This window comes from Rhizobium sp. Root482 (assembly GCF_001426565.1).
Lineage (GTDB): Bacteria > Pseudomonadota > Alphaproteobacteria > Rhizobiales > Rhizobiaceae > Pararhizobium.
Window position 1 is genome coordinate 402,567 of the sequence record NZ_LMFA01000022.1, and the last position, 113,684, is coordinate 516,250.

The following is a 113,684-nucleotide window of genomic DNA, read 5'->3' on the forward strand; positions in this document are numbered from 1 at the left end:
CGCCCAGGTCAAGCCCACCAGCCTCGGGCTGGCCGGGATGCGCGAGAGGATCGAGAGCCTCGGCGGACACTTCGACCTCGAGAGTTCGGCTGGGGGGACGGTGATCCGCATGTCATTGAATATGGATGAGTTGGAGCCAGCGTGATGGAACAGATCAGGATTGCGGTGATCGACGATCACCCGCTTTTTCGCGAAGGGGTCATGCGTATCCTCTCGGAAATCCCCGGTTTTGCGATCGTCGGGGAAGGAAGTTCGATGGATGAGGCCATCGGGATCTGCGACCAGCACCGCCCGGATATTCTGCTGATGGATATTTCCATGCCTGGTGGGGGACTGAACGCCATCCAGCCGATCCTCGAAAAGGTACCGGAGCAGAGGATCATCATGCTGACTGTCTCAGAGGGCGGCGATGACGTGATGAATGCCCTCAAAAGGGGCGCCAAGGCCTATGTGCTGAAGGGCGTCGGCTCCCGCGCCCTGGCCGAGATCGTCCGCATGGTGGCCGCCGGCGAGACCTATGTGGCGCCCGGCCTGTCCGCCCGATTGCTATCGGACCTCTCGGCGGTATCCGGCCAGGCAAAGCGGCCCGATCCCTTTGCGGAACTGACAAATCGCGAACAGGAGGTCCTGCATCTGGTGGCCGAGGGCTTGAGCAACAAGCGGATCGCTCTCCAGCTCGATCTTCACGAGAAGACCGTCAAGCATCACATGACGCATATTCTGGCAAAGCTCGGTGCGAGCAACAGGACCGAAGCCGCCATGCTCTTGAGAAATGCGTCGGACGGCAGGTAATAGGCCCTGCGCGATGCTCAGCGGAGAAAGGCGTTCAACCGGTTTCGGTCGGCGCGGGATGCTTTCCGGTTGATGATGGTGCGGCCCTTGGCATCCTTCATCACGTAGCGGCCGTTTCGCAGGAATTCGGTGATGCCTTCCACATGGCGGACTTCGACTGACGCGTCATCGATGGAGGCATTTTTGCCCTTTGCGCCGGTCGTGTTTCCCCTGGCTCCGTCGCTTCGGGAGCTGGAACCCTTGCCACTCCCGTTGCCGCTACCGTTGCCGTTCCCCTGTCCGCCGCCCTTCCCGCCTCCATTGCCATTGCCACCTCGGCCGCCGTTATCCTTGGCAAACGCGGCTTGAAGCTCCAGTGTCCATGTGCCGTCAATCCGGACATGCAGCGGCGACGCCATGAGGGCGATCATCGCCGGCGCACACCAGAAGAGCGTCGTGATCTTTCTACGCGAGAGCATGTTGCCTCCTGGCAATGCCGATCCCGATCACGGGACAATCATGGAAAGCAAAGCGCCGGCTGGCGGCCTTGCCGACCTCGACGAAATCTCCTGTGACGATAAACGCCATTCGGTTGCCATCGGCAAGCTGGTCGCAATTGCCGGGCATACGCGTCGCGTTTGCGCAGTCAGTCTCCATTCCCATCATTTGCCGAAGGGAAGTCAAGCTCGCGTGTCCTCCAGTCTCTTCAAAACCTGCAGGGAGAGACCTTTGCGTTCGCACATATAGGACCTTGGTCCCACACAACCAGGGCATAGGTCCGGGCCTGAATGGACTGAGGCCCTATGGCGGAACGGTGCGCCTGCTCTGGCGTTGTGCTCCCGGGAATGACCCATGTGTAAGAAAAGGAGCATGTCATGAACAGGACATTGATTATCCTAAGCGCCGCGATGCTGGGAGCATTGGGCACCGCTGCCTCCGCCCAGGAGGGAACGGTCAACGGCGCCGCCGGCGGCGCCGTCACGGGAGCGATTGTCGGTGGTCCGGTCGGTGCCGCGGTTGGCGGTGTTGTCGGCGCGATCGCCGGTACAGCCCTTGATCCGCCGCCGACCCAGGTCGTCACCTATGTGCAGCAGCAGCCAGTGACCCATTCCGTCGTCGTGGAGCAACCGATCGTGGTCGGCAAACCCGTTCCGCAGGAGGTGGTCCTGACGCCGGTCGCCGAGGACCCCCGCTATGCCTACACCATCGTCAACGAGCAGCGCGTGATCGTGGACCCGCAGACGCGAACCGTCGTTCAGGTCGTGCAGTAAAGCCGTCGGATTGTTCGGGTTGCGCATTCGCGCTTCCCGGACAAGCCGGCAAACCCTGACAAGGAGAAGCGAAATGAACAGTATAGTCTGGCTCGTCGGAGCGATCGTCATCATCGGTGCAATCTTGTCTTTCATCGGGCTTGCCTGAGCCGGGCCGGCTTCAGGAAGCGCAACTGCCGGAAAAGAGGCGTCAAATGTCCTTCGATCACTCCTCATCCAAACCCAGCCTCCCCATCGCCGGGCCACTGCTATTCCTGGTCCTGGCGATGGCGGCAATTTCCCTGTTCCTGGCGACATCCGGAACGATAGCGCCGACAGATCATCGGCCAAACGTCTTCGTGCCTCTCACGCCACAGCTCACGTCCCGGCAATGATGGTCGAACGGATTTGAAATAGGAGTGTGGCCTTGAAGACGATGATCGCGCTTTTGCTGAAGCTCACCTTATCCCTGACGGTGCTTATGGGAAGTGCGGGCATCGCATCCTGGCTTCTGGCGGAGCCGGTTGCCCATCCTTTTTCCAATATCGACATGTCGTCTCATTGGACGACGCGGCCGGTGCGCATCGATCCCGCTGCCCAGACCTACGAGCGCCTTCCGCCGCGCACCGCCCCCATCCAGGCCGCCGAGCATGACTGGAAAATGCCGGCGATCGTCGAACAGGCTTCTACCGCCCAGGCGGAAGAGCCGACTATCGACCGGACGCTAGTCACGAGTGCGATCGAGAAAATCCCGGTTTTCGGCGAGGCTCATGTGCAATGGTGCCAGAACCGCTACAGATCCTACCGCGCCGACGACAATAGCTACCAGCCCTATAGTGGGCCTCGCCGCCAATGCGCCTCTCCGCTCATGTCCGCCGACACTGGCGAGGTGGAGGTTGCCGGCGGAGAGAGCGCAAGCTTCGTCGACGATCCCCATGCCGCCTGGTGCGCCAACCACTATCGGTCCTATCGGCCAGAAGACAATTCCTACCAGTCCTATAGCGGCGGCCGTCGCCAATGCCATTCGCCCCACGGCTGAATTCTCGCCGGCTCCACGCCGACCGCCATGAAGGAACACCATTTCAATCGACGGAATGGAACTTTCAGCAGGTGTCCGCCCTTCTCTTCCCGGATGAGATGGGACAGGACGATGACGGAAATCAAGCATGTAGAGCGGAAACGCCGGGCTGGAGGCGAAGCCTATACCCTTGAGGCGTTTATCGAAAAATATGATATCGATCCGGAAGAAGCGACAGATTTGTTTACGCGCTTCGGCCCATCGAAGATCGAGCTTGATCTGCTGATGGCCGCAAAACGCGCCAAGTCGGGTTCCAAGTAAACGGATAGCCGCTTGATAGGATGGATATCGTCGTCACTGGCGATATTTTCGGAACAGTTCAAAAAAACATGGGAACGTTTCTTTGCTTCGGTGATCCAATCACTGAACGGAGGAAAAAATGAAGCAGCACGATCCAGCGGCAGCCACGGCGCATCGCCTGGCTGATATTGACATCACGGACGGAGACTTGCTGGAAGGCGCGCTTCGCAATGAGCCCGCCGCCTTTCGCGCGATCATGGCGAGGCACAATCAGCGGCTCTTCCGAATTGCCCGCGGCGTGGTCCGGGACGACGGTGTCGCCGAGGATGTCGTTCAGGAAGCCTATCTCCGCGCCTTTCGGAACCTGGATAAGTTCAGGGCCGAAGCCTCTCTTTCGACCTGGCTGCACCGGATTGTCCTCAACGAGGCGCTCGGCAGGCTGCGAAAAGCGGCCCGGCAGCGCAAGGCGGTCGCCAGCGGGCCGATTGCCGACATCCTGCAGTTTCCCTATGGCACGGCCTCGGACGATCCGGAAAAGACAATGGCGCAGCGGCAGATATTGAAGCTTGTAGAAGACGCCATGGATGAATTGCCCGATCATTTCCGCATGGTGTTCATCGCCCGGGTGATCGAGGGCATGAGCGTCGAGGAAACGGCGGCACTTCTCGGCATCAAGCCGGAAACCGCGCGCACGCGGCTTCATCGCGCAAGGGTCCTCTTGCGCCGGCATATCGACAATCAGATCGGCCCCGTGCTGCTGGATGCCTTTCCCTTTGCCGGCTGGCGCTGCGAACGGCTCACTGCGAAAGTGATGAACCAGCTTGGTTTTAAGGAATAAAATCGGGAACATTCGTCTCGCTGGGGCATCGAACAGGCGTCAACAAAATACCGGCAGCCCTTGGCGTCGGTACAAAGGAGCCAATCAGATGTCCGTCCGTATCAGCACGATCTTCGCCGCATTTTGCCTTCTCAGCCCCGCCGCGTTTGCCCAGGATGCCCCGAGCGACCCCCAGATCGCCCACATCGCCTATACGGCCGGCGTCATCGACATCGAGGCCGCCAATCTGGCGGTCAAGATGTCGAAAAACGAGGATGTCGTCGCATTCGCGAAAGACATGCTGCGCGACCATGAGGCCGTCAACAAGCAGGCGCTTGATCTCGTCGCAAAGCTCAAGGTGACGCCGGAAGACAATGCAACCAGCCAGTCCCTGACGCAGGCCGCCGCCAAGGAGCGCGATGCACTGGCAAAGCTTGATGGCGCGGCCTTCGACAAGGCCTATGTCGAAAACGAAATCGCCTATCACAAGCAGGTCAACGGCGCGCTCGAAACGCTCCTTATTCCCTCGGCGCAGAATGCCGAACTCAAGGACCTGCTCCAAACGGGCCTCAAGCTCTTCCAGGGACACCAGCAGCATGCCGAACATGTCGCAACCATGCTGGAATAGGTGTGCCGCCATGCCCATGATCATGCGAACGGCAATGCTCGGCGGGGTGGCGATGATGCTGGCCTCACTGCCCGCCCAGGCCGCCACGATGAAAGTCGTTATCGACAAGCTTGTTTTCACCCCTGCTGAAATCAGCCTGGCGGTCGGCGATACCATCGAATGGGTGAACAGGGACGTGATGGAGCATACCGCCACCGTCGAAGGCGGCTTTGACGTGCGCATTCCGGCGAAAAAATCGGCCTCCATCGTCGTGAAGGAGGCCGGTACGCTCGATTATTATTGCCGCTATCACCCCAATATGCGGGGCCGGATCGTGGCGCGGGCAAAATAGGAATGTCTTTGAGGCGTCCGTCCGAGAAACGGGAGGCTTTTCCCTGGAAAGTCTCCCGGTTTGATATCAGGCAACCGTCTGCCCTGCCCGCCGCCGCAGCCTTCGGATTTCATCCGTGGTCAACGACCGTACCGAGCCTTTCGGCAGGTCGCCGAGTGCCATGTCGCCGATCGCCACCCGGATGAGCCGCAGGCACTCCAGATCCAGGGTGGCAAGCATTCTCCTGATTTGCCGATTGCGGCCTTGGCGCAATTCGATTTCGAGCCAGGCGTTTTTTTCCCCCTGCCGCAGGATCCGTGCGGCCGCCGCTTCCAGGGCTTCGCCGCCTTCGACCATTCCCGTGCAGAGCGCGGTACAGATATTGTCCGCAATCTGGCCCTTCACCTGGACGTGGTAGATCTTGCCCACATCGGTGACGGGGTCGAGCAGGCGTTGGGCCAGCACGGTATCATTGGTGAAAAGCAGCAGCCCCTCGCTTGCCTTGTCGAGGCGGCCGATCGGCGACAGGTAGGTATCGTCCAGATGCCTGAGACAGTCGAAGACGGTCGGCCGGCCCTCGGGATCGATCCGGGTCGTGACCATGCCGCGCGGCTTGTTCAGCATCAGATAGATTTTTTCTTCGGCAACGACCCGCACGCCATCGACCATGATCGCGTCCGACTGGACATTGACCCATGTCAGGATATCGGTGACAGGCTTTCCGCCGATCGAGACGCGGCCTTCGGCAACCAGCGCCTCCGCCTGGGTGCGGGAGCAATGGCCGAGCTTTGAAAGTGCGCGGCAAATCGTAGCACGATGGGCCTTGTCGTCATATGTCGGTCTGGCCAAGGCTCAAGATTCCGATATTGGGCCGCCGGTGCGAATGCCGCCGAGATATCCCTCGCGGCCCCGCACCATTTGGCGAGAACTCATGGATACCGGCTGATATCGCAGCCAGTGGTCGCGAATTGTGCCGGGCGCAACTGCGTGGTCGGATTGGACATTCAATAAATTCCTGGCAGACCCGGGCGCAGGGCCGGATGCGTCTTCAAGATGTCGGCTGCCTGCCCATTTCAATAGTTTGCCCGTTGCCAGCATGGTTAGAGGCCGTCGATTTCGTGCGGTCATGTAAGCGAAGCATTCCCGAAGTCAAGCAGGAGGCCGCGATCGGTTCGACTTGACAATATCGTCAAATCCGCCAAGCTAACATCATGAAACCGACACCTGTCCATAATCTGCTTGCTTTTGCCTATCGGGTATTTCCCGCCGTAGGCTTGTAACCCCGGCCCGGCAGAAATTCTCCCTGGACGGGGGCGGCGTCATTATCGGACTTCTCGCGACAGAGCGTTTCCGCATCATCGGTTTTGAACGGCGAGCGGACCAGTCACTATCACAATCCAGTCGAACAGATGTCTCCGGCAAGCCTATTGCGGGGAGACGTCAGGAATAGAACAATGGCAAACAGCAAATCGACCCTCCATCACGCCAAACCGAAGATCGTTGTCAGCGATGTCGACGAAAAGCGGCTGAGCGGGCTTGCCTCCGCCGTAGCCGACCGCATGCCGGAACTGGCGGATGAGCTTCTGGGCGAGCTGGACAGGGCGAAAATCGTCTCGCAGCGGACGATGCCCGCCAATGTGGTGCAGATGGGGTCTGCCGTGGAATATGCAGCGGACGACGGCCAGCGCCGCGTCACGCTCGTCTATCCCGGCGAGGCGGATATCGCCCAAGGCAAGATCTCGATTCTCACGCCGATCGGAACGGCGTTGATCGGCCTCACGGAAGGCCAGTCGATCGAATGGACCGCCCGCGATGAACGGCGTCATCGCCTGACCGTTCTCAATGTGCGGAATGATGCCGCGGCGGAATAACTCGTAGAACTTTCGGGATATGGCCACCGGCGCACCAAGCGCCGGCTTCCCCTCTCCTGCCCTGATTTCACGAAGGCTTCGCCGCCGACGATCGGTTCAGGAGGCGATGCGGGGCCGGCCGGTCGCCGTTGCCACGAGTCTTGCCTCGATAAAACTGCGTTCGCCGTCGATCTCGGCCACGTCAACGTCCCTGGCGATCTCGATGCGGGGCAGATCGGCACCGGCCCGTTCGGCAAGGTCGATGGACATCCGGCGGACGTGCATTTCGGCAGCGTCCATGGCTTCGGCCTCGCTGTCATAATCGTCAAGCGCTTCCCCTGAATTGACCCGGTAAAGGCCGGGCTCCGGCTGGCTGACGCGCGCCGTCGCCGACATCCGCACCTGTCCGACGACGGCACCAAGCGCATTTGCGACGTCGGCGTGTTCGTGGACCAGGCATTCCGTTCCGACGAGCGCTGGAAGTTCGGCATAATGGAGCGACGCGGAGGCCCCGAGGCCGACCACCGGCCGGTCGAGTGCGATCGACAGGCGCGCGATGCCCTCCTGCCTGCTCACCGCCCGCTGCACGACCGGATGGGCAACGGAGACCTCGCCATCCAGCCCATCCTCTGCAAAGACGGTCTCGAACACCGCCTCCGCCGACCTGCGGGTCACCGCTTGGAGCACCTTTCGTGCAAAGCCCGCGGCATCCTCCGCGACATGATTTCCCTGGGCGTCCCTTTTGCGGGCAAACAGCTCGGCGCCCAGGCGTGCGGCGGCGCTATCCCAATTGTCCTGCCTGCCCAGCGCATGAGCCGCGTCCGATGGTGTGAAGCCGATGATCTGCACCAGCCCGCGCGCCACCAACCGGTCCAGCGTGGCGATCTGCGAGGTCGATGTCAGCAATTTGTCGAGCGCAACCGGGATATCGGACAGGGCCTGGTAAAGTCTTCCCTGGGTGGCCGTCAGCCCGCTGGCCAGCCGTTCCGGCACGCCCACCCGCACGGCAAAGCGACCGTCGAGCCTGTTCACCGTCGGACTGAGCCGCTGACGCGTGAGGTTTTTGCGGATGACATCACCATGTTTCATGGCGGCAAGCGCCAGGGGAACGAGACGGCGGGGGCCAAGCAGGATCGACGGCGTAAGCGCATGTTCGTCGAGCCTCACTTCGGAATCACCGCCCAGCCCGAATGTGCGGATGGCGATCGCCTCCACCATTGTCCGCATCCCGCCGATCATCGCGCCCTCGGGGTCCAGACGAAGCCGGCCGCCGTCCAGTATGCCGATATCGGTCGTCGTGCCGCCGATATCGGTGACGACGGCATCGTCGCGGCCGGTCAGGTGCCGCGCGCCGACCAGGCTTGCCGCCGGCCCCGACAGGATGGTCTCGATCGGGCGTGTTCGGGCAAATTCCGCCGTCACCAGCGCACCGTCGCCGCGCACGACCATCAATGGGGCCGTGATGTTCCGCTTGCCGAGGAAGCCTTCGGTGGCATCGATAAGCCGGCCGATCATGGAGACAAGGCGGGCATTGAGAAGGGTCGTCAGCGCCCGGCGCGGGCCGCCGAGCTTGGAGGTCAGTTCGTGCGAACAGGTCACCGGCAGTCCGGTCCTCTCGCGGACGATGTCGCGTATCCTGAGTTCATGCTCAGGATTGCGAACCGCGAAATAGGCGGCAATCGCGACACCCGATACCGTTTCGGCCAGGACCGGCAAGACGGCCTCCAGATTGTCGAGAACAAGATCGTTCGGATTGCCGTGAACGTCATGTCCGCCGGGACAGAAGACGACAGGATCGGAACCAAGCGTTTTGGCCAGGCCATCGCGCGACAGGTCCTCACGGTTGAAGCCGACCATGACCAGGCCCACCCGTCCGCCCTGCCCTTCGACAAGCGCGTTGGTTGCAAGCGTCGTGGAGATGGAGACCAGCTTGATGTCCCTGGGCTTGATGCTCCTGGGCTGGACGGCTGTGCTTGCCAGAACTGCATCGACCGCGCCGGCGATGCCTATTGCAAGGTCATGTCGCGTCGTAAGCGATTTTGCCTTGGCGATAATGCCTATATCGTCTCCCCAAAGCACGGCATCCGTATAGGTACCGCCGGTATCGATACCGAGATAGAGGGGAGCCCCAGTTTCATTCACCATCATCATGGATGTCCGCTTGGTCCGTTTATCGGGAGGAGAGTATTTGCACGCGCACCGGCGCGCATCAGCCGCATCTTGGAAAGATCTACGGCAGCGGCGGACGGACGTGGCCGTCGGCGCGACAAAACAGAGCGCTCCCGGGACTTTCGGCGCTTCGCCACCGCCCTTGGCGGCCGGGCTTTCGAGGGATTCCGGCGTTCATTCGGGTCCGTGTCTACATCATGCCGTAAGGGATCGCCAATGGCGTGCGATGATCATCGATAGCGCGAACGCCGGCGATATTTTCCGCCAGGATATGCGAGGCTTTTCGCTCTTCATCCGTTATGTAGGCCCCCCAGAAGGTGACGATCCCGTTATGGACCGTCACTGTCGAATTTTCCTCCGAAAGCCAGGATTCGGACCGGAGCGCGGCCTGAATCTCTGCCCGAATGCGGTTGTCGTCATTCATCTCGGCCGGATGCGGTGGCGTTTCGGCGACCAGGATTGCCTTGACGAGATCCGCCCTGCAGACGATGCCGACGACCTGTCCGTTTCGCAACACCGGCACGCGCCTGATTCCCTTGCGCTCCAGGAGATCGATGATATCGACCACCGTCGTCGCTTCGGTGACGGTGACGACGTCGGACGTCATCACGTCGCAGACATGCACGGAATGGGCCTTGATATAATCGGCGGCGAGAATGGCATTGCCCTTGAAGAGGCGGAGCCACCAGGGGCGAAAATGCCGGTCCGTGCCGATTTCCATCCGGCGGAGCAGGTCTCCTTCGCTGACAATTCCGCACAGCACGCCCCGGTCGATGACGGGGACGCCGCTGATTTTATGCGATACGAGAATATCGGCCACATCCGCCACCGTACTGTCCAACCCTACAGAAACGGCAGACGGCGACATGATATCTTTTGCGATCAACATTCTGTTCCCTTTCTTCCGGTTCGCGGTGCATGGCGTGGATCGGACAGATGTGACTTGAAGGCGCTTCCCTTTTGCCGGGCTCGTAATGACGATCGGCCAGGCTGGCGACGCCGTCATGCGCCCGATGCCCTATCGCCTCGGGCTCGTCGCCGGATCTTGCGATTTCGCCGAATTCAATCATTCACCCGGCTTGAGAACAAGGCAAATGAAATTTACTTTGGGTTCAGCGCAATTTTCTTGCAGTCAATACGCAAAATGCCAAAGATGATGATGATCTGGCCTATAGGCCGATACCGATATTCAAGGACTTGCCATGACAGCGTGGAACGATCTCACCGCCGATGAGCAGACGGCTCTCAAGCGCATGAACCGCGGCCCCTACCCTGCTCTTTCCCAAGACATGGCAGCGCGCCTGATCCTTCTTGGAATGGCGGTGGAAAGACCGACCGGAGTGGGCATCAGCAGGGCTGGCCGTGAACTGGTGATCGACTATCTGATCGGCGCGCCCGAGAACTGAAACGCGGAAAGCGGGAAAATACCGTCTCGGCTCAAAAAAGCTGCCGGTTCAGGCCTGGGCCGCGGGGCGCGTCAACCACCTTTTTCAACCCATGCAGGGCTTCCTGGAGATCGGTGCGCCCCTGGCTGCTTTCGGAATAGACCGCATAGGCCGGATAGGTGAATTCCGGCGCGCCATCGACCACCTCAAGCTCTCCCGCCTCGATGAAAGGCTGCACGACACCCTTGCGGAAATAGCCCATGCCGCCGGCCCGCAGGATATAGCTTAGCCCCAGCGGTCCAAGACCGACCAATAATCCCGGCTCGCCGAACGGCGTCGACCTGGCATCGTGCTGCGCGGCGAAGAGCGGTCCCCAATCGACATAGACATATTCCTGCTTGTCCGCCGGCATATGCCCCTCGCCGGTCGTGCGCACCAGGATCAGCTGTTCTTCCTCGATGAGTTCGACTCGAAAGCCGGGCAGCAGTTTCGGCGCATAGAGTACGGCAATGTCGAGAACACCGGTGCGCAACTGTTCGAGGAGTTGGTCCGGCACGCCGACATTGGCGCGCAGGGCGATCTCCGGTTTGGTTTTCTTCATCCAGATCAGCCAATCGAGGAGCAGCGGGTTCCATAGGCTGAGCTCGCCGCCCAGTGCGATCACGCTCGTCTGCCCCTCCGGGATCGCCAATTGATGCCTTGCCCGTTCCCAAACCTGGACGAAGGACAGCGCAAACCGCTCGAATTCCCGTCCCGCCGCCGTCAGTTGCGCGCCGTTGCGGTTACGGACGAACAATTGCCGGCCAAGTTCCTCTTCCAGCGTGCGGATACGGGCGCTGACAGTGGTCTGGGTCACGTTCAGCCGGTCGGCAGCCTTCAGAAAGCTACCGGAATGAACAATTTCAAGAAAGGTCCTTGCCCGATCAATATCCATCTCGCCCTCCGTCGATGCAAAATTATTGCATTGATGCTGCATTTAATTCCGTTTGTCTTCTATTTTCAACGGGAGCAGGCTGGTCGCGAATGATCCTGTTCGCCGGCACCGCTCGGTGCCACGGAGTTGCTGATGTCGAATGACGAGGACTTGGAGGAGATGACAGGCGGATATGCTTCCCCGCCCTGCTTCATGCACGAACTGACGCCCGATTATCGGGTTCAGCCTGCCACACACCGCTCCGGCGGCAGCGACGTCGCCCGCTGGCGCCGTGCGGAGCGCAAGCGCCTGATCGACGCACGCATGGCGCTTGATCCCGATGAGCGAAATAGGAGGTCGAAACGGATCGCCTCCAGACTGGAGGCGGCGCTCGGCAGGCCCGGCGGACGTATTCTCGCAGCCTATTGGCCGGTTCGTGGCGAGCCGGACCTGCGCAACTGGATGATCCGGGCGTTCGAACGCGGATCGCGGATCGCGCTTCCGATCGTCATCGCAAAAAACAGGCCGCTGGAATTTTCCCTCTGGTCGCCCGGAGACCGACTGGAGCGCGGCGTCTGGGACATGCTGGTTCCGGCGCGCGGAACTGCCGTGCAGCCGGATGTCATCGTCGCGCCCGGCGTCGGTTTCGACGAGGCCGATCATCGCCTCGGCTATGGCGGCGGCCTTCTCGACCGGACACTCGCCGCCATGTCGAGGAAACCGCAGGTCATCGGCGTCGGCTATGCGGAAAGCCGGATCAGGACGATCTATCCGCAGCCCTTCGATGTTCCAATGGATTTCGTCGTGACCGACGGGTGATCTGCGTTGCGGCCGCCGCTGGAGGCGAGGCGGCCCTGTTTCGATCCCGCCTTCAGGACCCGCAAGCGAAAGCAAGAGAGTGTCATGTTACGTGCAAGCACCACGCCGGAAAACGACAGGCCGACCTTTGTCACCCGATGGTTCCTATCCACCAACCACAAGGACATAGGCACGCTCTATCTGATATTTTCGATGATCGCGGGGGTTCTCGGCACCGCCCTCTCCGTGCTGATTCGCATGGAACTCCAGACGCCGGGACTGCAGATCTTCAACGATCCCGGCGTGTTCAACGTCGTCGTCAGCGGCCACGGCCTGGTGATGATCTTCTTCGTCATCATGCCGGCCATGATCGGCGGCTTCGGCAACTGGATGATCCCGATCATGATCGGCGCCCCCGACATGGCATTTCCGCGCCTGAACAATGTCTCCTTCTGGCTGCTCGTTGCGTCGTTCGTCTTGTTCATCCTCTCGCTCTTTTCGCCCGGTGCTGCCGGAACATTGGGCCATGGCGGCGGCTGGACGCTCTATCCTCCCTATTCCACCTCCGGCCAGCCCGGTCCGGCGGTCGATTTCGTCATTCTTGCGATTCACCTCTCCGGCGCTTCCTCGATCCTCGGCGCGATCAATTTCATCACCACCATCTTCAACATGCGCGCGCCGGGCATGACGCTGCACAAAATGCCGCTTTTCGCCTGGGCGATGCTCGTCACTGCCTTCATGCTCCTGCTTTCCCTGCCGGTGCTTGCCGGTGCGGTGACCATGCTTCTGACCGACCGCAATTTCGCCACGACATTCTTCGCGCCCGAAGGCGGCGGCGATCCGATCCTCTACCAGCATCTGTTCTGGTTCTTCGGGCATCCGGAAGTCTACATCATGATCCTGCCCGGCTTCGGCATCGTCAGTCATGTGATCTCGACCTTCGCCAAAAAGCCGATCTTCGGCTATCTCGGCATGGCCTATGCCATGGTCGCCATCGGCCTTATCGGCTTCATCGTCTGGGCCCATCACATGTTCACGGTCGGGCTTTCCCTCGATTCACAGCGCTATTTCGCCTTTGCATCCATGGTGATCGCCGTGCCTACCGGCGTGAAGGTCTTCTCCTGGCTGGCCACCATGTGGGGCGGTTCTATCCGGTTCAAGACGCCGATGCTCTGGGCCTCGGGCTTCGTGCTGCTTTTCACCATCGGCGGCGTGACCGGCGTCGTGCTTGCCAATCCCGGCATCGACCGCGTTCTGCACGATACCTATTATGTCGTCGCGCATTTCCATTATGTGCTGTCGCTGGGCGCGGCCTTCGCCATCTTCGCGGGTTTCTACTACTGGTTTCCCAAGATGACGGGCTACATGTACAGCGAAACGCTGGGTCGCCTGCATTTCTGGCTGATGTTCATCGGCGTCAACCTCGTCTTCTTCCCACAGCATTTTCTCGGCCTTGCGGGCATGCCGCGCCGCTATGCCGATTATCCCGATGCTTTCGCCGGCTGGAACCTCGTCTCCTCGATCGGCGCCTATATCTCGACCGCCGGTCTCGTCGTCTTCTTCGTCACCGTCGCGGAAGCCCTTATCCGCAGGCGCAGTGTGGGCGACAATCCCTGGGGTGAAGGAGCGACGACCCTTGAATGGACGCTGTCGTCACCGCCGCCCTACCACCAATTCAGTTCGTTGCCGCTGATCCGTTGATCTGCCTGTACGTCGACCAACGGTCATGAACACGGTTCCAAGGAGAGAAGCGATGACCGAAGCCATGGATATGAACAGCAATCTCTATCTTGTCGGGCTTTTCCTCTTCTACTGGCTGCTTTTCAATCTCGCCAGCCAGTCGGTGCCGTCCGGCAACGAGGACTCCGCTGAGAAGGGCGTCGCCATGCCGGATACGCCACAGCCGGACATGGAGGCTGGCCATCTCCCGGCTGCCCTGGAAGCGATCGGCAAGGCCGACCGGAATTTCACCAGGGCACATTTCCTGGCGGCCGCCGCGAACGCCCATGAGATCATACTGGACGCGTTTGCGGCGGGCGACGAAATGATCCTCGGACCGCTTGTCGGACCGGATGTCCTCACCGCATTTGTCGATGCCATCGACGAGCGCCGGCAGCGGGGCGAAACGCTTGACCTGATCGTCGTCGGAGAGAAGGAAGCCGCCATTGTCGATGCCGGTATCGTTGACGGCATGGCTGACATAACGGTCAGATTCGTAACCGACATCGTCAAGGCGACACGCTCCGAAGCCGGCAAGATGATTTCCGGTGATTTGAACCATATCATCGAAACCTGCGACATCTGGACCTTCTCGCGCGATCTCTCATCACGGGACCCGTCCTGGCGGCTGACCGTCACGTCCAATGCCCAATCCCTTGCGATGAAAGACGGTGCCAAGGCGTCGATCAGCCCACGGAGAAGCCTGAAGGCCAAGATTATCGACAAAACGACCCGAACCGCATGAGCGGGCCTTTTGCTGTTGCCTCGCTTGCGAGCGTGGGTACGGTCGCCTCGCGGAGGTCATAGCGCGTTGGCGATCGCTTCGTCGCATCGCTTGTCGCCGGGTTGCCTGCAATGGTGGAGTCCTCCCCTCCCCCGATTGCGCAGCTTCAGTCCACGATACCCCGATCTTGCGGTCAGACCGGGCTTCGTTGCCCGCCGCGCCTCCTGTGCAGGCCTTTAAGGAGGCGTTAACCAAAAATCTCTTGCGGGTTTTTGAGAATCCACCGATAGTAATCACGCTTTAGTGGCGATGTGTCACGGAAAAGCGTTTTTCCAGGACGGTGGCTGAATTGAACGTGGTTGCGGATGTGAATGTCGCGGAAGACAAGGATTTCGACGAAGAAATCCTTGAGCAGGGAGAGCTTATTTCCGACAAGCTCAACATGCTGCGGATGGAGCAATATCCGCCAAATGCGGAAAAGGGCCTGCGCCGGTTTTCGTCCGTGGAAGTCGCCGATTTTATCGGCGTGTCGCAAAATCACATCAAGAAGCTTCACCTTGAAGGAAAGGGGCCTGTCCCCGAAGTGACGGGTTCGGGCCGCAGATCCTATACCGCCGAGCAGATGCTCGAACTGCGGCAATATCTCGACAAGCACGGCAGGTCTGATTTCAAGCGCTATGTTCCTCATCGCCGCGCGGGGGAAGCGCTGCAGGTCATTTCCGTGGTCAATTTCAAGGGTGGAAGCGGGAAGACGACGACGACGGCGCATCTGGCGCAATATCTCGCCTTGACCGGCCATCGCGTCCTTGCCATCGACCTCGACCCTCAGGCATCGCTGACCGCCCTGCACGGAATCCAGCCCGAACTGGACAAGAATCCTTCCCTGTTCGAGGCGCTGCGCTACGATGACCAGCGCAAGTCGATCAAGGACATCATCCAGCCTACGAATTTTCCGGGGCTCGATATCGTGCCTGCCAATCTCGAACTTCAGGAATACGAATACGAGACCCCCCTTGCCGCCTCCAACAAAAGCTCTCCCGAGGGACGGCTGTTCTTTACCCGCATCTCCAAGGCCTTGAAAGAAGTCGACGATCGCTACGATGTCGTGGTGATCGATTGCCCGCCACAACTCGGCTACCTCACGCTCACGGCGCTGACTGCCTCTACCTCGGTACTGATCACCGTTCATCCACAGATGCTCGACGTCATGTCGATGAGCCAGTTCCTGCTGATGCTCGGCGGCATTCTCGAATCGATAAAAAGCGCGGGGGCGACTGTCCGGTTGAAATGGTTCCGCTATCTCGTGACCCGCTATGAGCCGATGGATGGGCCACAGGCGCAGATGGTCGGCTTCATGCAGGCCATGTTCAACAAGCGGATGCTGCAGCACCAGATGGTGAAATCGACGGCGATCTCCGATGCCGGCATTACCAAGCAAACGCTCTACGAGGTCGAGCGCAGCCAGTTCACCCGCTCCACCTATGACCGCGCCATGGAATGCCTGAACGGCGTCAACGGAGAAATCGTCACGCTCGTCCATAAGGCATGGGGGCGAAAGTGAGAGAATTCTTGACAGCCGTGCAAATTACAATTTTCTCAATCAAATTCAGCTAGATACACAGAAGTGAGGATCGAGGATGGCTCGCAAGCACCTGCTCACCAACCTTAGTTCGACGCTGCCGCAGAAGGCGAACGACGGCAAGCCGTCGGAAACCCGCGTCGACTATGCCCGCCGCGGCGCCTCCCGCTCGATGATGCAGTCTCTCGACGAGATGGCCGAGAATTCGATGCGTGTCCTGGAAGGCGAGACGATCGTCATGCTCGATCCGGACAGGCTCGACGCGTCCGCTTTCGCGGACAGGATCGATGACGACGAGGCGGATTTCGCCGGCCTGGTGGACGCCATCAGGCAGGGCGGCCAATCCTCGCCGATCCTGGTGCGGCCGCATCCCGACGCGCCGAGCCGCTACATGATCGTCTACGGACATCGTCGCGCGCGTGCAGCCAAGGAACTGGGGATCGAGGTTCGCGCTGTCGTCAAGCCGATCGAGGACATCGCCCATGTCATCGCCCAGGGCCAGGAAAATACGGCGCGCGCCGATCTCTCCTTCATCGAGAAGGCACTGTTTGCGAGAAAGCTGGCCAGCGCCGGCATGACCAAGGACACGATCAAGACGGCATTGACCATCGACGACACGCTATTGTCGCGAATGCTCTCCGTAGCGGAAAACGTTCCCGAGGCCATTCTGGACGCGGTCGGATCGGCAAAGGGGGTAGGGCGCGATCGATGGGAGGAAGCCAAGAAGCTGGCCCTCGATCCGCATCGCGCCGAATGGGCAATCGAATTCGTCGCGAGCGATGCGTTCAAGAGCCTGCCTGCGGATGCACGTTTTAATGCGCTGCTCGAACAATTGAGAAAGGCGCGCAAATCAAAACCGGCAGTCCGCAAGCCCATAGAAAAAAACTGGGCAATCGCTGAAAAGGCGGTTTCCGTCTCGACGAAGGATGCAGGCAAGGCCTTTACGCTGTCGTTGAAGGCTAAAGACGCCTCGCAATTCGGCGCCTTCCTGTCGGAGCGGCTGGAGAGCCTTTACCAGGAATACCGGCAAACCGGCGCCCCGCGAAGCGAGGACTGAACGCAGAGCCTTTTTCTGTCAGCTGCAGCAGCTATGCCGCAGGCAATCGCGGGGATGTGAGACAGGCCCCCGGAAGGGCAGGCGGTGATATGGAGGCCGATGATCTCCGGCCTGGGGGGAGGGGAGAACGGCTTGTAGATGTAGATGCCCTCTGAGACGCGCTGGATCAGCGCCATGCGCTTTGCCGATTCTGATCCGCCCTTAAGTGGAGAGCGACTGCACAGTCATTTTCGAGACAACAATTGGCCACTCGCACACCGATAACGGTTTATAGAATGCTCCCTGAAGAGCAACGAACAGACCAATTGTCCCACTGCACATCGTCGGCCTAAACCGCAAAACTGAAAATAATTTTTATTATCAGATAATTAGATGGTTAATAGCAGCGGCGAAGAATAGATCCTGCAAGCTGTGATCGCGCCTCGGCATAAGTTTCGCAGCCATTTGATGACAATGGGGCCAGTGGCAATCCATATGTCGGATCGCCACCGGCCCATCGACATCAGAGTGCCTTCGCCGCTCTTTCGATGACGTCAGCAACCTTTTCGGGCTGCGAGGCGAAGACGGCATGACTGGATTTTATCTCCGTCACCGCGCTACCGGCTCGCTTCGCCATCTCACGCTCAAGTTCGGGATTGATGGAGCGGTCTTCAGTTGCGACGATGGACCAGCTCCGCTTCGTCTTCCAGGCGGGATCACCAACCTTCGTCGAAAAGGCTTCCTTCGAGGCGAAAACCTGCGACCTCGCGAGAAATGCGGCGTCGTCTTTCGGCAGGTCGGCGGCGAAATCCTTCGCAAAGGCAGCGGGGTCGAGATAGAGATATTTTCCGTCCTTTGTTTCGCGGATATTCATTCCGCCAGCCGGTTTCGAGCTTGCGAGGCTGAGCAGGCTTTCGCCTTTGCCCGGCTGGAAAGCTGCGACATATACGAGACCGGCGACAGCCGGGCTGTGGCCGGCTTCGGTGATCACCATGCCGCCATAGCTGTGACCGACGAGGAGCGTCGGGCCGTCCTGCAGGTCGAGAACCCGATTGGTAGCCGCGACATCGTCGGCAAGCGAGGTGATCGGCTGCTGCACGATCGTGACATTGAAGCCTCGCCGGACGAGGATATCGGATGCCCTGCGCCAGCCCGAACCATCGGCGAGCGCACCATGGACGATGACGATATTTTTGATATCGGCAGCCTGCGCAGCGAAGGCGATGATACTGGTAGCGAAAGCGAGCGCGAGGGTCGAGATGTAATGACGGTTCATGCGTTTGACTCCTGTTTTCATGGTTGATTTTAAAGGGAAATGAGGTTTCAGCCGAAGGTGAAGGCGTATGCTTCGACACCCGGATCGAGGAAACGGATTTCGAACGTCCGGGCCTCCACATCGCCGGATTGGCGGACCAGCTGATAGAGTTTTGTCGAGGTCACCGTGCCGTATCCGCCGGCATCGGTATCTGCGCCATGGCTGGCCCCGGGCGCCTTGCCGTCGATCGTCACCCGGAAGCGAACTGGTTTGCTGGCGGCGCCAGGTCCGAGGACCAGATGCAGGTCGCGGGCGCTGAAACGATAGAGGATGCTGCCATCCGCTCGATCCAATACGGCGTGCTCGGCGCCGACCGTCCAGCTTCCGGAGAAGCCCCATTCGTTCAGGCCCGGCTGGTCGATGGAATATGTGTTGGCGGCGTCGGCACGCAGGTTTTCCGGAGAGACGAAGCCGGCGGCGCGTTTGTAGCCGAGATAACTCTCGCCGGAGCGGATGTTCTTGAGGTCCGGGCTCGCCTCGGCACCTTTTGCCTCCGGCGTCACTGGCGCAGTCGAGGCCATCTCGCTGCCGGCTTCGCGCAGCAGATCCTGGATTGCCTGTTCGGTCTGGGGGTAGTTGCCTTCGCCGAAGTGGTGGTAGCGAATATTGCCTTTTGCATCGATCAGATAATGGGCCGGCCAGTAGCTGTTTTCAAAAGCCCGCCAGATCCTGTAGTCGTTGTCGATCGCGACAGGATAGCCGATCTTGAAGTCGGCGACCGCCTTTTTGACATTGTCGATCTTCTTCTCGAAGGCGAATTCCGGGGCATGCACGCCAATGATGACCAGACCCTGATCCTTGTATTTTTCGGCCCAGGCGCGCACGTAAGGCACGGTGCGGATGCAGTTTATGCAGGAATAGGTCCAGAAATCGATGAGGACGACCTTGCCGCGCAGCTCTTCCGTTGTCAGAGACGGCGAATTGAGCCATTCGACGGCGCCGGTCAGCGATGGCGCACGTCCCTCCATGGGAAGATCGCTGAGGAAGGGACTGCCTGTATCCAAGGCGGCAGCCAACGTGCCGTTCGCGGCAAGGTCGGATGATGATCCGACGGCAGGCTTTTCATGGAGCTGGTCAAGCACAGCCTGTTCGAAGGCAGACGTGCTGGCATAGGAAAGCCGTGCCAGGAGGCCGGTGTCGAGACCCAGCGCGATGACGGCAACGCCGGCCAGAACCGCTGCACCCAGCACCTGGCGAATACGCTCGCTGACGCCCAGCGACCGCTTCATGCCGGCAAAGATCCTCCCGCCGACAAGAAGGGCAACGGCAAGCGACGTCGCCGCACCTGCAGCATAGGCGACCAGCAGGAAAGTCGTTTGCAGATTGGCGCCTTGCAAGGCTGCGCCCGTTAGCACGAGGCCGAGGATTGGTCCGGCGCAAGGCGCCCAGAGCAGCCCGGTCGCGACCCCAAGGATGAAGGCGCTCGCCGCCGTCGGTACGGAGCCCGGCCTGCCGGATGCATTCAGCAGCCTGTTGCCAAAATCGACGACCGGCTGGGTGACGACGCCCGCAATGCGTGGCGAAAGAAGGCTGACCCCGAAGACGGCAAGCAACAGGATCGCAGCAAGACGGCCGTATTCATTCGCATGGATCGCCCAGCTTCCGCCGACCGCTGCAAGCGTCGCGACCAGTGCGAAAGTCACGCTCATGCCGATCAGCATGGGCAGCGTGCTTCTGATGAAGGGCTGTCCCGCGCGGGCAAAGACGAAGGGGAGAATGGGAAGGATGCACGGGCTGAGAATGGTCAGCGCGCCTCCGAGGTAGGCAATGATGAGAAGTGTCATCGTCGTTTCCTTGAAGCCGATTGGTGGATTCTGGACGGCGATGGGCGCGACCAGGAACGGTGCCAATCTGGTCGGAGCGACGTATCCCGGATGTGTCCGGCTTCATTGAGAAATGTACCGCAGTGTAGGAACCTTTCGGCTCCACGACACGGTGACGCAATCGCCAGCAGCGCTGACCAACAGGCGGAACGGATTGTATCAAAACGTATCGAGGAAGCCCGATGCTACATCCGCATTCAATCGCGCGCTTGGCGCGACACATGGGGGATACATGCTGCCAGCCTTCTTGCCATCAACACCAATCGAGATGGAGAGAACGATGTCACCCGCATTCAACCACCAGCGTCGCCGCTTCTTCGGTATCGCCGCCATGACCGTGGCTGCCGCAGAATTCGGCATGACCGCGATCGCCAATGCCCGGTCACCCGCCGCATCCCTGGCGGCGGTCAGGGCAGGAGGGAACACCTCCTTCGCAGCGCTGAAGCAGATCAAGGCCGGTGTGCTCGATATCGGATACGCAGAAGCCGGCCCAGTCGATGGTCCCGTTGTCCTGCTCGTTCACGGCTGGCCTTACGATATCCATAGCTATGTGGATGTCGCACCGATCCTGGCCGATGCAGGCTACCGCGTTATCATTCCCTATCTGCGCGGCCATGGCACGACCCGCTTCCTTTCGGACGAAACGCCGCGTAACGGCCAGCAGGCGGCGCTGGCGGCCGACATGATCGCGTTCATGGATGCACTCGGCGTCGAAAAGGCGATCCTCGGCGGATATGACTGGGGTGCGCGCACCGTCAACATCATGGCGGCTCTCTGGCCGGAACGCTGCAAGGCGATGGTTTCGGTCAGCGGCTATCTCATCGGCAGCCAGGCGGCCAACAGCACGCCACTTCCGCCGGCGGCAGAACTTTCCTGGTGGTATCAGTTCTACTTTGCGACGGAGCGGGGACGGCAAGGCTATGCCGCCAACACATATGCGTTTGCAAAGCTGATCTGGCGGACGGCATCGCCGACATGGAAATTCGACGACGAGACTTTCCATCGCTCGGCTACCGCATTCGATAATCCGGACCACGTGGACATCACCATTCATAATTACCGCTGGCGGCTGGGTCTCGCCGAAGGCGAAGCAAAATACGATGCCTACGAGAAGCAGCTGGCGATGCGGCCAATCATCACTATTCCGACGATCACCATGGAAGGCGATGAAAATGCCGCGCCGCATCCGGAACCATCCTCCTATGCAAAGAAGTTCTCTGGAAGATACGAGCACCGAAATGTAGCAGGTGTCGGGCATAATCTGCCCCAGGAGGCGCCGCAGACATTCGCTAAGGCCATCCTTGACGTTGCGAAATTCTGAACGTCAGCCGCCGCGAGAAACTCCTTTACTCGTGGCGGCCGATACGGACAAATGGCGGCAGAGCAGCCGATCGATAGGGTTTGGAAGATCATAGATGGAGCATGTCGACCACATCCTGATCGTCGATGACGACCGAGAAATTCGCGAACTGGTATCGCGTTATCTGACGAAGAACGGCCTTCGGACGACAGTTGCCGCCGACGGCCGGCAAATGCGTGGCTTTCTCGAAGCCAGTACAGTCGATCTGATCGTGCTCGACGTGATGATGCCCGGCGACGATGGCCTGGTCCTGTGCCGGGAACTTCGCGCCGGCAAACACAAGGCGACGCCGGTCATCATGCTGACGGCACGCGACGATGAGATGGACCGGATCATCGGGCTCGAAATGGGCGCGGACGACTATCTGCCGAAGCCCTTCGCGGCGCGAGAGCTTCTCGCACGCATCAAGGCGGTTCTGCGACGCACCCGAATGTTGCCACCCAATCTTCAGATCAGCGAAGCCGGACAATTGCTGACCTTCGGCGACTGGCGACTTGATACCGTTGGCCGCCATCTTCTTGACAGCGACGGGACGGAAATCGCGCTGAGCGGTGCGGAATATCGTCTGTTGCGGGTTTTCATCGATCATCCGCAGCGGGTGCTCAACCGAGATCAGATACTGAACCTGACGCAGGGCCGCGACGCCGAACTGTTCGACCGCTCGATCGACCTTCTGGTCAGCCGTCTGCGCCAGCGGCTCGGCGACGACGCACGCGAGCCGACCTACATCAAGACGGTGCGGGCCGAAGGCTATGTGTTCTCCGTACCGGTCGAGATTTCGGTGCCCAGGACATGAGCGAGGGCAGCAAGGTCCGCTTCGGCTGGTGGCCGAGAACGCTGCGCTCACGTCTCTTTTTGATCCTGTTTGCCGGATTGGCGGTTGCCTACGGCCTGTCCTTCAGCATTCTTTTTGCCGAGCGCTACATGTCGGCCAAAGCCGTCATGCTGGGTACGCTGGAAAGCGACCTGGCAACCTCGATCGCCGTTCTCGATCGACTGCCGGCCAACGAGCGGGCCGAATGGCTGGACCGCCTGAGCCGCGGCAGCTATCGGCTCGTTCTTGGTCCGGGGCTGCCCGGTGTTCCGGATTTGTCGGGCCGCGGTGCCGAGATTGCAGATCGGATCAGCCAGGCCGCCGGCAACAGGTTTTCGATTCGCGTCGAAGCCGTCTCCGGTAACGACATGCGGCTGCAGGGGCATTTGACGCTTTCGGACGGCTCGCCGCTCACGATCGACGTCACTCCGCGTGGAGTGATGCCCCTGGCCGAATGGCTGCCTTATGTCTTTGCCGCACAGATGGTGCTGCTCATCCTGTGCACCTGGTTTGCCGTGCGCCAGGCCGTTCGTCCACTTTACGGCCTGGCCGCCGCCGCTGACGCGCTTGATCCCGGCAGGAAAGTGTCTCCATTGAGCGAGAGCGGACCGAGCGAAGTCGCCAATGCGGCGCGCGCATTCAACGCCATGCGTGACCGGATCGCGCATTATCTTGAAGAACGCGTGCAGATTCTCGCAGCGATCTCGCATGACCTGCAGACGCCCATCACGCGCATGCGGCTGCGCGCCGACATGACGGAAGATACTCCCGAAAAAGACAAGCTGGTCAGCGACTTGCGGGAGATCGAGCGGCTCGTGCGGGACGGCATCGCCTATGCACGCAGCTCTCACGGAAATGGGGAGAAGACCTCGCGTATCGATCTCGCATCCTTCATCGACAGCATTGCCTATGATTACCAGGACACCGGAAAAGCGGTCACGGTGCAGGGCATCGTTCAGGATACCGCCGCGACGAAACCGCACGCATTGCGGCGCATCCTGACCAACTTCATCGACAATGCCCTCAAGTTCGCGGGTGCTGCCGAGATCAGCGTCGAACGGACAGACGAAGGTGTCGTCGTAATTACGGTCCTGGATCGCGGACCAGGAATTCCGGATGACAAGCTCGAAGCGGCGATGCAGCCGTTCTTCCGTCTCGAGACGTCCCGCAATCGCGATACCGGGGGCACGGGCCTCGGATTGGCCATCGCCCAGCAGCTTGCCGCCTCGCTCGATGGCGCAGTGCGGATCTACAATCGCGTCGGCGGCGGGCTCGCGGCAGAGATATCGCTGCTCTGAATAATGCTCGGTTTTGTCGGCTATTGTATAGAAAGGTAGCCCCGCCAGCCGTCGCTACGGTGTGACACAAGTCCGGCCTTTTCGAACACATGTCCGATACGTCGATGCGGCAAAACACTCCCGTCAACAAGGTCGCCTCGGGCGACAGAACGAAGGAGTGTTTCATGACGACGATCGACAAGGTTCTTTACACCGGCAAGACCCATACGACCGGCGGACGCGAAGGCGCGGCGCGCAGTGACGATGCCCAGCTTGACGTCAAGCTTTCGCCTCCGGGCAGCGGCAAGCCCGGGACAAATCCCGAGCAACTCTTTGCTGCCGGCTGGTCCGCCTGCTTCATCGGCGCCCTGGGCATTGCTGCCGGCAAGCGCAAACTGTCGCTGCCAGTGGATACGGCAGTCGATGCCGAGGTCGATCTTGGTGTAACGGATGGCGCCTATCTGCTGCAAGCTCGGCTGAATGTCAGCCTTCCGGGACTTGATCCTGACCTGGCGAGCGCGCTGATCGATGAAGCCCATCAGACCTGCCCCTATTCGAAGGCCACCCGTGGCGATATCGCTGTCGAACTGGCGCTTGCCTGAACTGTCCTGCCATCTCACGGAGTGTCCGACGAAACGCATAATCATTGGCATGCTGGCGCTTGCCGTCTTTGCGGCGCCTTGCGTCTATGACGTATTTTCGCCGGAACCATCACCTTTGGCCGCTGTCGCCAGAGCCGTTGGTCTCCAAGGATAAACAGCCGGAGTCACAGGGGGAGCGTCTTCGCAGAGGCGCTCCTTTCGATCAGGATTTGCCGGCTTCTATTTCAGGCTTGGATCGCAAAGCATTGTTGATCGACGACGCGATTTTTTTATCTCTGGTTTGTAGCTTTGGGGCTCCGTCACCGCGGTGCCACGCGGTAATCATCTCCCTTTCCGCCTCGTCGGCGCATGCCTGATGGCCACCGCACGCTATTGTGGCTCTTGCTGAATGGTGCGGCGACCCTTAACGATGGCGACGCATTTGGGGAATGCAATTCGATGCCTATGCAAGATCGCAAGCGAAACAAGATAACACTGCTGGATGTTGCGAAACATGCTGATGTTTCACGCGCGACAGCATCTCTCGTGGTGCGCAAAAGCCCTCTGGTTGGCGCTGAAACCCGCCTGCGCGTCGAGGCAGCGATGCGTGAGCTCGGCTATGTCTACAATATGGGTGCTGCCCGCTTGCGTGCCGAGCGAAGCCATACAGTCGGCGTCGTCGTGCCCAACCTTACCAACCCGTTTTTTGCCGAGTTGTTGGGAGGGATGGAAGCATCGATCGATGCGGCCGGGTTGGTGATGATCATTGCCAACAGTGGAGACGGGCCGTCGCGGCAAGCCGCCGTCCTGCAGCGCATGCGGGAGCATGGCGTCGATGGGATCATTCTTTGTCCGGCGGCGGATACGCCTGACGATCTCGCAAGGCAGGTCGCCGACTGGAAACTGCCGATGGTGCAGGCCCTGCGGCATGTGACAGACGAACTTGACTACGCCGGGGCAAATTATGCCGCGGGCATGGAGGAGGCTGTCGAATATCTTGTCTCGCTTGGACATCAGACCATTTGCTTTGCGATCCATGGGCCGGTTCATTCGGCGTATCAGGAGCGCATCCAGGGCTTTCGTGAGGCCATGACAAGATCCGGGCTGCGGCCTGATCTTGTTATTGCTGTTCCCGACCGGGTCGACCACGTCGCTCAAGACGCCCATATGCTCTTCGAGCAGGGCCGGGCACCCACCGCCGTGATCTGCTTCAACGATCTAGTGGCCCATGGATTGGCAGCGGGCTTTTATGACCGCGGCCTGAAAATAGGCCATGATATCTCCCTTATCGGCTTCGACGATGTCACCGATGCCGAAGCAATGCGACCGCGTCTCACCTCGGTATCGACCGCACCCAGCGGCATCGGTCAAAATGCTGCGGCCTTGCTGCTGGATCGCATTGCGCAGCCTACGCTGCCGCCGCGTCGATGCGTCAGTCCGGCCCGGCTTCACATCCGCGAATCCTGCGGTCCTCTCCGCATTTCGTGAAACAGGATGCCCATTTGGCGGTTGACTTGTCGAACATGGAAATTTAGATCGATCTAACGGGCGCGGGAGGGAGTGCGCCGACCTTGGGAGGCCCCACGTGTACGAGTTCAACTTTGCACCGGTATTTGCTTCGTTCGACCAGTTGCTTCTGGGCGCCTGGCTGACCATCCGCCTTTCGTGCGCGGCAATGCTGCTTGGCTTGATCGTGTCGGTGGTCTGTGCATGGGGCAAGACCTCCGGTCCGGCATTGATACGGTTCGTCATCAACGCCTATATCGAAATTATCCGCAACACGCCGTTTCTGGTGCAGATATTCTTCATCTTCTTCGGTCTGCCGTCCCTCGGTTTGCGTCTTTCGCCGAACAGTGCCGCCCTTCTGGCGCTCGTGGTCAATTTCGGGGCCTATGGCACCGAGATCATTCGTGCCGGCATCGAATCCATCCAGAAGGGGCAGCTGGAAGCGGGGACCGCTCTTGGCCTGTCGAAGCTGCAAATCTTCCGCTACATCATCATGAAACCGGCACTGCGTACCGTCTATCCGTCTCTGACAAGCCAGTTCATCTACCTGATGCTGACGTCGAGCGTAGTTTCGGTGATCTCGGCAGACGATCTCGCCGCCGCCGGCAACGACCTTCAGTCGGCCACGTTCGCGAGTTTCGAAGTTTATATCGTCATCACCCTGATGTACCTCGTTCTCTCGATCGGCTTCTCCGCAATTTTCGCCGCGATCGAGCGAACGGCCTTCAAGTACCCGCTGAGCCGATAGGAGGCCTCGATGATCAGACCCTTCGGCTGGAACGAGTTTCTCATCATCGTCATGGCGGCGCAGTGGACGATCGCGCTGTCTGCGATCGCTTTCGCCGGCGGAGGCATCGGCGGGCTGCTGATCGCTCTCGCCCGCGTCTCCGACATACGGTCACTGCGGCTTGCCGCTCTCGGCTTCATCCGGGTCTTCCAGGGCACGCCACTCTTGATGCAGCTCTTCCTGGTTTTCTTCGGCATGAATATCTTCGGGCTGGCCATCAACCCCTGGATTGCAGCGGCGATCGCACTGACCCTGCATGCCAGCGCCTTCCTTGGGGAAATCTGGCGCGGCTGCATCGAGGCTGTGCCGCCGGGCCAGCGGGAGGCTGCGACGGCTCTCGGCCTGCGTTACTACAACCGGATGCGCTACATCCTCCTGCCGCAGGCCGCACGCATCGCCGTGGCACCGACCGTCGGTTTTCTCGTTCAGCTCATCAAGGGTACGTCTCTCGCGGCGATCATCGGCTTTACCGAACTGACCCGCCAGGGACAGATCATCAACAATGCGACGTTCAGTCCGTTCATGGTTTTCGGTACGGTGGCCGCAGTCTATTTCATCCTGTGCTGGCCGCTCTCCGTGCTGGCACGGCGGATGGAAGTCAGGTTTTCCCGGGCAACACAACGTTGACGGGACCCCAGTCGGCGGGAGGGCCGGCAGTGACGAAAGGGTAGGAAGCAATGAACATTTCAAGACGCGCGGCAATGGCCGTGATTGGCGCAGGCTTGATGGCCGCCGTGGCCTCTTTTCCCGCGACGGCGCAAACCGTCGAAGAGATCAAGTCCGCCGGGACCGTGAAAATCGGGATGCTGGTGGACTTCCCGCCGTTCGGTATCATGAATGAGAGCAACCAACCGGACGGCTACGACGCGGACGTTGCAAAGTTGCTTGCCAAGGAATGGGGCGTCGAGGCCCAGATCGTACCGGTGACCGGTCCGAACAGAATTCCCTATCTCCAGAGCAATCAGGTCGATCTGCTCGTCGCGTCGCTGGGCATTACCGAAGAACGCGCCAAGAGCGTCGACTTCTCCGCACCCTATGCCGGCATCTCCATCGGCGTCTTCGGCGCCGAGGATGTGGCGGTCACCAAGCCGGAAGATCTTTCCGGCAAGACCATCGGTGTTGCCCGCGCCAGCACGCAGGATACGGCAGTCACGAAGGTCGCCCCGCAGGACGCCACCATTCAGCGTTTCGACGATGATGCAAGTGCCGTCCAGGCCCTGTTGTCAGGCCAGGTCGAACTGATCGGCGTGTCGAACGTCGTTGCCGCCCAGATCGAACAGGCAGCGCCAGGCCGCTTCAACCAGAAACTCGAACTGAGCCAGCAGGTACAGGGTATCGCAGTCCGCAAGGGTTCGACCGAGCTTCTGGAGGCCGTGAACGCTTTCCTTGAGAAGGTAAAGGCTGACGGCCAGCTCAGTGCCATCCATGAAAAATGGCTCGGCGCGCCGCTGCCGAACTTCGTCGCCGAAGGCAAGTAACCAAGAGACAGGAGTTCCTCGCATGGCTGAAATTCATGCAAACACATCGATGGCAGACGTGCGGGGAGCTTCCGGTCCGGCGGTAACAATGGACGGCGTCAACAAATGGTACGCCGAATTCCACGCGCTGAAGGATATCAACCTCGCCGTCAACCGTGGAGAGCGCATCGTTATCTGCGGGCCATCCGGTTCCGGCAAGTCCACCCTTATCCGCTGCATCAACCAGTTGGAGATGATACAGAAGGGCCGGATCGTCGTTGACGGGCACGACCTCACCGCAGGCGGCAAGAATGTCGACATCGTGAGGCAGGAAACCGGCATGGTGTTCCAAAGCTTCAACCTTTTCCCGCACATGACCGTCATACAGAACTGCACCCTTGCCCCCATGAAGGTGCGAGGCGTCTCCAAGGCCGAAGCCGAGGCGACGGCCATGAAACTCCTTGAGCGGGTGCGCATCCCGGAGCAGGCGGCCAAATATCCTGCTCAGCTTTCCGGTGGACAGCAGCAGCGCGTTGCCATTGCCCGCGCGCTCTGCATGAACCCCAAGATCATGCTTTTCGACGAGCCCACTTCGGCTCTCGATCCGGAAATGGTGAAGGAGGTTCTCGACACGATGATCGACCTTGCCAATGAAGGGATGACCATGCTGTGCGTGACCCATGAGATGGGCTTTGCGCGCCAGGTTGCCGACCGGGTGATCTTCATGGATCGCGGCGAGATCGTGGAATCCGCGCCCCCGGAAGAGTTTTTCAGCAATCCGAAGCACGAGCGGACACGCAACTTCCTCGGCCAGATTTCCTGAGCGATCGGAGCTCGGTGAAGGAGTATTCAAAGAATGAAACCGGAAATCCTGCTGGTCGAGCCGATGCTCGACGAGATCGAGGCTCGGCTCGATGACGCCTATGTCGTCCGTCGCCTCTATGACCCCGCACAGAAAGCCGCCATGGGGCCGGCCCTGCCGGGCATCCGCGCGGCGGTAACGGGCGGCGGCACCGGGCTCTCGAACGACTATATCGACAGTCTGCCGGCGCTGGGCATCATTGCCATCAATGGCGTAGGAACCGACAAGGTCGACCTCGTGAAGGCCCGCGGCCGCAACATCGATGTCACCACGACGCCTGGGGTGCTCACCGACGACGTAGCCGATACCGGCATTACGCTCATGCTCGCTGTTTTTCGTCACCTCGTAAAAGGCGACAATTTCGTCCGGGAAGGGCGTTGGGCGAAGGGCGAAGCTTTCCCGCTTGGCACCAGCCCGAAGGGCAAGCGTCTCGGCATCCTGGGGCTCGGCCAGATCGGGCGCGCCATGGGCCGCCGCGCGGAAGCCTTCGGCATCTCCGTCGGATATTGGAACCGTTCTCCGCAGACCGATACCGGCTGGACCTCCTATTCCACGCCCACGGAACTTGCCGCCTCCAGTGATATCCTGGCCATTTGCGTTGCAGCCAATGCAGCTACCCAGGGCATCGTCAATGCAGAGGTTCTGGAGGCTCTTGGGCCGAAAGGCATCGTCATCAACGTGGCACGCGGCAGCGTCGTCGATGAGGACGCACTGCTACAGGCGCTACGGGATGGCACCATCGCCGGCGCGGGTCTCGACGTCTTCGTCGGCGAGCCGCGCATCCGGGAAGAATTCTTCACGGCACCCAATACCGTCCTGATGCCGCATCAGGGGAGCGCGACGCGCGAAACGCGGATCGCGATGGGCGAGATCGTCCTTGCCAATCTCCAGGCTTTCTTCAACGGCGAAAGACCGCCGAACAGCGTCAACTGAATCGGACATATCATGATCATTCGTCAGGCGCTCTTCGAAGGCCGCATTCACGAGGGCAAGGACGCTGCGTTCAAGGAATATGTGGCGGACAAGCTGATGCCGATGTGGCTGGACTTCCCGGGTGTTCGCGAGGTCCGCGTACTCTATGCTGTCGAGCGCGACGAGGGCGCTCCGGCCTTTCCCATGGTGCTGTCGACCATGTACGAGAGCCGCGAAGCCTTGGCCGCGGCACTGGAATCGCCCGTCCGCTATGCAAGCAGGGACATGACCAAGGGCCTGCTGGCGATGTTCGACGGCGCTATTCATCATCATGTGTTCGAGCTGAAATCCTAGAATGGACTCTTGGGGTTCCCAAGGTGAGAAAATCGGATTCAAGTCAGTTTCGCAGGCTCGCCACACGCTTCGTAAAAGGCGGCGAGGGCCGTGTCGCGCGCCGCTGCCGCTAAGTGATACGCGCGCTTGATATTCCAAATTCTTTCAGCAACATGATTCTTGAGACGAATTCGGGCTTATGTGACCAGAGGGCAAATGGCAGGTGCAGCGACGCCTTCGGGCAGAGGGAAGCGCGCCACCGGGCAGGCGGCGGGCCGCATGACGCGGGACGCCTGGATCGAGGCCGGCATCGCCGCGCTCATCGACGAGGGTATTGCCAATGTGAAGATCCAGGTCATGGCAAAGAGGCTCGGGGTGTCGCGTTCGAGCTTCTATTGGTTCTTCCCCGACCTTCAGGACCTGCACAAGGAACTCCTTGAACACTGGCTTCGCCGGAACACCGGCCCGATCATCGAGCGTGCGCTGCGCCCGGCACCGACGGTGACGAAGGCGGTGTGCCATATCTTCGAATGCTGGGTGGACCCGAGCCTCTTTGACCCGCGCCTCGATGCGGCAGTGCGGTCCTGGGGGCAGGTGGACACGAGCATCCGAAGCATCGTCGATCAGGCCGACGACCAGCGTGTCGATGCCGTCACGCGCATGTTCCTGCGCTATGACTATCCGGAGGAGGAGGCTTTCGTGCGGGCGCGCGTTCTCTATTTCACGCAGATCGGTCACTTCACGCTCGGCATGCGCGACGACCGGGATACCCGGCTTCGTCTCCTGCGTCCCTATCTCCTTGGCTTTACCGGGCGCCAGGCATCCGATGATGAGGCCGACGCTTTCGAGACATTGATGCGGCGCATCCAGCCGGATGCCTGAAATGGACATAACTGTACGCGGATAACCTACCAGAAATCAGGCGCCAGGCGGAAAGCATGACGGTACGCGGCCTTACCGCTCTAATCTTCTGGACATTTGTGTCCAGTTAAAATACGCATAATCGCGGATCAGGCGACAAGACCTTGATCGGATGGTTCCTTCATTCCTGGGGCAACGCATGAGACCGCACTTCGCCTTGTCACGTCATCGCTGCGCCAAAGTTCGTGCGGGAGTTTCTCGATGACACGGCATTACTCCGCTCTCTCGCTTTTCAAGGAAGGCCTGCGGGGTCAGAAGGGATGGCAGAAGGCCTGGCGCTCGCCGGCGCCGAAGCCACGCTACGACATCCTCATCATCGGCGGTGGCGGGCACGGTCTGGCGACGGCCTACTATCTCGCAAAGGTCCACAATATCCGCAATATCGCCGTCATCGAGAAGGGGTGGCTCGGCGGCGGCAATACCGGACGCAACACCACCGTTGTCCGTTCCAACTATTTCTTCCCCGAGAGCACCGAGCTCTACGATCTGGCGCTTCGCCTCTACGAAACGCTCGGCCGGGAGATCAACTACAATATCATGCTCTCCCAGCGCGGCATCATGACGCTTGCCCACTCCGAGGCCGATATGGAAATGGCGGCGCGCACCGTCAACGCCATGCAGATCAACGGCACGGATGCGGAACTCTTCGGCATCGAGGACGTGCGCCGCGTCCTGCCCTTGCTCAACGTTTCACCGCAGGCACGCTATCCGGTATTCGGGGGCGTCTGGCAGGGCAGGGCAGGCACGGCGCGACACGATGCGGTCGCCTGGGGCTATGCGCGCGCAGCCGACAGGCTCGGCGTCGATATCATCCAGACCTGCGAGGTTGAGGAGTTCCTGATCGAGGGCGGGCGGTGTCGTGGCGTAAAGACCAGCCTTGGCGAGATTCGCGCGGAGCGGACGGGCATGGTTGTCGCCGGCCATTCCTCGCATCTTGCGGCCAAGGCGGGCTTCCGCCTGCCAATCACCTCCTATGCCCTGCAAGCCTGCGTTTCCGAGCCGATCAAGCCGGTGCTCGATACCGTCGTTCTTTCTCCCGGCACAGGCGTCTATGCCAGCCAGTCGGACAAGGGTGAACTCGTCGTCGGCGGCGCGCTCGATCGGGTTCCCTCCTACGGCCAGCGCGGCAACCTTCCTGTTTTGGAGGACGTCGTCACGGGCCTTCTCGAAATGTTTCCGTCGTTCCGCCAGCTTCGATTGATGCGTCAATGGGCCGGCATCGTGGACGTGACGCCCGATTCCTCGCCGATCCTTGGCGAAAGCCCGTTGCCGGGCCTCTTCCTCAATTGCGGCTGGGGAACAGGCGGGTTCAAGGCCATTCCCGCCGGCGGCACGCTGCTTGCCCATCTGCTGGCAACCGGCAAGCACCACGATGTCAGCCGTCCCTTCGATCTCGACCGATTTTCACGCGGGCGATTGATCGATGAGGCAGCCGGTTCCGGCATCGCGCACTAGGAGGTTCGATTGCAGCTTTTCCCATGCCCCTTCTGCGGTCCGCGGAGCGAAAGCGAGTTCCATTTCGGCGGCGATGCCGGCAACCATCGCCCCGAGGGTTTTCGCGATGTGACCGACAGCGAATGGACCGCCTATCTCTATGAGCGCAACAATCCGCGCGGGGCCGCAAACGAGATCTGGATGCACATGGCCTGCGGCGAAGTGTTTCGCATGGAGCGCGACACGGTAGACCACCGGGTGGCGCAGTCCTTCGTGCTTGGAGAAGGAGGCGACAATGGCGGCATGGCGTAATGACGGCGGTACCGCCATCGACCGGTCTCAGCCGCTTGCCTTCAGCTTCGACGGCAAGGTGATCGAAGCATTCGCCGGTGATACCATCGCCTCGGCACTGCTGGCCGGCGGTGTTTCCGTGGTCGGCCGCAGCTTCAAATATCATCGTCCGCGTGGCCTCTGGGGAGCGGGCGTCGAGGAGCCGAACGCTCTCGTCGATATTGCCGCAGGCATGCCGAATACACGCGCCACGCAGGCACTCGCGGCAAATGGCATGGCCGTGCGCAGTGTGAATGCCGAACCGAGCGCCGAAAAGGATCGCCGCGCTTTCATCGACGCCTTCTCGCGCTTCATCCCGGCTGCCTTCTACTACAAGACCTTCATGTTTCCCGATTGGCACCTTTTCGAGCCACGCATCCGTGAGATGGCCGGTCTCGGAACGCTGGACGAGACGAAGACGGGGCCAGAATTTGCCGAGCAGGTGAACCACCATTGCGATGTGCTGGTTGTCGGCGCCGGCCCTGCGGGCCTCCATGCCGCGCGTGAGGCGGTCCGCGCGGGAAGGCGCGTCGTACTGTGCGATGATGGCCGGCAGCCCGGCGGCAGCCTGTTTTATCGTGCGGCCACCATCGAAGGAAAATCCGGTGCGGAATGGGTAGCCGATGTAGCCACAGAACTGGAACGGGCCGGGGATCTCGTGCTCACTAGCGCCACCGCGTTTGGCATCTACGACCACCACCTTGTCGGCCTCAGCCAGAAGGGGGCGGACGGGGCGCCGGACCGGCTGTGGCGCATCCGCGCCAAGTCGATCGTGCTTGCCACCGGCGCCATCGAGCGGCCGCTGCCCTTCGGTAACAACGACCTGCCGGGTGTGATGTCCGCCGAGGCCGCGCTTGTCTATCTTCGCCGCTTCGGCATTGTCGCCGGCCGCAAGATCGTGATCGCCACGAACAACGGGCTTGCCTATGAGACAGCGGAAGCGCTTGTCGCGGCCGGGGCCGATGTTACTGTCGTGGATTATCGCGCCGACGCCTCGACGCCGGCCGGGCTGCGGGTGTTGAAGGGCGTATCCGTGAGGGCCGCGACCGGCCGCAATGCGGTCAATGCCGTGACGCTCTCCGATGGCACGGTGCTGGAAGCCGATGCGGTATTGGTCTCCGGCGGCTTCACGCCTACTGTGCATCTTTATTGCCAGGCACAGGGCAAGCTGGACTGGCGCGACGATATCCTCGCCTTCGTTCCCGGCCGGCCCGTCGAGGGCGTCGATGTGGTTGGGGCCGCCGCGGGGACTTTCGGCCTTCCGCCGGAGCTTGCGGATGGCATGGCCCGAGATCTCGGGATCATCGCCGCCTGGCCGAAGCCGGGCGCCAAGGAGCGGGTCTGGATCGACCTCCAGAACGACGTCACGGCCAAGGATGTGGAGCTTGCCGTGCGGGAGAACTTCGTCTCGGTCGAGCACCTGAAACGCTACACGACGCTTGGCATGGCAACGGACCAGGGCAAGACCTCCAACGTCAACGGCCTCGCATTGATGGCCGAAATCACCGGCCGGCGAATTCCCGATGTGGGTACCACGACCTATCGTCCGCCCTTTACGCCGGTGCCGCTCGCCTCCTTCGCCGGTGCGCGTTCCGGCACGCGCATGAACCCGCTGCGCCGCCTGCCGCTCGAACAGGCGCATCGGGCTGACAATGCGGTGTTCCGTGAATATGGCGGCTGGCTGCGGCCGGCCTTCTATGGTGCCGGCTCGCCGGAGGAGCGCATCCAGGCGGAAGCGCGGGGTGCACGCGAGCGTGTCGCGCTGTTCGACGGCTCGCCCCTCGGCAAGATCGAGGTGATCGGGCCGGATGCCGCGTCCTTCCTCGATTTCATCTACTACAACACCATGTCGACGCTCGCGCCGGGCCGCTGCCGCTACGGCTTCGTGCTCACGGAGGGCGGCAACGTCTACGATGATGGCGTACTGGTGCGGCTCGATGAAAACCGCTTTATCGTCTCCTGCTCGTCTTCGCATGTGGCTGGCATGCACGCCCTCCTGGAAGAATGGCGGCAGGACCGCTTCGACAGGAAGCGTGTCTTCATTCACAATGCGACGGCCGAAATGGCAACGCTCACGGTCACCGGGCCGCAGGCGAAGGCGCTGATGGGGACGATTGATCTCGGCATCGCGCTCGACGACACGACGTTGCCGCATATGGCCGTCGTTTCCGGTGTATTCGAGGGGATTGCCGTGCGGGTTGCGCGCATCAGCTTCACGGGTGACCGGTCCTACGAAATCTCGGTGCCGGCCGACCATGCCGCAGCTTTGTGGACAAGGCTGCGGCAGGCGGGCGAGGCATTCGGCGCCGGCCTGCTCGGCCTCGAAGCCCTGATGATCCTGCGTGCCGAAAAGGGTTATGTCGTCGTCGGCAAGGATACCGACGGCACGAGCCGGCCGATGGATTTCGGCCTTACCGCGCCGCTGGAGCGCAAGAAAGTCGAATTTATCGGTCGCCGCTCGCTGATCACCGAGGATGCAGGGCGCCCGGATCGCCGCCAGTTCGTCGGGCTCGAAGCAATCGACGGCAAGGGCGTTCTGCCGACGGGAGCGCATGGCATCGAGCGCGGGTCCGGTGTCCCTCGCAGCATCGGCTATGTCACCTCGAGCTACTTCAGCCCCGTGCTGCAGAAGCCGATTGCGCTCGGACTGATCGAGCTTGGCCTGTCGCGCATGGGCGAGATCGTCGAGTTGCAGCACCTGCGGGAGATCAGGCGGGCACGCGTGGTTTCCGCCTGCGCATTCGATAGGGAAGGGAGCCGTCTCCATGCTTGATATCGCCGGCAAGTGGCAGGCCGAGCCGGATTGGGCGAGTGCACGCCTCGAAGGTCGTACCCTTCGCGTGAGCGCCGTTTCAGAAATAGTACAGCGTCTCATCAGCGGTGATGTCGAGCGCTTCCTCGCCCGTCATGATCTTGGCCGGGATGTCGGCGCTCTGGGACTTGCGCTCGGCGAGCGCTACGCGGTGCGTATTGCCCGCGACCGACTGCTCGTGATCGGGCTTTCTGCCGCCGAATTGACTGACGGATGGCACGACGAGGGCTATGCGATCTCGACCGTCAGTTCGGCCTTGCGTCTCTTCGAAGCGAGGGGCGAGGGGATCCGCGCTCTTCTGGGGCGGGCGACGACAATCGATCCCGACAATCCGAGCCCCTGCGCCGCCATGCCATTTGGCGGCGTGATGGGCATTGTGTACCGGCACGGTGACGGCGAGATTCTGCGTGTTCATATCGAAAGAGGGCTTGCCGGCTATCTCTGGGAGTGGTTCGAATGTCAGCCGCTCTTTTCGCAAGAGTAGAAATTCAGTTTTGGGAGCAGCCCGCGATGGTGCGGGCAAAAAGGGAGTGAGACAATGAGAAAAATTCTGATCCTCGGCACGGCGCTCGGCCTGCTCATGGGGACCGCCGCCCGTGCGGACGACCTGACCTTTGCCGTCGCCGGCCCGCTGACGGGGCCGCTCGCCACGATCGGCGACCAGTTCAAGCAGGGCGCGCAGGCGGCCGCCGACGCCATCAATGCCAAGGGCGGGGTGATGGGCCGGCAGATCAAGCTTCAGTTCGAAGACGACCAGTGCGATCCCAAACAGGCCGTTTCCGTTGCCAATCGTATTGCAGCGGCCGGCATCCAGTTCGTCGATGGCCACGCCTGCTCGGGCTCGAGCATCCCGGCCTCCGCCGTCTATGCCGAAAACGGCACGCTGATGATGAGCCCGGCCTCCTCCAACCCGGTCATGACGGACGATGCGGTCGCCAAGGGCTGGACGAACATCATGCGGCTCTACACCCGCGACGACGCGCAGGGCGCCTTTATCGGGCCGTGGATTGCCAAGGAATATGCCGGCAAGAACGTTGCCGTGCTGCACGACAAGACGGCCTATGGCCAGGGGGTCGCTGATGCGGTGCGCGCCACGATGAACGCAAGCGGCCTCAAGGAGGTTCTTGCCGAGGGCATCAATGCCGGCGAGAAGGACTATAACGCCCTCGTCACGAAACTGAAGGACGCCAAGATCGATGTCGTCTACTTCGGCGGTTATCATCCAGAGGCGGGCCTCATCCTGCGCCAGGCTGCCGAGCAGGGTTACAAATTCCAGCTGATCATGCCCGACTCGATCGCCTCGCCTGAATTCTGGCAGGTCGCCGGCCCGGCCGGTGAAGGTACGATGTTCGTCTTCCCGTCCGATCCGCAGGCAAAGCCGGAAGCGAAGGAAGCCGTCGAGAAGATTCAGGCGGGCGGCTTCAAGCCGGAAGGCTTTACGCTCTTCTCCTATGCCGTGATCCAGGCCTTCGCGCAGGGCATCGAGCGTGCTGGCTCGGATGATCCGACCAAGGTCGCCGAAGCCCTGAAGAACGGCCAGCCGATCGACACCGTCGTCGGCACCGTGACCTTCGATGAGAAGGGTGACCTGAAGGACGCCAGCTACGACATCAACCGCTGGACCAATGGCAATTACGCGCCGATCGCAAAGTAAGGCACAAGACCGGAAAGACCCCCGGAAGGCCCGGCCAAAGCGCCGGGCCATTTTGCATTCAGGTGGCCGGAGACCGGGATCACCGGTCCCTGCAGGCTCGAAAACAACCTGCTGGCGGATTTTCTTGGCCCTCGGCGACATTGCCGGGAATGGTGATTACACCCACTTTGCACAAAAATGACTTACCCATTGCGAGCCTGTGAACCTTGGCGTTTCAATGCCGATCGCCAGGTAACGGTCGCGAGGGAATGGTAGAGAGCGGCCAGGGCGGAGCCGGGTGTCATCATGGTTGGCCGGCTGATAGAGAAGATGAACCGACAGGAGGGTAAGCCTATGGAACGTCCTCGTTTACGTCCGGACAGGTGCTTTCCGGCTTATGCGTATCTTCCCGGTCGGCAACCACATCCGGTCCGGGATCCTTTGGGGCACAGCTACCAGATGCAGCCTGTGCGGGCTGTCGCATCGCTTTCTTCGGAGGAATTCCACTGGGGACAGGATCTCTTCAATCACGGCTATTACTGGGAAGCGCATGAGGCGTGGGAAGGGATTTGGCGGGTTGCCGAGACAAACAGCCCGCTCCGCTCCTTGCTGAAGGCGCTCATCCTGCTCGCGGCGTGCGGGGTGAAGATCCGGGAACGCAAACGCGCGCCGGCGATGCGTCACGCCGGACGCGCTAGCACTCTGCTTCGCGGTTTCACGGTGGTACAGCACTCCGCGTTCTCCAACAGTCTGGGAATCTCGCCCGTATCGCTTGCTCGGCTGGCCGAAGCGACGGCGGCTGCAATGCCGGCCTTGCACGTCATCGAAGACGGGCAACCCGAGCCTGTCTTCGACTTCATCCTCGGCAAGTCCATGACGGAGCAGAATTGAACGACTTGCTGCGCTACGGCCGCGCCGTTCGTATCACATCGCACTTGAAGTGAATGAACGCGTGTGCAATATGAACACGTGTTCAACATATCGACGTGGCAAAGTTCATGGAAGCAATGTCCTATCAAAACACCTTGGCAGGTCGGTCCGTCCTATGCCGCGATGTTATTCGTTCTGCCGGAGAGCTCGTCTTGAAAGGGTTTTACGGAGAGACGACACGCAGCTATTCGATGAAAGGCCCCCAGGACTTCCTGACGGTGACGGATGCCGCCTCGGAAGCGCATATTCGAGATGTGCTTTCAGCGCATTTTCCCACTGACAGCTTTTTTGGGGAAGAGGGCGGTGGCGACATCGCCGAGCGGGTGTGGGTCGTGGATCCCGTGGATGGAACAGCCAATTTCGCGCGCGGTATTCCGCATTTCTGCATTTCCATCGCCTATGTCGAAAACGGGCGCACCGAAATCGGTGCTATCTACAATCCCGCTCTCGACGAACTCTATTTCGCCCGTCGTGGCGAGGGCGCGACGCGGAACGGGCTTCCGATCCGGGTCGCGCAAACTGAGCGCTTCGACACGGCTTCTATCGAAATGGGCTGGTCGACCCGGGTGCCGAATGCGACCTATCTCGACGTCGTCAAAAATCTGCTCGATATGGGCACCAATGTCCGCCGCGTCGGCTCGGGGGCCTTGGCCCTTGCCTATGTCGCCGATGGCCGCTCGGATGGTTATATCGAGTTGCACATGAATTCCTGGGATTGCCTTGCGGGCCTGCTGCTCGTCAGCGAAGCAGGCGGCGAGGTCTGCCCGTTCTTCGATATCGGCAGTCTGGAGGAGGGCGGGCCGGTGCTCGCAGCCGCCGCAGGCGTCGCGTTGGGCGTCAGCAAGGCTGCGAATATCCCGTTGGCCATGTCACAGGCGGCGGATCGGCTGCAGGTAACATCGGCATAACTTGAAAGCGTACCTGGCGTGCGGAGGAATGAAAATGGATGGACCTGTTTATACCCGACCTGCAATCAGCCTGGTTGGCGAAGGCCTCGGACCGCATGGCGCGGCGATCTATATCGGCGGCAGCGACGGCGCCTCCGATCTCGAACTCTTGCGCCGGCACGGCATCACCACTGTCGTAAATTGCGCCGTCAATCTCGACATCAATTTTGTGCCGGCGCAAGCAGAGCACGGCGATCTGCTTGCAAGTGGCTATGGCGGTGTTCGCTATTACAAGCTCGGCCTGATCGACGGTGAAGGCAGCCCGGATACGATGATGCTCGGCGCCTATTACATTCTCGACGGCGCGCTGCGGCAGACCATGCCGAAGCGGGAAACCTATCCCTTCCCGGACGGGGGCAATGTGCTCGTCAATTGCCGCAGCGGCCGCAGCCGCTCCGTCTCTCTGGTGGCCCTTTTCCTTCACAAGCAACAACCGCATCTCTATCCGACCTTGGACGATGCAATCGCCGTGATCCGCGAAAAGCGGGAGCTGCGACCGGACGAATGGTTCGAAACGCCGAAGCCGATGCTCTATGCGGCCGCCCGCCGCGCCTCCGAATGGATTGACGTCATCGAAGGCAGGAAGCTGCCGTAATCATGCCGACACGCGCTCTTCCGTCCATTGCCGTCATTGCCGACGCCCATTTTCATGACACGGCCGCCGATTTCGGCTTTCCCGGCATTGAGATCGACGGCCGGCGCATGACCATGCGGAGCTGGTCGGATACGCGTCAATCGACCCGCGTCTTCAACGAAAGCGCCGACGCGCTGCACGCGGCGCTCGATGAGGTGCAGCGCCGCGGCATCCGCCATGTGGTGCTGCTCGGCGACTACACCGACGACGGCCAGCGCAGCACCACCGAAACGTTGAAAGGCATCCTGCAAGGCCACAGCGACACCTATGGCACGGCCTTCTACGCGCTGCCCGGCAACCACGATATCTTCGGCCCGCGCGGTCGGCACCATACCAAGGAGTTTCTGACACAAGACGGCAGAAGACTTTCCGTCTCCAGCGATGCACGCCTGGCAGGCGAACATGTCGTCTTCAGCGGCGGCATGTATTGCGAAGGATATCCCGCGGGCCTTGGCCCCATGGCAACCTTCGGCTATTTCCGCCACCCGAACTATCTGCACTGGGAAACGCCCTTCGACGGCTCCGATGCGCCGCAAGATCGCCTTTATGAAGTCCGTTCGCCCGACGGGAGCAATATCTACCAGTTGATGGATGCATCCTATCTGGTCGAGCCTGAACCTGGACTCTGGTTGCTGATGATCGATGCCAACGTCTTCGAACCCGTCGATGATGTCTTCGAGACAGGGGAAGAGACGGCCTTCATCGACAGTACATCGGGCGGCTGGAACGCAGTTTTGCGCAGCAAGCCTTTCATCATCGACTGGATTGCCAATGTAAGCCGAAGGGCGCAGGCGCTTGGCAAGACGCTGCTTGCCTTCTCTCACTATCCGGCGCTCGATCCCTTCGACGGCGCTTCTGGCGCCGAAAGCGCGTTGTTCGGTGAAACCAGCGTCGTCCGACGCACCCCGCGCAAGGCAGTCGCCGATGCATTGTTGCGGGGGGGACTTTCCGTCCATTTCAGCGGGCATCTGCATGTCGAAGGTATCACGCGACGAGGAGATGGGCATCGCTCGCTCGCCAATATCGCCGTGCCATCCCTCGTCGCCTTTCCGCCGGCATTCAAGGTCGTTCACCCGTCGCTTGAGGAGATCGCCGTCGAGACCGTGGAAATGTCCGAACGACCGGTCAATAACCGCCTTTGCGCGGGATATGCGCAGGAAGCCGCATTTGTCGGGGAGGAGCAGGATCCGATCATCACGGCGGGAAGTTATGGCGCCTTCCTCCGCGGCCACAAGCGCGCGCTGGTGCGGCATCGCTATTTTGCGAAAGAATGGCCGGCTGACATCGTCGCTGCGATCAGGGATCAGCGGGTGGCGGATGTTCTCCGCTCGATCGGAAGAAAACCCGGGCAGCCATCCGAAGACCTTCCTTGTTCCGATCTGCCCATGTCGGAACTGATCGCCGACTGGTATTGCCTGCGCCAGGGAGGAGTCTTGGCGCTGTGGCATATCGAGCCTGAAAGGCTCGCCCTCTATCGGGCACTTGCAAGGCATTTCGGACGCGAACCGAGGCATCACGATGGCTCTCTTCAGAGCTTCCTCGGCGTTTTCTTCGGCGCACTCGGTGTTTTTCTTGATCGCGCTGAAGGCGGGTCGCGGAGAACAACTGTCCAGCTTGCACCGCAGCACGAATGTCTGGCGGTATGATCGCGAACCTGCACCTGTTGGACGATAGGGGGTGATCTGATGGAATCGGTCGTTATCAGCATCAATCTCTTCGGCGCGGTCGCTCTGCTGCTCTTTGGGCTCGGCCAGGTCAAGGACGGCATGACACGCGCCTTTGGCGCCAGGCTGCGCCTTGGCCTCGCCGCCGGTACCCGTGGGGGGCTCCGCTCCCTCATTGCCGGTTTCATTGCAACGATTGCCTTGCAAAGCTCCACGGCGACGGCTCTGATGGTGGCTTCCTTCGTGGAGAAGGACCTGATCGTGCCGGCCATGGCGCAGATCGTGCTGCTTGGCGCCAATGTCGGCACTGCAACGACGGCATGGATCGTTGCCCTGGGCCTTGGCTGGATTTCGCCGATGCTGCTCCTTGCCGGCGTCATCCTCTCGCGCACCAAATCGACGCGGCGGCAGGGTGCAGGTGCCGCCTTGGTCGGTGTCGGCCTGATGCTGCTCTCGTTGCATCTGCTTTCCGCCGCGACGGACCCCATACGCCAGTCCCCGGCACTTGGCCTTTTCATCACCATGCTCGGCAATGCCTGGCCGGTCGCGCTGATTTTCTCAGCCGTGCTCGCGGTGCTTGCATCCTCGAGCCTCGCCATCGTCGTTCTCATCCTGTCGCTCGCGGCAAACGGCGGCATCGACACCAGTCTGGTTATCGTGCTGGTTCTCGGCGCCAATCTTGGCGGCGCCGTGCCGCCGGTGCTGGCAACGTTGAAAGCGCCGGCCGCTGCCCGTCGCGTTACTCTCGGCAACCTCATCGTGCGGGCGATCGGCTGTGCCGCGGCTCTCCCCCTTGCCGGATACGCAGCCGATTTTCTGGAGATATCGCCTTTCTCCCATGCCAATTTCGCCGTCGATGCGCATCTGCTTTTCAATCTTGCTGTGGCCACGATCGCCTGGCCGCTCTCGCCGCTGCTCCTGCGCGCAACCACGGCCCTTCTTCCAGAGAAGAAGGGCGGCGAAGACGATCGCAGCTATCTCGACAACCATGACCTCAACCGGCCGGTCGCGGCTCTCGCGGGAGCAAGCCGCGAGGCTCTCATGGTGGGCGACCTGGTCGAGCGGATGCTCATGCAGGCCGGTGACGCCATGCGCGACAACGACCTGTCCAAGCTCGCCGCTATCAGCACGCTTGAAGGGCGCGTCGATCATATCCAGCATGGAATCAAGGTTTATGTCTCGAAGATTGGCCAGCACGGCTTAAGCGACAAGGACCATCGCCGCGCGATGGATATCGTCGAATATGCCATCAATCTCGAGCATATCGGCGATATCATCGAGAAAGGCATTCGCCGGGAAATTGCCAAGAAGATCAATCTCGGCCTGCAATTCTCCAGCGACGGAAAAACTGAGCTTGAGCATCTTTTCAGCATTACACTCGACAATATCCGCACGGCGCAAACGGTTTTTGCGACGCAGAATAGCGACCTCGCGCGCCAGCTGGTCGAAGTGAAGGAGGACGTGCGTCGACTGGAAAAGCAATCGGCCGAGCGTCACCTGCAACGCCTGCGCGACGGTCGGGCCGACAGTATTCAGACGAGTTCCGTGCATCTCGACATGCTGCGCGACCTGAAACGTATCAACGCGCATATTGCCTCCGTTGCCCATCCGATCCTCGATCAGAGCGGTCTTCTGAGCGAAAGCCGGATCAAGCAGGCGCTCTAGCCGGCGGTAATGCGCTCAACCAAGGCGACGGGCACGATTTGCAGTCGGGTTTCAGGTTCGTCGCTCGCAAGCGCCGTCAACACTTTCTCCGTCAAAACATCGAAAGACTGTCCGACCGTTGTCAGTTGATAGCTTTTCCAGCGGGCCTGGGGGATGTCGTCAAAACCGACGATCGACAGATCCTGCGGCACATGACGGCCCATCTCCAGCCGGGCTGCATCCATGAAGCCGAGCGCCAGCAGATCAGTGACACAGAACGCGCCATCGATATCCTTGTCGCCCAACAGGTCGCAACCTGCTTGATAACCGCTTTCATAGCTCGTCGGGCCATCGGACCAGGAAACGACGTCCACACCCTCGATGGCCATGCGCTGGCTGAAGGCGCTGACGCGCCGCATCTGTGCCGGTGTTTTGCTACCGCTTGATATGACCGCAACTTTTCGACACCGGGCCTGGACCAACCGCATTGCAGCGAGATCGGCACCATGGGAATCGTCGCTGAGCACCATGTTCGTATCCGTGCGGTCCAACCTCTGATTGATCAGGATCAGCCTGACGCCATTGGCAATACACTCATCGATGATCGATGCCGGCGGCTCACCGGAAAGAACGACGATCGCCTGCGCACGGAACTCAAACAGAAGCTCGATAAGTGGAGCGATATCCTTGCGGGCATCGGCTGCATTCAGCAACAGGCATTGCAGCCCGCGTCGCAGGAGGCCGATGCTCAGGAGATCGAGCTGCTTTGAAATGAAAGGAGAGCCGAGATTGGCTCCAACCACGCCAATCAGGTTCGAACGATCATTGTTAAGTCCCTGAGCCAGGCGATTGACGCGATAGCCAAGTTCCTGCGCGGCTTTCATTACCTTGCGCCGAACCGCCGTCGACACACTGCCGCCGGGCGTAAACGTGCGTGACACGGCCGAACGCGAAACGCCTGCCTTTCTGGCCACCTCCTCGGCCGTTACGAATCCTCTTCCCATTCATGTCCCCAATGCAAATCGATTGCCTGATGCTACAGGCCATATTGCACCGGTTTTTCCAACGTAAAAATTTGTGCCGGCGCCCAGAGGGCGCAGCGAGTATCGGGATATTCTACCGCCCCGAACGGGAGCAAGCCGACGGACAAACACGATGTGTTCCGAAAGAAGAGGCATCCATTCGAGGAACACATCGAGGACCTGCAATATCTGCAAAATATAATCGTTTAATTTCAAATAGATAAGCCAGTGATCACGTGTGCATTTTTTCATTGACAAACCGGCCTTGTCAGTAGATCATAAATTCCACGGTGACCTTTAAAACGGAATTTATATTCCATTTTCTAAAGGCAAACGATGCCTCTGGGAGGAGCCGCATCAACGCCGTCAAAGCAGGCTGCGGCCTGATACTGGAGGAATAACCATTGCCGCGCCGAACGCGTCATGCCGCCCGCCAAGGGACGGCGCAAAGCGCTCGAATGAATCTACCGAAGTGTAGGGGGCAATGTTGTGGCTACGGGGGATGGAATGGCGCTTCTAAGTGAATCGACGAAAACGAAGGTCCAGGCTCCGAAGCCGATGGCTACACCCTCGGCATGGCAGGCCTGGCGATATCGTTCCAAGGTGGCGCTTCGGGAGCCGACGACACTTGTCGGCATTCTGACCGCGCTGATCTTCACCTATCTGATCCTCGTCCCGATTATTTCCATCGTTTTCGACGCGGTACGCGTGCAGTTCGGGCATGAGCGGCGTCTTCGCCAGGATGTCGGCGATTTCACGCTCTACTATATCGATCGGGCATTTTTCTCGCCCGTCGCACACGACCTTTTTTGGCGTCCACTCCTCAACACCCTCACCGTGGCGCTCGGCGCCATCGCGCTGTCGCTGGTGATAGGCACGGTGCTTGCCTGGCTTATCAGCCGCACGGACATGTTCGGCCGTCGCTGGTTCGCGACCGCGCTCATTGTGCCGTATATGCTGCCCGCCTGGACGTTTGCACTTGCCTGGACGACGTTGTTCAAGAACCGCACCATCGGCGGACAACCCGGCTGGTTCGAAGCCATGGGTCTGACGCCACCGGACTGGGTCGCCTATGGCCGTTTCCCGATCACGATTATTCTGGCGCTCCACTATACACCCTTCGTCATCCTGCTGTTCGGATCGGCGCTTCGCCGCTTCGATTCACAATTGGAAGATTCCGCCCGGATTCTCGGCGCGCGCCGCTACCAGGTTGCCGTTCAGGTGATTCTGCCACTGATGCGCCCGGCGCTTTTGTCTTCCATGGTGCTGATTTTCGCAAAATGCCTGGGTGAGTTCGGTGTCCCCTACGTGCTTGGCCTTCCGGTGAAGTTCGAAGTTCTCTCGACCTCCCTGTTCCGCAGCATCGCGTCCCGCCAGACCGGCGTTGCCGGGGTCGTCGCCGCATCGATCATGCTGATCGGCATCATCACGCTTCTGATCGACGCACGGTTGGTCCGGGAAGCCCGCCGCTTCGTAACCATTGGCTCAAAGGGATCGATGAACCGGCAAAACCGGCTGGGCAGGATGCGCCTTCCGGCGACGGGTTTCGCTGCGGCAATCTTCATCCTCAGCGTCGGAATGCCACTGCTGACGCTTGCCCTCTCCACCGTCATGAAGATGCCGGCCAAATTTACGTTCGACAATTTCACCCTCGACTACTGGATCGGCACCGACCTTCATACGGTGGCGTTGCAGACGGGCATCTTGCTCAGCCCCGAGCTTTGGGCTGCGGCCAGGAATACGATGATGATCGTCGGGCTTGCGTCGTTGACATCCGGCATCCTCGGCCTGCTCGTCGGCTATGTCGTCATCCGCACGCCGGTCCGTGCCCTGTCGGTCTATTTGCGCCAGATTACCTTCCTGCCCTATCTGGTTCCCGGGATTGCCTTTGCGGCCGCCTATCTTTCGCTGTTCGCGGTCCCGCGCGGCCCGATGCCGGCGCTCTATGGCACCGTGACCATCCTTGTCCTGGCTCTTATTGCCGACCAGATGCCCTATGCCTCGCGTGCCGGCATCTCGGCCATGACCCAGCTCGGCAAAGACCCGGAAGAGGCGGCCCAGATCGCCGGTGCCGGATGGTTCCGCCGCATGATCTTGATCGTCATCCCCATTCAGAAGGGGTCGCTGGTGACGGGCGTGCTCCTGCCGTTCATCTCGGGCATCAAGGGCTTGAGCCTCTTCGTCATCCTGGCCGTGCCGAGCACGGACGTTCTGACGACCTATTCGTTGCGACTGGTCGATTACCACTACACGCAAGCCGCAAATGCCGTGGTTCTGATCATTGCCGCCATCGCCTATTTTGGCACGCTGCTCGCCCAGAAGCTGACCCGCACAAATCTTGCAGAAGGACTTGGAAGCTGATGCCTACCATCAACTTGCGCGGCGCGCAGAAGAACTATGGTGTAAACTCCGCCAATGCGGTGTCCGACCTGGACCTCGAAATCCGCGACGGCGAGTTCATGTGCCTGCTTGGCCCCTCCGGCTGCGGCAAGACAACGACCCTTCGGATGATCGCAGGCCTCGAAAACCTCTCGGGCGGCGAAATCCGGGTCGGAGACCGGATCATCGATTCGGTTGCGGACGGCATCTTCGTGCCGCCGGAGAAGCGCGAGATGGGCCTCGTCTTCCAGAGCTATGCCCTCTGGCCGCACTTGACGATCGAGCGCAACACCGATTTTGGCCTGCGACTGCGGAAACTCCCGAAGGCGGAACGCGAAGCCCGCGTGGAGCGCGTCATGCAGGCACTGGATATCGCCAAATATCGTGATCGTTATCCGTCGCAGCTTTCCGGCGGCCAGCAGCAGCGCGTGGCGCTCGCCCGCATGCTTGCCGTCAATCCCGGCGTGCTTCTGCTCGACGAGCCGCTGTCCAACCTCGATGCCCGGCTGCGGCTTGAAATGCGTGCCGAGTTGAAGCGGCTGCACACCGAATTCAAGACGACCATCGTCTTCGTCACCCATGACCAGTGGGAAGCAATGACGCTGGCAACGACGATCGCCGTCATGAACGAGGGCACGCTGCAGCAGATGGGCACGCCCAACGACATTTATGATCGTCCCGCCAACCGCTTCGTCGCGGAGTTCGTCGGCAGCCCGCCCATCAACATCCTGACGTTCGGGAAGCCGGGGGACTCTGACGTCGCCGACAAGGCAGAAGCCTATTTTGCGGCGCGTTATCCGCAGCTGCGCGGTATCGACTCCATCGGCATGCGGCCGGAAGCCATGGGCTATGCGGCAAGGCTGGAGGACGTGCCGCAGGGCAGCTTCTTCGGCGAAATGACGGTGACGGGCGTCCTGCCGACGGGTGGCAGCTGGATTCTCGAACTGAGGAGCGCATCCCACACGCTGTTCCTGACGACGCATGCCCTGCCGCGGGTCGATAGCGGCGAGCATGTCTTCTTCCATATCCCGCCGGAGGCCCTGCATGCCTTCGATGCGGGCGGGCAGCGGATAACCGAGGCCGACGCGGTGCTGAGGAGCAACACCTACAACTAAGCAACTGGGAACGAGCACACGCTCGCTGAAGGAGGAGCAGCATGAAGCGGAATATGACGGGCGGCAACAGCCGCCTCCTATGCGCCATGGCCATTCTGGCCATGCTGGGCGGTACGGCGAAGGCGCAGGAGCCATTCGACCTCGATGCCCTGATCGAAGCGGCGAAACAGGAAAAGCCGATCACGGTTTACGACAGCACCGGCAAGATCGTCGAAATGGCCGAGAATTTCGCCAAGAAATACGGCGTCGCCGCCGAAGGCTCCAAGGTCAAGGCGGCAGCCCAGCTCGAAATGATCATCCGCGAGGCGCGCGCCAACAACATCCAGGGCGACGTCTCGATCATCAGCGACGCGCCGGCCGCCATGGCCCAGCTCATTCCGCAGGGCTTTGCCGAAAGCTGGCTGCCGCCGGATCTCGCCAAGACCATCCCGGCCGAATACCAGGACCCGCTGACGGTCATCAACAGCGCCAATGTCTGGGCCTACAACACCGAACTCTTCGACAAATGCCCGGTTTCCAACATCTGGGAACTGACCGAGCCGAAGTGGAAGGGCAAGGTCGCCATGCAGGACCCGCTCGGCAAGGCCTCCTATGTCGACTGGTTCAACCAGATGGCCAAACATGGCGACGAAAAGGTGGCAGCCACCTACAAGGAATTCTACGGCAAGGATATTCAGACAGAAGAAACCAGTGCCACGGCTGCCTGGGTCAAGGCTCTCGCCGCCAACGCGCCGCTCCTGACCGATGCGGACGCGGCCGCCGCCGAAGCCGTCGGTGTCGCCGGCCAGAAGGAAGCCTTCATGGGCCTGATCAGCTCGGCCAAGTTCCGCGACAATGCCGAGAAGGGCTTGAAGCTCGGTCTCTGCAAGGATCTGAAGCCGTGGCTCGGCTGGCTCTATCCGGGCGTCGGCCTGATCACCAAGGGCACCGACAGTCCGAATGCGGCCAAGCTCTTCATCCATTACGCCATGACCGAAGAGGGCATCGCTCCGCAGGCGATCGACGGCAAGATGTCGTCCAATACCGAGGTCAAGCCGCCCGCCGACGAGCCATCGGGCATCATCGCCGTCCTCGACCAGGTCCTTCCCTACAGCATGGCCACCAGCCTCGACGACTGGGATGCGCGCGAGACCTGGCAGGATTTCTGGCGGGTGAATTATCAGAAATAAACGGCGGACCAGGGAGCAGACGTCATGACCCAGACCATTAAGACACAGAAGGAGAGGCGGCAGACAGCCGCCTCGGCACTGGCCCTCATCTTCTCGCTGGCGCTCGGCGGCACCGCCCGTGCCGAAGATGTGTTCAATCTCGATGCACTCATCGAGGCTGCGAAGAAAGAGCCGCCGATCACCGTCTACGCGGTCACCGGCAAGATCGTCGATACGGCCGAGGCCTTCACCGCAAAATACGGCGTGCAGGCCAGCGGCAAGAAGGTGAATGAGGCAACGCAGGTCGAACTGATGATCCGCGAGCATCAGGCCGGCAATATCGTCGGCGACGTCAGCCTCGCAACCGATGTGGCCTCGGCCATGGGCCAACTTCTTCCCGAAAGCATCGTCACCAGCTGGACCCCGCCGGATATCGAGAACGACATTTCGGAAAAGCTGCGCAATCCGCTTGTCGTCGTCTCCGATCCGCATGTGTGGACCTACAATACCGAGAAATACGACAAGTGCCCGGTCACCAACATCTGGCAGCTGACCGAGCCGCAGTGGAAGGGCAAGCTCGCCATGCTCGACCTCTTCGACAAGCCGCTCTATGCGGACTGGTTCAACCAGATCGAAACCCATCACGACGCGGACGTCGCCAAGGCCTATGAGGACCTCTACGGCAAGACGCTGGAGACCGGAGAACAGAGTGCCACGGCAGCCTGGGTGAAAGCCTTTGCTGAAAACGATCCGCTGCTTTCGGACTCGAGCACCGTTGCGGAAGCTGCCGGCGCACCCGGTCAGGCGGAACCGTTCTTCGTCATCACCTCGACGGCGAAATACCGCGATAACGAAGCTAAGGGCTTGAAGCTCGGCCTTTGCAGCGGCGTTCAGCCGTTTTCCGGCTTCCTCTATCCCGGCTTCGGCCTGATCGCCGCTCAGACGAAGAGCCCCAATGCCGCAAAGCTCTTCGTGCGTTACCTGATGACCGAAGAGGGCATCGCGCCGCAAACGATCGACGGCAAGATTTCCGGAAACGCGAAGATCGGCCTGCCGGCGGACGAAGCCTCCGGCATAGCCAAGCATCTGGACGAGCTCATGGCCTTCGATGCGGCAACCGCTGCCGACGATTTCGACAAGCGCGAGAGCTGGCAGGATTTCTGGCGTGTGAACTACAAGAAATAAACCGAAGGCAGGCTCAAGCCTGCCTTCCATTTTCCTTGGGAGGGGAAAACGATGAAACGAAACAAGCACCTGGCAATGGCCATGATGGCCGCTGGTCTCGCCACCGGGATTTCGGCAGGACCGGCCACCGCGCAAGACGCCTTCGATCTCGACGCATTGGTGACCGCCGCCAAGCAGGAAAAGCCGATCAATATCTATGATAGCACCGGCAAGATCGTCGAGATGGCCGAGAATTTCAGCGCCAAATACGGGCTGAAGGCGACGGGCATGAAGGTCTCCGCCAACAGCCAGCTGGAAATGATCATCCGCGAAAGCCAGGCCAGCAATGTGCAGGGCGACGTGGTGCTGATCACCGACGCCCCGGCGGCCCTTGCCCAGCTTCTGCCGGAAAAATTCGTCGAGAACTATCTGCCGGGCGACATGACGTCGAAAATCCCGGCACAGTTCCAGAAACCGCTGGCGATCTCCACCAATGCCAATGTCTGGGCCTACAATACCGAGGCTTACGACAAGTGCCCGATTGCCAATATCTGGGAACTGACCGAACCGAAATGGAAGGGCAAGATCGCGATGGTCGATCCCCTGACCAAGGGCAATTACACCGACTGGTTCAACCAGTTGGAGGCTCACGGCAACGACAAGGTTGCCGCCGCCTACAAGGCGCATTTCGGCAAGGAGCTCGAAACGGAGGAGAAAAGTGCGGCGGCGGCCTGGATCAAGGCGCTGGCCCAGAATGCACCGCTGGCAACGGATGGCGACGACCCGGTCGCCGAAGCCGTCGGCGCTCCCGGGCAGAAGGAGCCCTTTCTCGGCCTCCTCAGCTCCGCCAAGTTCCGCGACAATGCGGACAAGGGCTACAAGCTTGGAATCTGCACCGATCTCGATCCCTGGGTCGGCTGGAGCTATATCAAGCTGGGCCTGATCGCCTCCAAGACCCAGAGCCCGAACACCGCCAGGCTCTTCATCCATTATGTTCTGACGGAAGAAGGCATCGCTCCGCAGATGAAGGACGGCAAGCTGCCGACCAATACCGACATCAAGATGCCGGAGGACGAGCCGTCGGGCCTGCTGAAGGTGGCAGACAAGCTGTTCGACTACGATTCCTCGACCGGTCTGAACGATTTCGACCGCCGCGAAGAGTGGCAGGACTTCTGGCGCGTGAACTACACGAAATGATGCCGCAGCCGGCGCAGTTTCCACCGCGCCGGCCATTCCATCCCAAACGACAGACTGGACATGCCGATGCAAAGCGCCTCCTCGCCCGAACAGAAACCCTTGAGCCGGGATGCACTTTCCCGCTCGACGCAACTGATGGAAATCGCGAAATCGGCAGCGCTTGCCGTGCGCGATCCGCTGCTTGAGGCGTTTCGCTCGGACATGGCGGTGGACTACAAAGTCGACCTCCACGACATCGTCACCATCCATGACAAGCGCGCGGAAGCGACCATCCGAAGTTTTATTCTCGAACATGAGCCAGACTCGGCGATCATGGGCGAGGAGGGCGGCCAGGTCGGAAGCGGCAATATCCAGTGGTATGTCGATCCGATCGACGGCACCGCGAATTTTGCCCGGGGCCTGGCCTTCTGGTGCGTTTCAATCGGCGCTGTCATCGAAGGCGAAGTCGTTGCCGGTGCGATCTACGATCCCGTCGCGGACCTGATGTTCGCCGCCGATCTCAACGCTTCCTATCTGAACGGCACGCCGTTGCACTCTCGCTCGGCCCGGGAAGAGGACCGTGCCACGCTGATCACCGGCTATCCGGTGTCCCGTGATTTCAGGCTCGATGGACGGGACGTCGCGCTCGCCAATCTGGGCGAGCTGGTCGAAACCTTCTCGACGCTGCGTCGCCCGGGAAGTGCCGCTCTCAGCCTCGCCCATGTCGCCGCCGGCTGGACGGACGCTGCCGCCGGTTTCGGCGTCAATGCCTGGGATGTCGCCGCCGCCACGCTGATCCTCAAGAAAGCCGGCGGGCGATACGAGCCCCTGACCCTTGGAAAGGTGGCCTTGGGATCTGCCGACTTTCTCTGCCCCGGCTATATCGCAACAGGCGAGGGGGCAAGCTATCCGACACTGACGCGGGTGGCGCATTCCATTTCCGAAAGCCGCATTGCTAAGTTCGCGGCGTAAAGGAATAGCTGCGCATGAGCAGTTGGCGCGCGAAAAGACTGAATTGAAAACATGGAATGGCATCCGACCAATGGGAACGGCGCCTGCGGAGAAACGATATGCAGAATGTGGAGCAGGAACTCACGCCTCGGCCGGAAGCGCAAGGATTGCCAAAACTCAGCCTCATCTACGAACAGCATCCCCTCTACGGCGTCGATCTGTTCATTTCGGGCAAGGAAGGCGCAAGCGATCTCGACCTTCTACGCCGCAACGGCATCACCACTGTCGTCAATTGTGCCGTCAATCTCGACTTTAACTTCGTCGAGCAGCCACAGCTCGTCTCAGACCATGAAGGCCGTGTCTATGGGCCGGGCGAGATACGCTATTTCAAGATCGGCCTGATCGACGGCGAGGGTAATCCCGAGACCCAAATGGTCGCGGCCCATTATATCCTGCGCGCCGCACTCGAGCAGGTTCTTCCGGAAAAGCCCTCTTATCCGAGACGTGAACGCGGCAGCGTTCTCATCAATTGCCGCGGCGGCCGTTCACGCTCCGTCGCCGTTGTCGCGCTCTTTCTTCACCTGACATTGCCACAGGAATTCCCGTTGCTCGATGATGCCATCGGCTTCGTCCGCCGGCGACGGGAGCTGCCGGAAAACGAATGGTACAAAGCTCCGAAGCCCGTACTCGCCAACGCCGCGCGCCGGGCGGCCGGCTGGATCAGAACCATCGACGCCGCACAATGATACTCAAGGCGCTTGCCGGGTGAGGCCGGAGATATTCGCCGCGATCCAATTGGCGATCGGCGGTTCATATCCGTTCAACGCGGTCAATCCGCGTAGCAAGCTTCACAGGCTCCCATTTGATCGCAATCCCCAGCCGAGCAGGAGTATCCCTGTGGCTGCCGTCCAACTACCGACCACGCGCACGGCGATGCGACTCCAGCCCCGGGTGGCATTCATGACCGCGGCGGTGACAAGCGCGATCGTTATAAACACCACGCTCACCGTCCCCACGACACCGACCATCCCGTCGCGAATTGCTGAAGCCGCCGACCCGAATATGTAGCCCTCGAGCATTCCAAGCAGGATCGCCAGTACCGCTGTAAGCCATGTTGGAGATCGAAGGTTCGCAGCCGCAAGTCCGCCGAGAAGTATCAAGGGCACGCTTTCGTAGATCGGGCTGATATCAAGCGGACCTGTAAGCACCCCCGCGAAACCGAATAAAATCCATCCGATAGGCAGCATCACAACGGCTGCACGTGCATGCGAAAGACCCTGAAGCCCGGCGAAGATGCCGAGCGCCGCGACAGGAAGAATGGCTTCAGGCGACATCAGGAAGTGGGCCGCCCCATCGTAAAACGGGCCAAGACCTGTCGTCATCAGATGCGCATTGGCGTCGGCAGGGGCAACGGCGACGCCCATCGCCACGATAGCAGGAAGCAACAATATCCGGCAGATTGCTCCCGCTGTCATGCGATCGCATTCCACAGGAAGACAGCGCCGACCACTCCGACAGCTCCACCCGCCGCGCGGACGGCCACCTTGCCCCAGCGCCACTGATAGAGCAGTCCGATCACAATCCCGATCCCATGCAGCAGTCCCGTGCCAGCCACAAAGCCCATGCTGAAGAACAGGGCATTCTCGCCCACAGGCAGTTCGGCACCATGCGCGTAGCCGTGGAAGATTGCGAAGATGCCGACGAGGATCGCCGCAGCAAACAGGGGCGGGCGCGCCTCGGTCAACACTGCCGCGCCGAGCAGAACGCCGGAAAGAGCGATACCGATCTCGAAGCCGGGCATGGGCGCGCCGACGAGTCCCAGAAGGCCGCCGAACGCCATGACGACCGGGAACGTGATCGGCAGCAACCAGATCGCGGGCCTGCCGAGTTGCGCGCCCCACAGACCGACGGCCATCATCGCGGCGACATGGTCCGGTCCCATGATCGGGTGAAGAAACCCGGCGAAGAAGCCTGAAGCCCCGCTCGCGCCGGCATGTGCTTCGGCGACGCCGGCGGTCAACAGCAGTGCAACGAAGGCCAGGCCGATATTCCGCACTATCGAAGCTCTCATGCCAGTCCTCCAAACATCGCGACGATCCTGTCGATCGTCCAGTAGGCACCAAGCCCGCCCACCACATAGGCGGGCAGCAGTTCCATTCCACGCGGCAACCTGATCTCGATCGATTTCAGCGCCGCGATGAGCAGCAGGATCAGTGCGACGAATGCGAGCTGGCCCGCCTCGACGCCGAGATTGAAGAGGAGCAGCGCGAAGGGAATGTCACCCTGCGGCAGGCCGAGCGCCGTCAGGCCGCTTGCAAAACCGAATCCGTGCAGCAGCCCGAAGGCGAAGGAGACGATCCACGGATGGCGGATCGTGAAGCTGGTTTGACTCCGCCATGCGCGGACAATCTCGGGCCCAAAGAACAGGATGGACAGCGCGATCGTCGCATTGAGCGGAAGCGCCGGAATCTCGACCTTGCCGAGCGTCGCGACTGCCAGCGTGATCGAATGGGCCACCGTGAAGGCGGTAATCGTCTTGAATAGCATCCAGCGCGACCGGACGATGAACAGCAGTCCCAGTACGAACAGCAGGTGGTCGATGCCCATGAGGATATGCTCGAAGCCGCTGACGAAATAGATGCGGGCAGCTTCAAGCGGGCTCCGCTCGGTGGCGAAATCGATCCAGGGCTGGGAAGGACGGATCATCGTCGTGGTGACCGTGCCGTCGAGCATATGCACCCGCACGAGAACATCGGTTATGGTCGCCTGAAGCCCGACGAAGTCCGCGCGCTTGCCCGCGATACCGCCGTCATCGGTATCGATGATACGCGATTCGACGAGGGAATCCGGGAGCGCGCGCTCGGCAGGCGGCGTCACGTCGCGGATGTCCTCGGAGAAGCGAAGCACAACGGGAAGGCGCATGCCGGACAGGACGGGCGTGCGCCAGACGACCTTGTAGCGTGCCGGCCCCGTCTGATCGATCTGCAGGAAGGCAGGCCGAATTTCGTGCGCGAAGGCCGTCACCGGAAAGGCGAACAGGCTCATCGCGGCAGCGAAAAGTAGACGCCAGAGCACAGCAGGGAGCAAGGATCGGCCGATCATTGCGCCGACACCTCGAACTCGGTGCTGGTTCCGGGCGGTATCTGGAGGCCTTGAAGGTCGCTCGCCTCGATGACCGGCACAGTGATCGAATATTGCGCGCGCATATCCGCCAGCGCCGATGCTTTGATTTGCCTGTACTGTTCATCGATCCAACGCGCCTTGACGTTCGGCTCGACCTCCGAAAATGTCGGGACACGACCAGGATCGATGGCGTCGATCCAGACCAGATGCCATCCGTATCCGGACTGGATCGGCCCATGCCACGTGCCCGGCGTGAGCTGGAACAGAGCCCTGGAAAAATCCGGGCCGAACTCCTTCGCCGTCTGCTCCGGGGTAGCGTCACCGTAATGGGCCTTGAACATGAAGGGATCGCCGACCGCGCCGACGATGTCGTCCGGCGACTTCCCACCGACGATGGCGAGGGCGGCCAAGGCAGCGTCCCGTGTCACCCTCCCATGCCTGTCCGACGAGAAGTATAGATGTCTGAAGCTGGCATGCCCCGGCAGAGCGAAGCTCGCGGCATTCCGGCTGAACCAGGTTTCAAGTTGTTCGGATGTCGGCTCCTGCAACGCTGCCACGTCGGCGGCAAGGAAGTCCATCTTCTGCGCCAGCCTGCGCTTGACCACCTCGTCGTCACGGTCGAGCCCGAGATTGACGGCCTCCCGAAACAGGATTTCCTGCGACACTTTCTGATCAACCAATCCCTGGACCTGCTCGATCGTCGGCGCCGAACGTCCCTGGGCGAGCCAGCTGATGGCGAGCTGCCGCACGTCGTCCTTCGTCAGTACGATTCTCTTGGTGTCCGCACCGCCCTCCGGGGTCGGATTGAGATAGTGGAAGCCGCCGAACAGGGCGGCTCCGACGAAAAGGAAGTGAAGTAGCGGCTCCCGCAGCAGACGCCACCTGTCGCCGCTCTTTTCGCGCTCGGCAGCAGGGGAATCTTCGGGAGCGATCGACAACACTCTCATGGACGACACCCCGACACTACTGCGCGACCGACACAACTTCGTAGTTCGCAAACCCGAATTCGTTGCTACGGGCGGCGATGTATTTGTCGCCCGACGTGTAGACGGTCAGTTCGAACGCCGTGCCGTCGATGGTCGTGACGATATGGCCGTCCTTGATTTCGTAGGCCGCTGATCCCGATGGGCTCGGATGCATGGCCTGCAACAGCTCATCCGCGCGCGGCGCGGCGTCGTTGACCTTCGTCACGACACGCTGTCCGCTTTCACCGAAGAGCACATCGAAGGTCTCGTTGGTGACTGTGTTGCGCACTTTGAAAATCTTGCCGACCGCGAGCTGTTTGAGCTGGTCATCGGTCAATGCCGTCGATCCGGACTTGGTGAGGTCGTCGACGGTCAGGCCACGCTCTGCCTTGGCGATCGCCGCGGGGGACGGCGTGTACCAGATCGGCGTCGTCCAGGCACGTTCCTGCACGGTCGCAGGAGCATTGCTCGGCGGCAGCACGCCCAGCTTGGCGGCATCATAGGTGCTCCAGCGCGGAGTCGGAATCTGCAGGACGCGGGAATAGTAGAAGGCGTGCAGACCTGGATCGAATTCCGGATCGGTCCAGACCGCCTTCAGCTCGACCGAGCCGATGTCGTTGGTGTAGGTCGCCTTGTCGATGTCCACGGTGCTCCCGACCGGAGGAAGCCTGCCCGTAACAGGGTCGGGCTGGCGAGCACCTGACCACGCCACGTCGTAGATCTTCTCGAACACCTGACCCTGTTTGGTCCAGCCCTTGACGATCTGGATACGGTCGAGGTTGCCGTCCGCGGGGTCCTTCACGGCATTGACGACGAACGACGGAACCTTGTCGTCGGCGGGTGCGAGATCGCCGCCCATGGGCACGCCGCTGGCATATGCGGTTTTCGCCCAGTCCTCGTTCGATAGCAGCCCCTTGTCAAAGTCCCAGCCGCCGAACATCCGGGCCTGGATGCGGACACCGCTCGTCCCATAGACTTCCTTGCGCTGCATGGCGGAGAAGATCGACTCGCGGGTGTTCTCCTCGGCCCAGACGGCGGTCAGGCCGGATGTTCCGGTCTTGAGGATGTCCATTCCGGCCTCGACCTTACCGGCGAGCCGCGCCTTCGCAGTCGCATCGACAAGCCCGTGTGCGCCGAAGAAATTCGACTGCGAATATGCGGTGACGGTGTTGTGCGAGTCGCCCCCGCCGACGACCCCGAACTTGTAGGGATTGTATCCCCGTGTCGCCTGCATCGCCAATCCGTTTTCATAAGCTTCGCGGGCATAGCTTCCGTGCAGCTTTGACGAGCTGTTATCGATGCCGATGAGATAGTTCATAATCTCGTAGTTCGCGAACTCGTCGTTCGGCGAGAGGTCTGGATGTGTTTCCGAGACACCCTTGATCTGCTTGATTTCATTTAGCGGTTCGTTGGTCATGCGCTGCTGCGCCCAGGCAAGGTCGAGCGGATTGCCCTTGCTGTCCACGTCGATCGGAAACATGATGCCATTCGAAAGGTTGGCGTTGTGAGAGATCGCGAGAACCTCGTTTCCGGCCTTGCGCTGTCCGTCCATCCATGTCCACAGATCTTCCGGGTGGTCGGAGTCCATCGCGGTGAACGGGCTGGGGGGAAGCTTGGAGCAGTCCTTGAAGAACACGTTGCGATGCATGTTCTGGCTGTTCGGCATCGACGTCCATTCGTAGGAGCAGAAGGTCGTGAACTGGCCGGGCTTGTAGTATTTGTCCGCGATTGCGGTGTTCTCCTGCCAGACAGTCCCACTCAGCTTGGGATCGCTCAGTTCGGCAATGGTCTTGTGGCTGGCAATGCTTCCAGCAAGCCATTGGAAGATTTTAACGGCAGGGTTGTCCTTGGTGACCTTCAGCTTCTCGGCAATCGGGAGTTTGCTGAGGGAAGATGTAGGATCGTTGGCCAGCCGGATGACGCCGACATATTCGGAATGATCGGTCACCCCTTGAAAATCCAGGGGAGTCTTGATCTGCACGTCATATCCGGCAGGGTGCTTGACGACGTTCCCCATCGAATACTGGTAAGCTTCCGCCGGGCCGGTCACCGTATTGCCGATGATGTACGCGTCCAACGACCAACTTGTGTGCTGATGGGTTTGCCCGAAATAGGCATGTCGCTCCTGGGCTGAGACCGACGTGACGGCAAGGGTAAGGACGGATGACGAAAGCAGCAGCATTCTTTTGTTTGTCATGCGCATTTGAGGCATCCTTTGCTCATTGTCCGAAATTTTTGATCTGCAAGGGGGCTGTCAAAAGTTCACCGCGGGAAGAAAAATGCCTGTCAGGAACCGCCGCCAGGTATCGCAGCCCGGCCGTCGGGCTGATAGGCACAGACCACTCGCGCCTTCCAGTCATGGGTGGGTTCCCTACTCGGCGCGAAGGGCCAGGCCTGCAGCGCGAAGGAGACCTTGTGGCAGCGGGCAGCGCGGCCACCGCCGTCCTGGTAAACTTTAGCAGTCGGGTCGGCATCAACCTCATGCTGTGCTCGTAGCTTGGCTCCTTGGACGCGGGATATCTGTTCCGCAGCCTGGAAACCGGTATGTCATCGGGGCATTCAAGGGAAGTATGTTACCGTAGCATACGGCGTTCACAGGCTGTCCGAGGCGTCGGAAAGCCTGAACTCAGCTTCGACATTCGTCGCGCTTGGCACCGGCAAGCCGGCCCGCCGGAGTGCAGCGATCATGCGCATGCTGTCCTGCGGCCTCAAGTTTTTCTTCCGGTTCTCGGCCACGATATTGGGCAGGTAATCGGGGCGCATCTCCATGAAGATCTCGCCTTCTCGCTTCGCCTCTGCAAACAGCCCGGCCTCGGAATAGATGACCGCCGCAACGGCATGGAAGAGCGGAAATTTCTGCAGATCGGCTTTGCGGATCAGCCGCACCGCCATCTCATGATCCCGGAGCATGCAGGCGGTCAGGGCGCGCGTCCCGAAATAATATCCGGCTCCGCCGGGATTGAGCTTGATCGCACGATCCAAAAGGTCGGCGCCACGTTCCCACTTCCCCGACAACGCGATGCGCGTTCCCAGTTCTCCAAGGAATTCCGTATCGTTCGGATTGGCGATAAGCGCCTTCTCGCCGACCTCGAGCGCCTCCTTCGGCTCGTTGTTGAAGAACAGCGCGGTCATGAGCGCCTGCAGAGCGCGCGTATTGTCGGGTTCGAGTGAGACCGCCCGCCGCGCCGTACCGAGCGCGCGTTCCATCGCGGGAGCCTCGTCACTTTGCGGATTGAACTCGAACCGGCTCTCGTCGAGATGAATGATCGAGAGCATTGACCAGGCCGTCGCATAGGCGGGGAAACGCGCCACCGCGCTCTGCAGGCAGTTGCGGGCGATCAGATGCACTTCCGGGTTCAGTTCCTCGCGGTAGGCGTAGAAACGCAACATGCAATCATGGACGCCAAGATCATCCGGCGGCGGGTTGGCCGCTAGTGATTTGGCGATGACGCCATAAGGCTGGGCTATGGCCGTCGCGACCTTGCTGGCGACGTCGGACTGTATGGCGGAAAGTTCGTGCGCGTTCAGCTGCTCATCGTAGCTCCGCGACCACAGGATGGAGCCGTTGGACGTATCGACAAGGCGCGCGGTCACACGGAGCTTGTCGCCGCCGACGCGAACTCCACCTGCAAGAAGGTAGTGCGCGCCCAGTCCCTCGCGCACCTGCGATGCCGCGACGCCGGGAGACAGTGCCTTCGACGTCTCGCGGCCGAAGACTGTGATCTCCTTGAAACGGGGAAGGGCGGTCAGGAGCTCTTCGGTCAGCCCGGCGGCATAAAGTGCAGCTTCCGCACCTTCGCCCAGACCCGCGAAGGGCGCGATCACGAGCATCGGTTCATCTGGAATTACCGTCGTCGAACCGCTGGCGCCGGGACCTGTTATAACACCCATGTAATAACCAAGCGCGGTGCAGGACAGCACCCCCAACATGGCGAGTAAGGTCCGGCCGGAATGCCGCCAAGCAAACACCCGGCCAGCGGCGGTCTCCCGTTTCGGCTCATTGTCGACCGCTTCTTTCGGCTCGTCGTTCCAGTTGAAGGTCGGTACATAGCCGCCCTTCGGGATATCAATACGGATCGGGTCATGCTTGCCTGCAATAAGATAATAGCGTTCGATCACCCGGCGCAGTCGTCCGGCTTCGATTCGAACGACGGGATCGTCCTGGGAGAAGCCCGTGCTCCGGCTGAACACCTCGATCGCGACTGAATAGGCCTTGAGCCTGGAGGCGCGTCCAGCCAGCGTTTCTTCCGTGACATATTTCAGGAAGGCTCCGCCCCGCCCGCCGCTAGGGAACTCATGGCTGGAGAGTATGCGCTCAAGCTGGGCCCGGATCTCGTCATGGGTGGGACACGGGCGCTCGCGCGGACAGTCATGCATTGGCCCTGGAGTCTGCACTGCCCCTCCTCATTGTCCCAATTACGTGAAAATCCACTGCAAATGTTAGAACCCCGGATGCAACCTATCGCTGAAAGCGTAGCACGTCCATCTTGAACGGGATTTTAGCCGGCAGGCGGCGAAGCCATGTTTCGACGCACATGCTGCATGTCACCGGCAGGTTGCGCGGCGATCATCCGGCCGCAAGCACATTGCGGTGAATGCGATGTAACATTCCCGATTGGTGGGGGCTCAGCCGTTTCGCCAATCCCCGCGAGCAGCCATCCGCAAAAGGCCTGTCGGAATATGGATTAAGTCCATATGGGGATGCGCCATATCGATGGCCGGAAATACCGCCGAGCATCGATAGCGCACAGGCCTGTTTCTGAATGAGAGGATGGGCCGGCCAATGGCTTCGAGCGACAATCCTGATCACCACTTGAACATCGCCGTGACCCTGTTCTCGTTACCTTGAAAGTCCACGGCCATCCGCGTTAGCGCTCGGCGAAGGAGAATTTTGCGGGTGCTCGGACGACCTTGCCGTCGATGACAAGGGACAGCGTGATGCCGGCTGCAGGGCTCTCTGCCACCCCGCATCGCCGTCACCCTGTTCGCCATGCATCAAAGATTATCGCGGGCAGACGTCCCAGAAACCTGTTTTTTTGGTGCTATCGGTATAGTACCAGCACATGCCGGATTGCGGCGGCGTTCCGGCAACCGAGGCGGCCGCTGCGCCTGCAATAAAGCCGATCGCGGCGCCGGCGGCAACGGCCCCGCCCGCCGGCCAGTACCGACGCGGGTTCACGACGACCACACCCCGCATGACCGGTGGGCGGCGAACTGCGACAGCGCCGCCGCGACCGACGACGGCGCATCCTCTGGCCCCGCAGCCACCCACCGCCCGGCGGGCTTCGGCCGGGGTGGGTGCAAGCATGGGTGCGGCCACCATCATGAACAGGGCGGTAGCCATGACTGCGTTCTGGAAGCGCTTGATGATCTTCATGAGATCCGTCCTGGTTGACCTGGTTGGGGCACCGCATGCTGGAACCGATAAGAGATAGGTGATCATGCTCCATCGAAGGGAAATAGGAGCGTATGTTACGGTATGCTACGGCGTAGCGGCGGGCGTCGAGGAGGGAACGCCGACACGGATCGCCCTGGAGAAGTCGGGCGTTAATCCAATAGCCCGCGCCCGCTCGCCGATCCTGGCAATCTCGCGCAACCGGCCCAGCGGCATCGAGGTGTCGATGGCGCCGTGATCATAGGCATAGTCGGGGAGATACCCGTTGACGATCAGCCGCCAGTCGAACGGTACCTTGTCTCCGGCAACACGCATCAGCCTTGCGACAGTCGTCGTGCAATTCGTCGTGATCGAATTGTAGAACTGCGGTGTCCGGGCCAGGGCATTGGCCTCGGCGACATATTCGAGCAACAGGTTCCTGGCTTGCGCCGGGGTTGCCGTTAACCGATAGATCTGGACGTCCTCCCCACGCATGTTCGAGCGGACGCCGACAACGTCGCGTTCGTCCGCGGCAAGGATCACCAGCGGATCGTTCTTGAAGAGATCGGCAAGCGGCGAGAACCCGCCACCGATTTTGTGGCGGACCTCGATCGACCAGGCGAGTTGCTCGCCGTCTTCGAAGCCAAAGCTGAAAATAACATGCGCGATCTTCGGCCCTGCCCAGTAGGACATGAACAGATCAACAGTCCTCACCGTGTCGAGATCATAGCTGCGTGTCTGCCACCGCTCGGTAAAGTCCGTCTCGCTCCGCCATTGGAAATCCCGAAGATCGGTGAGCGTCAGGGTATCGCCTTCGATCCTGCCTGTGACCTGCCGGGCGACATCGGGTGCCCATTGAGCATTTTCGTCCGGCTTTATCGTGCTCCACCAGAAAAGAACCAGGACGAAAACGGCAGCAAACGAAAAAATGGCTTTCATGCGCAGCCGACTGGCAAGCGCCGCCAGAGTGAAAAGGCCGAAGACAAGGAAGACGCCGGCGGCAATTGCCCGTCCGATATCGGGCAGGGGCAGGCGATACCAGAGGGCCAGGGAACACCAGATTGTCAAAGCCGCCACGATCAAGGCGACCGCGAACAGAAATATGATCGCCATCTGTCGAGGCATGTTTTTCCTTTTCGATAGCCGCCGTGGTGCCGATGAGGCGAGATTTGCGGCTTCAACACGCCGCAGGGAATGGCACGCCATTCGCCATAAGGATGACACGGAATTCGGCGGAGACCATGTACATTACAGTAACCTACGGCGATGTTCCGGCTGTCGACCGCGCATGTGTGGTCCATTCGGAGATCGGACTGTTGGCGCGCCAGCCATACGCGCCGCAAAATGGGCAACGCCGACAGTCCGCACGAACAGATGATACGGTAACATACGGGCGTTTCTGTCGGGATCGGCTATTCTCAGGCGCGGAACCAATTCCGGAGTTTGGCCAGGCAGGTCGATCGGGGGGACAGGCGGAATGACAGGACTTCGGAAAGGATATCACGCGCTGGCAGCAGCTCTCGCAGCGGCAACCCCCGCGACGGCGGCCGACATCTCGCAGCCGGGATCGGCCGTCATCGACAACGGCTGGAAATATCAGGTTACGCTAGACGCCTGGTTGACAGGCCTGAATGGCGACATAGGTGTCCGCGGCCTTCCGGCGGCGGCGGTCGATGTCTCGCCTCTGGACGTGCTCGAGAACTTGGACGGCGCGTTTGCGGGGTCCTTTCAAGCGGTTGGCGATCACTGGCTTCTCTATACGGACATCATGTGGGCCAGGATTTCGACCGATGCCGATGTCGGTCCATTCGGCGGAACCGCTGACTTCGAACAGAGGCAGATCGTGGCGACGGCGCTTGTCGGCTACGAGGTGCCGATCAACGTCGAGAACATACAGCTCTACGCGACGGCCGGCCTTCGCTACCAGCACAACAAGGTGGAACTCGACATCAATCCCATATTCTTTCCGGCGATCGACCGCAGCGGTTCGCAAAGCTGGGTCGATCCACTCGTCGGTCTCACCATGCATTATGACATCAATGAAAAATGGTTCGTGGACGTCATGACCGATGTCGGCGGCTTCGGCGTCGCCTCGGACATCACCCTGCAGGGAACCGCGACGGTCGGCTACAACTGGACGGACACGATCGCTTCGTCTTTCGGCTACAAGGCGCTCTACACCGACTACACGGAGGGCGGTTTCCGCTATGATGCCACCCAGCACGGCATCTTCACGCGTCTGGCGGTGAGGTTCTAGCCAAAACTGGGCCATCCTCGCTGGAAGTCTCATCCAACAGCCCGTGTAACCGCAATCTATTTCCTTCGGGCCAAGGGGACGCACGAACGACGAAACGCAATATCATGGCATCACTGCTGGGTCGGCACGAACCGCTTAACCGGTTCAGCTGCAGTAGCCAGCGTTATTACAGGATCAGCCAAACGTGACTTCATCGAGCGTGCGGTGGAGGTCGGCGGCCTGATGTTGCTCAGTCCGTTCTTTCGACGCCAAAAGACTGTCGAGTTCAGCCTTGATTGAGCCAAAGCGCGCAATATAGCGATCCGCCTGCTGAATGCTCAGACCATATTCACGAGCAAGCTGTGAGGATGAGTAGGTTCGTATGCGTTCCGGCTCGGCGAGCGGCATTGGATTCTCCTTTGAAAGGAAATACCTGTGACCCGCCTCCTGTTCCGAGCGTCGATGAAACCACTCCGCGCCTGTACGTGAGCGGCATCTCGTCGCGTATCGGCCGATACGCGGCTCGAGCTCGGTGATTTCGGGGCTGAAGCGAGTCTCCATTCCGTCGCAAGCCCGGAAAATTTCGGCCGACAATTCGCTGCGGGCCAGCGACAGCCTAGTCTCGGGACGCGGCTGGGAAACGTCTTCGTCGGACGGCCGGACCGGTTCCAGAATCTAACGGAATTATCACCCTGATGAGCCTGTCAAGCGCGGCGATGGGCAACCTTCGATAGCCTGGCGATATTCCTATGAAATTCCTATTTTTTACCGCCCCGGTCACTCTCGAACGCCTATCCGGTTCGGGTGCATATCTAGTTGCGAGACAATCATCGTCTCCACGCGCTTTCGCGCGCCGCCAAGATGACCTCGCGTCACAAGGTCGAGGTGAGTATCCCGGAGCATCTACTGATGCTGCGGGTCGATCCCGTCCTTTTCGAGCAGGTGCTCTTCAACCTTATCGACAATGCCGCCAAATATGCGCCGGAAGACACGACAATTACCATCCGTGGCTGGAAAGACGGAGATGCCATCATGCTGTCGGTTGCCGACGAAGGTTCCGGCATCCCGCCCAATGATCTGGAGCGGATCTTCGACAGTTTCTATCGCGTGAGAAAGGGCGATCATGTACGCGCCGGAACGGGTCTGGGCCTTTCCATATGTCGCGGCTTCGTGGAGGCGATGGGTGGCACGATCACCGCCGCAAACCACCATGGGGGTTCGGGCGGTCTCTTCACGGTTCGCATGCCGGTGCCGAAGAATCCGCCTATCCTGGGAGAAAACGAATGACCAGCACGGCCGTCCGCATCCTGATCGTCGATGACGAACCGCCTATCCGCAAATTGCTGCGCGTCGGGCTCTCGACGCAGAACTATGCCATCGTCGAGGCAATGAACGCTAAAGTGGCGATGGAACTGGTCATGTCGCAAAAACCTGATCTCATCGTGCTCGACCTCGGCCTGCCGGACATGCCGGGACACGATCTCCTCGCCAAGTGGCGCGGGGAGGGGCTTGCCCTGCCGATCGTCATTCTTTCGAGCCGGACCGAGGCGGGTATCGTGAGGGCGCTGGAGCTTGGTGCCGACGACTACATCGCCAAACCCTTCAGCATCAACGAACTGGTTGCCCGCATCCGAGTAGCGGTGCGCCACCGGCTGCAAAGCCAGGGCGAGCTTTCGGTCGACCTCGTCAAGCGCATCGTCAGGGTCGCCGGACGGGAGGTGAAGCTGTCGCCGAAGGAATACGGCATCCTGCGCATCCTGGTGCAGCATGCCGGCAAGGTGCTGACCCATCGGTTCTTGCCCGAGCATGTCTGGGATGGCCTTACGGATGTCCAGTATCTGCGCGTCTATGTCCGGCAGTTACGCCAGAAGATCGAGCAAAAGCCCGACCAGCCGCAATATATTCTCACGGAAACGGGTGTCGGATACAGGCTCGCCGAAGCGAGCTGAGACAAGCCAGCGGAGCAGTCCGAGTTTGGATGTCTCATGAGCGTCCTGCGGCCGAGATAGAACGACGTCTACTGCTGCTGCAGCAAGCGGGTTACCGTCTCCAGAAGACGTTTTTCCTGATAGGGCTTGTCAAGAACCGCATTGAACATATCGGGATGCGATCGACCGATGCTTCCTTGCGCACCGCTGACGAGGATGACCGGGATTTCGGCCAGCGCGTCGTCGCTTCGGATCGCCTTGGCGAGTTCCAGGCCGGTCATCAACGGCATCATGAAATCCGTGATGACCAGGTCCGGACGTTTTTCCCGCACCAGGTCGAGAGCAGCCAGCCCGTGAGCGGCCGGGGCGACGTCATGGCCGGCGTCCTCCAACATCATCACCAGCACTTCCGCGATGAGGAATTCGTCCTCGGCTATCACGATCAGCGCCATGGCGGGAGCTCTTCCAAGAGTTTTGTCACGCGGTCAGGCACCCAATGGTTTTGCAAGACCGGTCGCGGCACCTTCGACCGGCTCAAGCGGTAACGACACCGCAAGCCCGTTGTTCCCGATGACCAGTTCGTGGATGACAGGTTCGAAGTCGCTGTCCCTGACCTTCAAAATAGAAAGTGTCCGCTTGTAGCGCGAGCTTACCTCGACATGCCGCAGCATCAGCAGATTGTCGAGCAGGCTAGAAACTTCCGAACGCGGGGTGGATACCGTCGGGCCGAAGAGATCACGCAGCTCCCACGTCGCGATCGTGGTCACACCGAGAGACCGAAGCTCGTTGGAAAGCGCCGCAAAGAATTCGACGAGACGCTGCTGATAGATCGCGGCCCGCTCGAAGCCGCCAAGGCCGTCGATTACCAACCGTTTGATGCCGCGCCCCCTGACTTCATCCAGCAGGCGATGGGCCAGTTTATCCAGCAGGTTTTCAGTCATCGGGTTCCAGAGGAAGCCGAGGGCGCCCGAATGGAGGAGAGGCTGCAAATCAAGGCCGATTGCTCTGGCCTTGCCGTGAAGGCGCGCCGGCGTCTCATAGAATCCGAAATGCAGGCCCGGCTCCGCTTCGCTCGACGCACTCAGGAAATTGAGGCCGAGCGTCGTCTTGCCACATCCGGATGGGCCAAAGACCAGACTGACCGAGCCTGCGGGAATGCCGCCGCCGAGCAGTCTATCGAGGCCGTCGACCCCCGAGGGGACGGTGCCCGTCACCAGGGTTTCGGGCTGAGAGGGATGCGCCAGGGCGATTTCCAGCCGCGGATAGACAGTAACACCGGAGGAGCCGATATCGAACTGATGAAACCCGTCAAGAGCGCGACTGCCTCTCGATTTCTTCACATGCAGGCGTCGAACGGAGCGCACGCCTGCAAGCTCGTTGTTCAACTCTATGACGCCGTCGACCATGGTATGCTCGGGGCTGTCGTCGGCAAGGCGGGTGCTGGTGAGGAACAGCACCGTGCAACCTGCGAATGCGGCCTGGCTCTGAACCTCCGCCACGAAGGTTTTGACGTCGAGCGCGCTATCGGCGCGATCACGCGCGTTAAGGAGACCGTCGAACACAAGCAGGGTTGCGCCCTGCCGGCTGATTTCCTTTCGTATCAAGGAAACGACCGCCGGAAGCCCCTGATCGCGCAGCGTCTGGAAGACGCTGACATAGGCGATTTCATCGCCAAGCCTGGACGGATCGAAGAAGTCGAGCGTGCCCAGAACCTGAAAGAGGCGATCATGCGTCTCCGCCAGCAGCGTTACGTAGAGCACTTTTCGGCCAAGCGCGACATTCGCAAACGCAATATGGTTCGACAGGATCGTCTTGCCGGCGCCCGGCTGTCCCTGGACGATATAGGAAGCGCCCTCGACAAAGCCTCCCCCGAGTATGGCGTCCAACCCTTGGATGCCTGATGTCAGTCGTGGAAGTTCATGCATTGAGATCGTCCCGGAGAGCCCTTGCGCCCACGGAGTACCCTAAGGTCCGATGCCGAAATTGCAAACGCCAATTGACCGGGACGGATGCGGAAATCCCTTCATCCACGAAACGCTTTCGTATCGTGCCGTCTGGAATCCTCGACGATCATGAATATCGAGGCTTGCTAGCCTCATCATTGGCGAACCGGCTTGTCGGACGCTCCGTCCGCGGGGCGAGGACCGCTCGTCCCGCCGGCTCGTTGATGCCACCCCGATCCTGTTTCAGATCTCCAGGCCCGCCTTGCGGCGCTCGATCGCCGAGACGAAATGGAACCCGATCGTGCGCAAAGGCTCTGGCGCGATCCAGGAGGCGGAGCCCATGCTCTGCGCCATTGCCTGATGGTCATTGCCTTTGCCCAGCATGAGTTCGGCCAGGTGACGGCCGAGCATGGTACCCTTGGCGATGCCGCTGCCGTTGCAGCCGCCCGACGCGTAGAGCCCCTCCTCGAGTTGCCCCCACCAGGGAGCGCCGTTCATCGTGAAGGCGGTGGTGCCGCCCCACAGATATTCGAATCCGATATCCTTCAGATTGGGCCAGCGACGCTCGAAGCGATCCCGGAGCATGGCCTTGGCCCGCCCTTCGTCGATCTCGGCTTCATGCGCGTAAAGGCTGCGTACCATCACCCTGTTGCGACCGATGCGTCGCAAGGTGGTGCCCAGCCGATGCGACGGCAACAGGCCCCAGGCTTCGGATTCGCCTATCTCGCCGAGCCGCCCGTCCGGGATTTCCTCGGTGACGGCCGCATATGTGTAGATCGTCGCCATCCGCGATTTGAGATAGCCGAATTTGGGTATGAACCCATTGGTGGCGAGCGCCAGCTGCTTGCATTTCACCACCCCGCCGGACGTCTCGAATATCCAGCCGCCGTCCTTCCTGCGGATCGCCGTCACCGGCGTATTCTCATGGAGCGCGACCGACGACGGCAGCGCATCCGCGAGCCCCCGGATCAGCGCGGCCGGTTGCAGCAGGACCGTGTCCTGCATATGGATGCCGAACCGGTAATAGGGCGAGCCGATCCGGCGGTGGATATCATCCCGCGAGAGCACGGAATGGGCAATGCCGTTGGCCTGGGCGACCTCCAGAACCTTCCGCAGCGAGGCCTCCCCCTGTTCGGTGGCAGCCCCCCGTATCGATCCGGCCTGCTGTATGTCGCACTCGATCCCATTGTCGCGGACAATCGACATCAGCCAATCATAGGCTTCCCTGAAGAAGGTGGTCTGCACCTGCGCCTTCTGCGCCATCTCTATCGAGGCGTTGCGCGGCAGCACATGCGCGCCCGTGAAGCCGGAATTGCGCGCGGACGCCCCCTCGCCAACCGTCGTGGCTTCGAGCACAGCGATCCGCGCCTGAGGATCGAGTTCCTGCAGCCGCCGGGCAACCGCAAAGCCCGTATAACCGGCGCCGACGATCGCATAATCGACCGTCAGGCTGCCATCCAGGGCTGCATGAGGTTCGCGGGGCGGCAGCATCGCATTCCAGCCGCAAAGATTGGAATATTTCGGGAAGGTGAGTTTTGTCATTTTTGATGCCTGAATGAGGATCGGGGCTGCCAGATGAAGCAGCCCCGGACGAAATGATCAGTCCTTGAAGTGTGCCTGCTCGGTCAGCAGCGGTCCGAGGGACATCGATCCCTTGAGTTCGAACCCCCAATCGAGCTTCTCGTTGCGGGTCCAGACCTGCGCAGTCTCGGTGACCGGGATGCCGCAAACGTCGGCGACGATCAGCTTCTGTGCCTCCTGCCACAGCTCGATCTGCTTTTTCGCGTCCGTTTCGGTGCGGGCCGCCTCGATCTGCTTGTCGGCGACACTGCAGTGACTGAAATTGGTCACCTGCGCCGGCTGTCCGATCGCGCTGGCCGAGTGAAAGAACTGGGTCAGATAGGTATCTGCCACCGGGAACCGCGCCGCGCCGTAGTCGACAAGCGGGCTGAGATCCTTGCGGATCATCTGGTGCCAGGCCGCATGCTCCACCGGCTGGAGATCGAGCGTGATGCCGGCCTTCGCGAGCTGTGCCTGCAGGATCTGGTCGGTCGTCGCATAGCTCGGCATCTGGCTGGCGATCATCTTGATCGTGATGCCGTCCGGGAACCCGGCCTCCGCCAACAGGGCCTTCGCCTTGTCGATGTCGTGCGGCAGTATGCCGGGCTCCGGATTGAGACCGAGATTGTTGGACGGGATGACGGACTTGGCCACGCGGGTAAATTCGGGGCCACGGAACTGGGCGATCTGCGCCGGATCGACCGCATGGGCGATCGCCTGACGCACACGGATATCGTCGAATGGCTTCTGGGTCCGGTTGACGTGCAGGACGGTCAGTTCCGACGGATCGAAAATATCGATCGCAGCACCCGGGGTTGCCTGCATGCGTTGCAGCCACCGCTGGTCGGTCGATCCTGCCGCTACGTCGATTTCGCCTGCAGTGAAGGCAAGGTCGCGGCCGGCAGCGGCGTTGAGGAAGCGATAGGTGACCTTTTCGATCTTCGGCTTTCCGCGGAAGTATTCGTCATGCGACTTGAAATGGACAGCCACGCCCGGCTCGATGGACTCGAACTGGAACGGGCCGAAGCCGACCGGGTTGCGGGTAAAGCCTTCGCCGCGCTCTTCATACGCCTTCTTGCTGATGATGAAGCCACCCGAATAGTTGGTCAGCAGCCCCAACAGGCTCGGCACCTGATTGGCGAGCGTGATCTTGACCGTATGCGCATCGACCGCCTCGACGCTCTTGATCGCCGAATAATCGGTGGCAAAGGCCGAACGCTTCGGATCGGCGGATTTCTGCAGGCTGAAAACGACATCGTCAGCGGTTACTTCACCGTAACCGTGCTGCCACTGCACACCTTCACGCAGCTTGAACGTCCAGACCAGATTGTTGTCGGTCGCTTCCCAGCTCTCGGCGAGATCCGGCTCGATGGTCGCCGGATCGGTAGAGCCGGGGGCAAAACGCACAAGTGCGCCGTAAATCCAGGCCACCAGCGTGCGATCCGATGTGCTGGATGCAAAATGCGGATCGAGGTTGCCGATATCCGCCGAGGCGGCACCGACCCTGAGCTCGGTCTGCGCGGCGTTGGCCGGCAGCGATGCCAACCCTGTGCAGGCCATCAGGACGGCGAGCGCCCCGGAGAAGATGTGCTTGTTGTATGTCATTTAAGAGTTCCTCCTCATTTTCAATTATACGTTTCTGACACTGCTAAAGCTGCGAGCAACGGGCCGAACCCGTTTTCACCGAGACCGCTGATCGCCGAGACGATGCCTTGCTGATGTTGCGAGGTCAGGCTGACCTTGCCGATATTGATGAATTTGTTTGCGACCTGGTCCCAGTTCATCGGGTTCGCCACGTCGCCGAGCGGATAGTCCACGACCATCTCCTCGACGCCGTCGCCCTGGTCCATCAGGATGCGGGCGGGCGTGCGAACAGGAAACGAGGTTGCGAAATCGTGGGAAGCTTCCAGCTCGATCCGGCTGGCGAGCCTGATGACCTCTGGGTCGTTCAGGCTGCTCACATCGACGGGCTGCAACGCCTCGCGACCGCGCAGGGCAGCGAGCGCGCAGCTGAAATAGAAGCTGTACTGACCGCCCTCCAGGGAACTGGGCGCTCTCTCATTGGCAAGACGCAGCCCCTGGGGAAAGGTTTCGATCCGCAGATGCTTGATATCGCGGCCGTTCTGCCGGAGCGTCAGGATCGCATCGATGGCGGCATGCATGTAGCGGCAGCACGCATAGGGTTTCAGGTAACATTTCTGCAACTCCCATGTCGTGCCGAGGCTTCCGAGAAGGATGGAGCGGTCGTAGCGATCTTCCCGGTCGAGCAAGTCGAGCGGGCCGGTTGCTCCGGCGCGCGCGCGATAGGCCGCGGTCACGCCTGCAACCACGGCCGGCGGAATTCCTTCCTTCACCGTGCTGCCCTGGAATTTCGAGGAACCGGTTGGAAAGACAATCGGGCCTTCGCTGCCGGCGATTGCCAATGCATGAGCCATCTGAATGGCGTCGAGCCCAAGCAGACGACCGGCGCTTGCGGCAGCGCCGTACCCCACCCATCTGCCGCTCGCATAGGTTTCGATCGTGGCGGTCGGGCGCGAGGCCGCGACGCGCAAGGCCACATCGTAACCCAGGGCGATGGCGTCGAGAATATCGGCGTCAGACGCCTTTATCGCTTGTCCGACCGCAAGGGCAGCCGGGATGACGCCGGCACCGGCATGGCCGGCAGCGCCGCGGTGACCATCGTCAATGTCGAGCGCGCTGGCAGCGGCGCTGTTTGCCATGGCGGCGCCGGCAACGCTCAGGCGCCTGTTGGTCAGCCAGACCTGGGCGTCTCCATCTCCGTAGACGTCGGATGCGGCCTGTCGCGCCGCTGCCGCAAGCGGAGAACGCAGACCGGCTGCGGTTGCCCCCACGAGATCGAGAAGCAGCAGCGAAATGGCTTCTCGCGCCTCTTGCGGAAGCGCTCCCTTTGGTTGGCCGCTGACGAATGCGGCAAGTTGGGTCAAGGCATGCATTTAGGCGCTCCTGCGGATCAGTTTGTCTGGCGGATAAAATGGCCCTCTGAAGCCCTGCCCCAACTGGCAGCAGGGGCGGCATATCCCACGGGCTTCATCGGGCTTCGCGGCGGGGCCGTATCGGCGGCCCGGTGCTGCCGCGTCTCACGCATGTTCGGATGCGTGATGGGAATGGCTGACAGAAGACGCTGCGTATAGGCGTGGCCGGGACGGCCGATCACTTCATCGCGCGGGCCGATCTCGACGATCTCGCCGAAATACATGACGGCGACCCGGTCGCAGATGCGCTCCACCGCAGCCATGTCGTGACTGATGAAAAGATAGGAGACGCCGAACTCCTTCTGCAGGTCGATCATCAACTCGATGATCTGACCCTTGATCGCCACGTCGAGCGCCGACACGGCCTCGTCGGCGATGATCAGCTTCGGCGCCATGGCAAGAGCGCGGGCGATGCAGATGCGCTGCCGCTGTCCACCGGAGAATTCGTGCGGCAGACTTGTCGCCCGGTTCGGATCCAGCCCGACGCGTTCCATCAGCCATTCCATCCGCTGGATGGCGGCGCGCCCTGTTTCGATCCCATGGACATGCATCGGCTCGATGATCGCGGATCCGATCGTTTGCCGCGCATCCAGGGACCCGAAGGGATCCTGGAAAATCATCTGCGCCTGCCGGCGCATCTGGGCGAGGCTTCTCGGATCCTTGTAATCTATGGTCTGGCCGCAAACCTTGATCTCGCCGCCATGGACGGGGGCAAGGTTTATGATCGCCTTGCCGATCGTCGATTTCCCCGAGCCGGATTCACCCACCAGCCCCAGCGTTTCGCCCTTCCCGATGGAAAAGGAGACGTCCTCCACGGCGTGGACCGCACCTTTGACGCGGCCGAGAAGTCCGCCATGGACCGGAAACCGGACCGCGAGATTGCGCACTTCCAGAATCGGCTCATCGGCAATCTGGATCGGCAGGTCGCCGACCGGCTCGGCGGGAACGGTGTTGATCTGCAATTTTCCGGCAAGGCTCGGCGCGGCCGCGATGAGGCTGCGGGTATAGGGATCCCTGGGATTGCCGAAGACCTCGTGAACGCTGCCATGCTCGAGCACCCGACCATGCCGCATGACCAGGACATCGTCGGCAATCTCCGCCACCACGCCCATGTCATGCGTGATGAACAGGACAGCGGTTCCGGTCTCGCGCTGCAGTTCCTTCAGGAGGTCCAGGGTCTGCGCTTGCACGGTGACGTCGAGCGCGGTTGTCGGCTCGTCGGCAATGATCACCTGCGGATTGCATGCCAGCGCCATGGCGATCATCACGCGTTGCCGCATGCCGCCCGAAAATGTGTGCGGAAATTGCTTGATGCGCTCCTCGGGGTCCGGAATGCGCACCTTGCGCAGCATTTCGAGCACTGCCTCGCGCAGTTCCTGGCCTCTCAGTCCGCGATGGATGCGGATCACTTCCGCCAGCTGGGTTCCGACGGTCTGCACCGGATTGAGCGAGGTCATCGGCTCCTGGAAGATCATGCTGACCTGGCCGCCGCGTACCCGTCGCATTTCCGCTTCCGACAGTTTCAAAAGGTCACGCCCGCCGAGCTTTATCGAGCCTTGCGCCGTTGCGATATTCTCGGGCAGAAGCCGCATGATCGCCAGCGACGTCACGCTCTTGCCCGAGCCGGATTCGCCGACAAGGGCCAGCGTCTTTCCCGGGCTGATATCAAAATTCATGCCATGAACGACCTGCTTCTTGGCAAAGGAAACACTCAGATCTCTGACTTCGAGAACGGGACGGTCGGTCATCAGCTTGCGTCCTTCAGGCGGGGATCGATCGCGTCGCGCAGGCCGTCGCCGATCAGGTTGAGTGCGAGAACCAGGAGCAGGATCGCAAAGCTTGGATAAAGCGCGAGGTGGAAGGAACTCAGAATATTGTCGAAGCCTTCGCGAACCATTCCGCCCCAGGTTGGCGTCGGCGGCGCAAGGCCGAGACCGATAAAGGCGAGCGAGGCTTCGGTACGCACGGCGGTCGCCATCCAAAGCGAGGCCATCACCATGATTTCCGGCAAGATGGCCGGCAGGATGTGGCGGAGCAGGATGCGGGTGTCCGAGAACCCCATGGCGTGGCAGGCCTGCACATATTCACGGTCGCGCTGGGTAATGACGCCGGCGCGGGCAATGCGGGCAAAGGCCGGTATGGCGGTGAACGCAATCGCTATGACGATGTTCGTCAGCGTCGCGCCCATCAGCGCCACAAGCGCCAGGCCAAGGATCAGCGACGGGAAGGCCAGCACGACATCCATGATCTGCATCAGGATGATGTCGGTCCTGTTGCCGACATAGCCGGCGATCATGCCGATCAGCGAACCGATGATCAGCGCCACCACGATGGCCAGGAAGCCGATGGTCAGCGAATATCTGGCGCCGTAGAGCAGACGCGAAAGCACGTCCCGCCCGAACTGATCCGTGCCAAGCAGGTTTTCAGCGCTTGGCGGCGACAGGTAGAGGATGATGTTCTGGTCGTTCGGATTGTAGGACGTGATCAGCGGCGCAAAAATCGCGCAAAGGACGAGCACTGTTACAATGACCATGCCGAGCCATGTGGAAAAATTCAGCCGCTTCAGAAGCGCCCATCTCGGTTGCGGTCGACCTGCCGTCGGGGTCGGAAGTGTGGAGAGGCTTGTCATTTGTACTGAACCCTCGGATCGAGGAAACCATAGGTGAGGTCGGTCACAAGGTTCACCACCACGACCATCATGGTGTAGATGACGATCATGCCCTGCAGCAGCGTATAGTCGCGTTGCGTCAAGGCGTTGAGGATGAGCTTGCCGAGACCCGGCCGCGAGAAGACGATTTCCGTCAGCACCGAATTGCCGATCAGAATGCCCAGATAAAGGCCGACGACAGTGGTGATCGGTATCATGCAATTGCCCAGCGCATGGCGCCAGATGACGGCATGATGCGAGGCACCCTTGGCGCGGGCGGTGCGCACGAAGTCCTGGTTGAGCACTTCGAGCATTGCGGAGCGGGTGACGCGGGTAATGTAGGCCATCATGATCAGGGCCAGCGAGATTGTCGGCAGCGCCATCTGCCTGAGGCGATCCAGAAGACCATCGCCGCCACCGGAACTGATGACGGGAAACCAGCGCAGGTTGATCGCAAAGATCATCAACAGGATGATCGAGGCGACGAAGGCTGGCAGCGACAATCCAAGCAGCGAGACGAACCGCAGGATGAAATCCGCCGGCCGGTTGCGCTTGACCGCCGCCCAGACCCCTGCCGGAACGCCGAGCAGGACGCCCAGAAACAGCGACGCGATCGTCAATTCCAGCGTATAGGGCAGCACGCTCGCGATCTCGGCCGTGATCGAGCGTCCGGTGATCATCGACGTTCCCAGATCGCCCTGCAGGACGCCGAGCATGAACTGCCCGTATTGAACGAGGACCGGCTTATCCAGGCCAAGCCTGTGATGTAGCGCCGCGATGCTCTCGATGCTGGCCTGGTCACCCAGAATGACCAGTGCCGGATCGCCGGGCAGAATTCGTACGATCAGGAATACGAGCGTCAAGACGCTGAAAAGCGTCAAGACCGCAAATCCCATTCGCTTGATCAGGAATGACACCATTCGGCCGTCCTCGCTGGTCACAAAAAGGGGAGAAGCAAACGGACAGGCGCTCAACGCCCATATCGAAAGAGGGGCGTGCGCGCCGCGGCTTCGAACGTCCTCCCACATTTCGAAACCGCATCACTTGAAACGAATATCAGCGGAAAAACTTGCGCAAGTCAACGAATTCCTTTTATTAGAATGGATTTTATGCTACGTTCTAATTATTAGAATTTGGATCTTGAAATGTCCGTGAACGCTTCATCCAACGCCGTACGTGCGCTCGACATCCTCCTTTTTCTTGGGGAAGGTGGCCCCGACGGGTTCTCGCTGGCGGATATTTCCGAGCAGATCGGCGAGGCAAAGCCGGCGGTTCATCGCAGTCTGTCTTCCCTGTTGCAGAAGGGTTTTGCGGAACCAGCTCCGCGCCATGGCCACTACAGGCTGGGGCCAGCAATACCGATGCTTGCGCGCCGCCAGGAACGGCTAGAACCACTGATTCTGAAGTTCCGGCCAGGCATGGCGGAATTCGCGCGACGGACCGGGAATACGGTTTACATGATGGTTCAAGCGGGCGTCGATGCGGTTTGCGCGGAGATGGTTTCCCGCTCACCGCGACGGCAATTCACGATGGGTGTCGGAGGGCGCGTCCCGATGGGCATCGCGGCCGGAAGCGTCGCTTTGATGTCGATCATGCCGGAGGCGGAGTGCCTTCAATTGCTGAATGCGAACGCGGCGCGCTATCTGGCCCATCCGTCCGTCCAGCATGTCGATCGCACCATCGTGGAATCGCAGATAAAAGATGCGCGCCAGCGGGGTTATGCCGTCAACATGGCCTACTACCTTCCCGGCGAGGGCGGGCTCGGACTGCCGATCTCCGGCAAGAACCCCTATGAGCTCAACGTCGCGATCTCTTTCACCGCGCCTCTCGAATTGATGACCGAAACCTGGATGCAGGACGTCATAGGCGAATTGAGAGACTGCATGGGCGCCGCCATCGGGTAGGCAAAAGCCTGAACGGGAAGCTATCCGCACACAAATCCAACCTGATCCGCAACAATTGGAGGAAGAACAATGGGAATTGAACGTCTCGACGTGAACGCAAGACGCAGCCGCTTGGTGAAATATAACGGCGTCTGCTACCTGTCGGGCCAGTTCTCCGATTCCGACGGCGATATCGCCGAGCAAACGAGAGACACCCTGGCAAAGATCGATGACCTCCTCCGCCGCGCGGGCACGGACAAATCAAGGCTGCTCACCGCACAGATATGGCTTCGGGACATGGCGGATTTCGCCGGCATGAACGAAATCTGGGATGCCTGGGTAACGGCGGGCGATCCCCCGACCCGCTGCTGCGGGCAAGTCCTGATGGCCGATCCCGATATGCGCGTCGAGATCGTCGTCTCGGCCGCGATCGCCGAATAATCCCCTCCCAGAACTGAAACGGCGCCATTCATGGAAATGATTTTCGTGAATGGCGCACCGATTATCCCGCGAACCCGGTCGACCGCCCGGAAGAGGCGGGGAGGCTGAAGGTGCTGTACCAGCACCCAATATACGCCTCCGGCGATGCGTATCACGCACCCCATCGGCCCATGGGCCAATGCCACAAACCCGGCCATCTGCGACACCGACTGGAACTCCTGGGCAAATTCGCCGTTAACACGCTGTTCTCAACTCTGCAGCTGCGATTTTCAGCGAACCGGAAGGGCACAGCATGTCTCGTCCAACGAAGATCACGCCGCCAGGACTGACAAGGCGTACACTCATGACCGGGACCATCACTGCCTCCGCCATCCCCTTTCTGGCCGCCGCTGCCGATCGACCGGAAACGGCGAGACCGTCGGGATCAGCCGGGAATGCCGGCACGACCGTGTCCATGCGCCTCAACGGCCAGCCCTATCAGTTCAGCGTCGATGCGCGCACCTCGCTCCTTGATCTGCTTCGTGACCATGCCGGTCTGACCGGGACCAAGAAGGGATGCGACCATGGTCAATGTGGGGCCTGCACGGTCCTGACCGACGGGCAGCGCACGCTGTCCTGCCTGAGCTTCGCCGCGATGAACGAAGGGCGTGAAATCACGACGATCGAGGGACTGGCTACGGCCGCGGGCGAACTGCATCCGATGCAGCAGGCCTTTATCGATCACGATGCCTTTCAATGCGGCTATTGCACGCCGGGCCAGATCCTCTCCGGCATTGGCTGCGTCAAGGAAGGACGCGCCGACAACGATGCGGACATCCGTGAATATATGAGCGGCAATCTCTGTCGGTGCGCCGCCTATCCTAATATCGTGGCTGCTGTGAAGCAGGCTCGCCACGAGATGGAGAAGGCCTGATGCTGCCCTTCAGCTACGAGAGAGCCGAAACTCTGGATGACGCACGCAAAGCCGTGAGTGACGGCGGGGAACAGCCGCCGACGAGCGCAGCCGTGCAGTTCATTGCCGGCGGCACCAATATGTCGGATTATATGCGTCTTGGCGTGAACCGGCCGGCGCATCTGGTCGACATCAATCCGATACCGGATTCCTCGCTTCGGACAATCGCGATCACGGAGTCGGAAGTCCGCCTCGGCGCGCTGGTGCGCATGAGCGAGGTCGAGGATCACCCCGGGATCAACCAGCGATGTCCGATGCTGGCCGAGAGCCTGAAGCTGGCGGCCAGCCGCCAGATCCGCAACATGGCAAGCCTTGGCGGCAACATCCTCCAGCGGACACGATGCGAATATTTCCGCGAAACCAGTTGGCCCTGCAACAAGCGTGACCCCGGATCGGGATGCGCCGCCATGGATGGTTTCAACCGGCAGCATGCGGTGCTCGGGACAAGCGATGCCTGTATCGCCACCTATCACGGCGATTTCGCGCAGGCACTGATCGCGCTGGACGCGTCGGTCGAAATACTGGGGCAGGCCGGCAGTCGTCGGATGCGCTTTGCCGAACTGCATCGCCTTCCGGGCGATCGGCCGGAGATCGAGACCGTCCTGCGGCCGGATGAGATCATCGTTGCGATCGCCGTAAGCCTCCCGGCCTGGGCAGCAAGGTCCGGTTATCTGAAAATCCGCGACCGGCAATCCTATGCCTTCAGCCTGGCATCCGCGGCCGTCGCTCTCGATCTTTCGGAAGAGACTGTCCGCGATGTGCGCATCGCTCTTGGCGGCGTGGCTACTGTTCCGTGGCGCGCAACGGAGGCGGAAGAGGCTCTGAAAGGCAAGGCGCTGACGGAAGAGACGGCCACCAAGGCGGCCGAGATCGCCTTTTCCGGGGCAAAACCGCGCCAGCACAATGCATTCAAGGTCGAACTCGGCAAGCAGACCCTTGTTCGCGCGCTGATGGATGTCGGGCAGATGAGGATATGACCATGAACGAAGCAGCACCCCGGCCGAAGGAAAACATGGGTGAACCCCTGCCTCGGATCGACGGACGGCTCAAGGTGACGGGACAGGCGCCCTATCCCGCCGACATACCGGTCAACAATCTTGCCCATGCGGTGCTGGTAACCAGCGAAATCGCCCGCGGTCGGATCACGGCACTTCATCTGGACAAGGCGCGGGCGGTGCCGGGCGTGATCGAGATTTTCACCTCCGAAAGCCTTCATGGCGATCTGGAAAAGCCGAAATTCGGACCAGCATCAACCTCGATCGGGCCTCTGCACGACACGAAAATCTGGCATGACGGGCAGATCATGGCACTGGTGATCGCCGAAACCATCGAGGCCGCCCGCGAGGCCGCCATGCGGGTGACGGCGGATTACGACGAGGAAAAGCCAAGCACCGGTTTTGGCTCGGAAGGGACCGAGACGGTTGCAGCCACCGAAGCCAGCAAGCAATTCAAGGAAGACGTCAAGGCCGGCGATTTCAACGCCGCCTTCGCCTCGGCCCCGGTCACGATAGACGCCGAATATCTGATGCCGACGCATCACCACAATCCCATCGAGCTGTTCTCCACCACGGCCTATTGGCAGGGTGAAGACCTCGTGGTGCACGAGCCGAGCCAGAACGTTCATGGCTGGAAGGTCGAGATTGCCCGCCAGTTGAAAATCGAGCCGGATCGCGTCCGGGTGATCAGCCCCTATATCGGCGGCGCCTTCGGCTCCAAGGGACCGGTCACGCCGCGCACCGCGCTTGTCGCGCTCGTCGCACGCCGGCTGGGACGGCCGGTCAGATGCGTCGTGACGCGGCCACAGGCTTTCACGACACAAACCTACCGCGCCGAGACCCGCCATCATATCCAGATGGGCGCGACGCAGGACGGAAAGATTACCGCTTTCAGGCATGAAGGCTGGGAAGTAACGTCCAGGCCTGACCCTTACGTGGTCGGCGGAACATCGACCACGGGCCGAATGTATGATTACGGCTCGGTGCTCACCAAAGTCTTCCTCGTCAAGGCCGACCGACCTACGCCGAGCTATATGCGCTCGCCACCGGAAACGCCTTATGTCTATGCGCTCGAGAGTGCCATGGACGAGATGGCGGTGGCGCTCGACATGGACCCGGTCGAATTTCGCCGGATCAACGATGCCACCCACGAGCCCATCGAGGGCAAACCCTTTTCAAGCCGTCCCTTAATGGAATGCTATGACGAGGCGGCCAGGGAATTCGGCTGGTCGCGGCGCTCGCTCCAGCCGGGCAGCATGCGGGATGGCGACTGGATGATCGGCATGGGCTGCGCCACGGCGATCTATCCGGCCAATATCGCGCCATGCGCGGTTCGCATCATTCTGACGGATGACGGGCGCGCCCGCGTTCAGACGGCGTCGCATGAGATCGGCACCGGCATACGCACCGTCGCCGCGCAGCTTACCGCCGAACAGCTGGGGCTCGATATAGGTGCCATCGAGGTGGAGATGGGAGATACGCGGCTTCCAGCCGCTCCCGTCGCCGGCGGCTCCAACACCACGGCCAGCGTTTCGTCCGCCATCATGAAGGCCTGCGGCGAAATCCGCGAGAAACTCGCGCGCGCGGCAGTCACCGCCAAGGATGGCCCGTTCTCTGGCCAGGATCCGCATTCCGTCGTTTTCCGGGAAGGAAAGCTTGTTGCCGGGAACGCATCACAGGAGCTGAAAGATATCTTCGAGCTGCTCGGAAGCGGCGTCATAGAGCAATATAGCGAGTTCCGCCCGGAGGCGACCTCGCCGGAAGCCGTATCCAAACTCTACAAGGGAAAGATGGAAATGGTGAGCGGCGAAAAGGGGGAGATGGTGAAATATGCGTTCGGCGCCGAGTTTGTCGAAGTCCATATTCATCGCCGTACCCGCGAAATCCGCGTCCCCCGCATTGTCGGCGCCTTTGCCGGTGGCAGGATCATGAACACCAGGACAGCCCGCAGCCAATTGATGGGCGGAATGATCTGGGGCATCTCGTCCGCCCTTCACGAGGCAACCGAGTTCGATCATCGTAGCGCCCGCGTCGTCAATCGCGACCTGCAGGATTATCTCGTGCCGGTCAATGCGGATATCCAGGAGGTGACGGTCATCCTCGTCCCCGAGGTCGACAAGGATGCCAATCCGGCCGGAATCAAGGGTCTCGGCGAACTGGGCAATGTCGGGACGGCGGCCGCCATCGCCAGCGCCGTCTATCACGCCACGGGACAACGCATCCGCCAGCTGCCGATCCGCATCGACAGCCTGATAGGGTGACGGCCACGCATCCGACGCGCTATACTGCCATTCGCAGCATGGCGTATCCATTCGTTACCGATTTCATTGAGGGGAGGCGGCTTTGAATACGGCTAATCTACAGTTGGAAGGGCTCTATATGGCGCTGGCAGCGATGAACAGGCTGATGGTCGAAAAAGGCCTTGTCAGCCACGCGGATGTCGAAGCAGCCTTGTCGCAAGCCATTGCCGGCATCGATGCGGGCGATCGATCGGAGCTATCGAAATCCAATCGCAGCAGTGTCGCCTTTCCCATTCGGCTGTTGCTTCTTGCAAACGAGGCCGCCGAAAAAGGCGATCGTCCGGACTTCAAGGATTATGCCAGGCGGATCGGCCAGCAGGACATGCCGCAGGTCGAGTAAGGCACACCGGCTGCCTTTCCCGGTGCGCGCAGGAAGTTCTGACAATCACTCGAACAAATCCGGGTTGTCCGCTTCGATTTGCGGCAGGTCCATGAGAATCCCGTTGAGGTGGCCTCGCATGGCCGCCGCGGCCGCGTCGGCGTCCTTCGAATCGATAGCTGTGACGATCGCCTCATGTTCCGCAATCAGCTTCTTCATCGAGTCCGGATGCCGTAGCTGAAGATTGCAGACGCGGTCCATATGCGCCTTGATGTCCGATATCGCGCTCCAGGCGAGCCCGCATCCGGCCCCCTCGGCAAGGGCAATATGGAACTGCTCGTCTTCCCGGCGAAAGGCGTTGTGGTCATGCGCTTCCATCGCCGCCTTCTGGCGCGACAGAATCGTATCGATCTTGCGCCGCGTCCAACTGTCGAAGGTTTCGCCGGCGCGATGCGCCACGGCGACCTCGATCGCCTCGCGCACGAAGCGCGCCTCCATCATCTGACGCGCTGAAATCCGCACCACGACCGTCCCCCTGTTGGGGCGGATATCGACCAGCTTCGACTTGCCGAGCGCAATCAGCGCCTCGCGCACAGGCTGCCGTGACACACCCATCCTTGTGGCGATGTCCTGCTCCGACAGGCGCGTGCCGGGGGCGAGTTCGAGCCGTATGATCGATTCCCGCAGGTCGCGCTCGACCTGGGCCGCCGCCGTTTCTCCGGTGTCGATCTTCAGGGATTCAAGGTTCATATCTTTTGCTGCCGTCATGCGTTGACATCCAATTTAAACCACCATACAGTACCATACACATTAAACGCAACATAAATCCGGCATCCGGTCCGGACAAAGAGGGAGGGGTCGGCGCCATGTGCCCGGCCTTTGAGAAATATTGCTGTCCAACTTCATTGCACCTGATTCCAGCGATCCGCGACTGGCCATTAAATCCCGCTACCGGATGCTTGTCGATGGCAAGTCCGTCGATGCCGCGTCCGGCCGGACGATCGATCGTGTGAGCCCCGGCCACACCGGCGTCGTCGTCGGCACCTGGCCGGAAGCTTCGGCCGACGACGTGCGTCTGGCGATCGCCGCAGCGCGCCGGGCCTTCGATACCGGACCCTGGCCGCGCATGTCGGGTGCCGAGCGCTCGCGACTGATGTTCAAGGTGGCGGACCTTATCCTTGTGCATCAGGAAGAACTGGCGCTTGCGGAAAGCCTGGAGGTCGGCAAGCCGATCGCGCAGGCCCGCGGCGAGATCGGCTTCTGCGCCGATCTCTGGTCCTATGCGGCCGGCCAGGCCCGCGCGCTCGAAGGCCAGACCCACAACAATATCGGCGATGACCGCCTTGGTCTCGTCTTGCGCGAACCGGTCGGCGTCGTCGGCATCATCACGCCGTGGAACTTCCCGTTCATCATTGCCTCCGAGCGCGTGCCGTGGGCGATCGGCGCCGGCTGCACGGTGGTGCTCAAGCCGTCCGAATTCACCTCCGGCACGTCGATCCGCATGGCCGAATTGGCGCGAGAGGCCGGCATTCCGGACGGCGTCTTCAACGTCGTCACCGGCTATGGCGATCCGGCCGGCCAGGTGCTGGCGGAAGATCCGGGCGTCGATATGGTCGCCTTCACCGGCTCGGTCCGCGTCGGCACCAAGCTCGGCGAGATCGCCGCGCGCAGCGTCAAGCGCGTCGGGCTGGAGCTTGGCGGCAAGGGGCCGCAAATCGTCTTTGCCGACGCGGATCTCGACGCGGCCGCCGACGGCATCGCTTACGGCGTCTATCACAATGCCGGCCAGTGCTGCATTTCAGGCAGCCGGCTTCTGGTGCAGGAAGGTATCCGCGATGCCCTGATGGAGCGGCTGCTCGATATCTCCCGCAGGGTGACCTTCGGCGATCCGCTGAACGAACGCACCAGGATCGGCGCGATGATCTCGGAGGCGCATGCCAAGAAGGTCCACTCCTATGTCGAGGCCGGCATCGCCGCCGGCGCGCAACTGCTGCTCGGCGGCGAAAGGGTCGGTAGGGAGGCCGGGCTCTATTACGCGCCGACCGTCTTTGCCGGCGTCACGCCCGACATGTCGATTGCCCGGGAGGAGATTTTCGGACCGGTGCTGTCGTCGTTCACATTCAAGACCGCCGACGAGGCCGTGGCGCTTGCCAATGCCTCGGAGTTCGGGCTCTCGGCCAGCGTCTGGTCGACCAATCTGGAAAACGCGCTGCAGAGCATCCGCCGCATCCGTGCCGGCCGCTGCTGGATCAACAGCGTTATCGACGGAACGCCGGAACTGCCGATCGGCGGTTACAAGAAGAGCGGCCTCGGCCGCGAACTCGGCCGCTACGGCTTCGACGAATATTCCCAGTTCAAGGGCGTCCACGTGACGTTCGGGCGCCCCGCGCCCTGGTTCGGGTAACCGGCTGCTCAGGCGGCAGGAGCAATTCCAGCAAAAGTGTGAAGCGGTTTTGCGTCCGGAATTGCGGAAAAACAAAGAGATAGGGCGTTTTCGCGTTTCGTAGAAAGGCGGAAAGGCTCGGGAGGAAAATCTCGGCTGGCGCGATCTTTGGTCGGAGCTCGCCAGCCGAGACTTCGGGTCTTTTCGACCCGTATTGCACATCCAAAGGGAGGATACGCAAATGAAATTGACCAGGTTCAAAACCGCAGTTCTTGCGGCGGGCATTGCCACCATGCTGACATCGACAGTGCTTGCCGCGGACGTCAAGGCAACAATGATCATCTACCTCGATCCAAGTGTTCAGTTCTTTAACCCCGTGGTGAAGGGCGCGCAAGACGCGGCCGCAGCGTTTGGCGTCGATCTCGACGTGCAATATGCAAACAATGATCCGGTGCGCCAGAACGACCTGATCGAAAGCGCCACGGCCAGCGGTGTCGATGGCATTGCCGTGGCCATCTCCTCATCCGATGCCTTCGACGAAAGCATCTGCGCCGCCGTCAAGGCGGGGATCGTGGTGATCGGCTTCAACAACGACGATCTGGAAGGCGCCAAGGGCAATTGCCGGCAGGCCTATGTCGGCATGGACGAATTCGCCTCCGGCTATGAACTCGGTAACCGCATGATCAAGGAATTCGGCCTCAAGGCCGGCGACGTCGTCTTCAATCCGCGTGAGATTCCCGAAGCGAGCTTCGCGGTCGCCCGTGGCGGCGGCATCGAAAAGGCGATGACCGAGAACGACATCAAGGTCGAGACGGTCCGCGCCGGCCTCGATCCGGCGGAAGCGCAGAACATCATGGCGCAGTTCCTGATCGCCAATCCAACGGTGAAGGCACTGTTCGGCACGGGCTCGGTCACCTCGACCGTCGGGGCAGGGGCCATCAAGGATGCCGGCGTCGATATTCCGTTCGGCGGCTTCGATCTGGCGGTCGAGATCGTCAATGCGGTCGAATCCGGCGCGATGTTCGCGACCATGGACCAGCAGCCCTATCTGCAGGGCTATCACCCGATCGCCCAGATCGCGCTTGCCAAGAAATACGGGCTGACCCCGACCGATATCGACACGGGGCAGGGCGCCTTCCTCGACAAGTCGCGTATCAGCTCGGTCAAGCCTCTGATCGGCAGCTATCGATAACCGCGTTCCGTGGGAACCTGCCGGCGGCGCCGGTAGGTTCCCCGTTCCCAAATGATCGAGTACCAGACCGTGACACCTATCCTTGCAGACAGTGCCGCGCCCCGGTCGCGGACGAAGAGACAATCCATCCTCAAGCAGATCATGGCCATGCCCGCGGGCGCGATTCTTCTCGTCTTCGTGACGCTGCAGGTCGTCTGCATTGCCGGCGCGCTCCTTTATCCGGATGATTTCCGCTATCTTTCACCGCAGAACCTGACGATCCTGATGAAGGCGATCCCCGTCCTCGGCTGCCTGGCGCTCGGTGCCGGCGTGCTGATGATATCAGGCGAATTCGACCTTTCCATCGGCTCCGTCTACACCTTCACCGCCATCCTGATGGCCACGCTCGTCGATGCGGGCCTGAGCGCTTTCCTCGCCGCGCCGCTCGGCATCCTTGCCGGCCTGCTGATCGGGCTGCTTAACGGCCAGATCACCCTGCGCTTCGGCCTGCCGTCCTTCATCGTCACGCTTGGCGGGCTTCTGTTCTGGCGCGGCGCGGTGCTGCTCTATAACGGCGCCGTCCAGGTGCGCTTCGATCCGGAGCCGGTCTTTACCAGCCTGTTTTCCGGCACGCTGTTCGGGGCGAATGCCGCCTTCATCTGGATCGTTCTCTTCGCCGTCGGCTTCCACTTCCTGCTGCACCGCCACCGCTTCGGCAATCATGTCTTCGCAACGGGTGGCAATCGCGGCGCCGCCGAGGCAATCGGCATCAACACCAACCGCGTCAAGCTCATCGCCTTTGCAATCGCCGGCGGCATGGCGGCGGTGGCAGGCATTCTTGCCACGTCCCGCGTCGGCAGCGTGCAGCCGGGGCAGGGCGCCGGTCTCGAACTCCAGGCGATCGCCGCCTGCGTCATCGGCGGGCTGTCCCTGCGCGGCGGTCGCGGCTCAATCATCGGCGTCTTCCTCGGCGTGATGCTCATCCACACCATCACCGATGTGCTGCTTCTCCTGCGCGCGCCGGGCTTCTATCTCGACATGTTCATCGCCACGCTGATCGTGCTGGCCGCCATCTTCAACCATCTCATCGAGCGGAGAGGGCTTGCGTGATGTCGAACCCCAGACTTCTCGAACTGCACAATATCTCCAAGAGTTTTGGCGCGCTGACAGCACTTCGGAACCTCAGCTTCCATATCGGCGAAGGCGAAGTGGTGGGTCTGCTCGGCGACAACGGCGCCGGCAAGTCGACGACCGTCAACCTCATCTCGGGCATTCACAAACCGACCGAGGGCTATCTCAGTGTCGATGGCAGGAAGACCGCCTTTACCTGCCGATCGGACTCCGCGGATGCCGGGATCGAGACGATCTACCAGCACACGGCGCTCGTCGACTCGCTCTCGATCACCCGCAACATCTTCATGGGCCGTGAACTGACGGATCGCTTCGGCTTTCTCCGACAAGGCGAGATGCGCGACATCACCATGGAGGTGCTGCAGAATGCCGTCCACATCTCGGGCATCGATTCCCCCGATACGCTCGTCGGCAATCTCTCCGGCGGCCAGAAGCAGGCGGTTGCCATTGCCCGCGCCGTCTACTTCAAGAAGCGCGTTCTCCTTCTCGACGAGCCGACCTCGGCGCTCTCCGTTCGCGAGACGGAAGCGCTCCTCAATCAGGTCCTGAAGCTCAAGGCGGAGAATGTCTCCAGTGTGCTCGTCACGCATAATATCTACCACGCCTATCAGGTCTGCGATCGCTTCGTGATCATGAGCCACGGCACGAAGGTTTTCGACGTCGAAAAGGCCGATACGACGATCAACCAGTTGACCGAATATGTCGTGCTCACCTGATCCCATTACTGAAAGACAAGAGGCAAATGCCGTGACAATTTCCGTATCTACACGTCAGGTCGTCGGACCGGAGGATGCCGCAAGGCGCAACACGCAGGCGCTGCGCGATGGCTTCGTGATCGAGGAACTGTTTCGCCCGGGCGAAATCATCCTCACCTATAGCCATCTCGACCGGATGATCGTCGGCGGCGTGGCGCCGGTTTCGGGGCTTCTGGAAATCGACCATGTCGCCGAGACGGGAACGGAACGCTTTCTCGACCGGCGCGAGGCAGCGATCGTCAATATCGGCGGCGCCGGCACGGTCAGCGTCGGGGGCCGAGACCACGCGCTCGGCTTCCAGGAGGCCATCTATATCGGCATGGGCGAGGGGGTGCTCGGCTTTAAAAGCAACGATCCGGCCGAGCCTGCGCTGTTCTATCTCCTGAGCGCGCCGGCGCATCGCGCCTGCCCGACGGTTCATATCAGCCGCGACATGGTCAAGAAGGTCAGCCTGGGTTCCGCCGAGGAATCCAATGCCCGCACCATCAACCAGTATGTGCATCCGGATGTCTGCGAGAGCTGCCAGTTGCTCGTCGGCCTCACAATGTTCGAACCGGGTTCCGTCTGGAACACCATGCCGGCGCATGTGCATGACCGGCGCATGGAGGTCTATCTCTATTTCGGCATGCAGGAGGCAACCCGCATCTTCCACTTCATGGGCGAGCCGAACGAGACGCGGCATGTCGTATTGAAAAACCACCAGGCGGTGCTTTCGCCGGGCTGGTCGATCCATTCCGGTGCCGGCACGGGGCGTTATGCCTTTATCTGGGCCATGGCGGGTGACAATATGAGCTTCACCGACATGGACAAGGTACCGATGGAAACGCTTCGATGACCCTTTTCGACCTGAGCGGCCGCTTCGCCATCGTCACCGGCGCCAATACCGGCATCGGCCGGGCCATCGCCGTGGGGCTCGCGAGAGCCGGCGCCGATATCGTCGGGGTCGGACGCTCGCCCATGGGCGAGACGGAAGCGGATGTGACAGCTTGCGGCCAAAAATTCATCGCCGTCACGGCCGATCTTTCCGCGCCGGGCATCGGCGACAAGGTCATTGCCGAGGCACTGGACGCCGGCGCCTCGCTCGACATCCTCGTCAACAATGCCGGCATCATCCGCCGCGCCGATGCGCTGGAGTTCACCGAAGCGGATTGGGACGCGGTGCTCGACACCAATCTGAAATCCGTGTTCTTCCTTTGTCAGGCCTTTGCCAAGGCGGCGATCGCGGCAGGGCGTCCCGCCAAGATCATCAACATCGCCTCTCTCCTCTCCTTCCAGGGCGGCATCCGCGTGCCCTCCTATACGGCGGCGAAAAGCGGTCTTGCTGGCCTGACGAAGCTGCTGGCAAACGAATGGGCGGCCAGGGGCGTCAACGTCAATGCGATTGCGCCGGGCTATGTCGAGACCAACAATACCGTGGCCTTGCGGGCAGATGCGGAGCGTAACGCCGATATCTTGAAACGGATTCCCGCCGGACGCTGGGCGCGGCCCGACGACATGGTGGGTGCGGCCGTCTTCCTGGCGGCCCCGGCATCGGACTATGTGCATGGCACCATCCTGCCGGTGGACGGCGGTTGGCTCGCCCGATGAGAGGATGAGATGCAGCATTATTCCCTACCCGAAAACACTGTCTGGACCGAAGTCGCGCCGGGCAATCGCCGCGCGGTCCTCAGCGAGCGCCCCGAACTGATGCTGGTCGCCTTCCGCTTCGACAAGGACGCCGTCGGGGCTCTCCATTCCCACCCGCATACGCAGGCGAGCTATGTTGCCGAAGGCACGTTCGACGTGACGGTCGATGGCGTCACCACCCGACTTGGCCCGGGAAGCAGCTTCATCGTCGCGCCGAACCTCGTCCATGGCGTGGTCGCTCTCACAAAGGGCTTGCTAATTGACACATTCACGCCGCGCCGCGACGATTTTCTGTAACGCCCGGTTCCCTTGGATCGAATTGCAAACTTCACCGCAACGTCAAATCCGAAGGTCACTCCGGGAAACGGTAGCAGATACGCGTTTCGTCAAGAAACCACGGCTGCTCATCGACAGGCACGAAGACGTGACACATGCCGATCTTCGATATGGCGCCATGAGTTCCATAAGATAGATTACGCGATGCATAGGTGTAGCCGCAAAGTTAAAGTGTCCTATTTTTGCAAAGTTGGAATGTCACACTCCCCGGATCTGAATAATGCCTGGGAGATTGCCGATGGGATTGATAGCGATGAGCGAGAGCTATCAGCAGCACGAGCGGCGGAAGGCGTCAGTCGGCCATTCAAATGAATGTTCATTCGGCGCGGTCCTGAAAACTGATGTGTGGTAACTCCAGGCTCCTAAATCCGCTCCGAATGGACAACCTCCTGAAAGCTCACAGCTCTTGATGGCAGCGACGGATAAGCCGCCGGATTGACCGGCCCGGTTTCTCCGACGGCCGAACACCGAGGACTTCGTCCATTTGTGTCATCCCTTCCCCCAGGGGGTCACCCGCATTCCGCCAAATATCATCTCACGCGGGAGGTTGAAGATGAAATAGGGGTTTAACGAAGGCAGGGCGCTCACCGTGTCGAGGCGGTTGCGCTGTTCGTCGCTCAATGACAGGGACAATGCAGCAAGATTACCCTTCAGCTGCTCGGGTCGGCTGGCGCCCAAGAGAAGCGAGCCCATGCCACGCTGGCCCAAGACCCAGGTCAGCGCGATCTGCACCATGGGCACGCCAAGCTCTCCCGCCAGTTCACGCACGGTATCGACAATGTCAAAGTTCTTTTCGGTAAACAGCATTCCGCCATAGGGGTTAGCGCCGTTCAAGCGTTCGCGAGGCTGGTCGTCGGGCTCCTCAATGCTGTTCGGTACCTGAGCACTGCGCGCCGCGTCAGCCAGCTTCTCGCGGCCGTATTTCCCGGTCAACAAACCGCCCCCGAGAGGGCTCCACGGCATCATTCCCAGTCCGAATTCCTGCGCCATGGGAAGCACGTCCAATTCCACTCCACGCTCCAGCAGGGACCAGGCGTATTGCAGGCCGACAGGCCCCGGCAGCCCGTGCGCAGCGGCCAGCGTCGCCACCTTGGCCACGTACCATGACGGCGTGTTGGAGAAGCCATAGTAAAGGATCTCGCCCCGCGTCGTGGCGTCGGCCAGCGTGCGCAGGACTTCTTCCGCAGGGGTCGTCTGGTCCCAGACATGCACCCAATAAAGGTCGATCCGGTCGGTCCCGAGCCGCTTCAGCGAACCTTCAATTCCGGCCCGGATATTGAAGGTGCCGTTGCCGCCAAGCATGGGTGTTCCTCCCGACCTTGGGAACCCGGACTTGGTCGAGACCACCAGCCGGTCTCGCAACCCGCTGTCCAAGAGGAAACGGCCCAGCATCTTTTCACTCTCGCCGCCGCTGTAGACGTCAGCGGTGTCGATCAGGTTGCCACCGGCCTCGACATAGGTGTCAAAAATCGTGCGCGCGGTTGCCTCGTCTGTGCCCCAGCGACCCGCGCCAAAGGTCATCGTGCCAAGCGCCATCGGGCTGACGATCAAGCCGGAGCGGCCAAAGCTGCGATAGTCTGTCATCTGCATCGTTTGTCTCCTTCATTGCTGTTGACGCGAAAGATAAGAGGATGCCTCGCTGGGGATTAGCTGGTATCGGTGCCATGAGCCTGTGAGAAATATTCATCAATGCCACGCCAACCTCTCAACGATCTGGCCGCGTTCGCGGCGGTTGCCCGAACACGCAGCTTCACTGCCGCTGCGGCGGAGATCGGCGTGTCGCCCTCGGCTTTGAGCCACGCCATGCGTGGATTGGAAGAGCGTCTTGGCGTGCGGCTCCTGGCCCGTTCCACACGGTCTGTCGCACCAACGGAGGCCGGCGACGCACTGCTGCAACGCCTCGGTCCCGCGCTGTCCGAGATCGAAGCGGGCCTCGCCACCCTGTCCGACTGGCGGAACGAACCCGAAGGCGTCGTGCGGCTGACGACCTTTCACTGGCTCGCATCCACCTACCTTGCAAAGCGGCTCCCGGCGTTTCTTACTGCGCATCCCGGCATCACGGTGCAGGTCACCGTCGATGATGGATTCCAGGATATCGTGACGAGCGGGTTCGATGCGGGGCTACGCTTCGGCGACGATGTGGAGAAGGACATGATTGCCGTGCGTATCGGCCCTCCGCTGCGCCATGTCGTGGTCGCCACGCCAGACTATTGGGCCCTGCATGGCAGGCCGAAACATCCACGCGACCTGAGGCAGCATCGATGTGTCAACTATCACAATCTCAGCGGTGGGACGGTTAGCCCGTGGGAATTCAAGAAGGACGGCAAGGAGGTGCGCCAGCGGGTCGATGGTCCCTTGATCTGCAACTCCACGGACCTGGCGCTGGCGGTCGTGCGGTCGGGCGCCTGCGTGAGCCTCCACATGGAGCAGGACGTGGCCGAAGATCTGGGTTCCGGTGCCCTTGAACAGGTTCTGGACGACTGGTGTCCGCCGTTCGACGGGGTGTTTCTCTACCATCCCAGCCGCAGGCAGACCCCACCCCCGCTGCGCGCCCTGATCGATTTCCTTAAGGCATGAGAATCCGCGACGCGAAGCAAACGGTAGTGCCAGGCGCGAATTGGCTGATATCGGGTCGGAAGCTGCCACTGCCCGATGTGTCGCATTTCTAACTGGCCAGCCCCCTCGCATCTCGAATTGGCTTTGCCAAACGATTGTAGTCCAAGGTTAAAGTGTCCCGTTCCCGCAAAGTTGGAACGTCACGCTCCCCGGGGGTTTGAGCGGGTGTAGGGCGGCTGCACTGGATAAGCTGGAAAGGCGCTCTATTGTTCTTGATAGGCGGTCGAAAACGGGCCGCTGGTTTAGGAAGAGGGAGTCGCCATGGCCATCGTAGCAGGACCAGCATTTCGAAGGTCGCTTCATCCGCTCAATGCGATCTTTCTGGCTTTTCCGTTCCCGTTTTTCCTCGGAGCCCTGGTCAGCGATCTCGCTTACCAGGGGACGTTCCAGATTCAATGGGCGAATTTCTCTTCCTGGCTGATCGTCGGCGGAATGCTGGGCGGCAGCTTTGCCCTTCTTTGGGCGCTGGTCGATCTGTTTCGATTCAGAGGCGCGGGCAGCGCCAGGCCGCTTGTCTATTTCATCGTGCTTCTGGTCATGTGGATACTGGGCTTCGTCAATGCCCTCGTCCATGCGAAGGATGCCTGGGCAATGATGCCGGAAGGCCTTTATCTCTCCGCCGCCGCCGCCCTGCTGGCCCTCGTGGCAGCCTGGATCGGCTATTCGGGTTATCGCTCCGTGGAGGTGATGTGATGCGCCGTCTTCTCGTGCTTTTCGCCGCTGCAACCGTCCTGTCCGGCTGTGGTGAAGATCCGGCGCCATCGCAATATGGCGGCAGCCCGGATCTGCCCTCGCCGCAACGTGGCCTCCTGCCCGACATGAAGATCGCGCTTCCCGCCGCCTGGGGCGACAACCTCCCCTCGGTGCCGGAAGGCTATAGCATCCAACCGATCGCCACCGATCTGGCGGTGCCGCGCCAAACCCTCGTCCTCCCCAATGGCGACATCCTGGTTGCCGAGGGCTCCGGCGGCGGGGCACCCACCTTGCGTCCCAAGGACCTCATCGCGGGCTACATCAAGGGCATGGGAAAAACCGACGTGAAGGGCGGCAACCGCCTGACGCTGTTGCGCGATGCGGATGGCGACGGCACCTACGAGATGCGCGGCATCTTCGCCGACAATCTCAATGCGCCCTACGGTCTCGCATTCGTGAACAATGTCCTCTACGTGGCCAACCAGGATGCGCTCGTGCGTTTCGACTACACCGATGGCCAGACCGAGGCGAGCGGGCCGCCGGTAAAGGTCACCGACCTGCCCTCGGCGATCAACCACCACTGGACCAAGTCGATGGCGGCCAGTGCCGATGGCCGCTTCCTCTATGTCGGCATCGGATCGAACAGCAACATCACCGAGCGGGGGATGGACGCGGAAATCGACCGCGCGATGGTGTGGCAGATCGATGCGCAGACGGGCGCACACAAGCCCTATGCAACCGGCCTTCGCAACCCGACCGCGCTTGCCATCCAGCCGGATACCGGCCAGCTCTTTGCCGTGGTCAACGAGCGCGACGAGATCGGGCCGAATCTCGTGCCCGATTACCTCACCTCGGTAAAGGAAGGCGGCTTCTATGGCTGGCCCTATAGCTATTGGGGACAGACGGTCGATCCGCGCGCTCAGCCCCAGGACCCCGAAAAAGTAAGTTCCGCCACTCGTCCCGATTACAGTCTCGGATCGCATGTGGCAGCGCTTGGCCTTGCCTTCTCGTCGCCCGTCATGGGCTCCCAGTTCGCCGACGGCGTCTTTGTCGGCGAGCATGGCAGCTGGAACCGCACGCCGCCGTCCGGCTACAAGGTGGTGTTCGTGCCGTTCCGTGACGGCAAACCGAGCGGCGACCCCGTGGATTTCGCCACCGGCTTCCTTACTGAAGACGGCAAGGCACGGGGACGGCCGGTCGGCGTGACCGTCGATCCCCGCGGCGCCCTGATCGTCGCCGACGACATGGCCAACACGGTCTGGCGGATCACGGCCAGCCAGGCGCCGGCGTCCACACCGACGGAGGCTGCTCCCGCCGCAACGAATTGACCTCGCGGAAACGCCGGCCCGGCCGTCTTCAAGATTGCCGCCCCCTGCCGGCGTTACTGCTCCCGTCAGACAGCCGGGGGCGGACCGGTCGATTCCAATCAGGACCAATGAGTGCTGTCAAAATCGAGGCTGGGCAGGAAGGCAACCGGACGAGTTAAGCGAAGGACCCGCAATGGAAAAGAATACGATTTGCCTCTGGTTTGACAAGGATGCCGAGGACGCCGCCCGCTTTTACGCGCAGACCTTTTCCGACAGCGCGGTAAAAGCTGTTCATCGTGCGCCCAGCGATTACCCGTCCGGCAAGGAGGGTGACGTCCTGACAGTCGATTTCACGGTTGCCGGCCTCCCGTGCATCGGTCTCAACGGCGGTACCACCTTCAGGCACAGCGAGGCCTTCTCGTTCCAGATCGCCACGGATGATCAGGAGGAGACCGACCGCTACTGGAATGCCATCGTCGGCAATGGCGGCAGGGAGAGCGCCTGCGGCTGGTGCAAGGACAAATGGGGCATATCCTGGCAGATCACCCCACGCGTCCTCACCGACGCAATGGCCGCGGGCGGTGCCGAGGCAAAGCGCGCATTCGCGGCGATGATGAAAATGAAGAAAATCGACGTGGCGACGATCGAAGCGGCGCGACGCGGCTGATACGCCTCCAAGGCAATCCCGTTGCCGGGACCGCCTTGGTGTCGAAGCGATCACGCCGCCGCAGCGACCGGCTGCGGGCGGGCCGCCGGCTTGAAGGTCAGCGCGATCAGGAAGGCGCCGATACCGATGCCCCAGGAGCCGACATAGAGCCAAGTATAGCTTGCGAAATTGTCGTAGATCAGACCGCCGGCAACCGGGCCGAGCGCCATGCCGAGACTGCCGGCCATGGCCGTGCCGCCGATGACGGTTCCCATCATGTGCAATGGAAAATTCTCTCGGGCGATCACCGCATAGAGCGGCATGAGCCCGGCATAGATGAAGCCGAACAGCCCCGCGACGACATAGAAGCTGCCGAGCCCCTGCGCGAAGACATAGCCGAGCGCGCCGAAGGCCTGGACCAGAAGGCCGAGCACCAGGATCTGCTTGGCGCCGAACCGATCGCCGAGCAGGCCGAAGGCAATGCGGCCGCCCATGCCGGCAAGCCCCTCGATGCTGTAGATCGAGACCGCCGCCATCATCGGGATGCCGCAGGTGAGCGCATAGCTGACCGTGTGGAAGATCGGTCCCGAATGGGTGGCGCAGCAAAGGAAATTGGTGAAGAAGAGAATGAGGAAGGGCGGCGATTTCAGTACGTCCCGCACGGTCATGGATGGGACTTCATGTTCCGGCACCGCCTTGCCCGCAGCCTGTTCGGCGAGCGCCGGCGCCCTCCGGACCAGAAGCGAGGCGGGGATCATCACAACAGCGACGATAAGCGCGATGATCTGCAGTGATGTCCGCCAGTCATAGGCCGACACCAGCCAGGCCGCGAAAGGCGACATGGTGAGCGGCGCCATGCCCATACCGGCCGAGACCAGCGACACGGCAAGGCTCCGATGCGTGTCGAACCAGCCCGTCACGCAGGCCATCATCGGGGCAAAGACCGCAGCCGTCGCCGCCCCGACAAGGAGGCCGAAGACGAACTGGAAGGCAATGAGCGAGGTCACGATGCTGGCAAGGCCGAGGCTTACGGCCAAAAGGGTCGAGCCGATGAGCACGACCGGGCGCGGGCCCCAGCGATCGGACAGATTGCCCCAGGCCATGCTGGCAAAGGCCATGGCGAGAAAGCCGATGGTCATGGCGCTGGAAATGCCGGTGACCGACCAGCCGGTATCCTTTGCGATCGGCTGGAGGAATACGGGAAGCGAGAACATGGCGCCGATGGCAATGCAGCCGAGAAGGCCGCCTGCGCCGACGATGACCCATCGATAGGTGAGATTGTTCATATGCGTCTCCTTGGGGCGCGGCCGCATCGACCGGTGCCGAAGTGAACCTCAATATTGGTCGCGGCGCCGCAGCCATTCCATGCCGTAGCTGAGGCCATCCTCATCGCGGCCCTTCGGCACGAGATCGAGGAAGTGATAGGCGCCGTTCACCATCTCCACGCCGCGGCTGTAGCAGGAATAGGTGTGGAACACCTCGCCTGCCCCGCTCCTATAAAAGACGCTGACGCCGACCATTTCCGACATCGAATGCGGCCTTACTGCAAAATTATAATAAGCCTCGCCTTTCGCAAGCTCTTCGGGCGTGAACGAGGCCTGGTAGTCGAAGTTGAAATCGCTGCCATGGGAAGAGACCCAGGGGAAGCTCCAGCCCATGCGACGCCTGTAAGCCTCGATCTTTTCCAGCGGCGCCCGCGAGATTGCAACGAAGGTCACATCGCGATGATTGAGGTGGATGTCGATCCCATTGAAATTGTCCGCCCAGAAGGAGCAGGACTTGCAGCCCTCTTCCCAATCCGGGCCGAGCATGAAGTGATAGACGAGAAGCTGCGAGCGCCCGTCGAAGAGGTCGCTGAGCGACGTCTCGCCCGCCGGCGTGCGGAAGCGATAGTCCTTCGCCACTCGCACCCAGGGCATTGCCATCCGGCGCTTCGTCAGCGCGTCGCGCTGGCGGGTATGTTCCTTCTCGGCGGCGAGCAGTTCCAGCCGGGCCTTCAGCCAGTCTTCGCGTGAAACGACTTGATTGTGCATCACGAACATCCTTTCTCTTCCGTGTCGTGCCATGCGATGGTTAAACCTTGGAGGACGCGGGGTGAGAGTTACAAATATGACGGGATTGGCATGGACTCGCTGATCAATGCCGCCGGCCGGGCGCTCGCGGCCGGTGATGCGCTCGGCGCTTTGAAGCGCGTCGCCCTGCGCGACGATGCGCCGGCGCTCGCCCTGCGCGGCATTGCCATGGCCCAGCTCGGCGATTTCGAGCGCGCGAAAGCGCTTCTGAAACGCGCTGCCCGCGCTTTTGGTCCGCGCGAGGCGGTGGCCGGCGCCCGCTGCCGCGTTGCCGAGGCGGAAATCGCCCTTGCCTCCCGCGCGCTTGCGTCAACCGTCAAGCCGCTTGAAGCCGCCGCGCGAACGCTCGCCGGGCATGGCGATGCGGCGAACGCGGCGCATGCCCGCAATCTTCTGGTTCGCCGCCTGCTCCTCATCGGCCGCGTGGCGGAGGCGGAGGCCATGCTCGAAAGCTTCGATCCGGAGCCCCTGCCCCCGGCCATACGCGCCTCGCATGAACTCGCCGTCGCCGGCAGCGCGTTGCGCCGGCTGAGGACCGGAGCGGCCCGCGTTGCTTTTTCCCGCGCCCGACAGGCGGCGGCAGCCTCGGGCATTCCCGCCCTTGCGATGGAGGTGGAGGCTGCGGCCGCAGTCCTCGAGGCACCTGCGGCTCGCCTGCTCGGTCGAGATGGCGGCCGCCTGCTCGGTCTTGCGGAGGTCGAAGCTCTGTTCGCCTCGGACCGTCTGGTTATCGACGCGTGCCGAAGCACCGTCCGCCGGGGCCAAAACGTGCTGTCGCTGGCAACCCGCCCGGTGCTCTTCTCGCTCCTGCGCACACTGGCCGAGGCCTGGCCCGGCGATGCCACCCGCGAGAGGCTGCTTTCCCATGCCTTCCGTGCGAAGGAGGCCGACGAGTCCCATCGCGCACGCCTGCGGGTCGAGATCGGCCGCCTGCGCGCCGAGATCGAGAGGTTCGCGACAATCGAGGCGACGGAGAGCGGCTTCGTCCTTGTGGTGCCGAGACAACAGGACATGACCGTCATCGCGCCGCCGGTCGAGGAACGACACGGCGCGCTGCTGGCACTTCTCTCCGATGGCGAGGCCTGGTCCAGTTCGGCGCTTTCGATCGCGCTTGGCGCCAGCGCCCGCACCATCCAACGCGCGCTCGAGGATCTTCATGCATCCGCCCGGGTGACGCCGGTCGGTCGCGGCCGGTCACGCCGGTGGATGACGCCGCCGCTGCCCGCATTCCCGACACTCTTGTTACTCCCGGGTCTCCTGCCTGGCGACTAGGATCGCCACATCAACGATGAACATTGAGGACTAGGACATGAAACAGGCAGAAATCATCCGCGAATACGGCCCCTTCCCCGGCACGGAACAGGTACACGGCGTCACCTATGACGGCAAAGAGGTCTGGTTCGCCACGGGCGATCATATCGAGGCCTTCGATCCGAAGAGCGGTGCCGCCACCCGCATCCTCGACACGGCCGGCCATGCCGGCACCGCCTTCGACGGCAAGCACCTCTTCCAGATTGCCGAGGACAAAATCCACCGGATCGATCCGGCGACCGGCCAGGTGATCGCCTCCATCCCGGCGCCCGGCGAAGGCGGTGATTCCGGCCTCGCCTGGGCGGAAGGCTCGCTCTGGGTCGGACACTACCGCGCCCGCAAGATTCACCAGATCGATCCCGACACCGGCAAGGTACTGCGCTCGATCGAGACCACCCGCCTCGTCACCGGCGTCACATGGGTCGACGGCGAACTCTGGCACGGAACCTGGGAAGGAGACGAAAGCGATCTTCGCCGGATCGACCCGAAGACCGGCGAACTGCTCGACACGATCACGATGCCCGCCGGCACCGGCGTCTCCGGCCTCGAATCCGACGGCGCCGACCGCTTCTTCTGCGGCGGCGGCAAGAGCGGCACCATCCGCGTTGTCCGCCGTCCCGCGCACGGAAGGGCCACCGCCTGACTGAGCCGTTGATCGGGCTACGACCTCATGTCGTCGTCCCGGATTCCATATAGGCGAGATAAAACCGACAGGCTCGACCGGCACTCCCGGCCGAGCCTGTCGTGATGGTTTGACTTTTGTCAGTGCGCGTGAATAATGTCTAATCACCGCATTGACGAGGACCACGCATGCCCATCCGGCCCAATGATCACATCCTGCACAAGGCCGCCTGGCTCTATTATACCCATGGGCTGCGGCAGGATGAAGTGGCCCGGCAGCTGGATATTTCCCGCGCTTCCGTCGCCATGTATCTGCGACGCGCCCGCGAGAGCGGCATCGTCACCATCTCAACCTCGACCCAGCTCTTCGCCGACGACGTTCTCGCCCGCGAACTGGAAGATGCGACCGGCCTCAAATCCGTGTGGATCGTGCCCGAGGACCGACATGCGATGGACCCGACGGCGGAAATGCCGGTCGTCGCCGCCGCCGTATTCCTCGAACTGATCAACAAGGGCGACCGGATCGGCGTTGCCTGGGGCCGCACGGTCTATCATCTTGCCGACGTCATGCCCTATGCGGACCTCAAGGGCGTCACGGTGATGCAGCTTTGCGGCAATCTCGGCGCGCCTTATAATTATCGCCCAGACCAATGCACCACCGAAATCGCCCGGCGCCTGAATGCCGAGGGCATCAATATCTATGCGCCGCTGGTCCTCAGCTCCGAGCAACTGGCCGATGAATTGCGCGGCGAGCCGGTCATCCGCGACCAGCTCACCGCCATTTCCGATTGCCAGCTCGTTCTCTATTCGGTCGGCGGTTGCGAAAGCGACAGCCATCTGGTGCGCTGCGGCGCGCTGGCGGCCGAGGAAATGCAGGCGCTTGCCGATGCCGGCGCCGGCGGCGTCATTGCCGGCCAGGTCATCGACAAGGACGGCCAATGGATGGACTGCGCCCATAACCGCCGCTGCATTTCGGCCAATCTCGACACGATCCGCGCCATCCCGAAGCGGATGATGGTGGTCGAGGAGGATTCCAAGTTCGAGCCTCTGGTCGCCGCCATCAAGGGCGGTTTTGCCTCCCATCTCGTCGTCACGACGACGATGGCAAGGCGCCTTCTTGCCCGCTGGAGCACCGGGTAGAACGGCGGATCAACCAGTACCAAGACAGATCGAGCACGGCGGCGTCCGGGCATTCAAGCATTGCGTGAGGGAATGAACGTGGAAAATCTCTGGAATGACAGCGACGCCGAAGCCATGGTCGCCGCCTATGCCGGCAAGGGCATCAATCGGGACCTCGCACTTCGCACCTATACGACCCGTCTGCTTGGTGGCGAGCCGCGGCTGGTCCTGCATGGCGGCGGCAACACCTCCGTCAAGACGACGGTCAGCGATCTGGTCGGTGACGAATGGGAGGTGCTCTGCGTCAAGGGCAGCGGCTGGGACATGGGCATCATCGAGCCGGCCGGCCTGCCCGCCGTCAAGATCGCGCCCCTTTTGAAAGCCCGCAAGCTGCAGACGCTCTCCGACGAGGACATGGTGGCGCTGCAAAGGGCCAACCTGATCGATCCGGCCTCGCCCAATCCTTCGGTGGAAGCGCTGCTGCATGCCTTCATCCCGCACAAATTCGTCGATCACACCCATTCGACCGCGGTCCTCGCCATCGCCGATCTGGCCGACAGCGACAGCCGCAGCCGCGAGGTCTTTGGCCCGAAAATGGGCTATGTGCCCTATGTCATGCCGGGCTTCGCACTCGCCAAGCTGGCGGCCGAAGTCTACGACCAGGACCCGAGCGTCGAAGGCCTGATCCTCGACAAGCACGGCATCTTCACCTTCGGCGCCACCGCCCGGCAAGCCTATGACCTGATGATCCACTATGTGACGCTGGCGGAAGACTATGTTCGCGCCAATGGCAGGAACCCGTTTACGCCGGCAGTCCTACCGGAAAACCTTGCCCGGCCGGGCGATATCGCACCCATGCTGCGCGGCGCCGTCGCTGTTTCCAGGGGTGAAGGCCGCTATGACCGGATGATCAGCGAATTCCGCACCTCGCCGGACATTCTCGCCTTCGTCAACGCGGCCGAGGTCGAGGACATGGCCCGGCGCGGCGTCTCCACACCCGATCTTTCGATCCGCATCAAGACCGGCCCCATGGTGCTGCCGGCGCCGGATGCGTCCGATCTCGACGGCTACCGGCAGGCGATCGCCGCGCGCACCGTCGGCTTCATCGAGGACTACACCGCCTACTTCAAGGCCAATGACGGCCGGGACGGCGTCAGGAAAATCATGCTGGACCCGATGCCACGGCTGACGCTGGTGCCGGGGCTCGGCCTGTTCGGCCATGGCCGAACGCTGAAGGACGCCAGGATCGCCGCCGATGTCGCCGAAACCTGGATCGAGACGGCGCGCGACGCCGAATCCATCGGCCGGTTCGAGCCGGTGAGCAGACCCGATCTCTTCGATCTCGAATATTGGTCGCTGGAACAGGCAAAGCTCGCCGGCGCCAGGCCAAAACCCTTCACCGGGCAGGTCGCGGTCGTTACCGGCGGCGCCGGTGCCATCGGCGCTGCCATCGCCCGCGCATTTGCCCGCGAAGGCGCGCATGTGGTGGTGCTCGATCTCGACGGTACAAAGGCCGCCGAGACGGCAAAGCTTGCCGGCAACCAGTCGATCGGCGTCGGTTGCGACGTGACCGAGCCGGCTTCCGTGCGCGCCGCCTTCGACAAGGCGGTGGCGACCTATGGCGGTGTCGATATCGTCATCTCCAATGCCGGCGCAGCCTGGGAAAGCCCGATCGCCACCATGGATGATGCGCTGCTGCGCAAAAGCTTCGAGCTCAATTTCTTCGCCCACCAGACGGTGGCGCAGAATGCGGTGCGGATCATGAAGGAGCAGGGAACCGGCGGCGTGCTGCTGTTCAACGCCAGCAAGCAGGCGGTCAATCCGGGCGCGAAATTCGGCGCCTATGGGCTGCCGAAGGCCGCGACCCTGTTCCTGTCGCGGCAATATGCGCTGGAACATGGGGGAGACCAGATCCGCGTCAATGCCGTCAATGCCGACCGTATCCGCTCCGGCCTGCTCAACGACGAGATGATCGCCAACCGCGCCGCCGCCCGCGGCCTTTCGGTCACGGACTATATGGGCGGCAATTTGCTCGGCCTCGAGGTGACCGCCGACGACGTGGCCCAAGCCTTCGTCCACCACGCGCTGGCGGAGCGCACCACCGCCGACGTGACGACAGTGGACGGCGGCAATATTGCCGCTGCGATGCGATAGGCGGGAGAATATCGTGGTCTCCCTCACTCAACGTCTCCGCGCGACGGGAACGTTGAATGAGAACCTGACCCGCATCATCCATCACTCAATACGCCACCCTCGCCTCAGGCGAGATCGGTCAAGGCGAAATCGTCTCCCTTGTAGCACAGGGCAATCTTCATTGTCTTGGCGCAGGCATAGCTGAAGCAATCACCGAAATTGAGATCCGCGCGGTGGCCGACCGCCTTGCCATAGATCATCGCAGCCTCAAGTGCCGCCGCGCCGATTTCCGGTGAGATCGCAATCTCCGAAGCCGTCACGGCCGATAGGAATTCATCGACGGCGGCTCTGGCTACAAGAATCGTTGTCTTACTCTTGGCTGCACCGCCAGGATTGTACTTTCGCGCCAGTCCGAGAACCGCCTCGAACCGGGAGACCGGCGAGATGACGAAATCGCCATCACTGGTTTCCAGTCGCTTGACGATTTCCTCCCAGCCCTGTTCGCGAGCGATGATTGCGATGATAACCGACGCGTCGAGGAACATCAGATTTCATCCCACATTTCGTCGGTATAGGCTTTCAGGCTGAAATCCGGATCCGGGCTGCCCATCGCAGCAGCCATTGCCTGTGCCTTTGCGACACGCTTTCGCAACGGCATCGCCTGGCGCGTCCGTTCAAGCTCGCGCTTGAGAGCTGTACGGACAGCCTCCGTCTTGCTTGGAGCTTTCAACGCCTTCTGCAGCTCGTTTGCCAGCGCATCGACGGTATCGTCACGAATAAAGAGGGCCATGTGGATATCCTTTTGAGATATCAATATATCATAAATCTATATCTATCCAAATGGGCGCTCCCGAGACGCAAGCGAAAATAAAAAAGGCGGCCCGAAGGCCGCCCAGTCGCTGGGAAATCTGCCTACCTATCAGGGCTTCGGCATCCAGGCCGGCATGGCGACGTCGGCATGGGCGAACTGCGGCAGCTTGGAGCCGAGCTCTTCCATATTCTTGATGTCCTTTTCCATCAGATCCTTCTGGGTAATCAGCGTCGGCGGAACGATGACGTTGTGGCCCGGATCTTCCCCGGCAAGCAGCATGGCGAGCGCGCGCACCGAAACCTGACCGACAACGGCCGGATTGGTGGCGGCCGTTGCTGCCCAGGCGCTGTCGGGCTCGCGCATGGCGGCGATGTCGGAGGTTGAGATATCCGCCGAGTAGATCTTGACGCTGGTGGAGAGACCGGCTTCGTCGACGGCGATCTTCACGCCCTTGGCGAATTCGTCATAGGGCGCGAACATGACGGTGATATCGGGATTGGCCGTAATGACCGAACGGGCCTGGTTGGCGACGGAATTGGCGATCGGATTGTCCATCGTGCCGAACTGGGCAGCTTCGTTGATGCCCGGATATTTCGCCTTGAATTCCTTCCAGGTCTCGTCGCGGCGATCGAGCGGGGCAATACCGGCGACATAGACATAGCCGGCCTTGAAGCTTTCGCCATTGTCCTTGATCGCTTGCTCGAGGGCGAGACGGGCAAGGTCCCGGTCGGACTGCTCGACCTGCGGGATCTTGTCGTTCTCGACATTGACGTCGAAGGCGACGACCTTGATGCCGGCATCGACGGCGCGCTGGGCGGCATCCTTCATGGATTCCGTCAGGCCATGCTGGATGATGATGCCCTGGACGCCGAGCGCGATCGCCTGGTCGACCATGTCGGCCTGCAGGGCGGCGTCCTGGCGGCTGTCGAGCACGCGCAGATCGACGCCGAGGGCCTTGGCCTGAGCTTCGACGCCCGAGAGATAGGACTGGAAGAAGTCGCCGGTCGAGAGATAGCGGACAAGGGCGATCTTGACGTCGCCGGGCTTGTCGAACGGGGCCGGCATGTCGGCGGCGAAGGAAACGCCACCGAGCGCCGAAGCGCCGATGAGGCCGAGGGTCAGTTTTCCGAGAGTTCTGCGCGTGATCGTCATTTGGGCTCCTCCACTAGACGTTCGTGTTCAACAGATTTTCAGGCTTGGCCGAAGGTCCTATCGCCGCCTTTGCGAGAGGGCGAAGGTAAAGACGAGGGCAATGACAAGGACGACGCCCTTGACGAAGTCCTGGGTATAATAGGGGGCATTCATCATCGTCAGGCCCTGCAGGAGGACACCGACGAACAGGGCGCCGATCGCCGTGCCGAAGGCATTCGGCTTGGCGGCGCCGAGAACGGCAAATCCGATCAGCGCGGCGGCGACGGCATCGAGCAGCAGATTGTTGCCGGACGCGATGTCGCCGCGCCCGAGGCGCGCGGCAAGCAGGATGCCGCCGATCGAGGCGAAGACGCCGGAGATGACATAGGCGCTGATCTTGTAGGCATTGACCGGCGCACCGGCGAGCTGGGCCGCGCGCTCATTGGAACCGACGGCATACATCATCCGGCCGAAGCGGGTGTATTCGAGGAAGAACCAGATGGCGATGGCAAGCACGATCAGCACCACGACCGAGACCGGCAAAAGGTTCGGCAGGAAAAGATCGAAGCGATGGCGGCCGAGCGCCAGGAAGGCCGGCGAGAAGGTGCCGTCGGCAACCGTGCCGTCCGGCATGGTCATGCCCGTCGCGATCGAGCGGCCTTCCGTGGGGATGCGCTGCAGGCCGACGAGCAGGAACATCATGCCGAGCGTGGCGAGCAGGTCCGGTACGCGCATATAGACGATCAGGAAGCCGTTGATCAGGCCGACGACCATGCCGATCAGGATGCAGACGAGCGTGGCGGTGAGCGCATCGCCGCCCATCACGACCATGACATAGGACGAGGCCATCATCGCCGTCGTCGCGACCGAGCCGATCGACAGGTCGAAGCCGCCAACCACCAGCGTCGCGGTGACGCCGAGTGCCAGGATACCGGTGATCGATACCGACTGCAGGATGAAGACCGCGCTTTGCGGCGAAGCGAAACCGTCGGCAGAAAGACAGAAGAACAGGACGAGGCCGAGCAGAAGCACCAGGAAACCGTATTTGATCGCCAGCTCGCGTGTCGTCAACCGACGTGCCGGTGGCGCCGCGGCATGGCCGGCGGTGGCGATCGAGGTCTTTGTCTGTTCAATGCTCATTCAACCAACCATTTGATGTTGACCGGCGATTTCGGCCAGAAGCGTATCGACATTGATATCGGCGTTACGATGCTCGCCGACGATCGTGTGTTCCGACATGACGAGAATGCGATCGGCGATTTCGAAAGCCTCGTCGAGTTCGGTCAGGAAGACCAGGGTCGCCCGGCCGGCGGCCGAGGCCCGGAGCTTGCCGGCGATATCGCGCCGCGCCGAGATATCGACCCCCTGGAAGGGTTCATCGAGGATCAGCACGCGCGAAGCCTGCGTCAGCCAGCGGCCGACCATCACCTTCTGCTGATTGCCGCCCGACAGCGTATGCATCTCGTCGCGTTCGCTGCGGCAGACGACACCGAGCCCTTCGATCTGCGAGCGCGCAAGATCGCGTTCGCTGCGGCGATTGGTGATGCCGAAATTCGAGATCCGCTTCAGGAAGGGCAGGCTGATATTCTCGTAGATATTGAAGCCGGGCACGATGCCGTTTGCGCCGCGATCCTTGGCGACGAGGAACACGCCGCGCTCGATCGCCTGGCGGGTCGTCTTCGGGGCAAAAGCCCGACCGTCGAGGGTGATAGTGCCACTGGCCGGGGCGCGCGCGCCAAACAGGGTTTCAGCCAGTACGCTCTTGCCGACGCCGACAAGCCCCGTCACCGCCACCACCTCGCCATCGCCCAGCGTCAGCGAGAACGGCCTGGATGCGGGCGTGAGCTTCAGGTTGACAGCGCTCAGCACCGGAGCCGTCGCCGTCTGCACGGAGACATGACCGGCGCTCATCGTCTTGCCCAGCATGGCGTTGACGGCACCTTCGTAATCCAGCGCCGGCCCTTCGAAGACGCCGGTAATGCGGCCATCGCGCAGGCTGACGATGGTATCGGCGAGCCGGCGGATATCCGACATGCGGTGCGATATATAAAGAATGGCGACGCCGCGGGCGCGCAGTCGCTCGACCACTTCAAACAGCCGTTCGGCCTCGGTGCTCGACAGGGACGAGGTGGGCTCGTCGAGGATCAGCACCTTGGGCTCGTGCGCCATCGCACGGGCGATCGCCACCATCTGGCGGTCGGCGAGCGAAAGATCATTGATGCGCGCGCCGAAATCGATCGAAAGGCCCATGCGGTCAGCAACCGCTTTCGCCTCGCGACGGACGCGGCGCGGATTGAAGAACAGCGGTGCGCCCTTGCCGCTCAGACGGTCGAGCGTCAGATTGGTTGCCACGTCCAGATCGGCAGCGACGCCGTCATTGATGTTCTGGTGCACGGTGACCACGCCGGCACGGATGGCGTCCGCAGGCGAAGAGGGAGAAAAGGGCTTTCCGGCAAGCATAATGCGCCCCGCGTCACGGTCATAGACACCGCTGACGATACGGACGAGCGTGGATTTGCCGGCGCCATTGGCGCCCATCAGAACGGTGACGGCTCCGGCGCGCAAGTCCAGATCGACGCCATCCAGAACCTGGATCGGACCAAATGACTTGCGCAGATCCTCGATACGGAAAACCGCCTCTTGCACCATATGCTCCTCCCTCGACGATCATGCTAGGACGGCGGATCGTCAAATGTCAAGCCCATTGACATTTGACAGAATGCTGGCTTACGAAAAGGATGACAAGGGTGGTGGTGCCAGCATTTGCCGCTGTCCAGACGGGAGGAAAACACCATGACGACCGCATTCGAAGCCCTGAATGCCGAGACGCTTCCTGTGCGCCTGGGCCGCACCACGGCCCTTCTGGAACGTATCGGCGCCGACACATCCGCCTGGAAAATCCGCGAGGTGGGCGATGGCAATCTCAACCTGGTGTTCATCGTCGAGGGAACGAGGGGAAGCGTCGTCGTCAAGCAGGCCCTGCCCTATGTCAGGCTGGTCGGCGAAAGCTGGCCGCTGCCGCTGAAGCGCTCCTATTTCGAATATAACGCCCTGGTGCGCCAAGAGGAGCGGGATCCGGGCATGGTGCCGGAAATCCTGCATTTCGATCGTGAACAGGCAATCATCGTCATGGAGTTCCTGTCACCGCATATCATTCTGCGCAAGGCGCTGATCGAGGGCCAGCAATTGCCGCGGATCGCCCAGGATCTCGGCCTTTTCGTCGCCCGCACATTGTTTCGCGGCTCCGACCTGTCGATGGAAGCGCGCAAGCGCAAGGAAGACCTCGCCCTGTTCTCCGACAATGTCGAGCTCTGCGACATCACGGAAAACCTGGTCTTCTCGGACCCCTATTTCGAAGCCAAGCTCAACCGGCACACGACGCCGCAGCTCGACGGCATCGTCGAGGAACTGCGCGCCGACCGCGACCTGAAGGTGGAGGCCCAGCGCCTGAAACATCTTTTCACCGCCAAGGCCGAAACCCTGCTGCACGGCGATCTTCACACCGGCTCGGTCATGGTCACGCCGGGCGAAACCAGGGTCATCGACCCCGAGTTCGCCTTCTATGGACCGATGGCCTTCGATGTGGGCATGCTGCTTGCCAATTTCTGGATGAGCTATTTTTCGCAGGCCGGCCACGAGACCGACGGCGACCGCGCCGGCATGCGCGACTATCTTCTCGATGTCGTCATCGACATCTGGGATGTTTTCCGCGACGAGTTTTCCAGGCTCTGGCACACGGAGCGCACCGGCATTCTCTACCAGCGGGCGCTGTTCGAGGATCGCGGCGACGCGCTCGGATCGGCGCAGGCGCTGGACGAGGTTCTGCAGTCGATCTGGACGGACATGCTCGGCTTTGCCGGTGTCGAGATGCACCGGCGCATTCTTGGCCTCGCCCATAACGCCGATTTCGAAACGATCGAAGATGCCGACCTGCGCGCCCGTTGCGAAACCAAGGCCCTCAAGCTCGGCCGCCACTTGGCCGTCAACCGGCGCAAGATCCACAGTATCGCGGATATCAACGCGCTCGCCGAACGGCTCGAAAAGGAGATAGTCGCTTGAAAGTCGGAGACCGCCACTACCACACGATCTGGCTGAACGAGGACGGCCGCTCGGTCGACATCATCGACCAGCGCTGGCTGCCGCATGAATTCCGCGTCGTCACCCTGAAAACCGTCGAGGATGTCGAGATCGCGATCCGCGACATGTGGATTCGCGGCGCGCCGTTGATCGGCGTGACCGCCGCCTATGGCGTGGCGATCGCCATGCTGTCGGATGCCAGCGACGAAGCGCTCGACAAGGTCTGGGACGTGCTGCACGAAACCCGCCCCACCGCCATCAACCTGCGCTGGGCGCTGGATGCGATGCGGGCGCATCTGCGCAAGTTGCCGGTTGCCGAGCGCATCGAGGCTGCCTACCGGAAAGCGGCCGAGATCGCCAAGGAAGACATTGCGCTCAACCGCTCGATCGGCGCCGCCGGCCTCGAGGTCATCCGCGAGATCGCAGCCCGCAAGAAGCCGGGCGAGCCGGTCAATATCCTCACCCATTGCAACGCCGGATGGCTGGCGACCGTCGATTACGGCACGGCCACCGCGCCGATCTATATGGCGGTCGAGGACGGCATCAAGGTGCATGTCTATGTCGATGAGACACGACCGCGCAACCAGGGCGCCCAACTCACCGCCTGGGAAATGAACGGCCATGGCGTGCCGCATACGCTGATCGTCGACAATGCCGGCGGCCATCTGATGCAGCATGGCGATATCGACATGGTGATCGTCGGCACCGACCGCACGACGGCCAATGGCGATGTCTGCAACAAGATCGGCACCTATCTGAAGGCGCTCGCCGCCAAGGACAATGACGTGCCCTTCTATGTCGCCCTGCCCTCGCCGACCATCGACTGGACCGTGCATGACGGCGTCAGGGAAATCCCGATCGAGGAGCGCAACAGCGACGAAGTGACCTTCGTGCAGGGCCGCAATGCCGATGGCACCATTTCGACGGTGCGCGTTTCGCCGGAAGGAAGCCCCGCCGCCAATCCGGCCTTCGACGTGACGCCTGCCCGGCTGATCACCGGCCTGATCACCGAGCGCGGTATCGCCAAGGCCTCGCCGCAAGGTCTGAAAGACATGTTCCCGGAACGGAGCTGAGCCCATGCCCCTCTCGAACCAGCAGAAGACGGAAGACGTCGCCGCCGGCATTCGCAAGCGCGTCTTTCTACACACGATGCGCAACAATGGCGGCTATCTCAGCCAGGCCTGTTCGGCCGCCGAAAGTCTTGCCTTCCTCTACAACGAAGCGCTGAAGCTCGGCGAACCGACACTGCCGAAAGTACCGCTGCCCTTTGCCGGCGTGCCTTCCTCCGATAATCCGGATGCCTTTACCGGCGCCGGCTATCACGGTTCCTTCGCGCCGGACTATGACCGCCTCATCATATCGCCGGCGCATTACGCACTGGTGATCTATTCGGCGCTGATCCAGATGGGCCGCATGGATGAGCATGCGCTTGACCATTTCAACGTGGACGGCGGCTCGGTCGAAATGATCGGCGCCGAGCACAGCCCCGGCATGGAGGTGACCACCGGCTCGCTGGCGCAGGGCCTTTCCATGGCCTCCGGCCTTGCCTGGGCACGCAAGAAGAAGGGCGAAGCCGGCAAGGTCTGGGTCTATATGTCCGATGGCGAGTTCCAGGAGGGCCAGACCTGGGAATGCCTGGCGGCGATGAGCCACCACCAGATCGATAACATCCGCGTCGTCGTCGACGTCAATCGCCAGCAATGCGACGGCGCCATGTCCTCTGTGCTCGATCTCGGAGACCTGGCGGCCCGCGTTTCGGCCTTCGGCGTCACCTGCCGCTCGATCGACGGCCACGACCTCGATGCCTTCCGCAAGGCCGCAGGCAGCGCCGAGCCCGGCAAGCCGCTGATCATCCTTGCCAATACCTCGCCCTACCAGGGCATGGAGTTCCTGAAGCGGCGCTTTCCGCGCCTGCACTATGTCCGCTTCAAATCCGCCGAGGAACGCCAGGAAATGCAGACCGCCATCGCCGCCGAGCTTGGCGTCGACGAAGCCGAAATCGCGAGGGCCTGACCATGGTCGAAATCGTCAACCGTCCCTATGCCAAGGCCTTCGAGACTTTCGCGACAGCCCGCCCCGAAGTGCTCTGCCTTTCCGCCGACCTCACTTCGTCCTGCGAGGTCGATGGTTTCCGCGACCGGCATCCCGATCAGTTCCTGTCGCTCGGCATGGCCGAGCAGAACATGCTTTCCTTCGCCGGCGGCCTTGCCATGCAGGGGTTCCGGCCTTTCCTCCACACCTTCTCGGTCTTCCTCTACCGTCGCCCCTATGACCAGCTGATCAACTCGATCGCCTATTCCAATCGCAAGGTCCGGCTGATGGGCTTCCTGCCGGGCATCACCACGCCGGGCGGCATCACCCATCAGGCGATCGAGGATATTTCGGTGATGCGCGCCATCCCCAACATGACGATCCTCGAATGCGGCGATGCCACCGAAGTCGAGACCGTGCTCGAGGTTGCCGACAGCATCGACGGCCCGGTCTATGCCCGCGTGCTGCGCGGCGAGGTGCCCAGGCTTTTCTCCACCCCCTTCGAATTCAACAGGCTGAGGACGCTGAGTGAAGGCGACGACGTTCTCGTCGTCACCTCAGGCGTCTGCACCGAGGAAGCCCTACGGGCCGCCGAGCCCTTGAAGGCCCGCGGCATCGGCATCCACCATTTGCATGCCTCGACATTAAAACCCTTCGACCGCGACGGCCTCATCCGGGCCGCACGCGGCAAGAAGGGCGTCGTGACCCTGGAGAACCACACGATCAACGGCGGTCTCGGCTCGCTGGTGGCGGAAATCCTCGCCGAAGAAGGTCTCGGCGTAAAGCTGCGCCGCCTTGGATTGCAGGACACTTTCGCGCATGGCGCCTCCAAGCCCTATCTCATGAAAAAATACAGGCTCGATGCCAGCGCGCTTATCTTTGCCATCGGCGACCTGCTCGGCAAGGTGATCGACATTGCCGATGGCGAACTGGACGCTGTGCGTCTCGATACCGTGCATTCGGCGCAGAAGGCCGAGGCGCTCTGATGGGACGCTTCTCGGTCACCTACTGGCTCGGCGCCGCGGACGAGCCGGAGGCCCGCACCCGGGCGCTCGATATCGCGCTCGAACAGACGGTCGAAATCCCCCGCGATACCGTTCCCGCCGGTTATGTCGAGGACGAAATCCTCGGCAGGCTGGAGAAAATTGAGCCGGCCGGGACCGAACGCGGCGGCTTCCTCGCCGAGATTTCCTACAGCGATGACGACATGGGCGGCGATTTCCTGCAGTTGCTCAACATCGTCTTCGGCAATTCCTCGATCAAGGCGAATATCCGCGTTGAGGACATCCGCCTGTCCGAAGGCATTCTCAGCCTCTGCGCCGGCCCGCGCTTCGGCCTGCCCGGCCTTCGCGAGCGCACCGGCGTCGATAATGGCCCGATCCTGATGTCGGCGATCAAGCCGGTCGGGCTATCCGCCAGCGAACTGGGCAGGCTCGCCCATGATTTTGCCCTTGGCGGCATGGATCTGGTCAAGGACGATCACGGGCTTGTCGATCAGCGCACGGCACCCTTTTCCGACCGGCTGAAGGCCTGCGTCGATGGCGTGAACGAGGCGAATGCGAGGACCGGCGGGCGCGCCGCCTATGTGCCAAACATCACCGGCCCGGCGATGCAGATCTTCGATCGCGCCTGGATGGCCAAGGAACAGGGAGCCGGCGGCGTCATGGTGGCACCGGCACTCGCCGGCTATGACGTGACGCGGGCACTGGCCGCCGATCCGGAATTCGGCCTGCCGATCGTCTCGCACCCGACCTTCAGCGGCGCAAACATGATCACGCCGACGACCGGCTTCTCGCACCGTTTCTATTTCGGCCTGCTGCAGCGCCTGATGGGCGTCGATGCGGTGGTCTATCCGAACTTCGGCGGTCGTTTCGGCTTCACGCTCAAGGAATGCCAGTCGATCGTGGAGGGATGCCAGATGGAATTCGGCGGCTACAAGCCGATCGTGCCGGCACCGGGCGGCGGCATGACCTTCGAGCGCGTGCCGGAAATGCGCGCCGCTTACGGCGACCGCGTCATGTATCTCGTCGGCGGCGCGCTGATCCGCGAAAAGGCCAATCTGGTCGAGGCCAGCAAGCGGCTCGTGGCCGCAGTGCGCGGCGACGCCTGACGCTCGCAATTCGTGTTCTCGCAAAGCGGACCGCGGGGCCCGTTCATTTCAGCGGAAAACCCATCTTCCTGACGATGGATTTCAGCCTGTCGCGGCCGGACAAATGGCTTGCCCCGCTTACCCGCCTGCCCGAATGTTCCGACCAGGCAGGGCGCTTCATCTGCTGGCTGGCATAGAATGTCTCCATGAGCGCATCATAATCATCGATGCGGCCTGAGGCATGGTCCGGGGAATAGGTTTCCCGGAACAGAACGGCATCCTGCGGAAGCCTCGGCTTGATGGATGCCGGGCGGGCTTCGTCGGGATAGCCGACGCACATACCGAAAACCGCAAAGACGCCTTTTGGCAGGGCGAGCAGGCGGGCGACCTCCAGGGGATTATCCCGCATTCCGCCGATATAGACGACGCCGAGCCCCATCGCCTCTGCCGCCACAGCCGCGTTTTGCGCCGCCAGCGCCGCATCGATGCAGCCGATCAGGAACAGCTCGAAATAATCGAGACCGTCTGACGCTATCTCCCGTTTCGCGCAAACAGAACGCAGGCGGGCGAGATCGGCGAGCCAGACGAGTTGCAGGGGCGCCTCGACGATTGCCCGCTGATTGCCGGCCAGCGCCGAAAGGGCGGCCTTTCTGGTCGCATCCGCAACCGCGACAACGCTCCATGTCTGGAGATTGGACGATGTCGATGCCGATTGCGCGGCCGCAATCATCGTTTCCAGCGCAAGCTCCGGTAGCGGCCTGTCGGAATAGGCACGAACCGAACGGTGCGACAACAGGGTGCGTAGGACGGCATCCCCGATGACATGAGGCGCGTCCCTACCGCCATAGCGCTCCTCGAGCAGGTCCTTGAACGCAGCCGCCTTTTCAGCACCCGTGACCCGAGCGATGGTGGAATTTCCGGTCATAGTCTGCCTTCTCCCGGCCGCCCGCTTTCGTCCATCTTCGCCGCGCGACATACCTACCGGCTGGGGGAAAAGGGTCAATCACAAAAAGCGGGATGTATGATGCGAGAATCGCATCCAACGCGACACGGGGAACCGCCCCGTAAACGCGTACCGGAGGGGATAAGCGCCCGCTTATTTGCGCTAGCGCAAATTCCGCGCAACAATTTGCGTGCAAGAAGAGACTGGCGACAGCCGGCATGTGTCGCCGCTTCCGGCGATACGGCCGCTGCGCTCATGCGTGCGGACATGCCTGCGATCGCCCCCTACCGAATGGAGATGACGATGCCCCATGACAAGAGCGAGAACCACGCGGCCCCGGCCGGTGCCAAAGACCCCACCAGTGAACCAACGCTGCTGCCCATGCTGATCGCCGGCCTGGTGCTGGTCGTCATCGGCGCGGTTGTTATCATGGCCTTCGTCTGAAACCGGAACTTTGACGGCCGGATTTTCCTTCAAAAGTAACGGCGGACAACGGTTCCCTCGCCTGCTGGAGGCCGGCTCACCCGTCCAGCTGCAGGAAAAGCGACGAATATCCGCCGGCCGGATAGGTCGCGCGCACCGGGCGGGTGCCGTCAAGCAGCGTAAAGGGCCCGATGCCTCCAAGAAATTCATCGAGAACGACCCGCAACTGCATTCTCACCAGCGCCGCGCCCGGACAGACATGGATGCCGGCGCCGTAGAGCAGGTTTTGCGACTGGTCGCGGTCGGGGCGAAACTGATCGGCCTCCTCGATCACCGCCGCGTCGCGGTTTGCCGAAGCCCAGTCACCGTCATCCTTTCCCCCTCACTGATCCCACACTCCCC

The 113,684-nt window shown here is 61.4% G+C and carries 108 protein-coding genes and 2 pseudogenes (2 of these 110 cut by a window edge); 74 read left to right on the forward strand and 36 right to left on the reverse strand.

Going from position 1 to position 113,684, the window contains the following annotated elements; all coding sequences use genetic code 11:
• Positions 1-145: the final stretch of a sensor histidine kinase gene (locus tag ASD31_RS17865; protein WP_156392701.1), read on the forward strand. The gene continues 1,256 nt to the left of window position 1, outside the view; the window shows 145 of its 1,401 coding nt (coding positions 1,257-1,401); its start codon lies beyond the left edge, outside the window; its stop codon occupies positions 143-145.
• Positions 142-792: a response regulator gene (locus tag ASD31_RS17870; RefSeq protein WP_156392702.1), complete on the forward strand. Its 651-nt coding sequence runs from the start codon at positions 142-144 to the stop codon at positions 790-792. Before ASD31_RS17865 ends, ASD31_RS17870 begins: the two co-directional genes overlap by 4 nt.
• 17 nt (positions 793-809) lie before the next feature.
• Here the strand turns inward: ASD31_RS17870 and ASD31_RS17875 are convergent, their stop codons facing one another.
• Positions 810-1,250, reverse strand: coding sequence for a hypothetical protein (locus ASD31_RS17875; RefSeq protein ID WP_056336796.1), 441 nt, complete (start codon positions 1,248-1,250; stop codon positions 810-812).
• A gap of 396 nt (positions 1,251-1,646) precedes the next feature.
• Between ASD31_RS17875 and ASD31_RS17880 the strand changes: the two genes are divergently transcribed.
• From ASD31_RS17880 to ASD31_RS17910, 6 genes are all read left to right on the forward strand, one after another.
• Positions 1,647-2,042, forward strand: coding sequence for a DUF1236 domain-containing protein (locus ASD31_RS17880; protein ID WP_056336798.1), 396 nt, complete (start codon positions 1,647-1,649; stop codon positions 2,040-2,042).
• Between the two features lie 415 nt (positions 2,043-2,457).
• Positions 2,458-3,060 (forward strand): BA14K family protein, encoded by a 603-nt coding sequence (locus ASD31_RS17890; RefSeq protein ID WP_082520622.1) that lies wholly within the window; start codon positions 2,458-2,460, stop codon positions 3,058-3,060.
• 111 nt (positions 3,061-3,171) lie between these two features.
• Positions 3,172-3,360: a hypothetical protein gene (locus tag ASD31_RS17895; RefSeq protein ID WP_056336805.1), complete on the forward strand. Its 189-nt coding sequence runs from the start codon at positions 3,172-3,174 to the stop codon at positions 3,358-3,360.
• A gap of 118 nt (positions 3,361-3,478) precedes the next feature.
• Positions 3,479-4,177, forward strand: a complete 699-nt coding sequence (locus ASD31_RS17900) for an RNA polymerase sigma factor (RefSeq protein WP_056336808.1) — start codon at positions 3,479-3,481, stop codon at positions 4,175-4,177.
• An 88-nt stretch (positions 4,178-4,265) separates the two neighbouring features.
• Positions 4,266-4,784 (forward strand): DUF4142 domain-containing protein, encoded by a 519-nt coding sequence (locus ASD31_RS17905; RefSeq protein WP_056336811.1) that lies wholly within the window; start codon positions 4,266-4,268, stop codon positions 4,782-4,784.
• A 10-nt stretch (positions 4,785-4,794) separates the two neighbouring features.
• Positions 4,795-5,115, forward strand: a complete 321-nt coding sequence (locus ASD31_RS17910) for a cupredoxin family copper-binding protein (RefSeq protein WP_056336814.1) — start codon at positions 4,795-4,797, stop codon at positions 5,113-5,115.
• Between the two features lie 66 nt (positions 5,116-5,181).
• Here ASD31_RS17910 and ASD31_RS17915 read toward each other — a convergent pair whose 3' ends face one another.
• Positions 5,182-5,943 carry a pseudouridine synthase gene (locus ASD31_RS17915; RefSeq protein WP_056336817.1) on the reverse strand — a complete coding sequence of 254 codons (762 nt, stop codon included), beginning with the start codon at positions 5,941-5,943 and terminating at the stop codon, positions 5,182-5,184.
• Between the two features lie 605 nt (positions 5,944-6,548).
• Here ASD31_RS17915 and rnk point away from each other — a divergent pair.
• Positions 6,549-6,965 (forward strand): nucleoside diphosphate kinase regulator, encoded by a 417-nt coding sequence (gene rnk / locus ASD31_RS17920; protein WP_056336821.1) that lies wholly within the window; start codon positions 6,549-6,551, stop codon positions 6,963-6,965.
• Positions 6,966-7,061: 96 nt separating this feature from the next.
• Here rnk and ASD31_RS17925 read toward each other — a convergent pair whose 3' ends face one another.
• Both ASD31_RS17925 and ASD31_RS17930 read right to left on the reverse strand, forming a co-directional pair.
• Complete coding sequence (locus ASD31_RS17925) at positions 7,062-9,092, reverse strand: hydantoinase/oxoprolinase N-terminal domain-containing protein (protein WP_156392703.1); 2,031 nt, start codon at positions 9,090-9,092, stop codon at positions 7,062-7,064.
• Between the two features lie 211 nt (positions 9,093-9,303).
• Positions 9,304-10,002 (reverse strand): CBS domain-containing protein, encoded by a 699-nt coding sequence (locus ASD31_RS17930; protein WP_162251166.1) that lies wholly within the window; start codon positions 10,000-10,002, stop codon positions 9,304-9,306.
• Positions 10,003-10,315: 313 nt separating this feature from the next.
• On the opposite strand from ASD31_RS17930, the gene ASD31_RS17935 reads away from it, so the two are divergent.
• On the forward strand, positions 10,316-10,519 hold the full coding sequence (locus tag ASD31_RS17935; RefSeq protein ID WP_056336827.1) for a hypothetical protein: 204 nt from the start codon (positions 10,316-10,318) through the stop codon (positions 10,517-10,519).
• Between the two features lie 31 nt (positions 10,520-10,550).
• Here ASD31_RS17935 and ASD31_RS17940 read toward each other — a convergent pair whose 3' ends face one another.
• The gene (locus tag ASD31_RS17940) at positions 10,551-11,432 is read right to left on the reverse strand and encodes a LysR family transcriptional regulator (protein WP_056337261.1); all 882 of its coding nucleotides are present in this window, start codon (positions 11,430-11,432) and stop codon (positions 10,551-10,553) included.
• A 132-nt stretch (positions 11,433-11,564) separates the two neighbouring features.
• Between ASD31_RS17940 and ASD31_RS17945 the strand changes: the two genes are divergently transcribed.
• From ASD31_RS17945 to repB, 5 genes are all read left to right on the forward strand, one after another.
• A complete protein-coding gene (locus tag ASD31_RS17945) occupies positions 11,565-12,230 on the forward strand; it encodes a 5-formyltetrahydrofolate cyclo-ligase (protein ID WP_156392704.1) in 666 nt (221 codons plus the stop codon).
• An 84-nt stretch (positions 12,231-12,314) separates the two neighbouring features.
• Positions 12,315-13,910 (forward strand): cytochrome c oxidase subunit I, encoded by a 1,596-nt coding sequence (gene ctaD, locus ASD31_RS17950; protein WP_056336830.1) that lies wholly within the window; start codon positions 12,315-12,317, stop codon positions 13,908-13,910.
• 52 nt (positions 13,911-13,962) lie between these two features.
• Positions 13,963-14,673, forward strand: a complete 711-nt coding sequence (locus tag ASD31_RS17955) for a Tim44/TimA family putative adaptor protein (RefSeq protein ID WP_056336834.1) — start codon at positions 13,963-13,965, stop codon at positions 14,671-14,673.
• A 328-nt stretch (positions 14,674-15,001) separates the two neighbouring features.
• Complete coding sequence (gene repA, locus ASD31_RS17960) at positions 15,002-16,213, forward strand: plasmid partitioning protein RepA (protein WP_413813822.1); 1,212 nt, start codon at positions 15,002-15,004, stop codon at positions 16,211-16,213.
• A 76-nt stretch (positions 16,214-16,289) separates the two neighbouring features.
• Positions 16,290-17,288 carry a plasmid partitioning protein RepB gene (gene repB / locus ASD31_RS17965; RefSeq protein ID WP_056336837.1) on the forward strand — a complete coding sequence of 333 codons (999 nt, stop codon included), beginning with the start codon at positions 16,290-16,292 and terminating at the stop codon, positions 17,286-17,288.
• Positions 17,289-17,790: 502 nt separating this feature from the next.
• Here the strand turns inward: repB and ASD31_RS17970 are convergent.
• Complete coding sequence (locus ASD31_RS17970; protein ID WP_056336840.1) at positions 17,791-18,543, reverse strand: alpha/beta fold hydrolase; 753 nt, start codon at positions 18,541-18,543, stop codon at positions 17,791-17,793.
• 47 nt (positions 18,544-18,590) lie between these two features.
• On the reverse strand, positions 18,591-20,366 hold the full coding sequence (locus ASD31_RS17975) for a cytochrome c biogenesis protein DipZ (protein ID WP_056337269.1): 1,776 nt from the start codon (positions 20,364-20,366) through the stop codon (positions 18,591-18,593).
• A gap of 319 nt (positions 20,367-20,685) precedes the next feature.
• Between ASD31_RS17975 and ASD31_RS17980 the strand changes: the two genes are divergently transcribed.
• The 22 genes from ASD31_RS17980 (at position 20,686) to ASD31_RS18085 (ending at position 43,264) form a co-directional block, all read left to right on the forward strand.
• Positions 20,686-21,726, forward strand: a complete 1,041-nt coding sequence (locus ASD31_RS17980) for an alpha/beta fold hydrolase (RefSeq protein WP_056336843.1) — start codon at positions 20,686-20,688, stop codon at positions 21,724-21,726.
• A 94-nt stretch (positions 21,727-21,820) separates the two neighbouring features.
• Positions 21,821-22,561 (forward strand): response regulator, encoded by a 741-nt coding sequence (locus ASD31_RS17985; RefSeq protein ID WP_056336846.1) that lies wholly within the window; start codon positions 21,821-21,823, stop codon positions 22,559-22,561.
• On the forward strand, positions 22,558-23,877 hold the full coding sequence (locus ASD31_RS17990; protein WP_056336849.1) for an ATP-binding protein: 1,320 nt from the start codon (positions 22,558-22,560) through the stop codon (positions 23,875-23,877). Before ASD31_RS17985 ends, ASD31_RS17990 begins: the two co-directional genes overlap by 4 nt.
• A gap of 164 nt (positions 23,878-24,041) precedes the next feature.
• Positions 24,042-24,458, forward strand: coding sequence for an organic hydroperoxide resistance protein (locus ASD31_RS17995; RefSeq protein WP_056337272.1), 417 nt, complete (start codon positions 24,042-24,044; stop codon positions 24,456-24,458).
• A 438-nt stretch (positions 24,459-24,896) separates the two neighbouring features.
• On the forward strand, positions 24,897-25,925 hold the full coding sequence (locus ASD31_RS18000) for a LacI family DNA-binding transcriptional regulator (protein WP_056336852.1): 1,029 nt from the start codon (positions 24,897-24,899) through the stop codon (positions 25,923-25,925).
• Positions 25,926-26,022: 97 nt separating this feature from the next.
• Complete coding sequence (locus ASD31_RS18005) at positions 26,023-26,691, forward strand: amino acid ABC transporter permease (protein WP_056336855.1); 669 nt, start codon at positions 26,023-26,025, stop codon at positions 26,689-26,691.
• A gap of 9 nt (positions 26,692-26,700) precedes the next feature.
• Entirely contained in the window at positions 26,701-27,357 is a 657-nt protein-coding gene (locus ASD31_RS18010; RefSeq protein ID WP_056336858.1) for an amino acid ABC transporter permease, read from the forward strand.
• Between the two features lie 50 nt (positions 27,358-27,407).
• Positions 27,408-28,208, forward strand: a complete 801-nt coding sequence (locus ASD31_RS18015; protein WP_056336861.1) for a transporter substrate-binding domain-containing protein — start codon at positions 27,408-27,410, stop codon at positions 28,206-28,208.
• Positions 28,209-28,257: 49 nt separating this feature from the next.
• Positions 28,258-29,010 (forward strand): amino acid ABC transporter ATP-binding protein, encoded by a 753-nt coding sequence (locus ASD31_RS18020; RefSeq protein ID WP_200952212.1) that lies wholly within the window; start codon positions 28,258-28,260, stop codon positions 29,008-29,010.
• Positions 29,011-29,043: 33 nt separating this feature from the next.
• A complete protein-coding gene (locus ASD31_RS18025; protein WP_082520610.1) occupies positions 29,044-29,982 on the forward strand; it encodes a 2-hydroxyacid dehydrogenase in 939 nt (312 codons plus the stop codon).
• A 12-nt stretch (positions 29,983-29,994) separates the two neighbouring features.
• Entirely contained in the window at positions 29,995-30,315 is a 321-nt protein-coding gene (locus ASD31_RS18030) for a hypothetical protein (protein ID WP_056336866.1), read from the forward strand.
• Positions 30,316-30,510: 195 nt separating this feature from the next.
• Entirely contained in the window at positions 30,511-31,176 is a 666-nt protein-coding gene (locus ASD31_RS18035) for a TetR/AcrR family transcriptional regulator (RefSeq protein WP_056336869.1), read from the forward strand.
• Between the two features lie 240 nt (positions 31,177-31,416).
• The gene (locus ASD31_RS18040) at positions 31,417-32,670 is read left to right on the forward strand and encodes a sarcosine oxidase subunit beta family protein (RefSeq protein ID WP_056336872.1); all 1,254 of its coding nucleotides are present in this window, start codon (positions 31,417-31,419) and stop codon (positions 32,668-32,670) included.
• 9 nt (positions 32,671-32,679) lie between these two features.
• On the forward strand, positions 32,680-32,961 hold the full coding sequence (locus ASD31_RS18045; RefSeq protein WP_056336875.1) for a sarcosine oxidase subunit delta: 282 nt from the start codon (positions 32,680-32,682) through the stop codon (positions 32,959-32,961).
• A complete protein-coding gene (locus tag ASD31_RS18050; protein ID WP_056336877.1) occupies positions 32,945-35,752 on the forward strand; it encodes a 2Fe-2S iron-sulfur cluster-binding protein in 2,808 nt (935 codons plus the stop codon). Before ASD31_RS18045 ends, ASD31_RS18050 begins: the two co-directional genes overlap by 17 nt.
• The gene (locus tag ASD31_RS18055) at positions 35,745-36,275 is read left to right on the forward strand and encodes a hypothetical protein (protein ID WP_056336880.1); all 531 of its coding nucleotides are present in this window, start codon (positions 35,745-35,747) and stop codon (positions 36,273-36,275) included. Before ASD31_RS18050 ends, ASD31_RS18055 begins: the two co-directional genes overlap by 8 nt.
• Before the next feature lie 54 nt (positions 36,276-36,329).
• Positions 36,330-37,445 (forward strand): ABC transporter substrate-binding protein, encoded by a 1,116-nt coding sequence (locus ASD31_RS18060; protein ID WP_056336883.1) that lies wholly within the window; start codon positions 36,330-36,332, stop codon positions 37,443-37,445.
• Positions 37,446-37,778: 333 nt separating this feature from the next.
• On the forward strand, positions 37,779-38,315 hold the full coding sequence (locus ASD31_RS18065; RefSeq protein ID WP_082520625.1) for a DUF309 domain-containing protein: 537 nt from the start codon (positions 37,779-37,781) through the stop codon (positions 38,313-38,315).
• Between the two features lie 107 nt (positions 38,316-38,422).
• Complete coding sequence (locus ASD31_RS18070) at positions 38,423-39,262, forward strand: inositol monophosphatase family protein (RefSeq protein WP_056336885.1); 840 nt, start codon at positions 38,423-38,425, stop codon at positions 39,260-39,262.
• Positions 39,263-39,296: 34 nt separating this feature from the next.
• The gene (locus ASD31_RS18075; RefSeq protein ID WP_056336888.1) at positions 39,297-39,896 is read left to right on the forward strand and encodes a dual specificity protein phosphatase family protein; all 600 of its coding nucleotides are present in this window, start codon (positions 39,297-39,299) and stop codon (positions 39,894-39,896) included.
• Between the two features lie 2 nt (positions 39,897-39,898).
• On the forward strand, positions 39,899-41,581 hold the full coding sequence (locus ASD31_RS18080) for a metallophosphoesterase family protein (protein WP_056336891.1): 1,683 nt from the start codon (positions 39,899-39,901) through the stop codon (positions 41,579-41,581).
• Positions 41,582-41,620: 39 nt separating this feature from the next.
• Positions 41,621-43,264, forward strand: coding sequence for a Na/Pi cotransporter family protein (locus ASD31_RS18085; RefSeq protein ID WP_056336893.1), 1,644 nt, complete (start codon positions 41,621-41,623; stop codon positions 43,262-43,264).
• Here the strand turns inward: ASD31_RS18085 and ASD31_RS18090 are convergent.
• The gene (locus ASD31_RS18090) at positions 43,261-44,247 is read right to left on the reverse strand and encodes a LacI family DNA-binding transcriptional regulator (RefSeq protein ID WP_056336895.1); all 987 of its coding nucleotides are present in this window, start codon (positions 44,245-44,247) and stop codon (positions 43,261-43,263) included. The genes ASD31_RS18085 and ASD31_RS18090 overlap by 4 nt on opposite strands.
• Before the next feature lie 525 nt (positions 44,248-44,772).
• Here ASD31_RS18090 and ASD31_RS18095 point away from each other — a divergent pair.
• The 7 genes from ASD31_RS18095 to ASD31_RS18125 all read left to right on the forward strand — a co-directional run bounded on the left by ASD31_RS18095 (position 44,773) and on the right by ASD31_RS18125 (position 52,944).
• The gene (locus ASD31_RS18095) at positions 44,773-46,626 is read left to right on the forward strand and encodes an ABC transporter permease (RefSeq protein WP_056336898.1); all 1,854 of its coding nucleotides are present in this window, start codon (positions 44,773-44,775) and stop codon (positions 46,624-46,626) included.
• Positions 46,626-47,759, forward strand: a complete 1,134-nt coding sequence (locus ASD31_RS18100) for an ABC transporter ATP-binding protein (protein WP_056336900.1) — start codon at positions 46,626-46,628, stop codon at positions 47,757-47,759. The genes ASD31_RS18095 and ASD31_RS18100 overlap by 1 nt, the downstream gene beginning before the upstream one ends.
• Positions 47,760-47,800: 41 nt before the next feature.
• Positions 47,801-48,928, forward strand: coding sequence for an ABC transporter substrate-binding protein (locus ASD31_RS18105; protein ID WP_056336903.1), 1,128 nt, complete (start codon positions 47,801-47,803; stop codon positions 48,926-48,928).
• Positions 48,929-48,952: 24 nt separating this feature from the next.
• On the forward strand, positions 48,953-50,092 hold the full coding sequence (locus tag ASD31_RS18110; protein WP_056336906.1) for an ABC transporter substrate-binding protein: 1,140 nt from the start codon (positions 48,953-48,955) through the stop codon (positions 50,090-50,092).
• 51 nt (positions 50,093-50,143) lie between these two features.
• Positions 50,144-51,268, forward strand: coding sequence for an ABC transporter substrate-binding protein (locus tag ASD31_RS18115; protein ID WP_056336908.1), 1,125 nt, complete (start codon positions 50,144-50,146; stop codon positions 51,266-51,268).
• A 60-nt stretch (positions 51,269-51,328) separates the two neighbouring features.
• The gene (locus ASD31_RS18120) at positions 51,329-52,219 is read left to right on the forward strand and encodes an inositol monophosphatase family protein (RefSeq protein ID WP_156392705.1); all 891 of its coding nucleotides are present in this window, start codon (positions 51,329-51,331) and stop codon (positions 52,217-52,219) included.
• Between the two features lie 98 nt (positions 52,220-52,317).
• A complete protein-coding gene (locus tag ASD31_RS18125; RefSeq protein WP_056337280.1) occupies positions 52,318-52,944 on the forward strand; it encodes a dual specificity protein phosphatase family protein in 627 nt (208 codons plus the stop codon).
• 102 nt (positions 52,945-53,046) lie between these two features.
• On the opposite strand, the gene ASD31_RS18130 is transcribed toward ASD31_RS18125, so the two are convergent.
• The 8 genes from ASD31_RS18130 to ASD31_RS18165 all read right to left on the reverse strand — a co-directional run bounded on the left by ASD31_RS18130 (position 53,047) and on the right by ASD31_RS18165 (position 62,785).
• On the reverse strand, positions 53,047-53,673 hold the full coding sequence (locus ASD31_RS18130) for a HupE/UreJ family protein (protein ID WP_056336914.1): 627 nt from the start codon (positions 53,671-53,673) through the stop codon (positions 53,047-53,049).
• On the reverse strand, positions 53,670-54,269 hold the full coding sequence (locus ASD31_RS18135; RefSeq protein WP_056336917.1) for a HupE/UreJ family protein: 600 nt from the start codon (positions 54,267-54,269) through the stop codon (positions 53,670-53,672). The genes ASD31_RS18130 and ASD31_RS18135 overlap by 4 nt, the downstream gene beginning before the upstream one ends.
• Positions 54,266-55,300 carry a HupE/UreJ family protein gene (locus ASD31_RS18140; RefSeq protein WP_056336920.1) on the reverse strand — a complete coding sequence of 345 codons (1,035 nt, stop codon included), beginning with the start codon at positions 55,298-55,300 and terminating at the stop codon, positions 54,266-54,268. Before ASD31_RS18140 ends, ASD31_RS18135 begins: the two co-directional genes overlap by 4 nt.
• Entirely contained in the window at positions 55,297-56,268 is a 972-nt protein-coding gene (locus ASD31_RS18145; protein ID WP_056336922.1) for a peptidyl-prolyl cis-trans isomerase, read from the reverse strand. Before ASD31_RS18145 ends, ASD31_RS18140 begins: the two co-directional genes overlap by 4 nt.
• A 16-nt stretch (positions 56,269-56,284) precedes the next feature.
• A complete protein-coding gene (locus tag ASD31_RS18150) occupies positions 56,285-58,489 on the reverse strand; it encodes a DUF3604 domain-containing protein (RefSeq protein WP_056336926.1) in 2,205 nt (734 codons plus the stop codon).
• A 389-nt stretch (positions 58,490-58,878) separates the two neighbouring features.
• A complete protein-coding gene (locus ASD31_RS18155; protein WP_056336929.1) occupies positions 58,879-60,663 on the reverse strand; it encodes a hypothetical protein in 1,785 nt (594 codons plus the stop codon).
• 625 nt (positions 60,664-61,288) lie between these two features.
• A complete protein-coding gene (locus ASD31_RS18160; RefSeq protein ID WP_056336931.1) occupies positions 61,289-61,663 on the reverse strand; it encodes a hypothetical protein in 375 nt (124 codons plus the stop codon).
• Between the two features lie 105 nt (positions 61,664-61,768).
• The gene (locus ASD31_RS18165; protein WP_056336935.1) at positions 61,769-62,785 is read right to left on the reverse strand and encodes a DUF4105 domain-containing protein; all 1,017 of its coding nucleotides are present in this window, start codon (positions 62,783-62,785) and stop codon (positions 61,769-61,771) included.
• Between the two features lie 352 nt (positions 62,786-63,137).
• Between ASD31_RS18165 and ASD31_RS18170 the strand changes: the two genes are divergently transcribed.
• Complete coding sequence (locus ASD31_RS18170) at positions 63,138-63,917, forward strand: outer membrane beta-barrel protein (RefSeq protein WP_056336938.1); 780 nt, start codon at positions 63,138-63,140, stop codon at positions 63,915-63,917.
• A 174-nt stretch (positions 63,918-64,091) separates the two neighbouring features.
• Here the strand turns inward: ASD31_RS18170 and ASD31_RS18175 are convergent, their stop codons facing one another.
• Positions 64,092-64,304, reverse strand: coding sequence for a hypothetical protein (locus ASD31_RS18175; RefSeq protein ID WP_056336941.1), 213 nt, complete (start codon positions 64,302-64,304; stop codon positions 64,092-64,094).
• A gap of 432 nt (positions 64,305-64,736) precedes the next feature.
• Here ASD31_RS18175 and ASD31_RS18180 point away from each other — a divergent pair.
• Together ASD31_RS18180 and ASD31_RS18185 are read left to right on the forward strand one after the other, a co-directional pair.
• A pseudogene (locus ASD31_RS18180) lies at positions 64,737-65,183 on the forward strand (sensor histidine kinase); the annotation flags it as partial.
• Positions 65,180-65,845 carry a response regulator transcription factor gene (locus ASD31_RS18185; protein ID WP_056336947.1) on the forward strand — a complete coding sequence of 222 codons (666 nt, stop codon included), beginning with the start codon at positions 65,180-65,182 and terminating at the stop codon, positions 65,843-65,845. The pseudogene ASD31_RS18180 and the gene ASD31_RS18185, both read left to right, overlap by 4 nt.
• Before the next feature lie 68 nt (positions 65,846-65,913).
• On the opposite strand, the gene ASD31_RS18190 is transcribed toward ASD31_RS18185, so the two are convergent.
• The 8 genes from ASD31_RS18190 to ASD31_RS18225 all read right to left on the reverse strand — a co-directional run bounded on the left by ASD31_RS18190 (position 65,914) and on the right by ASD31_RS18225 (position 75,887).
• Positions 65,914-66,276: a response regulator gene (locus ASD31_RS18190; RefSeq protein ID WP_056336950.1), complete on the reverse strand. Its 363-nt coding sequence runs from the start codon at positions 66,274-66,276 to the stop codon at positions 65,914-65,916.
• Between the two features lie 33 nt (positions 66,277-66,309).
• Positions 66,310-67,749 (reverse strand): ATPase domain-containing protein, encoded by a 1,440-nt coding sequence (locus tag ASD31_RS18195; RefSeq protein WP_056336954.1) that lies wholly within the window; start codon positions 67,747-67,749, stop codon positions 66,310-66,312.
• A gap of 261 nt (positions 67,750-68,010) precedes the next feature.
• A complete protein-coding gene (locus tag ASD31_RS18200) occupies positions 68,011-69,309 on the reverse strand; it encodes an NAD(P)/FAD-dependent oxidoreductase (RefSeq protein WP_056336957.1) in 1,299 nt (432 codons plus the stop codon).
• Positions 69,310-69,366: 57 nt separating this feature from the next.
• On the reverse strand, positions 69,367-70,932 hold the full coding sequence (locus tag ASD31_RS18205) for an ABC transporter substrate-binding protein (RefSeq protein WP_056336960.1): 1,566 nt from the start codon (positions 70,930-70,932) through the stop codon (positions 69,367-69,369).
• A 20-nt stretch (positions 70,933-70,952) separates the two neighbouring features.
• The gene (locus ASD31_RS18210; RefSeq protein WP_056336963.1) at positions 70,953-72,281 is read right to left on the reverse strand and encodes an MmgE/PrpD family protein; all 1,329 of its coding nucleotides are present in this window, start codon (positions 72,279-72,281) and stop codon (positions 70,953-70,955) included.
• Between the two features lie 17 nt (positions 72,282-72,298).
• Positions 72,299-74,068, reverse strand: a complete 1,770-nt coding sequence (locus tag ASD31_RS18215) for an ABC transporter ATP-binding protein (protein WP_056336966.1) — start codon at positions 74,066-74,068, stop codon at positions 72,299-72,301.
• Complete coding sequence (locus ASD31_RS18220; RefSeq protein ID WP_056336970.1) at positions 74,068-74,949, reverse strand: ABC transporter permease; 882 nt, start codon at positions 74,947-74,949, stop codon at positions 74,068-74,070. The genes ASD31_RS18215 and ASD31_RS18220 overlap by 1 nt, the downstream gene beginning before the upstream one ends.
• Complete coding sequence (locus tag ASD31_RS18225) at positions 74,946-75,887, reverse strand: ABC transporter permease (RefSeq protein WP_056336974.1); 942 nt, start codon at positions 75,885-75,887, stop codon at positions 74,946-74,948. Before ASD31_RS18225 ends, ASD31_RS18220 begins: the two co-directional genes overlap by 4 nt.
• 225 nt (positions 75,888-76,112) lie before the next feature.
• On the opposite strand from ASD31_RS18225, the gene ASD31_RS18230 reads away from it, so the two are divergent.
• The 6 genes from ASD31_RS18230 (at position 76,113) to ASD31_RS18255 (ending at position 81,878) form a co-directional block, all read left to right on the forward strand.
• A complete protein-coding gene (locus tag ASD31_RS18230) occupies positions 76,113-76,871 on the forward strand; it encodes an IclR family transcriptional regulator (RefSeq protein WP_056336979.1) in 759 nt (252 codons plus the stop codon).
• Between the two features lie 69 nt (positions 76,872-76,940).
• Positions 76,941-77,291, forward strand: a complete 351-nt coding sequence (locus tag ASD31_RS18235; protein WP_056336983.1) for a RidA family protein — start codon at positions 76,941-76,943, stop codon at positions 77,289-77,291.
• Between the two features lie 343 nt (positions 77,292-77,634).
• Positions 77,635-78,204 carry a (2Fe-2S)-binding protein gene (locus ASD31_RS18240; RefSeq protein WP_156392706.1) on the forward strand — a complete coding sequence of 190 codons (570 nt, stop codon included), beginning with the start codon at positions 77,635-77,637 and terminating at the stop codon, positions 78,202-78,204.
• Entirely contained in the window at positions 78,204-79,220 is a 1,017-nt protein-coding gene (locus ASD31_RS18245; protein ID WP_056336991.1) for an FAD binding domain-containing protein, read from the forward strand. The genes ASD31_RS18240 and ASD31_RS18245 overlap by 1 nt, the downstream gene beginning before the upstream one ends.
• A 2-nt stretch (positions 79,221-79,222) precedes the next feature.
• A complete protein-coding gene (locus ASD31_RS18250) occupies positions 79,223-81,499 on the forward strand; it encodes a xanthine dehydrogenase family protein molybdopterin-binding subunit (protein ID WP_056336994.1) in 2,277 nt (758 codons plus the stop codon).
• 82 nt (positions 81,500-81,581) lie between these two features.
• The gene (locus tag ASD31_RS18255) at positions 81,582-81,878 is read left to right on the forward strand and encodes a hypothetical protein (RefSeq protein ID WP_056336997.1); all 297 of its coding nucleotides are present in this window, start codon (positions 81,582-81,584) and stop codon (positions 81,876-81,878) included.
• Between the two features lie 45 nt (positions 81,879-81,923).
• Here ASD31_RS18255 and ASD31_RS18260 read toward each other — a convergent pair whose 3' ends face one another.
• Complete coding sequence (locus ASD31_RS18260; RefSeq protein WP_056337000.1) at positions 81,924-82,625, reverse strand: GntR family transcriptional regulator; 702 nt, start codon at positions 82,623-82,625, stop codon at positions 81,924-81,926.
• A 121-nt stretch (positions 82,626-82,746) separates the two neighbouring features.
• Between ASD31_RS18260 and ASD31_RS18265 the strand changes: the two genes are divergently transcribed.
• The 7 genes from ASD31_RS18265 (at position 82,747) to ASD31_RS18295 (ending at position 89,220) form a co-directional block, all read left to right on the forward strand.
• Complete coding sequence (locus ASD31_RS18265; protein ID WP_056337003.1) at positions 82,747-84,261, forward strand: aldehyde dehydrogenase family protein; 1,515 nt, start codon at positions 82,747-82,749, stop codon at positions 84,259-84,261.
• Between the two features lie 220 nt (positions 84,262-84,481).
• Positions 84,482-85,432, forward strand: coding sequence for a substrate-binding domain-containing protein (locus ASD31_RS18270; protein ID WP_056337005.1), 951 nt, complete (start codon positions 84,482-84,484; stop codon positions 85,430-85,432).
• Between the two features lie 69 nt (positions 85,433-85,501).
• A complete protein-coding gene (locus tag ASD31_RS18275; protein WP_200952216.1) occupies positions 85,502-86,521 on the forward strand; it encodes an ABC transporter permease in 1,020 nt (339 codons plus the stop codon).
• Positions 86,521-87,258 (forward strand): ATP-binding cassette domain-containing protein, encoded by a 738-nt coding sequence (locus tag ASD31_RS18280; protein WP_056337008.1) that lies wholly within the window; start codon positions 86,521-86,523, stop codon positions 87,256-87,258. Before ASD31_RS18275 ends, ASD31_RS18280 begins: the two co-directional genes overlap by 1 nt.
• A gap of 31 nt (positions 87,259-87,289) precedes the next feature.
• Complete coding sequence (gene kduI, locus ASD31_RS18285) at positions 87,290-88,132, forward strand: 5-dehydro-4-deoxy-D-glucuronate isomerase (protein ID WP_056337010.1); 843 nt, start codon at positions 87,290-87,292, stop codon at positions 88,130-88,132.
• Positions 88,129-88,884 (forward strand): 2-dehydro-3-deoxy-D-gluconate 5-dehydrogenase KduD, encoded by a 756-nt coding sequence (kduD, locus tag ASD31_RS18290; protein WP_056337013.1) that lies wholly within the window; start codon positions 88,129-88,131, stop codon positions 88,882-88,884. The genes kduI and kduD overlap by 4 nt, the downstream gene beginning before the upstream one ends.
• A 9-nt stretch (positions 88,885-88,893) precedes the next feature.
• Positions 88,894-89,220: a cupin domain-containing protein gene (locus ASD31_RS18295; protein ID WP_056337016.1), complete on the forward strand. Its 327-nt coding sequence runs from the start codon at positions 88,894-88,896 to the stop codon at positions 89,218-89,220.
• 528 nt (positions 89,221-89,748) lie between these two features.
• On the opposite strand, the gene ASD31_RS18300 is transcribed toward ASD31_RS18295, so the two are convergent.
• Positions 89,749-90,849: an aldo/keto reductase gene (locus tag ASD31_RS18300; RefSeq protein WP_056337019.1), complete on the reverse strand. Its 1,101-nt coding sequence runs from the start codon at positions 90,847-90,849 to the stop codon at positions 89,749-89,751.
• Between the two features lie 99 nt (positions 90,850-90,948).
• Between ASD31_RS18300 and ASD31_RS18305 the strand changes: the two genes are divergently transcribed.
• From ASD31_RS18305 to ASD31_RS18320, 4 genes are all read left to right on the forward strand, one after another.
• Positions 90,949-91,836 carry a LysR family transcriptional regulator gene (locus ASD31_RS18305; RefSeq protein WP_056337022.1) on the forward strand — a complete coding sequence of 296 codons (888 nt, stop codon included), beginning with the start codon at positions 90,949-90,951 and terminating at the stop codon, positions 91,834-91,836.
• A 300-nt stretch (positions 91,837-92,136) separates the two neighbouring features.
• On the forward strand, positions 92,137-92,568 hold the full coding sequence (locus ASD31_RS26365; protein WP_056337024.1) for a DUF2231 domain-containing protein: 432 nt from the start codon (positions 92,137-92,139) through the stop codon (positions 92,566-92,568).
• Entirely contained in the window at positions 92,568-93,896 is a 1,329-nt protein-coding gene (locus ASD31_RS18315) for a PQQ-dependent sugar dehydrogenase (protein ID WP_056337026.1), read from the forward strand. Before ASD31_RS26365 ends, ASD31_RS18315 begins: the two co-directional genes overlap by 1 nt.
• A 172-nt stretch (positions 93,897-94,068) precedes the next feature.
• Positions 94,069-94,542 carry a VOC family protein gene (locus tag ASD31_RS18320; protein ID WP_056337029.1) on the forward strand — a complete coding sequence of 158 codons (474 nt, stop codon included), beginning with the start codon at positions 94,069-94,071 and terminating at the stop codon, positions 94,540-94,542.
• A gap of 50 nt (positions 94,543-94,592) precedes the next feature.
• Here ASD31_RS18320 and ASD31_RS18325 read toward each other — a convergent pair whose 3' ends face one another.
• Both ASD31_RS18325 and ASD31_RS18330 read right to left on the reverse strand, forming a co-directional pair.
• Positions 94,593-95,807, reverse strand: coding sequence for an MFS transporter (locus ASD31_RS18325; protein WP_056337032.1), 1,215 nt, complete (start codon positions 95,805-95,807; stop codon positions 94,593-94,595).
• Between the two features lie 48 nt (positions 95,808-95,855).
• Positions 95,856-96,554 carry a DUF899 domain-containing protein gene (locus ASD31_RS18330; RefSeq protein ID WP_056337287.1) on the reverse strand — a complete coding sequence of 233 codons (699 nt, stop codon included), beginning with the start codon at positions 96,552-96,554 and terminating at the stop codon, positions 95,856-95,858.
• A gap of 90 nt (positions 96,555-96,644) precedes the next feature.
• Here ASD31_RS18330 and ASD31_RS18335 point away from each other — a divergent pair, with 90 nt between their 5' ends.
• The 4 genes from ASD31_RS18335 (at position 96,645) to ASD31_RS18350 (ending at position 101,798) form a co-directional block, all read left to right on the forward strand.
• Positions 96,645-97,865, forward strand: a complete 1,221-nt coding sequence (locus ASD31_RS18335) for a hypothetical protein (RefSeq protein ID WP_056337035.1) — start codon at positions 96,645-96,647, stop codon at positions 97,863-97,865.
• 37 nt (positions 97,866-97,902) lie between these two features.
• On the forward strand, positions 97,903-98,547 hold the full coding sequence (locus ASD31_RS18340) for a PQQ-binding-like beta-propeller repeat protein (protein WP_056337038.1): 645 nt from the start codon (positions 97,903-97,905) through the stop codon (positions 98,545-98,547).
• 167 nt (positions 98,548-98,714) lie between these two features.
• Positions 98,715-99,665 (forward strand): sugar-binding transcriptional regulator, encoded by a 951-nt coding sequence (locus tag ASD31_RS18345; RefSeq protein ID WP_056337040.1) that lies wholly within the window; start codon positions 98,715-98,717, stop codon positions 99,663-99,665.
• A 78-nt stretch (positions 99,666-99,743) separates the two neighbouring features.
• Entirely contained in the window at positions 99,744-101,798 is a 2,055-nt protein-coding gene (locus ASD31_RS18350) for a bifunctional aldolase/short-chain dehydrogenase (RefSeq protein WP_056337290.1), read from the forward strand.
• A gap of 104 nt (positions 101,799-101,902) precedes the next feature.
• Here the strand turns inward: ASD31_RS18350 and ASD31_RS18355 are convergent, their stop codons facing one another.
• From ASD31_RS18355 to ASD31_RS18375, 5 genes are all read right to left on the reverse strand, one after another.
• On the reverse strand, positions 101,903-102,322 hold the full coding sequence (locus ASD31_RS18355) for a type II toxin-antitoxin system VapC family toxin (protein WP_056337043.1): 420 nt from the start codon (positions 102,320-102,322) through the stop codon (positions 101,903-101,905).
• Positions 102,322-102,567: a type II toxin-antitoxin system VapB family antitoxin gene (locus ASD31_RS18360; protein WP_056337046.1), complete on the reverse strand. Its 246-nt coding sequence runs from the start codon at positions 102,565-102,567 to the stop codon at positions 102,322-102,324. The genes ASD31_RS18355 and ASD31_RS18360 overlap by 1 nt, the downstream gene beginning before the upstream one ends.
• A gap of 129 nt (positions 102,568-102,696) precedes the next feature.
• Positions 102,697-103,740, reverse strand: a complete 1,044-nt coding sequence (locus ASD31_RS18365; protein WP_056337048.1) for a substrate-binding domain-containing protein — start codon at positions 103,738-103,740, stop codon at positions 102,697-102,699.
• Between the two features lie 57 nt (positions 103,741-103,797).
• Positions 103,798-104,859, reverse strand: a complete 1,062-nt coding sequence (locus ASD31_RS18370) for an ABC transporter permease (protein WP_156392708.1) — start codon at positions 104,857-104,859, stop codon at positions 103,798-103,800.
• The gene (locus tag ASD31_RS18375; RefSeq protein ID WP_056337051.1) at positions 104,860-106,368 is read right to left on the reverse strand and encodes a sugar ABC transporter ATP-binding protein; all 1,509 of its coding nucleotides are present in this window, start codon (positions 106,366-106,368) and stop codon (positions 104,860-104,862) included. It lies immediately after the preceding gene.
• Positions 106,369-106,512: 144 nt separating this feature from the next.
• Here ASD31_RS18375 and mtnK point away from each other — a divergent pair, with 144 nt between their 5' ends.
• Genes mtnK through ASD31_RS18400 form a run of 5 tightly spaced genes read left to right on the forward strand, consistent with a single transcriptional unit; the run spans position 106,513 to position 111,937 of the window.
• Positions 106,513-107,778: an S-methyl-5-thioribose kinase gene (gene mtnK, locus ASD31_RS18380; protein ID WP_056337054.1), complete on the forward strand. Its 1,266-nt coding sequence runs from the start codon at positions 106,513-106,515 to the stop codon at positions 107,776-107,778.
• Positions 107,775-108,869: an S-methyl-5-thioribose-1-phosphate isomerase gene (gene mtnA / locus ASD31_RS18385; RefSeq protein WP_056337057.1), complete on the forward strand. Its 1,095-nt coding sequence runs from the start codon at positions 107,775-107,777 to the stop codon at positions 108,867-108,869. The genes mtnK and mtnA overlap by 4 nt, the downstream gene beginning before the upstream one ends.
• Before the next feature lie 4 nt (positions 108,870-108,873).
• A complete protein-coding gene (locus ASD31_RS18390; RefSeq protein WP_056337060.1) occupies positions 108,874-109,809 on the forward strand; it encodes a transketolase in 936 nt (311 codons plus the stop codon).
• 2 nt (positions 109,810-109,811) lie between these two features.
• Positions 109,812-110,813 (forward strand): transketolase family protein, encoded by a 1,002-nt coding sequence (locus tag ASD31_RS18395; protein WP_056337063.1) that lies wholly within the window; start codon positions 109,812-109,814, stop codon positions 110,811-110,813.
• On the forward strand, positions 110,813-111,937 hold the full coding sequence (locus ASD31_RS18400; RefSeq protein ID WP_056337065.1) for a RuBisCO large subunit C-terminal-like domain-containing protein: 1,125 nt from the start codon (positions 110,813-110,815) through the stop codon (positions 111,935-111,937). The genes ASD31_RS18395 and ASD31_RS18400 overlap by 1 nt, the downstream gene beginning before the upstream one ends.
• Positions 111,938-111,980: 43 nt before the next feature.
• On the opposite strand, the gene ASD31_RS18405 is transcribed toward ASD31_RS18400, so the two are convergent.
• Positions 111,981-112,841 carry a nitroreductase family protein gene (locus tag ASD31_RS18405; protein WP_056337069.1) on the reverse strand — a complete coding sequence of 287 codons (861 nt, stop codon included), beginning with the start codon at positions 112,839-112,841 and terminating at the stop codon, positions 111,981-111,983.
• 321 nt (positions 112,842-113,162) lie between these two features.
• Here ASD31_RS18405 and ASD31_RS26050 point away from each other — a divergent pair, with 321 nt between their 5' ends.
• Positions 113,163-113,303 carry a hypothetical protein gene (locus tag ASD31_RS26050; RefSeq protein WP_156392710.1) on the forward strand — a complete coding sequence of 47 codons (141 nt, stop codon included), beginning with the start codon at positions 113,163-113,165 and terminating at the stop codon, positions 113,301-113,303.
• Between the two features lie 76 nt (positions 113,304-113,379).
• Here the strand turns inward: ASD31_RS26050 and ASD31_RS18410 are convergent.
• Positions 113,380-113,684 (reverse strand): annotated as a pseudogene (locus tag ASD31_RS18410) (cytochrome P450); it runs 891 nt beyond the window's last position.

What these genes read in the sequence shown, in the direction of transcription:
- ASD31_RS18130 (WP_056336914.1), bottom strand. Translation starts at nt 53,673, where the DNA reads ATGACAGCGGGAGCAATCTGCCGGATATTGTTGCTTCCTGCTATCGTG.
- ASD31_RS17880 (WP_056336798.1), top strand. Translation starts at nt 1,647, where the DNA reads ATGAACAGGACATTGATTATCCTAAGCGCCGCGATGCTGGGAGCATTG.
- ASD31_RS18325 (WP_056337032.1), bottom strand. Translation starts at nt 95,807, where the DNA reads ATGAACAATCTCACCTATCGATGGGTCATCGTCGGCGCAGGCGGCCTT.
- ASD31_RS18175 (WP_056336941.1), bottom strand. Translation starts at nt 64,304, where the DNA reads ATGCCGCTCGCCGAGCCGGAACGCATACGAACCTACTCATCCTCACAG.
- ASD31_RS18035 (WP_056336869.1), top strand. Translation starts at nt 30,511, where the DNA reads ATGGCAGGTGCAGCGACGCCTTCGGGCAGAGGGAAGCGCGCCACCGGG.
- ASD31_RS18065 (WP_082520625.1), top strand. Translation starts at nt 37,779, where the DNA reads ATGGAACGTCCTCGTTTACGTCCGGACAGGTGCTTTCCGGCTTATGCG.
- ASD31_RS17935 (WP_056336827.1), top strand. Translation starts at nt 10,316, where the DNA reads ATGACAGCGTGGAACGATCTCACCGCCGATGAGCAGACGGCTCTCAAG.
- ASD31_RS18375 (WP_056337051.1), bottom strand. Translation starts at nt 106,368, where the DNA reads ATGGTGCAAGAGGCGGTTTTCCGTATCGAGGATCTGCGCAAGTCATTT.
- ASD31_RS18355 (WP_056337043.1), bottom strand. Translation starts at nt 102,322, where the DNA reads ATGTTCCTCGACGCGTCGGTTATCATCGCAATCATCGCTCGCGAACAG.
- ASD31_RS18190 (WP_056336950.1), bottom strand. Translation starts at nt 66,276, where the DNA reads ATGGCGCTGATCGTGATAGCCGAGGACGAATTCCTCATCGCGGAAGTG.
- ASD31_RS18000 (WP_056336852.1), top strand. Translation starts at nt 24,897, where the DNA reads ATGCCTATGCAAGATCGCAAGCGAAACAAGATAACACTGCTGGATGTT.
- ASD31_RS18315 (WP_056337026.1), top strand. Translation starts at nt 92,568, where the DNA reads ATGCGCCGTCTTCTCGTGCTTTTCGCCGCTGCAACCGTCCTGTCCGGC.
- ASD31_RS18185 (WP_056336947.1), top strand. Translation starts at nt 65,180, where the DNA reads ATGACCAGCACGGCCGTCCGCATCCTGATCGTCGATGACGAACCGCCT.
- ASD31_RS18030 (WP_056336866.1), top strand. Translation starts at nt 29,995, where the DNA reads ATGATCATTCGTCAGGCGCTCTTCGAAGGCCGCATTCACGAGGGCAAG.
- ASD31_RS17980 (WP_056336843.1), top strand. Translation starts at nt 20,686, where the DNA reads ATGTCACCCGCATTCAACCACCAGCGTCGCCGCTTCTTCGGTATCGCC.
- ASD31_RS18335 (WP_056337035.1), top strand. Translation starts at nt 96,645, where the DNA reads ATGGACTCGCTGATCAATGCCGCCGGCCGGGCGCTCGCGGCCGGTGAT.
- ASD31_RS18020 (WP_200952212.1), top strand. Translation starts at nt 28,258, where the DNA reads ATGGCAGACGTGCGGGGAGCTTCCGGTCCGGCGGTAACAATGGACGGC.
- ASD31_RS18075 (WP_056336888.1), top strand. Translation starts at nt 39,297, where the DNA reads ATGGATGGACCTGTTTATACCCGACCTGCAATCAGCCTGGTTGGCGAA.
- ASD31_RS18055 (WP_056336880.1), top strand. Translation starts at nt 35,745, where the DNA reads ATGCTTGATATCGCCGGCAAGTGGCAGGCCGAGCCGGATTGGGCGAGT.
- ASD31_RS18040 (WP_056336872.1), top strand. Translation starts at nt 31,417, where the DNA reads ATGACACGGCATTACTCCGCTCTCTCGCTTTTCAAGGAAGGCCTGCGG.
- repB (WP_056336837.1), top strand. Translation starts at nt 16,290, where the DNA reads ATGGCTCGCAAGCACCTGCTCACCAACCTTAGTTCGACGCTGCCGCAG.
- ASD31_RS18145 (WP_056336922.1), bottom strand. Translation starts at nt 56,268, where the DNA reads ATGAGAGTGTTGTCGATCGCTCCCGAAGATTCCCCTGCTGCCGAGCGC.
- ASD31_RS18110 (WP_056336906.1), top strand. Translation starts at nt 48,953, where the DNA reads ATGACCCAGACCATTAAGACACAGAAGGAGAGGCGGCAGACAGCCGCC.
- ASD31_RS18295 (WP_056337016.1), top strand. Translation starts at nt 88,894, where the DNA reads ATGCAGCATTATTCCCTACCCGAAAACACTGTCTGGACCGAAGTCGCG.
- ASD31_RS17945 (WP_156392704.1), top strand. Translation starts at nt 11,565, where the DNA reads ATGTCGAATGACGAGGACTTGGAGGAGATGACAGGCGGATATGCTTCC.
- ASD31_RS18280 (WP_056337008.1), top strand. Translation starts at nt 86,521, where the DNA reads ATGTCGAACCCCAGACTTCTCGAACTGCACAATATCTCCAAGAGTTTT.
- ASD31_RS17895 (WP_056336805.1), top strand. Translation starts at nt 3,172, where the DNA reads ATGACGGAAATCAAGCATGTAGAGCGGAAACGCCGGGCTGGAGGCGAA.
- ASD31_RS18365 (WP_056337048.1), bottom strand. Translation starts at nt 103,740, where the DNA reads ATGACGATCACGCGCAGAACTCTCGGAAAACTGACCCTCGGCCTCATC.
- ASD31_RS17970 (WP_056336840.1), bottom strand. Translation starts at nt 18,543, where the DNA reads ATGAACCGTCATTACATCTCGACCCTCGCGCTCGCTTTCGCTACCAGT.
- ASD31_RS18370 (WP_156392708.1), bottom strand. Translation starts at nt 104,859, where the DNA reads ATGAGCATTGAACAGACAAAGACCTCGATCGCCACCGCCGGCCATGCC.
- ASD31_RS18270 (WP_056337005.1), top strand. Translation starts at nt 84,482, where the DNA reads ATGAAATTGACCAGGTTCAAAACCGCAGTTCTTGCGGCGGGCATTGCC.
- ASD31_RS18015 (WP_056336861.1), top strand. Translation starts at nt 27,408, where the DNA reads ATGAACATTTCAAGACGCGCGGCAATGGCCGTGATTGGCGCAGGCTTG.
- ASD31_RS18390 (WP_056337060.1), top strand. Translation starts at nt 108,874, where the DNA reads ATGCCCCTCTCGAACCAGCAGAAGACGGAAGACGTCGCCGCCGGCATT.
- ASD31_RS18210 (WP_056336963.1), bottom strand. Translation starts at nt 72,281, where the DNA reads ATGCATGCCTTGACCCAACTTGCCGCATTCGTCAGCGGCCAACCAAAG.
- ASD31_RS18155 (WP_056336929.1), bottom strand. Translation starts at nt 60,663, where the DNA reads ATGCATGACTGTCCGCGCGAGCGCCCGTGTCCCACCCATGACGAGATC.
- ASD31_RS18170 (WP_056336938.1), top strand. Translation starts at nt 63,138, where the DNA reads ATGACAGGACTTCGGAAAGGATATCACGCGCTGGCAGCAGCTCTCGCA.
- ASD31_RS18125 (WP_056337280.1), top strand. Translation starts at nt 52,318, where the DNA reads ATGCAGAATGTGGAGCAGGAACTCACGCCTCGGCCGGAAGCGCAAGGA.
- ASD31_RS18095 (WP_056336898.1), top strand. Translation starts at nt 44,773, where the DNA reads ATGGCGCTTCTAAGTGAATCGACGAAAACGAAGGTCCAGGCTCCGAAG.
- ASD31_RS18085 (WP_056336893.1), top strand. Translation starts at nt 41,621, where the DNA reads ATGGAATCGGTCGTTATCAGCATCAATCTCTTCGGCGCGGTCGCTCTG.
- ASD31_RS18250 (WP_056336994.1), top strand. Translation starts at nt 79,223, where the DNA reads ATGAACGAAGCAGCACCCCGGCCGAAGGAAAACATGGGTGAACCCCTG.
- ASD31_RS18205 (WP_056336960.1), bottom strand. Translation starts at nt 70,932, where the DNA reads ATGACATACAACAAGCACATCTTCTCCGGGGCGCTCGCCGTCCTGATG.
- ASD31_RS17940 (WP_056337261.1), bottom strand. Translation starts at nt 11,432, where the DNA reads ATGGATATTGATCGGGCAAGGACCTTTCTTGAAATTGTTCATTCCGGT.
- ASD31_RS18050 (WP_056336877.1), top strand. Translation starts at nt 32,945, where the DNA reads ATGGCGGCATGGCGTAATGACGGCGGTACCGCCATCGACCGGTCTCAG.
- ASD31_RS18160 (WP_056336931.1), bottom strand. Translation starts at nt 61,663, where the DNA reads ATGAAGATCATCAAGCGCTTCCAGAACGCAGTCATGGCTACCGCCCTG.
- ASD31_RS18135 (WP_056336917.1), bottom strand. Translation starts at nt 54,269, where the DNA reads ATGAGAGCTTCGATAGTGCGGAATATCGGCCTGGCCTTCGTTGCACTG.
- ASD31_RS18080 (WP_056336891.1), top strand. Translation starts at nt 39,899, where the DNA reads ATGCCGACACGCGCTCTTCCGTCCATTGCCGTCATTGCCGACGCCCAT.
- ASD31_RS18105 (WP_056336903.1), top strand. Translation starts at nt 47,801, where the DNA reads ATGAAGCGGAATATGACGGGCGGCAACAGCCGCCTCCTATGCGCCATG.
- ASD31_RS18070 (WP_056336885.1), top strand. Translation starts at nt 38,423, where the DNA reads ATGGAAGCAATGTCCTATCAAAACACCTTGGCAGGTCGGTCCGTCCTA.
- ASD31_RS17995 (WP_056337272.1), top strand. Translation starts at nt 24,042, where the DNA reads ATGACGACGATCGACAAGGTTCTTTACACCGGCAAGACCCATACGACC.
- ASD31_RS18115 (WP_056336908.1), top strand. Translation starts at nt 50,144, where the DNA reads ATGAAACGAAACAAGCACCTGGCAATGGCCATGATGGCCGCTGGTCTC.
- ASD31_RS18090 (WP_056336895.1), bottom strand. Translation starts at nt 44,247, where the DNA reads ATGGGAAGAGGATTCGTAACGGCCGAGGAGGTGGCCAGAAAGGCAGGC.
- ASD31_RS18360 (WP_056337046.1), bottom strand. Translation starts at nt 102,567, where the DNA reads ATGGCCCTCTTTATTCGTGACGATACCGTCGATGCGCTGGCAAACGAG.
- ASD31_RS18340 (WP_056337038.1), top strand. Translation starts at nt 97,903, where the DNA reads ATGAAACAGGCAGAAATCATCCGCGAATACGGCCCCTTCCCCGGCACG.
- ASD31_RS18305 (WP_056337022.1), top strand. Translation starts at nt 90,949, where the DNA reads ATGCCACGCCAACCTCTCAACGATCTGGCCGCGTTCGCGGCGGTTGCC.
- ctaD (WP_056336830.1), top strand. Translation starts at nt 12,315, where the DNA reads ATGTTACGTGCAAGCACCACGCCGGAAAACGACAGGCCGACCTTTGTC.
- ASD31_RS18345 (WP_056337040.1), top strand. Translation starts at nt 98,715, where the DNA reads ATGCCCATCCGGCCCAATGATCACATCCTGCACAAGGCCGCCTGGCTC.
- ASD31_RS18140 (WP_056336920.1), bottom strand. Translation starts at nt 55,300, where the DNA reads ATGATCGGCCGATCCTTGCTCCCTGCTGTGCTCTGGCGTCTACTTTTC.
- ASD31_RS18150 (WP_056336926.1), bottom strand. Translation starts at nt 58,489, where the DNA reads ATGCGCATGACAAACAAAAGAATGCTGCTGCTTTCGTCATCCGTCCTT.
- ASD31_RS18100 (WP_056336900.1), top strand. Translation starts at nt 46,626, where the DNA reads ATGCCTACCATCAACTTGCGCGGCGCGCAGAAGAACTATGGTGTAAAC.
- ASD31_RS18220 (WP_056336970.1), bottom strand. Translation starts at nt 74,949, where the DNA reads ATGACAAGCCTCTCCACACTTCCGACCCCGACGGCAGGTCGACCGCAA.
- ASD31_RS18235 (WP_056336983.1), top strand. Translation starts at nt 76,941, where the DNA reads ATGGGAATTGAACGTCTCGACGTGAACGCAAGACGCAGCCGCTTGGTG.
- ASD31_RS18330 (WP_056337287.1), bottom strand. Translation starts at nt 96,554, where the DNA reads ATGCACAATCAAGTCGTTTCACGCGAAGACTGGCTGAAGGCCCGGCTG.
- ASD31_RS18245 (WP_056336991.1), top strand. Translation starts at nt 78,204, where the DNA reads ATGCTGCCCTTCAGCTACGAGAGAGCCGAAACTCTGGATGACGCACGC.
- rnk (WP_056336821.1), top strand. Translation starts at nt 6,549, where the DNA reads ATGGCAAACAGCAAATCGACCCTCCATCACGCCAAACCGAAGATCGTT.
- ASD31_RS17875 (WP_056336796.1), bottom strand. Translation starts at nt 1,250, where the DNA reads ATGCTCTCGCGTAGAAAGATCACGACGCTCTTCTGGTGTGCGCCGGCG.
- ASD31_RS17985 (WP_056336846.1), top strand. Translation starts at nt 21,821, where the DNA reads ATGGAGCATGTCGACCACATCCTGATCGTCGATGACGACCGAGAAATT.
- ASD31_RS17910 (WP_056336814.1), top strand. Translation starts at nt 4,795, where the DNA reads ATGCCCATGATCATGCGAACGGCAATGCTCGGCGGGGTGGCGATGATG.
- ASD31_RS18120 (WP_156392705.1), top strand. Translation starts at nt 51,329, where the DNA reads ATGCCGATGCAAAGCGCCTCCTCGCCCGAACAGAAACCCTTGAGCCGG.
- ASD31_RS18240 (WP_156392706.1), top strand. Translation starts at nt 77,635, where the DNA reads ATGACCGGGACCATCACTGCCTCCGCCATCCCCTTTCTGGCCGCCGCT.
- ASD31_RS17930 (WP_162251166.1), bottom strand. Translation starts at nt 10,002, where the DNA reads ATGTTGATCGCAAAAGATATCATGTCGCCGTCTGCCGTTTCTGTAGGG.
- ASD31_RS18060 (WP_056336883.1), top strand. Translation starts at nt 36,330, where the DNA reads ATGAGAAAAATTCTGATCCTCGGCACGGCGCTCGGCCTGCTCATGGGG.
- ASD31_RS18405 (WP_056337069.1), bottom strand. Translation starts at nt 112,841, where the DNA reads ATGACCGGAAATTCCACCATCGCTCGGGTCACGGGTGCTGAAAAGGCG.
- ASD31_RS18300 (WP_056337019.1), bottom strand. Translation starts at nt 90,849, where the DNA reads ATGCAGATGACAGACTATCGCAGCTTTGGCCGCTCCGGCTTGATCGTC.
- ASD31_RS17890 (WP_082520622.1), top strand. Translation starts at nt 2,458, where the DNA reads ATGATCGCGCTTTTGCTGAAGCTCACCTTATCCCTGACGGTGCTTATG.
- ASD31_RS26050 (WP_156392710.1), top strand. Translation starts at nt 113,163, where the DNA reads ATGCCCCATGACAAGAGCGAGAACCACGCGGCCCCGGCCGGTGCCAAA.
- ASD31_RS18215 (WP_056336966.1), bottom strand. Translation starts at nt 74,068, where the DNA reads ATGACCGACCGTCCCGTTCTCGAAGTCAGAGATCTGAGTGTTTCCTTT.
- kduD (WP_056337013.1), top strand. Translation starts at nt 88,129, where the DNA reads ATGACCCTTTTCGACCTGAGCGGCCGCTTCGCCATCGTCACCGGCGCC.
- ASD31_RS18225 (WP_056336974.1), bottom strand. Translation starts at nt 75,887, where the DNA reads ATGGTGTCATTCCTGATCAAGCGAATGGGATTTGCGGTCTTGACGCTT.
- ASD31_RS18400 (WP_056337065.1), top strand. Translation starts at nt 110,813, where the DNA reads ATGGGACGCTTCTCGGTCACCTACTGGCTCGGCGCCGCGGACGAGCCG.
- ASD31_RS18195 (WP_056336954.1), bottom strand. Translation starts at nt 67,749, where the DNA reads ATGCATGAACTTCCACGACTGACATCAGGCATCCAAGGGTTGGACGCC.
- ASD31_RS18200 (WP_056336957.1), bottom strand. Translation starts at nt 69,309, where the DNA reads ATGACAAAACTCACCTTCCCGAAATATTCCAATCTTTGCGGCTGGAAT.
- ASD31_RS18025 (WP_082520610.1), top strand. Translation starts at nt 29,044, where the DNA reads ATGAAACCGGAAATCCTGCTGGTCGAGCCGATGCTCGACGAGATCGAG.
- ASD31_RS17955 (WP_056336834.1), top strand. Translation starts at nt 13,963, where the DNA reads ATGACCGAAGCCATGGATATGAACAGCAATCTCTATCTTGTCGGGCTT.
- ASD31_RS17900 (WP_056336808.1), top strand. Translation starts at nt 3,479, where the DNA reads ATGAAGCAGCACGATCCAGCGGCAGCCACGGCGCATCGCCTGGCTGAT.
- ASD31_RS18230 (WP_056336979.1), top strand. Translation starts at nt 76,113, where the DNA reads ATGTCCGTGAACGCTTCATCCAACGCCGTACGTGCGCTCGACATCCTC.
- ASD31_RS18260 (WP_056337000.1), bottom strand. Translation starts at nt 82,625, where the DNA reads ATGACGGCAGCAAAAGATATGAACCTTGAATCCCTGAAGATCGACACC.
- ASD31_RS17975 (WP_056337269.1), bottom strand. Translation starts at nt 20,366, where the DNA reads ATGACACTTCTCATCATTGCCTACCTCGGAGGCGCGCTGACCATTCTC.
- ASD31_RS17990 (WP_056336849.1), top strand. Translation starts at nt 22,558, where the DNA reads ATGAGCGAGGGCAGCAAGGTCCGCTTCGGCTGGTGGCCGAGAACGCTG.
- ASD31_RS17905 (WP_056336811.1), top strand. Translation starts at nt 4,266, where the DNA reads ATGTCCGTCCGTATCAGCACGATCTTCGCCGCATTTTGCCTTCTCAGC.
- ASD31_RS18010 (WP_056336858.1), top strand. Translation starts at nt 26,701, where the DNA reads ATGATCAGACCCTTCGGCTGGAACGAGTTTCTCATCATCGTCATGGCG.
- ASD31_RS26365 (WP_056337024.1), top strand. Translation starts at nt 92,137, where the DNA reads ATGGCCATCGTAGCAGGACCAGCATTTCGAAGGTCGCTTCATCCGCTC.
- mtnK (WP_056337054.1), top strand. Translation starts at nt 106,513, where the DNA reads ATGACGACCGCATTCGAAGCCCTGAATGCCGAGACGCTTCCTGTGCGC.
- ASD31_RS18165 (WP_056336935.1), bottom strand. Translation starts at nt 62,785, where the DNA reads ATGCCTCGACAGATGGCGATCATATTTCTGTTCGCGGTCGCCTTGATC.
- ASD31_RS18395 (WP_056337063.1), top strand. Translation starts at nt 109,812, where the DNA reads ATGGTCGAAATCGTCAACCGTCCCTATGCCAAGGCCTTCGAGACTTTC.
- ASD31_RS18320 (WP_056337029.1), top strand. Translation starts at nt 94,069, where the DNA reads ATGGAAAAGAATACGATTTGCCTCTGGTTTGACAAGGATGCCGAGGAC.
- ASD31_RS17925 (WP_156392703.1), bottom strand. Translation starts at nt 9,092, where the DNA reads ATGATGGTGAATGAAACTGGGGCTCCCCTCTATCTCGGTATCGATACC.